Annotated in this window: 93 protein-coding genes and 1 tRNA gene (2 of these 94 only partly in view); 75 read left to right on the top strand and 19 right to left on the bottom strand. The window is 31.4% G+C overall.

Annotation, left to right across the window (positions count from 1 at the left end; genetic code table 11):
- Positions 1-289: the 3' portion of a 30S ribosome-binding factor RbfA gene (gene rbfA / locus V8G69_RS02600; protein WP_394880171.1), read on the top strand. 116 nt of this gene lie to the left of the window's left edge; the window shows 289 of its 405 coding nt (coding positions 117-405); its start codon lies off the left edge, out of view; its stop codon occupies positions 287-289.
- Entirely contained in the window at positions 290-1,495 is a 1,206-nt protein-coding gene (locus tag V8G69_RS02595; RefSeq protein ID WP_394880170.1) for an ABC transporter permease, read from the top strand.
- A 16-nt stretch (positions 1,496-1,511) separates the two neighbouring features.
- Here V8G69_RS02595 and dusB read toward each other — a convergent pair whose 3' ends face one another.
- Both dusB and V8G69_RS02585 read right to left on the bottom strand, forming a co-directional pair.
- Entirely contained in the window at positions 1,512-2,507 is a 996-nt protein-coding gene (dusB, locus tag V8G69_RS02590; protein ID WP_394880169.1) for a tRNA dihydrouridine synthase DusB, read from the bottom strand.
- A 90-nt stretch (positions 2,508-2,597) separates the two neighbouring features.
- Entirely contained in the window at positions 2,598-3,725 is a 1,128-nt protein-coding gene (locus tag V8G69_RS02585; protein WP_394880168.1) for a T9SS type A sorting domain-containing protein, read from the bottom strand.
- A 127-nt stretch (positions 3,726-3,852) separates the two neighbouring features.
- Here V8G69_RS02585 and lepA point away from each other — a divergent pair, with 127 nt between their 5' ends.
- The 7 genes from lepA (at position 3,853) to V8G69_RS02550 (ending at position 16,611) form a co-directional block, all read left to right on the top strand.
- Positions 3,853-5,649, top strand: a complete 1,797-nt coding sequence (lepA, locus tag V8G69_RS02580; RefSeq protein WP_394880167.1) for a translation elongation factor 4 — start codon at positions 3,853-3,855, stop codon at positions 5,647-5,649.
- A gap of 325 nt (positions 5,650-5,974) precedes the next feature.
- Positions 5,975-7,177, top strand: coding sequence for a glycogen synthase (gene glgA / locus V8G69_RS02575; RefSeq protein ID WP_394880166.1), 1,203 nt, complete (start codon positions 5,975-5,977; stop codon positions 7,175-7,177).
- Positions 7,178-7,275: 98 nt separating this feature from the next.
- A complete protein-coding gene (locus V8G69_RS02570; protein ID WP_394880164.1) occupies positions 7,276-8,541 on the top strand; it encodes a glucose-1-phosphate adenylyltransferase in 1,266 nt (421 codons plus the stop codon).
- 41 nt (positions 8,542-8,582) lie between these two features.
- Positions 8,583-10,520: an alpha-1,4-glucan--maltose-1-phosphate maltosyltransferase gene (locus tag V8G69_RS02565; RefSeq protein ID WP_394880163.1), complete on the top strand. Its 1,938-nt coding sequence runs from the start codon at positions 8,583-8,585 to the stop codon at positions 10,518-10,520.
- A 2-nt stretch (positions 10,521-10,522) separates the two neighbouring features.
- On the top strand, positions 10,523-12,157 hold the full coding sequence (locus tag V8G69_RS02560; protein ID WP_394880162.1) for a trehalose synthase: 1,635 nt from the start codon (positions 10,523-10,525) through the stop codon (positions 12,155-12,157).
- 6 nt (positions 12,158-12,163) lie between these two features.
- A complete protein-coding gene (glgB, locus tag V8G69_RS02555; protein WP_394880161.1) occupies positions 12,164-14,074 on the top strand; it encodes a 1,4-alpha-glucan branching protein GlgB in 1,911 nt (636 codons plus the stop codon).
- A gap of 134 nt (positions 14,075-14,208) precedes the next feature.
- Positions 14,209-16,611 (top strand): glycoside hydrolase family 31 protein, encoded by a 2,403-nt coding sequence (locus V8G69_RS02550; protein ID WP_394880160.1) that lies wholly within the window; start codon positions 14,209-14,211, stop codon positions 16,609-16,611.
- 60 nt (positions 16,612-16,671) lie between these two features.
- Here V8G69_RS02550 and V8G69_RS02545 read toward each other — a convergent pair whose 3' ends face one another.
- Positions 16,672-18,492 (bottom strand): cation:proton antiporter, encoded by a 1,821-nt coding sequence (locus tag V8G69_RS02545; protein WP_394880159.1) that lies wholly within the window; start codon positions 18,490-18,492, stop codon positions 16,672-16,674.
- Positions 18,493-18,693: 201 nt separating this feature from the next.
- Here V8G69_RS02545 and V8G69_RS02540 point away from each other — a divergent pair, with 201 nt between their 5' ends.
- The 10 genes from V8G69_RS02540 to V8G69_RS02495 all read left to right on the top strand — a co-directional run bounded on the left by V8G69_RS02540 (position 18,694) and on the right by V8G69_RS02495 (position 31,127).
- Complete coding sequence (locus V8G69_RS02540; RefSeq protein WP_394880158.1) at positions 18,694-20,613, top strand: cation:proton antiporter; 1,920 nt, start codon at positions 18,694-18,696, stop codon at positions 20,611-20,613.
- 54 nt (positions 20,614-20,667) lie between these two features.
- Positions 20,668-21,528 carry an MBL fold metallo-hydrolase gene (locus V8G69_RS02535; RefSeq protein WP_394880156.1) on the top strand — a complete coding sequence of 287 codons (861 nt, stop codon included), beginning with the start codon at positions 20,668-20,670 and terminating at the stop codon, positions 21,526-21,528.
- 12 nt (positions 21,529-21,540) lie between these two features.
- Positions 21,541-23,148, top strand: a complete 1,608-nt coding sequence (locus V8G69_RS02530; RefSeq protein ID WP_394880155.1) for a S8 family peptidase — start codon at positions 21,541-21,543, stop codon at positions 23,146-23,148.
- 116 nt (positions 23,149-23,264) lie between these two features.
- Entirely contained in the window at positions 23,265-25,085 is a 1,821-nt protein-coding gene (locus V8G69_RS02525; RefSeq protein ID WP_394880154.1) for a M1 family metallopeptidase, read from the top strand.
- Positions 25,086-25,147: 62 nt separating this feature from the next.
- Positions 25,148-25,330 (top strand): hypothetical protein, encoded by a 183-nt coding sequence (locus V8G69_RS02520; RefSeq protein ID WP_394880153.1) that lies wholly within the window; start codon positions 25,148-25,150, stop codon positions 25,328-25,330.
- A gap of 181 nt (positions 25,331-25,511) precedes the next feature.
- Positions 25,512-26,561 carry an alpha/beta fold hydrolase gene (locus V8G69_RS02515; RefSeq protein WP_394880152.1) on the top strand — a complete coding sequence of 350 codons (1,050 nt, stop codon included), beginning with the start codon at positions 25,512-25,514 and terminating at the stop codon, positions 26,559-26,561.
- 213 nt (positions 26,562-26,774) lie between these two features.
- The gene (gene rnpA, locus V8G69_RS02510; RefSeq protein ID WP_394880151.1) at positions 26,775-27,152 is read left to right on the top strand and encodes a ribonuclease P protein component; all 378 of its coding nucleotides are present in this window, start codon (positions 26,775-26,777) and stop codon (positions 27,150-27,152) included.
- Between the two features lie 11 nt (positions 27,153-27,163).
- Complete coding sequence (locus V8G69_RS02505) at positions 27,164-28,798, top strand: S41 family peptidase (protein ID WP_394880150.1); 1,635 nt, start codon at positions 27,164-27,166, stop codon at positions 28,796-28,798.
- A 61-nt stretch (positions 28,799-28,859) separates the two neighbouring features.
- Positions 28,860-29,705: an OmpA family protein gene (locus V8G69_RS02500; protein ID WP_394880149.1), complete on the top strand. Its 846-nt coding sequence runs from the start codon at positions 28,860-28,862 to the stop codon at positions 29,703-29,705.
- Positions 29,706-29,747: 42 nt separating this feature from the next.
- The gene (locus V8G69_RS02495; RefSeq protein WP_394880148.1) at positions 29,748-31,127 is read left to right on the top strand and encodes a T9SS type B sorting domain-containing protein; all 1,380 of its coding nucleotides are present in this window, start codon (positions 29,748-29,750) and stop codon (positions 31,125-31,127) included.
- A gap of 5 nt (positions 31,128-31,132) precedes the next feature.
- Here V8G69_RS02495 and V8G69_RS02490 read toward each other — a convergent pair whose 3' ends face one another.
- From V8G69_RS02490 to rpiB, 3 genes are read right to left on the bottom strand one after another with little or no spacing between them, the layout of a single operon-like run.
- Positions 31,133-31,576 carry a GNAT family N-acetyltransferase gene (locus V8G69_RS02490; RefSeq protein WP_394880147.1) on the bottom strand — a complete coding sequence of 148 codons (444 nt, stop codon included), beginning with the start codon at positions 31,574-31,576 and terminating at the stop codon, positions 31,133-31,135.
- Between the two features lie 30 nt (positions 31,577-31,606).
- Positions 31,607-32,524 carry a cation diffusion facilitator family transporter gene (locus V8G69_RS02485; protein WP_394880146.1) on the bottom strand — a complete coding sequence of 306 codons (918 nt, stop codon included), beginning with the start codon at positions 32,522-32,524 and terminating at the stop codon, positions 31,607-31,609.
- Positions 32,525-32,959 (bottom strand): ribose 5-phosphate isomerase B, encoded by a 435-nt coding sequence (gene rpiB, locus V8G69_RS02480; protein ID WP_394880145.1) that lies wholly within the window; start codon positions 32,957-32,959, stop codon positions 32,525-32,527.
- A 626-nt stretch (positions 32,960-33,585) separates the two neighbouring features.
- Here rpiB and rnr point away from each other — a divergent pair.
- The 10 genes from rnr (at position 33,586) to V8G69_RS02430 (ending at position 51,581) form a co-directional block, all read left to right on the top strand.
- Entirely contained in the window at positions 33,586-35,775 is a 2,190-nt protein-coding gene (rnr, locus tag V8G69_RS02475; RefSeq protein ID WP_394880144.1) for a ribonuclease R, read from the top strand.
- A 91-nt stretch (positions 35,776-35,866) separates the two neighbouring features.
- Positions 35,867-36,541 (top strand): head GIN domain-containing protein, encoded by a 675-nt coding sequence (locus V8G69_RS02470; protein ID WP_394880143.1) that lies wholly within the window; start codon positions 35,867-35,869, stop codon positions 36,539-36,541.
- Between the two features lie 134 nt (positions 36,542-36,675).
- Positions 36,676-39,486 carry a triple tyrosine motif-containing protein gene (locus V8G69_RS02465; protein WP_394880142.1) on the top strand — a complete coding sequence of 937 codons (2,811 nt, stop codon included), beginning with the start codon at positions 36,676-36,678 and terminating at the stop codon, positions 39,484-39,486.
- 228 nt (positions 39,487-39,714) lie between these two features.
- Positions 39,715-42,732, top strand: a complete 3,018-nt coding sequence (locus tag V8G69_RS02460; protein ID WP_394880141.1) for a SusC/RagA family TonB-linked outer membrane protein — start codon at positions 39,715-39,717, stop codon at positions 42,730-42,732.
- An 8-nt stretch (positions 42,733-42,740) separates the two neighbouring features.
- Entirely contained in the window at positions 42,741-44,222 is a 1,482-nt protein-coding gene (locus V8G69_RS02455; protein ID WP_394880139.1) for a RagB/SusD family nutrient uptake outer membrane protein, read from the top strand.
- An 11-nt stretch (positions 44,223-44,233) separates the two neighbouring features.
- Complete coding sequence (locus V8G69_RS02450) at positions 44,234-46,285, top strand: hypothetical protein (protein WP_394880138.1); 2,052 nt, start codon at positions 44,234-44,236, stop codon at positions 46,283-46,285.
- A gap of 11 nt (positions 46,286-46,296) precedes the next feature.
- Entirely contained in the window at positions 46,297-47,172 is an 876-nt protein-coding gene (locus V8G69_RS02445) for a glucan endo-1,3-beta-D-glucosidase (RefSeq protein ID WP_394880137.1), read from the top strand.
- 76 nt (positions 47,173-47,248) lie between these two features.
- Positions 47,249-48,355, top strand: a complete 1,107-nt coding sequence (locus tag V8G69_RS02440; RefSeq protein WP_394880136.1) for a glycoside hydrolase family 16 protein — start codon at positions 47,249-47,251, stop codon at positions 48,353-48,355.
- A complete protein-coding gene (gene bglX / locus V8G69_RS02435) occupies positions 48,352-50,646 on the top strand; it encodes a beta-glucosidase BglX (protein WP_394880134.1) in 2,295 nt (764 codons plus the stop codon). The genes V8G69_RS02440 and bglX overlap by 4 nt, the downstream gene beginning before the upstream one ends.
- A 239-nt stretch (positions 50,647-50,885) precedes the next feature.
- A complete protein-coding gene (locus V8G69_RS02430) occupies positions 50,886-51,581 on the top strand; it encodes a LysE family translocator (protein ID WP_394880132.1) in 696 nt (231 codons plus the stop codon).
- An 18-nt stretch (positions 51,582-51,599) separates the two neighbouring features.
- On the opposite strand, the gene V8G69_RS02425 is transcribed toward V8G69_RS02430, so the two are convergent.
- Together V8G69_RS02425 and folB are read right to left on the bottom strand one after the other, a co-directional pair.
- Positions 51,600-51,670: transfer RNA gene (locus V8G69_RS02425), tRNA-Cys, on the bottom strand.
- Positions 51,671-51,713: 43 nt separating this feature from the next.
- Entirely contained in the window at positions 51,714-52,082 is a 369-nt protein-coding gene (folB, locus tag V8G69_RS02420) for a dihydroneopterin aldolase (RefSeq protein ID WP_394880130.1), read from the bottom strand.
- Positions 52,083-52,181: 99 nt separating this feature from the next.
- Between folB and V8G69_RS02415 the strand changes: the two genes are divergently transcribed.
- The 3 genes from V8G69_RS02415 to V8G69_RS02405 all read left to right on the top strand — a co-directional run bounded on the left by V8G69_RS02415 (position 52,182) and on the right by V8G69_RS02405 (position 56,025).
- Positions 52,182-54,230: a glutamine--tRNA ligase/YqeY domain fusion protein gene (locus V8G69_RS02415; RefSeq protein ID WP_394880129.1), complete on the top strand. Its 2,049-nt coding sequence runs from the start codon at positions 52,182-52,184 to the stop codon at positions 54,228-54,230.
- A gap of 86 nt (positions 54,231-54,316) precedes the next feature.
- Positions 54,317-54,799 carry a DUF1761 domain-containing protein gene (locus V8G69_RS02410; RefSeq protein ID WP_394880128.1) on the top strand — a complete coding sequence of 161 codons (483 nt, stop codon included), beginning with the start codon at positions 54,317-54,319 and terminating at the stop codon, positions 54,797-54,799.
- A gap of 65 nt (positions 54,800-54,864) precedes the next feature.
- Positions 54,865-56,025, top strand: a complete 1,161-nt coding sequence (locus V8G69_RS02405) for a GNAT family N-acetyltransferase (RefSeq protein WP_394880127.1) — start codon at positions 54,865-54,867, stop codon at positions 56,023-56,025.
- Positions 56,026-56,082: 57 nt separating this feature from the next.
- Here the strand turns inward: V8G69_RS02405 and V8G69_RS02400 are convergent, their stop codons facing one another.
- Positions 56,083-57,012 carry an SPFH domain-containing protein gene (locus V8G69_RS02400; protein ID WP_394880126.1) on the bottom strand — a complete coding sequence of 310 codons (930 nt, stop codon included), beginning with the start codon at positions 57,010-57,012 and terminating at the stop codon, positions 56,083-56,085.
- A gap of 75 nt (positions 57,013-57,087) precedes the next feature.
- Here V8G69_RS02400 and V8G69_RS02395 point away from each other — a divergent pair, with 75 nt between their 5' ends.
- The gene (locus V8G69_RS02395; protein WP_394880125.1) at positions 57,088-57,774 is read left to right on the top strand and encodes a hypothetical protein; all 687 of its coding nucleotides are present in this window, start codon (positions 57,088-57,090) and stop codon (positions 57,772-57,774) included.
- Positions 57,775-57,780: 6 nt separating this feature from the next.
- Here the strand turns inward: V8G69_RS02395 and gltX are convergent, their stop codons facing one another.
- Both gltX and V8G69_RS02385 read right to left on the bottom strand, forming a co-directional pair.
- Entirely contained in the window at positions 57,781-59,310 is a 1,530-nt protein-coding gene (gltX, locus tag V8G69_RS02390; RefSeq protein WP_394880124.1) for a glutamate--tRNA ligase, read from the bottom strand.
- 50 nt (positions 59,311-59,360) lie between these two features.
- Entirely contained in the window at positions 59,361-60,404 is a 1,044-nt protein-coding gene (locus V8G69_RS02385) for an alkane 1-monooxygenase (protein ID WP_394880123.1), read from the bottom strand.
- Between the two features lie 127 nt (positions 60,405-60,531).
- Here V8G69_RS02385 and V8G69_RS02380 point away from each other — a divergent pair, with 127 nt between their 5' ends.
- The 5 genes from V8G69_RS02380 to V8G69_RS02360 all read left to right on the top strand — a co-directional run bounded on the left by V8G69_RS02380 (position 60,532) and on the right by V8G69_RS02360 (position 67,952).
- Complete coding sequence (locus V8G69_RS02380) at positions 60,532-63,897, top strand: DUF4175 family protein (RefSeq protein ID WP_394880122.1); 3,366 nt, start codon at positions 60,532-60,534, stop codon at positions 63,895-63,897.
- A complete protein-coding gene (gene ybeY, locus V8G69_RS02375; RefSeq protein ID WP_394880121.1) occupies positions 63,890-64,300 on the top strand; it encodes an rRNA maturation RNase YbeY in 411 nt (136 codons plus the stop codon). The genes V8G69_RS02380 and ybeY overlap by 8 nt, the downstream gene beginning before the upstream one ends.
- Positions 64,301-64,412: 112 nt before the next feature.
- Positions 64,413-66,284, top strand: a complete 1,872-nt coding sequence (gene mnmG / locus V8G69_RS02370; protein ID WP_394880120.1) for a tRNA uridine-5-carboxymethylaminomethyl(34) synthesis enzyme MnmG — start codon at positions 64,413-64,415, stop codon at positions 66,282-66,284.
- Between the two features lie 63 nt (positions 66,285-66,347).
- The gene (locus tag V8G69_RS02365; RefSeq protein WP_394880119.1) at positions 66,348-67,214 is read left to right on the top strand and encodes a class I SAM-dependent methyltransferase; all 867 of its coding nucleotides are present in this window, start codon (positions 66,348-66,350) and stop codon (positions 67,212-67,214) included.
- 222 nt (positions 67,215-67,436) lie between these two features.
- The gene (locus V8G69_RS02360; protein WP_394880118.1) at positions 67,437-67,952 is read left to right on the top strand and encodes an OmpH family outer membrane protein; all 516 of its coding nucleotides are present in this window, start codon (positions 67,437-67,439) and stop codon (positions 67,950-67,952) included.
- Positions 67,953-68,024: 72 nt separating this feature from the next.
- Here the strand turns inward: V8G69_RS02360 and V8G69_RS02355 are convergent, their stop codons facing one another.
- Positions 68,025-68,942, bottom strand: coding sequence for a diacylglycerol/lipid kinase family protein (locus tag V8G69_RS02355; protein WP_394880116.1), 918 nt, complete (start codon positions 68,940-68,942; stop codon positions 68,025-68,027).
- Positions 68,943-68,947: 5 nt separating this feature from the next.
- Entirely contained in the window at positions 68,948-70,102 is a 1,155-nt protein-coding gene (locus V8G69_RS02350) for an ATP-binding protein (protein ID WP_394880115.1), read from the bottom strand.
- Between the two features lie 280 nt (positions 70,103-70,382).
- Here V8G69_RS02350 and V8G69_RS02345 point away from each other — a divergent pair, with 280 nt between their 5' ends.
- The 3 genes from V8G69_RS02345 (at position 70,383) to V8G69_RS02335 (ending at position 74,203) form a co-directional block, all read left to right on the top strand.
- On the top strand, positions 70,383-71,570 hold the full coding sequence (locus V8G69_RS02345; protein WP_394880113.1) for a phosphoglycerate kinase: 1,188 nt from the start codon (positions 70,383-70,385) through the stop codon (positions 71,568-71,570).
- 77 nt (positions 71,571-71,647) lie between these two features.
- On the top strand, positions 71,648-73,201 hold the full coding sequence (locus V8G69_RS02340) for a LysM peptidoglycan-binding domain-containing protein (RefSeq protein WP_394880112.1): 1,554 nt from the start codon (positions 71,648-71,650) through the stop codon (positions 73,199-73,201).
- 24 nt (positions 73,202-73,225) lie between these two features.
- Positions 73,226-74,203 (top strand): DUF4837 family protein, encoded by a 978-nt coding sequence (locus V8G69_RS02335; RefSeq protein ID WP_394880110.1) that lies wholly within the window; start codon positions 73,226-73,228, stop codon positions 74,201-74,203.
- Positions 74,204-74,262: 59 nt separating this feature from the next.
- Here V8G69_RS02335 and V8G69_RS02330 read toward each other — a convergent pair whose 3' ends face one another.
- Positions 74,263-74,445 (bottom strand): twin-arginine translocase TatA/TatE family subunit, encoded by a 183-nt coding sequence (locus V8G69_RS02330; protein ID WP_394880108.1) that lies wholly within the window; start codon positions 74,443-74,445, stop codon positions 74,263-74,265.
- Positions 74,446-74,562: 117 nt separating this feature from the next.
- On the opposite strand from V8G69_RS02330, the gene V8G69_RS02325 reads away from it, so the two are divergent.
- The 29 genes from V8G69_RS02325 to V8G69_RS02185 all read left to right on the top strand — a co-directional run bounded on the left by V8G69_RS02325 (position 74,563) and on the right by V8G69_RS02185 (position 106,411).
- Complete coding sequence (locus V8G69_RS02325; protein ID WP_394880107.1) at positions 74,563-75,432, top strand: M23 family metallopeptidase; 870 nt, start codon at positions 74,563-74,565, stop codon at positions 75,430-75,432.
- Positions 75,432-76,934, top strand: coding sequence for a GH3 auxin-responsive promoter family protein (locus V8G69_RS02320; protein ID WP_394880106.1), 1,503 nt, complete (start codon positions 75,432-75,434; stop codon positions 76,932-76,934). Before V8G69_RS02325 ends, V8G69_RS02320 begins: the two co-directional genes overlap by 1 nt.
- A gap of 26 nt (positions 76,935-76,960) precedes the next feature.
- Entirely contained in the window at positions 76,961-78,649 is a 1,689-nt protein-coding gene (locus V8G69_RS02315) for a DUF6909 family protein (protein ID WP_394880105.1), read from the top strand.
- Positions 78,650-78,664: 15 nt separating this feature from the next.
- A complete protein-coding gene (locus tag V8G69_RS02310; protein WP_394880104.1) occupies positions 78,665-79,732 on the top strand; it encodes a hypothetical protein in 1,068 nt (355 codons plus the stop codon).
- Positions 79,733-79,735: 3 nt separating this feature from the next.
- A complete protein-coding gene (rfbB, locus tag V8G69_RS02305) occupies positions 79,736-80,779 on the top strand; it encodes a dTDP-glucose 4,6-dehydratase (RefSeq protein ID WP_394880103.1) in 1,044 nt (347 codons plus the stop codon).
- Complete coding sequence (rfbA, locus tag V8G69_RS02300; RefSeq protein ID WP_394880102.1) at positions 80,780-81,649, top strand: glucose-1-phosphate thymidylyltransferase RfbA; 870 nt, start codon at positions 80,780-80,782, stop codon at positions 81,647-81,649. It abuts the gene before it with no gap.
- Positions 81,650-81,778: 129 nt separating this feature from the next.
- Positions 81,779-82,324, top strand: coding sequence for a dTDP-4-dehydrorhamnose 3,5-epimerase (gene rfbC / locus V8G69_RS02295; RefSeq protein ID WP_394880101.1), 546 nt, complete (start codon positions 81,779-81,781; stop codon positions 82,322-82,324).
- Positions 82,321-83,184 (top strand): dTDP-4-dehydrorhamnose reductase, encoded by an 864-nt coding sequence (gene rfbD, locus V8G69_RS02290; protein ID WP_394880100.1) that lies wholly within the window; start codon positions 82,321-82,323, stop codon positions 83,182-83,184. The genes rfbC and rfbD overlap by 4 nt, the downstream gene beginning before the upstream one ends.
- 277 nt (positions 83,185-83,461) lie before the next feature.
- Positions 83,462-84,580: a GDP-mannose 4,6-dehydratase gene (gene gmd / locus V8G69_RS02285; protein WP_394880098.1), complete on the top strand. Its 1,119-nt coding sequence runs from the start codon at positions 83,462-83,464 to the stop codon at positions 84,578-84,580.
- 65 nt (positions 84,581-84,645) lie between these two features.
- Complete coding sequence (locus V8G69_RS02280) at positions 84,646-84,882, top strand: GIY-YIG nuclease family protein (RefSeq protein ID WP_394880096.1); 237 nt, start codon at positions 84,646-84,648, stop codon at positions 84,880-84,882.
- 135 nt (positions 84,883-85,017) lie between these two features.
- Positions 85,018-86,091 carry a GDP-L-fucose synthase family protein gene (locus V8G69_RS02275; protein WP_394880095.1) on the top strand — a complete coding sequence of 358 codons (1,074 nt, stop codon included), beginning with the start codon at positions 85,018-85,020 and terminating at the stop codon, positions 86,089-86,091.
- A 72-nt stretch (positions 86,092-86,163) separates the two neighbouring features.
- Positions 86,164-87,183 carry a UDP-N-acetylglucosamine 4,6-dehydratase (inverting) gene (gene pseB, locus V8G69_RS02270; RefSeq protein WP_394880094.1) on the top strand — a complete coding sequence of 340 codons (1,020 nt, stop codon included), beginning with the start codon at positions 86,164-86,166 and terminating at the stop codon, positions 87,181-87,183.
- A complete protein-coding gene (gene pseC, locus V8G69_RS02265) occupies positions 87,180-88,334 on the top strand; it encodes a UDP-4-amino-4,6-dideoxy-N-acetyl-beta-L-altrosamine transaminase (RefSeq protein ID WP_394880093.1) in 1,155 nt (384 codons plus the stop codon). The genes pseB and pseC overlap by 4 nt, the downstream gene beginning before the upstream one ends.
- Positions 88,327-89,010 carry a pseudaminic acid cytidylyltransferase gene (gene pseF / locus V8G69_RS02260; RefSeq protein ID WP_394880092.1) on the top strand — a complete coding sequence of 228 codons (684 nt, stop codon included), beginning with the start codon at positions 88,327-88,329 and terminating at the stop codon, positions 89,008-89,010. The genes pseC and pseF overlap by 8 nt, the downstream gene beginning before the upstream one ends.
- Positions 89,011-89,012: 2 nt before the next feature.
- Positions 89,013-90,170: an N-acetyl sugar amidotransferase gene (locus tag V8G69_RS02255; RefSeq protein WP_394880090.1), complete on the top strand. Its 1,158-nt coding sequence runs from the start codon at positions 89,013-89,015 to the stop codon at positions 90,168-90,170.
- Positions 90,170-90,790 carry an imidazole glycerol phosphate synthase subunit HisH gene (gene hisH, locus V8G69_RS02250; RefSeq protein WP_394880089.1) on the top strand — a complete coding sequence of 207 codons (621 nt, stop codon included), beginning with the start codon at positions 90,170-90,172 and terminating at the stop codon, positions 90,788-90,790. Before V8G69_RS02255 ends, hisH begins: the two co-directional genes overlap by 1 nt.
- Entirely contained in the window at positions 90,777-91,556 is a 780-nt protein-coding gene (hisF, locus tag V8G69_RS02245) for an imidazole glycerol phosphate synthase subunit HisF (RefSeq protein WP_394880088.1), read from the top strand. The genes hisH and hisF overlap by 14 nt, the downstream gene beginning before the upstream one ends.
- A gap of 3 nt (positions 91,557-91,559) precedes the next feature.
- Complete coding sequence (pseG, locus tag V8G69_RS02240) at positions 91,560-93,035, top strand: UDP-2,4-diacetamido-2,4,6-trideoxy-beta-L-altropyranose hydrolase (protein ID WP_394880087.1); 1,476 nt, start codon at positions 91,560-91,562, stop codon at positions 93,033-93,035.
- On the top strand, positions 93,029-94,051 hold the full coding sequence (pseI, locus tag V8G69_RS02235) for a pseudaminic acid synthase (protein WP_394880086.1): 1,023 nt from the start codon (positions 93,029-93,031) through the stop codon (positions 94,049-94,051). Before pseG ends, pseI begins: the two co-directional genes overlap by 7 nt.
- A 55-nt stretch (positions 94,052-94,106) precedes the next feature.
- Positions 94,107-95,357 (top strand): hypothetical protein, encoded by a 1,251-nt coding sequence (locus V8G69_RS02230; protein ID WP_394880085.1) that lies wholly within the window; start codon positions 94,107-94,109, stop codon positions 95,355-95,357.
- A complete protein-coding gene (locus V8G69_RS02225; RefSeq protein WP_394880084.1) occupies positions 95,357-96,787 on the top strand; it encodes a lipopolysaccharide biosynthesis protein in 1,431 nt (476 codons plus the stop codon). Before V8G69_RS02230 ends, V8G69_RS02225 begins: the two co-directional genes overlap by 1 nt.
- Position 96,788: 1 nt before the next feature.
- Positions 96,789-97,970 carry a glycosyltransferase family 4 protein gene (locus V8G69_RS02220; protein WP_394880083.1) on the top strand — a complete coding sequence of 394 codons (1,182 nt, stop codon included), beginning with the start codon at positions 96,789-96,791 and terminating at the stop codon, positions 97,968-97,970.
- A gap of 365 nt (positions 97,971-98,335) precedes the next feature.
- On the top strand, positions 98,336-99,130 hold the full coding sequence (locus tag V8G69_RS02215) for a hypothetical protein (protein WP_394880082.1): 795 nt from the start codon (positions 98,336-98,338) through the stop codon (positions 99,128-99,130).
- Between the two features lie 427 nt (positions 99,131-99,557).
- Positions 99,558-100,460 carry an O-antigen ligase family protein gene (locus V8G69_RS02210; RefSeq protein WP_394880081.1) on the top strand — a complete coding sequence of 301 codons (903 nt, stop codon included), beginning with the start codon at positions 99,558-99,560 and terminating at the stop codon, positions 100,458-100,460.
- Positions 100,447-101,487 carry a glycosyltransferase family 4 protein gene (locus tag V8G69_RS02205; protein WP_394880080.1) on the top strand — a complete coding sequence of 347 codons (1,041 nt, stop codon included), beginning with the start codon at positions 100,447-100,449 and terminating at the stop codon, positions 101,485-101,487. The genes V8G69_RS02210 and V8G69_RS02205 overlap by 14 nt, the downstream gene beginning before the upstream one ends.
- Positions 101,488-101,492: 5 nt before the next feature.
- Positions 101,493-102,626 (top strand): glycosyltransferase, encoded by a 1,134-nt coding sequence (locus V8G69_RS02200; RefSeq protein ID WP_394880079.1) that lies wholly within the window; start codon positions 101,493-101,495, stop codon positions 102,624-102,626.
- A 34-nt stretch (positions 102,627-102,660) separates the two neighbouring features.
- Positions 102,661-104,061, top strand: a complete 1,401-nt coding sequence (locus tag V8G69_RS02195) for a UDP-glucose 6-dehydrogenase (RefSeq protein ID WP_394880078.1) — start codon at positions 102,661-102,663, stop codon at positions 104,059-104,061.
- 6 nt (positions 104,062-104,067) lie between these two features.
- A complete protein-coding gene (locus tag V8G69_RS02190; RefSeq protein WP_394880077.1) occupies positions 104,068-105,054 on the top strand; it encodes a UDP-glucuronic acid decarboxylase family protein in 987 nt (328 codons plus the stop codon).
- Between the two features lies 1 nt (position 105,055).
- Positions 105,056-106,411, top strand: a complete 1,356-nt coding sequence (locus V8G69_RS02185) for an undecaprenyl-phosphate glucose phosphotransferase (protein ID WP_394880076.1) — start codon at positions 105,056-105,058, stop codon at positions 106,409-106,411.
- Here the strand turns inward: V8G69_RS02185 and V8G69_RS02180 are convergent.
- A complete protein-coding gene (locus V8G69_RS02180) occupies positions 106,408-107,571 on the bottom strand; it encodes a glycosyltransferase family 4 protein (protein WP_394880075.1) in 1,164 nt (387 codons plus the stop codon). The genes V8G69_RS02185 and V8G69_RS02180 overlap by 4 nt on opposite strands.
- Positions 107,571-108,893, bottom strand: a complete 1,323-nt coding sequence (locus V8G69_RS02175; protein ID WP_394880073.1) for a phenylacetate--CoA ligase family protein — start codon at positions 108,891-108,893, stop codon at positions 107,571-107,573. The genes V8G69_RS02180 and V8G69_RS02175 overlap by 1 nt, the downstream gene beginning before the upstream one ends.
- 144 nt (positions 108,894-109,037) lie before the next feature.
- On the opposite strand from V8G69_RS02175, the gene purD reads away from it, so the two are divergent.
- Complete coding sequence (gene purD / locus V8G69_RS02170; protein WP_394880072.1) at positions 109,038-110,309, top strand: phosphoribosylamine--glycine ligase; 1,272 nt, start codon at positions 109,038-109,040, stop codon at positions 110,307-110,309.
- Here the strand turns inward: purD and V8G69_RS02165 are convergent.
- Entirely contained in the window at positions 110,304-110,531 is a 228-nt protein-coding gene (locus tag V8G69_RS02165) for a uracil phosphoribosyltransferase (RefSeq protein ID WP_394880071.1), read from the bottom strand. The two genes, purD and V8G69_RS02165, sit on opposite strands and share 6 nt — an antisense overlap.
- A gap of 107 nt (positions 110,532-110,638) precedes the next feature.
- On the opposite strand from V8G69_RS02165, the gene V8G69_RS02160 reads away from it, so the two are divergent.
- Positions 110,639-111,562, top strand: coding sequence for a DUF6427 family protein (locus V8G69_RS02160; protein WP_394880070.1), 924 nt, complete (start codon positions 110,639-110,641; stop codon positions 111,560-111,562).
- Here the strand turns inward: V8G69_RS02160 and upp are convergent.
- The gene (upp, locus tag V8G69_RS02155) at positions 111,551-112,210 is read right to left on the bottom strand and encodes a uracil phosphoribosyltransferase (protein ID WP_394880069.1); all 660 of its coding nucleotides are present in this window, start codon (positions 112,208-112,210) and stop codon (positions 111,551-111,553) included. The two genes, V8G69_RS02160 and upp, sit on opposite strands and share 12 nt — an antisense overlap.
- 72 nt (positions 112,211-112,282) lie before the next feature.
- Here upp and V8G69_RS02150 point away from each other — a divergent pair, with 72 nt between their 5' ends.
- Both V8G69_RS02150 and V8G69_RS02145 read left to right on the top strand, forming a co-directional pair.
- Positions 112,283-112,888 carry a DUF4254 domain-containing protein gene (locus V8G69_RS02150; protein WP_394880068.1) on the top strand — a complete coding sequence of 202 codons (606 nt, stop codon included), beginning with the start codon at positions 112,283-112,285 and terminating at the stop codon, positions 112,886-112,888.
- Positions 112,889-112,927: 39 nt separating this feature from the next.
- Positions 112,928-113,947: a glycosyltransferase family 9 protein gene (locus V8G69_RS02145; RefSeq protein ID WP_394880067.1), complete on the top strand. Its 1,020-nt coding sequence runs from the start codon at positions 112,928-112,930 to the stop codon at positions 113,945-113,947.
- A 31-nt stretch (positions 113,948-113,978) separates the two neighbouring features.
- On the opposite strand, the gene V8G69_RS02140 is transcribed toward V8G69_RS02145, so the two are convergent.
- Positions 113,979-115,034: a 2Fe-2S iron-sulfur cluster-binding protein gene (locus V8G69_RS02140; RefSeq protein WP_394880066.1), complete on the bottom strand. Its 1,056-nt coding sequence runs from the start codon at positions 115,032-115,034 to the stop codon at positions 113,979-113,981.
- A gap of 125 nt (positions 115,035-115,159) precedes the next feature.
- On the opposite strand from V8G69_RS02140, the gene V8G69_RS02135 reads away from it, so the two are divergent.
- Positions 115,160-115,343 carry the beginning of a DUF2059 domain-containing protein gene (locus tag V8G69_RS02135; RefSeq protein ID WP_394880065.1) on the top strand. It continues 218 nt past the right edge of the window, so only the first 184 of its 402 coding nucleotides appear in the window; its start codon is at positions 115,160-115,162; its stop codon lies off the right edge, out of view.

The following is a 115,343-nucleotide window of genomic DNA, read 5'->3' as shown; positions in this document are numbered from 1 at the left end:
ATCTGTATCAAAAGTAAAAGTAACTATTGATTTATCTGTGGCGAAAGTATATTTAAGTATTTTTCCAAATAACAAAGGAGCCGAACTTATGGAAGGTATAAAATCAAATGCTCCTTTAATAAAACATGAAATTGCACAACGCACCAAACATCAATTAAGACGCATGCCTAAACTTGAGTTTTTTATTGATGATACTTTGGAATATATGGATCAAATTGATCAATCCTTAAAAGGAAAAGATAACCCTATTAAAGATCCAAGCATTTTAGATAAACGCAAAAAATCTTAATTGAATGTATCTCTTTACATAGCAAAACGATACTTACGCTCAAAAAGCAGTAACAATGCTATTAACTTTATAACCATTATTGCCGCAATAGGTGTAGTTTTAGGTGCAGCTTCTTTGTTTATTGTGTTGTCTGGTTTTGCTGGTTTAAAAGATTTCACGCTTCAGTTTTCAAGTATTGTGGATCCCGATTTAAAAGCCGAAGCTGCGATTGGCAAGTCTTTTATTCTAACTGATGATGACACCAAAAGATTAAAGGATTTAAAGGAAATTGCACTCTATTCAAAAATTATTGAAGAACGTGTAATTGTATCTATAGATGATAAAAATGATATTGTTACCCTAAAAGGTGTTGATGAATCTTTTCAAAGTGTTACCAGTATTGACTCTGTTATTGTTCAGGGAAGTTGGTTTTCTCAAGACAGTCATGAAGTAGTATCTGGTTGGGGTATTTCTAACAATCTTTCAATAGGTGTTTTAGATTTTTCAAAAGCGCTCAATATTTATGTTCCGAAACCCGGAAAAGGACAAATAACATCAACAAATAATGCGTTTAATTCTATAAAAGCAGTAAATACCGGAGTGTTTGATATCAATGAAAAAATTAATGATACTTATATTTTTTCATCCATTGATTTAGCAAAACAACTATTACACTATAAACCCAACCAAATTTCTGGTATTGAATTTAGACTAACTCCGGGTTCAGATGAAACCACAACAAAGGAAAAAATTCAGGCGATTCTTGGTGATAAGGTTATTATAAAAAACAGAGCGCAACTTAACGATGCACTGTATAAAATGTTAAACACCGAAAATCTGGCTGTTTACTTAATTTTTACTTTGGTGTTAATTATTGCGTTGTTTAATGTGATAGGCTCCATTATCATGATGATTCTTGATAAGAAAAAAACTTTAAACACCTTGTTTAATCTTGGAGCTACATTAAAAGAGATACGCCAAATATTCTTTTTTCAAGGAACTTTGATGACCCTTTTTGGAGGTGTAATCGGATTGTTAATTGGATTTATTGTAGTTGTTTTACAGAAAACTTTTTCCTTGGTTATGATCACTTCAACCCTAGCTTATCCGGTAACTTTAAAATTTGAAAATCTGGTTATTGTGTTTTTAACAATCTCCGTTTTAGGAATCATTGCATCAAAAATTGCTTCTGCAAGAATTACAAAAACTTTAGTGGAAGCACACTAAATTCTGGCTTCAATATTTACTCCGTAAACTGATAATCTGAAAATCTTTCGAGTACTTCGTCAAATGCTGCAAACACATCGGCAGACTGATCGCTTGTAACCATTTTAGTTCGGTAATCTTTAAAGTGTGGTATGCCTCTAAAATAATTGGTGTAATGTCTTCTAGTTTCAAAAATGCCTAAGGTTTCACCTTTCCAATCAATAGCCATTTGTAAATGTCTGCGAGCTGCTTCTACGCGTTCTTCAATAGATATTGGAGCCAAATGCTCACCTGTTTTAAAAAAATGTTTTACTTGTTTAAAAAACCATGGGTTGCCAATACTTGCACGACCTATCATAGCGCCATCAAGCCCATAAACATCACGCATTTCCATGGCCTTTTCTGGTGTGTCAACATCTCCATTACCAAAAACAGGAATATGCATTCTCGGATTATTTTTAACTTCAGCAATGGGTTTCCAATCGGCATTGCCTTTATACATTTGAGCCCGGGTTCTTCCGTGAATTGAAATGGCTTTACAACCCACATCTTGCAATCTTTCAGCAACCTCAACAATTCTTATAGAATCATGATCCCAACCTAATCGTGTTTTTACAGTTATTGGAATATTGGTGCGTTTAACCATTTCGGCAGTAAGTTGTTCCATCAAGCAAACATCTTTTAAAATACCTGCGCCAGCACCTTTGCTAACTACTTTTTTAACCGGACAACCAAAATTAATATCGATAATATCTGGCTTTGATTTTTCTACGATATCTATGGTTTGCAACATACTTTCTAAATTGGATCCAAATATTTGAATCCCAACAGGACGCTCTTTTTCATAAATATCTAATTTCATAATGCTTTTTGCAGCATCACGAATTAAACCTTCGCTTGATATAAATTCAGTATATACAACATCAGCTCCTTGTTCTTTGCATAATGCTCTAAAAGGTGGATCACTTACATCTTCCATTGGTGCTAACAATAAAGGAAAATCAGGAAGTTCTATGTTGTCTATTTTTACCACAATTTTATTTTTGGCGCAAAATTAAGTTTTTTTAACTAATTAGAAATAAATGAATTCATGTTGTACTAATTCATTTATATAAAGTGACGATTATTCTTTTACAATTTTTTTAATTATAGAATAATCGTTTCCGAAGTTAATTTTAACAATATAAATTCCTTTACTAAAATTACTCATATTTATATACGAGGCATTTCCGTTGTATAGTTGCGCTAATTTCATGTCGAAAACTTGAACCGAATTAACGTCTGCATTTTTAATATAAAGAAAATCATTCACTGGATTTGGATACAGAACAATGTCGTTTTTGGGTGATATGTCATCAACAGACAAAGCAACATCGTTTGTTGAAAAAGCAATTAATTTGGCATAATCAGAAAAAATACTCTGAGAAAAGGATTCAGACGTTATAAAATATCTGTTTTCATTGACATAAGTTATAGCTTCAGCTTGATCAAAACCAAATGTGGAAGCTATGGATGTTTTTGTATTTGTGCCGGAAAATATATCGATCCCAGTAAAATTTTTACTTTCCCAAAAAAAAGGTTGTAATGTGTCAGTATATCCAACTAAAAAAAGTTTAGCTGTTAAAGGATTATACGTTCCACCAGAAATTAATCCGCCACTATTTAAAGTAGTAACTAAAGGACTCAAAGCATATGTGCCTGATGATTTTGGAACTAAATAAGCTTTTGTAATTCCATTAACCCAATTCTTAGTAAATACAATTAAATTCGTTGCATTAAAAGAAACTAAAGCCTCTGCATCCCATTCGGTAGTATTTGAGCTTGAAGCAGTAAAGTCTATTTGATCAGAATAACTAAAAGCTATTGTTTGTGCATTTACTATTTCTGAACTTAAATAATCGTTTTTACTGATTTTGTAAATTTTTAAATCGGTTCTGTTTCCGCTAATGTTGTTGCCAATATCTCCAATATAAATGCTTGTCTCATCTTGAGTAATGTCTTCCCAATCAATATTTGTGGCGTTTAAAATGGTAACTTCTCGTGTTATTGAACCAGATATTGTATCCAACTCATAAAGTTTATTTTCTCCTCCAGAGTCATTATGAGTAATTAGTTTGTTGTTAAAAAAAATGGCTCCAGAAGATTCATTTAAAGTAGTAGGCAAAGCAAATTTTTCAATCGGTGTACTTATTTGACTAATAGAATTAAATGTTCCTAAAACAAAAACAGATATTGAAATTATAATTCTCATTGCTTAACTTTTTATAAATGATACAATTAACATAAAATTAATGATATATCCCAATCCTTTAAAACATTAAAAAATTACAGATAAATTCATCTATATTTGCAAATTAAATCTAGGTATAGATTGTTTTATGAAGAATATAAGAAACTTTTGCATTATTGCACATATAGATCACGGAAAGAGTACGCTTGCTGACCGTTTACTAGATTTTACTGGTTCAGTAACAGATAGGGAAAAACAAAACCAGCTACTCGACAACATGGATTTAGAACGCGAGCGAGGTATTACTATCAAATCGCATGCTATTCAAATGGAATACACCTACAAAGGTGAAAAATATGTTTTAAACTTAATTGATACTCCAGGCCATGTAGATTTTTCGTATGAAGTGTCACGGTCTATTGCTGCTTGTGAAGGAGCATTGCTTATTGTTGATGCTGCCCAAAGTATTCAGGCTCAAACCATATCAAACTTATACCTTGCTTTAGAACATGATTTAGAAATCATTCCAGTACTTAACAAAGTGGATTTACCAAGTGCAAACCCCGAAGAAGTTACTGATGATATTGTAGATTTATTAGGTTGTAACCCAGAGGATATAATTCATGCCAGCGGGAAAACAGGTTTTGGAGTTGATAAAATTTTAGCGGCTGTTATAGAACGTATTCCTGCACCAAAGGGCAATGTTGACGAACCTTTACAAGCGTTGATTTTCGACTCAGTATATAATCCGTTTAGGGGTGTTGAAACTTATTTTAGGGTCATTAATGGTTCTATAAAAAAGAATCAGCAAATTATGTTTATTGCCACTGGTAAAACCTATGGAGCTGATGAAGTTGGAACGTTAAAACTTACCCAGTTTCCTAGAAATGAAATTAAAGCTGGTGATGTTGGATATGTAATTACTGGTATTAAAGAGGCTAAAGAAGTTAAAGTTGGAGATACTATTACCGATGCAAAAAATCCAACCAAAAATCCTATTTCTGGTTTCGAAGATGTAAAACCAATGGTATTTGCTGGAATTTATCCGGTTGACACAGAAGATTATGAAGAGTTAAGAAGTTCAATGGAGAAACTACAGCTAAACGATGCTTCACTGGTATTTATTCCAGAAAGTTCTGCTGCTTTAGGATTTGGTTTTCGTTGTGGTTTCTTAGGCATGCTTCATATGGAAATCATTCAAGAGCGTTTAGAACGCGAGTTTGACATGACTGTCATTACAACCGTTCCCAACGTAAGCTATCATGCCTTTACCAAAAAACATCCTGAAACACCAATTATTGTAAATAACCCAACAGATTTACCAGATCCTTCTGGCTTAGATCGTGTTGAAGAACCATATATTAAAGCAACCATCATCACAAAATCAGACTTTGTGGGTAATGTCATGTCGCTTTGTATTGATAAACGAGGCATCATAACACATCAAACTTACTTGACAACAGAACGTGTTGAACTTAGTTTTGACATGCCTTTGGCAGAAATTGTGTTCGATTTTTACGACCGATTAAAAACCATTTCAAAAGGCTATGCTTCTTTTGATTATCATCCAATTGGGATGCGTTCTTCAAAATTAGTGCGTGTTGATATTTTATTAAACGCCCAACCTGTTGATGCGCTTTCTGCATTAATTCATGCTGATAATGCTCAAAATATAGGTAAAAAAATGTGTGAAAAGTTAAGAGAACTTATACCAAGACAACAATTTGATATCCCTATTCAAGCCGCTATTGGTGCTAAAATTATTTCTCGAGAAACCATAAAAGCTTTACGAAAAGATGTAACGGCAAAGTGTTATGGTGGAGATATTTCTCGTAAAAGAAAGCTTCTTGAAAAACAAAAGAAAGGAAAAAAACGAATGCGTCAAGTAGGTAATGTTGAAATACCTCAGGAAGCGTTTATGGCTGTTTTAAAATTGAATGATTAAATTTTAATTTTTAAATAATACAATAAAAAGAGCATCAAGTTATAATTTGATGCTCTTTTTTATTAAAATAAGTTATAATAAACTCTTTATTAACTAATCCTTCATTAAAATCCATTATAAACTTCAAAATAGAATACTGAAAAATTCATTTTAGTTGAAATATTCTTAGTGAATTTTAACTTTTTAAAAATTATCAATAATAGTACTATACGCATACCTATCCTTTGAAATAATATTTTTAAGTTTATAGGCAACACGTCTTTATTGTGTGATTGTTAAAATTACTAGGTATACGTTTGTTTTTAAATAATTTTATTGGTTTCTTATGAAGGTCCTTTTTTATACTAGAGAATTTCCTCCTTATGTTTATGGTGGTGCAGGTGTTCATGTTGAATATTTGGCAGAAGAGCTTTCAAAGCTTATGGAAGTAGATGTTAGATGCTTTGGAGATCAGGAAAAACTAAATGGAAATTTAACAGTTAAAGGATATCCTTATGATAATCCTGTTTTTAATGATAGTAATTCAAAACTTAAAGCTGTTTTTCAAACATTAAGCACGTGTATTCAAATGAATGCTGAAGACAGCAATGCAGATGTTGTACATTGCCATACTTGGTACGCTCAATTTGCGGGTATTGTAGCTAAACTTTGTTATGGAATTCCTTTGGTAATTACAACACACTCATTAGAACCTTTAAGACCTTGGAAAAGAGAACAATTAGGCAGAGGCTATGATGCATCGTCTTGGGTAGAAAAAACGGCTATTGAAATGGCCGATGCGGTTATTGCCGTTTCCAAGGAAACCAAAGAAGATGTTTTAAAATATTTTAATGTAGATGAACACAAAATTAAGGTTATTTACAACGGTATCAATCTTCAACAATATGTGGTTACTAATGCAACTTCAACTTTAGAAACTTATGGTATTGACAAATCAAAACCCTATGTGCTTTTTGTTGGTAGAATAACAAGGCAAAAGGGAATTATTCATTTAGTAAATGCCATAAAATATATTGACCCACACACTCAAATTGTATTATGTGCTGGCGCTCCTGATACACCAGATATCGCCAAAGAAATGGAAGATAGTGTGGCAGAAGTGAAAAAAACCAGAAAAAATGTGATTTGGATTGAGAAAATGCTTGAGAAAAAAGAAGTTATTCAGCTTTATTCTCATGCAGATGTGTTTTGTTGTCCGTCAATTTATGAACCATTCGGAATTATAAATATTGAAGCTATGGCTTGTGAAACAGCTGTTGTTGCAAGTGCTGTAGGAGGCATAAAAGAAGTCGTGGTAAATGGGGAAACTGGTATATTGGTACCATTAGAACAACAAACAGAAGCTCCTTTTGAACCGGTAAATCCTGATAAATTTTCTAGAGATTTAGCTAACGGCATCAACACATTAATAAAAAACAAAGAGATGAGAGAATCAATGGCTAAAAAAGGAAGAAAACGCGTGGAGGATTATTTCGATTGGACGGCCATAGCTAAACAAGTGGAAGGATTATATAAATCTTTGCTCTAAACAATAAAATTAATTATTAAAAAAATTGTACTTTAACAGAGCGTGTTACTTTTAAATAAAAAACACTCAAATTTACATAACTCCTTAAACTAATAAACATGATTAACGATAAGGTTTTAGCTATCATTTTAGGCGGTGGTCAAGGTTCAAGACTACACCCGTTAACCCAAGAAAGATCAAAGCCGGCTGTACCTATTGCAGGCAAATACCGACTTGTAGATATTCCTATATCTAACTGCATCAATTCCAACATTAAGCGCATGTTTGTGTTAACACAATTTAATTCCGCTTCGTTAAACAGGCACATAAAAGACACCTATCACTTTAGCTTCTTTAGCTCTGCTTTTGTAGATGTTCTTGCCGCAGAACAAACACCTCACAATAAAACTTGGTTTCAAGGTACCGCTGATGCTGTTAGACAAAGTATGCATCACTTTTTAAGACATGATTTTAACTATGTGCTCATTCTTTCTGGCGACCAATTGTATCAAATGGATTATAGGCTAATGATTGACGAACACATAAAAAATAATGCCGAAATATCCATTGCAACTATCCCTGTTAATGGTAAAGAAGCAACCTCTTTTGGTATTTTAAAAGCAGACGACCAAAATGTAGTTACCTCATTTATTGAAAAACCGGACGCTAGCTTGTTACCCGAATGGACTTCTGAAGTTAGCGCTGAAATGAAATCTCAAGGACGACATTATTTGGCCTCCATGGGTATCTATATTTTTAACAGAAACCTCCTTGTTGAGTTAATGAACGACCCAACAACCAACGATTTTGGAAAAGAAATCATTCCACAATCCATTAACGACCATAAAACGTTGAGCTATCAATATGAAGGCTATTGGACAGATATTGGAAATATAGACTCTTTTTTTGAAGCCAATTTAGGACTTACTGATGACATCCCTCAATTTGATTTATATGACAAATCAAGGCGCATATATACAAGGGCTAGAATGTTGCCTACCACCAAAATATCTGGAACTGTATTGAATAAAACTGTTATCGCCGAAGGGTGTATTATTGGCGCAGCAAAAATTGAGCAATCTGTTATTGGCATTCGTTCAAGAATTGGTAAAGAATCTACCGTTATTAACACCTATATGATGGGTAGCGATTATTATGAAACTCTTGAAGAAATTGAAAATCATAAAATAAAAATACTTTTAGGTATTGGTGAACGCTGTTTTATTAAAAATGCTATTGTTGACAAAAACTGCCGTATTGGTGATGATGTTAGAATTAATGGAGGTAAACATTTAGAAGACAAAGAAACAGATATGTATGTTATTAAAGAAGGTATTGTTGTTATTAAAAAAGGTGCTATAATTCCAGTTGGCTATGTTATTTAATGACTGATTAAAAAATTTATTGATTCTAATCTACTACTATAATGCAAAATCAAAAACGGGTCGTCATTGACTATGTTTCCCCTAAAATAAACGATGGTGATTTTTTTATAAAACGAGTTGTAAATGAAATTATAACCGTAAATGCTCATGTACTTGTCGATGGTCATGATGTTATAGCGGCATCTGTTTTATATAAACATGAAAAGGATAAAAATTGGAAAGAAGTTCGTCTTCAACATCTTGTAAATGATGAATGGCAAACCTCTTTCACGGTTGAAAAACAAGGTTATTACACGTATAAAGTTGAAGGTTGGGTTGATTACGCCCTTAACTGGCAACATGGTATTGAAAGAAAAATTGATGACAATCAATATGTAAAGTCTGAATTGCTTGAAGGTATTGAGTTTCTTAAAAAAATAAAAGATAAAACAGAGAAAAACGATTCACTTTTCTTAGACCACCTTATAAATATTTTTGCAGACGAACACCAATATGAGGAAGCAATTAAAGAAGCAACTTGTGATAGATTGCATCAAATTTTCATCAATCATCCTCAAAAATTTTTAGCAAATACTTCAAAGGATTTTCCTGTTTATGTTGACAGATTAAAAGCTAGATTCAGCACATGGTATGAATTTTTTCCTCGTTCTACCTCAGAACACGAAGGTGTTCACGGAACCTTTAAAGATTGTGAGCGTTTATTACCAAGAGTGGCTAAAATGGGATTTGATACCTTGTATTTTCCTCCTGTTCATCCTATAGGCGAGGTCAACAGAAAAGGAAAAAATAATACGACAACTGCTCATGATGGCGATGTAGGATCTGCTTGGGGAATTGGTTCGAAATACGGTGGACATAAAGACTTGCACCCACAATTAGGCTCTGTTGAAGATTTTAAATCGTTAATTCAAAAAGCTAAAGAGTTTAATATTGAAATCGCCATGGATTATGCGCTTCAAGCTGCACCAGACCATCCTTGGGTAAAAGAACATCCGCAGTGGTTTAAATGGCGTCCAGATGGCACAGTTCAATATGCTGAAAATCCTCCGAAAAAATATCAAGATATCTTGCCAATTTATTGGGAAAACGACGATTATAAAAACCTATGGCAAGAATGCTTAGATATTTTACTGTATTGGATAGATTGTGGTATTCATGTTTTTAGAGTAGATAATCCACACACAAAACCTTATTATTTTTGGAATTGGGTAATTGCACAAGTCAAAGCAAAACATCCGGATGTATTGTTTTTAGCTGAAGCATTTACTAGGCCAAAAGTAATGCAACAATTAGGTAAGCAAGGTTATACGCAATCTTATACTTACTTTACTTGGCGAAATACCAAACACGAATTGATTGAATACGTTGAAGAACTAACCAAAACAGATCAACGTGAATATATGCGTCCTAATTTTTGGCCAAATACTCCAGACATTAACCCAATGCATTTACAAGGCGCTAATGAGTCTAAATATATTCAGCGATATGTATTGGCAGCAACCTTAAGCTCTAACATTGGTATTTATGGCCCTGTGTTTGAATTTATGATTGATGACGCGGTTCCGGGAAAAGAAGAATATCTTAATTCCGAAAAGTTCCAGTTGTGTCATTATGATTGGAACAAAGAGAATAAATTAATAACCATTATCACTAAAATAAATCAAATTCGTCATAATAACGAAGCGCTTCAACAAACCAATAACATTAAATTTTGCTACATAGAGAACAATAATTTATTGGCTTTTTACAAGTGGAATGATTCTAAAACCAACGAACTATTAATTATCATTAGTTTAGATCCTTACTATTCTCAGCAAGGCTCCGTGCAAGTGCCTTTACATGAATTAAATGTTCCTCACGGACATCTTATACAAATGCATGATCTTCTAACTGAAAACATATATAATTGGCAAAGCGAATGGAATTATATTGAATTACACCCAACTTTACCATTTCATGTTTTTAAAATAATTAAATAGAAATGTCTAAAAAAGAAGAAACAAAAACAACGATTATGCAGTCTTTCAATTTCGATGATAATTGGGATGATTTGTTAGAAAATAAATCGTTTGTAAAAGTTTTTCTTTCTGATGTATTAGGTGATTATATTTTAAACCAACGTTGGTATGGTGGCAAAGCCAGCAAAATGAAATACATTGAACTGTCTGAATATTTTAGAATTCAGCAATTTGGTGAAGTTTATTATGGTTTGATTCTGGAAGTGAATTTTGTAGAGGCTTTTTATCAACATTATTTTTTACCTATAGCCTTTGTTACTGATGAGAATTTTTCTCATAAAGACCGCATACTCCCTATAAGTATTAAAGGGAAGGAAGGGTTTATTATTGATGCCACAAACCTTGAATCATTCAGAAAGTTAGTTTTTGAACGTATTGTTACAGCGCTACCTAAAGATACCACAAAAGTACAGTATCATAAAAGTATTCTATTAAATAATATTACCTATGAATCTTCAAGATTCATGGGATTAGAACAAAGTAATACCTCATTAATTTATAATGATAAATATGTTTTGAAATTCTTCAGACGTATTTATGCCGATAAAAACCCAGATTTTGAAATGAGTCAGTTTTTATCCGAGAAAAAAGGCTTTAAAAATACACCCGCTTATTTAGGAAGCATAAACATAGTAGATTCTGACAATGATTATATTACCATAGCTTTACTTCAAGAAATGGTTCCAAATGAAGGCGATGCTTGGGAATATATGCTTAAAGAATTACATAAAGTATTTTCAAATTTAGAACATAAAAAAATTAAAATCCATTCATTACCAAAAACAACATTATTTCAGCGTTTAAACATTAAAGACATTCCTCCACAAATTATTGATTGGGCTGGATTAAACTTGTTTTTAAAAGTTAAAACTTTAGCAAAACGTACTGCTGAAATGCACATTGCTTTAGGTTCAGAATTTGAAGAAACCGCCTTTACGCCTACTCATTTTAATGATGATTATACGGTTTGGTTAAAAAACAGAATGCTTTACCAGTTTCAAAACAGACTGAATACTATTGAAAACAATCTGCATAAATTAGATGGATTGGCTTTAGAATTAGCAAATGAATTTCTTGATAAAAAAAACCTCATCAGAAAACGTTTTGTAACCTTTGATTGGACCAAACTTAAAGGTGAACGTATTCGAGTTCATGGTGATTACCATTTAGGTCAAATTTTGGTTGATGATGATGATTTCTTTATTTTAGATTTTGAAGGAGAACCAGAAAGTACCATTAGAGATCGAAAGGTAAAACAACCTCCGCTTAAAGATGTTGCTGGATTATTTAGATCGTTTCATTATGCTATTTATGCGACAATTTTTAATAACATAAAGGACCACTATAAAGCACCTCAAGAAGACTTATTTAAAGCCGGAGAGATATTATATGGTTTTATTACAGGTCTGTTTTTAGGAACTTATGTTACTGAAACACAAAATGCTAATTTAAATTTAGGATATAATCAAGAGCGTGTTTTCATTTTAAAATACTGCTTACTTGAAAAAGCAGTCTATGAATTGGGTTACGAACTCAATTCTCGTCCACAATGGGCCGTTATTCCTTTAAAAGGAATTTCTAACATTATTAATCATTAACAAAACATGGCAAAAGTAAAAGTTTACAGTCTTTTTTCAGACTTTGATATTAACCTTTTTAAAGCAGGAAAACATTACAGATTATATGAAAAATTTGGGTCTCACATCACAACTGTTGACGGAATAGACGGCACCTATTTTTCGGTTTGGGCTCCAAGTGCCAAATCTGTTTCGGTTATTGGAGATTTTAACTTTTGGATAGAAGGCGAGCATCAATTAAATGTTCGTTGGGATGGAAGCGGAATATGGGAAGGTTTTATTCCTTTTGTAGGCAAAGGAAATATTTATAAATACAAAATTCATAGTCATCATAATGATATAAAAACCGAAAAAGCAGATCCATACGCAACACGTTGTGAACATCCTCCAAAAACAGCTTCTATTGTTTGGGATGATACTTACAAATGGAAAGATAGCTCGTGGCTGAAAAAACGCAAAAAACATAATGCACTTGATGCACCATATTCGGTTTATGAAGTCCATTTAGGGTCATGGAAAAAACAAGTTGAAGAAGATCGTTTTTTGTCCTATTTTGAGTTGGCAGATGAGTTAGTGGCTTATGTTAAGGACATGAATTTTACACACGTAGAGCTCATGCCAATTATGGAATTTCCTTATGATCCTTCATGGGGTTATCAAGTTACAGGGTACTTTGCTCCTACTTCTAGATTCGGATATCCCGAAGAGTTTAAATATTTGGTAGATAAATTACATCAAAATGATATAGGCATTATTTTAGATTGGGTACCATCACATTTTCCTGAAGACGCACATGGATTAGGCTTTTTTGATGGTTCTTGTTTATATGAACATCCTGATAGAAGAAAAGGATATCATCAAGATTGGAAAAGTTTAATATTTAATTATGGCCGAAACGAAGTTAAATCTTTCCTTATCAGTAATGCTATATTTTGGCTTGAACAATATCATGCCGATGGTTTACGTGTTGACGCTGTAGCATCCATGTTATTTTTAGATTATTCCAGGGAAGATGGCGAATGGGAACCAAATATTTATGGAGGAAGAGAAAATCTTGAAGTGATTGATTTTCTTAAAGAATTAAACACAGAAGTTTATAAATCATTCCCAGACGTTCAAACCATTGCGGAGGAATCAACAGCGTTTCCTATGGTTTCAAAACCTACTTTTATAGGTGGACTTGGTTTTGGTATGAAGTGGATGATGGGTTGGATGCATGATACTTTGGAATATTTTGCTAAAGACCCAGTATATAGAAAATATCATCAAAATGAAATTACATTCAGTTTAGCGTACGCTTTTAGTGAAAATTTCATGTTGCCGTTATCGCACGATGAAGTTGTTTATGGTAAAAACTCTTTGTTAGGAAGAATGCCCGGTGACGAGTGGCAACGATTTGCCAATTTACGCTTATTATATGGCTACATGTTTACACATCCAGGCACCAAATTACTGTTTATGGGTGGTGAATTTGGACAATATAATGAATGGGATTTTCAAGGTAGTTTAAACTGGAATTTATTAGAATTTGATCCTCATAAAAATCTTCAAAATTATTTTAAAGCATTAAATACATTTTACAAGAATACACCCGCTTTATTTGAAGTGGCCTTTAGCGGACAGGGTTTTGAGTGGATAAGTTACGATGATCATGAAAATTCGGTAATTTCATATATTAGAAAAGGATACAGGGAAGAAGATAATGTTATCGTTGTTTGCAATCTGACTCCAACCGTTCATGATAAATACTGTATAGGTGTTCCTTTAAAAGGAAAACTTGAAGAAGTTTTTAATAGTGACGCTATAGAATTTGGAGGAAGCGGAGTTTCAAATAAAAACGATATTACCATAAAAAAACAAGCTTGGAATGGAAAGGATTTTTCCGCCGAACTTGTCTTGCCTCCATTAAGCATCATAGTGTTTAAAATAAAATCTTAAAACGTTAAGATTTATTTAATTATTAACCATTTACTTTATGTACTCTATAATTTAATCCCGCTTTTTTTACTAAAAAAGCGGGATTAAAATTTATTAATTTCAGTATTTTCGCCTTTTACAAAATTGCGCTATTTATGATATTAAATACTGAATTAGAATACAAAGGAAACTTATTTCCGTCCAAAATAATTTCATACAAAAAAAACCTAGACACACTTTCTTTTACTACAGAAAATAATGTAACCTTACATGTTACAGTTGTAAGAGATAGTGTTATAAGATTTAGATATACAACAACTGGTATTTTTGAAAAAGATTTCTCGTATGCCATTACCAAATATGCAAGCAGGGGCTACAATTTTCTTGAAGTCACAGAAGATGATGAAAAATATATTATAACGACTTCTAAACTTGTTTGTTATATTTCAAAACTAGACACACGCACATCTATTCTAGACGCTAAAGACCTTGATGTGATTTGCGAAGATGAACTAGGATTTCATTGGGAAGAAAGCTATGAATTTGGAGGAGACGTGGTTAAAATGTCAAAAATATCACATAGTAGTGAAGCTTATTATGGTTTAGGAGACAAACCTGTTGATAACAATTTAAAAGGAAAACGTTTTGAAAACTGGGTAACAGATTCATACGCCTTTGGAAAAGATTCAGATCCAATTTACAAAGCAATTCCTTTTTACACTGGTTTATTACAAAACAAAAAAGCTTACGGAATCTTTTTCGATAATTCATTTCGCTCGCATTTTGATTTTTGCCACGAACGCAGAAACATTACTAGTTTTTGGGCTGAAGGTGGTGAAATAAACTACTATTTTTTCTATGGTCCAGACATGTCTGAGGTTGTTGCCAACTACACTGATTTAACCGGAAAGCCTCATGAAATGCCTGCTTTATGGGCTTTAGGATATCATCAGTGTAAATGGAGCTATTACCCTGAAGCCAAAGTAAAAGAAATTACCTCAAAATTTAGAGAATTACAAATTCCTTGTGACGCTATATATTTAGATATTGACTACATGGAAGGGTTCAGGTGTTTTACCTGGAGCAAAGAACATTTTCCAGACCCAAAAAGAATGGTTAAAGAGTTGGCTGATGATGGGTTTAAAACCATTGTAATTATTGACCCTGGAATTAAGATAGATAATGATTATAGCGTTTTTAAAGAAGGTCTGGAAAAGGATTATTTCTGTAAACGAGCAGATGGCCCATATATGAAAGGTAAAGTATGGCCAGGTGAATGTTATTTCCCTGATTTTACAAACCCAGAAGTTCGCGATTGGTGGTCTGATCTATTTAAAGAATTAGTAGAAGACATTGGTGTTAAAGGTGTTTGGAATGATATGAATGAACCAGCCGTTATGGATGTTCCAGGAAAATCATTCCCTAACGATGTAAGACATTATTATGAAGGCAATCTTTGTAGTCACAGAAAAGCACACAATGTATATGGAATGCAAATGGCAAGAGCCACCTACCAAGGTTTAAAAAAGTTCTCATACCCTAAAAGACCTTTTGTTATAACTCGTGCGGCTTTTTCCGGTACACAGCGTTACACCTCAAGTTGGACCGGTGATAATGTAGCAACTTGGGAACATTTAAGCATAGCCAATATTCAAGCGCAACGCATGTGTATGTCTGGTTTTTCATTTATTGGGTCAGACATAGGTGGATTTGCTGAACAACCTAATGGAGAGTTATATGCGCGTTGGATACAATTAGGGGTTTTCCATCCTTTCTGTAGAACGCACTCTTCTGGAGACCATGGAGACCAAGAACCTTGGGCTTTTGGAACTAACGTGACTAACGTGGTTAGAAAATTTATTGAGTTGCGTTACCAATTATTGCCTTACTTGTATACGTCCTTTTGGAGATATGCTACTGAAGGTATTCCAATTTTAAAATCGCTAGTACTTTACGATCAATTAGACCCACATACTCATTATAGAAATGATGAGTTTATTTTTGGAGATAAAATCTTAGTTTGCCCAATTATTGAGGCTAATGCTAAAGGCAGACGAATGTATGTTCCTTTAGGTAATTGGTATAATTTCTGGACAGACCAACTTATTGAAGGAGGTCAGGAACTTTGGGTAGATGCAGATTTAGATAGTATGCCAATATTTGTAAAAGAAGGTGCTATCATTCCAAAATACCCTGTACAACAATATGTTGGAGAAAAAACCATTGAACAAATAACTCTTGATATTTATTATAAAAAAGGTAAAGAATCCTCTCAAATTTATGAGGATGCTCATGATGGTTATGATTATATAAAAGGCCGTTATAGCTTAAGAAATCTAAATTTGATTGGAACCAAAACAGAATTAAGCATTCATCAACACAAATCTGGCAAATATGTTGCGCCTTTTGAAACCTTTAAAATAAACTTACACGGGTTTCCTTTTAATGTTTCTAAAATTATAATTGATAAAGAAGAGTTTCTGTTTGAAAAAACAAAGGTAAAAAGTGAAAATTCGTTCATCATTCCTAAAGGTTTTACAGAAATTCAAATTTTATAATTTTAATTAAAACAAAAACATCCAAAAAATTTTTGGATGTTTTTGTTTTATAAAGTGTTTTTAAAAACGCTTGCCTAAATATACCAGTTTATACCCTTTTTCTACTTTACTAATAGCAGTATTATAAGACGAGATGATTTCAAGAACACCTCGTTTATCCATTACTAATAAAGGGATTCTATCCTCATCCTTATTGGTAATTTCAATTAACTTTTCATAATGAGCACGATCTTTAATTTCGATTTCATGAATTATAGGGTATTTACGTGCCACTTCTGTAAGCTTTATAAAATCATCTGTGTGTGAAAATAATCCTTCTCTTGGGCTATTTTCGGGATTGCTCATTTCTTCAACAGAAATTAATCTAAACGAACCATTTTCTCCAAATTGTTGGCTAAATTTATTAATGGCATATTCGTTAATGTCAGAGCTTCCTGTGAGTGCCATTAAAAACCCAACATCGTTAAGTTCTATATTATCTTCCAAAGTTTCCGAATAAATGTCGACATTAAAAGCCTCTAATCCTAAGTCTTGGGCTAATAGTATATTATTTTGGTTGCTATCTATTAAAACAACGTGTCTGCCGTTGTCTTCTAAATACCTGCCAATTAACCTAGAAAATTGTGATGCTCCAATTATTAAAATACCTTCAGATTTTTTTAGAAATACTCCAACAAGTTTTGCAAAAACTCTTGCTGTTGTAGCATTAAGTAACACTGTTCCAAGAACAATCATAAACACTAAAGGTGTAATATATTCAGCGCCAGCAACCCCTTCTTTTAGTAATTTGCTTCCAAAAAGCGAAGCGATACCTGCTGCAACAATTCCTCTTGGTCCAACCCAGCTAATAAAAAGCTTTTCATTAAATTGAAGTTTTGAGCCAATGGTTGACAAAAAAACGCCAATAGGTCTTAAAATAAATACTACAGAAGCAAAAAGCGCAACTGTTTCCCATCTATAAAGCAGCATTAAATCGTCAATATTAATGTTGGCAGCTAACAAAATAAACAGAATCGATATAAGTAAAACACTTAATGATTCTTTAAAGTAAAGCAATTCCTTAATATTTTCCAGTTTACCGTTACCCAAAACCATCCCCATAACCACAACAGCAAGCAGACCAGATTCATGAGCAAAAATTTCAGATTCAACAAAAACCAACAATACAGCAGAAAGAGATGCAACATTTAATAAATAGTGTGGAATAAGTTTTTTGTTAACCGCAAATGCTAAGGCGTGGGCAAATGTGAAACCAAAAGTGGTTCCAAAAAGGATGATCTTTCCAAATTCTATCAAAGCCGTTTTAGTAAAACCTCTATCGCCTTCTACACTAATAAATTCAAATACCAATACCGCCACTAAAGCACCAATAGGATCAATTAAAATGCCTTCCCATTTTAATACTGTAGAAACATCTTTTTTAAGAGGTATGTTTCTTAAAATAGGTGTTATAACTGTTGGTCCGGTAACAATTATTAATGCTGAAAACAAAAAGGAAATTTCCCAACTGAGTCCAAATATATATCGCGCCAATAACCCTGCCCCAAAAAATGTAATAGCTGAACCAACTGTAATCAGTTTCGTTATTACTGGACCTACATGTTTTATTTCAGCACGTTTTAAGGTTAATCCTCCTTCGAAAAGAATAATGCTTATAGCCAGAGAAACAAAATAAAACAATCCTTCTCCAGGAAATAATCCTTTGGTACCATTCCAAACAGGTTCTATCCATTTTGAGCCATCTTCACTTAAAAATGCAGCAGCAATAGGGCCTACTAATAAACCAATTAATATTAAAGGGAGAATAGCTGGAATTTTAAACTTCCAAGCCACCCATTGTGCTAATATTCCTAAAATAATAATGCCGGCAAGTTCTAACATGCAATAAATTTTTGTGTTAAAATACTAATAAAAACATGAAAAAATCAATCCTTTAGCTAAGTTTCTTTTTATTGGAATAGCTATTAGCATAATAAACAATTGTTTTAATTTCAATTCAATATGGTTTTCTTATAATTTAATATATCTTGTACTTTCAACAGGGTTTGATATATTTAATAAGCCTAACAGGAATTATTCTTTATGGATTTGAATTTTTTTGTTCTTTTAATAGGTTTTACAATTGTATCTATTGCTGGGTATCAAATTGCGAAAGCTTTTCAAAAAATTAAGTTTCCTTTAATTACTGGGCTAATTGTTACCGGTATTATTGCTGGTTCTTCTGTGTTAAAGTTTATTCCACATGAATCTTTGCCTAAACTTCGCTTTTTAAATGATATTGCTTTATCTATTATTGCTTTTTCAGCTGGTTCAGAATTATACTTAAAGGAATTGCGTAGTAGATTAAAAAGTATAAAGTGGATGACTATTGGACAATTAGTGATTACATTTTTTTTAAGCACCGGCGTTATTTACTTTACAGCATCTCATATTTCTTTTATGTCCAACTTAACTCCAGATGTTAAGATAGCTATTGCTATGTTGTTTGGTACTATTTTCGTGGCTCGATCACCTTCATCTGCAATTGCTGTTATTAATGAAATGCGTGCCAATGGGCCATTCACAAAAACAGCTATGGGCGTGACTGTGGTTAAAGATGTTTTGGTTATTATCTTGTTTGCTGTCTGTTTCGCAGTCACCAAAGCTATAATACACAAAGAACCTTTAGGTTTATTGTTTTTGTTTTTCTTGTTTATTGAACTCACTTTTTCATTTGCTTTAGGTGTTTTGCTGGGAAGAATCATCCAAATTCCGCTTACCTTAAAACTTAATAAGCATATCAAATCTGTAATTATCTTGCTTTTAGGATATAGTATCTATCTGTTTGCTTTAGTAGTTAAAGTTTACTCACACCAATATTTATTGCACGAAATCACTTTAGAACCTTTGCTAATTTGCATTATTGGAAGTTTTGTTGTCACAAATTACAGTAAAAACAGGGTTGAGTTTACAGGCTTGTTAGAAGGTATTAGCCCTACAATTTATATCATATTTTTTACCTTAACTGGTGCGGCATTATCATTTCATACCTTAATTGGTGTGTTTTGGGTTGCTATTGCTTTATTCGGACTTAGAATTATAACTCTTATTATTGGTGGTGTTTTTGGAGTTGTAGCTTCAAAAGACAATAAAAAATTCACGTTTATAGCGTGGATGCCTTATGTTACGCAAGCCGGTGTTGCGTTGGGTTTAACTACATTGATAGCCAATGAATTTCCTTCTTGGGGTTATGAATTTGAAACCATTATCATTGCAATCATTGTTCTTAATCAATTAATTGGACCTCCTTTATTTAAATTGGCAATTAATATTGTTGGAGAAAGTCGTTTAAAAAATAAAACGCCAGATTTTGATGGCGTAAAAGATGCTATCATTTTTGGTTTAGAAAATCAGTCCATTGCTCTTGCAGTGGCTTTAAAACAACACGGTTGGATTCCAAGAATATTTTGTAAAACAGAAGATTTTATTGAAAGTAATGAGAATTTTGATATCATTCCTTTAACGGAGTTTTCTTTGCCAAATTTTAAAAATTTGAATATTGAAAAAGCCGATGTTGTTGTTTGTTTACTTTCAGACTCTGAGAATTATAAAATCTCTGAAATCATGTATAAAGATTTTGGAATCAAGGATATTATAGCTCGATTTAACGGGTCAAGAGTTTTTTTAAACAAATTCAATAGTCTGGGCGTTCGAATTATAGATCCATCATTAGCCATGGTAAATTTACTTGATCATTTTGTGCGCTCGCCCAACGCAACCTCTATTTTATTAGGTATTGACAATTCACAAGACACAATAGATGTTGAAATAAGAAATAAAGATATTCATGGTCTTACCTTAAGAGATTTAAGGTTTCCAACAGATATAATAGTGCTTTCTGTGATGCGAAAAGGTAGAATTATCATCTCACATGGTTTCACCAGACTTCGTTTAGGAGATGTTGTAACATTGGTAGGTTCTAAAGAAAGTGTAAACAACGTACGTTTTAAATTGGAATCTTAATAATTTCATAACATTTAACCATTATTATATAGGTTTTACTAATTTTGTATACTTATGAATTTATACCCCATTAATTCAGGAAATTTTAAACTCGACGGTGGCGCCATGTTTGGTGTTGTTCCAAAATCAATGTGGCAAACTACAAACCCTGCCGACGCCAATAATATGATTGATCTTGCAACCAGATGTTTATTGGTTGAAGATGGCAACAAACTTATTCTGATTGATACCGGAATGGGCAATAAGCAATCTGATAAATTTTTTGGATACTACTATTTATGGGGAAATGATACACTTGAAAAATCATTAAAACATCATGGCTTTCATCCTGATGATATAACCGATGTGTTTATGACGCATTTACATTTCGATCATTGTGGTGGCAGCATACAATGGAATCATGACAAAACAGGTTATGAACCAGCTTTTAAAAATGCACATTTTTGGAGCAATAAAGACCATTGGTTGTGGGCAACCCAACCTAATAAAAGGGAAAAAGCATCATTTTTAAAAGAGAATCTTTTACCAATGCAGGATAGTGGCCAACTAAAGTTTATAACTATTCCTAATGGAAATACACTTAAAAACTCTGAGATTGGTTTTGACATTTTTTTTGCTGATGGTCATACCGACAAGCAAATGATTCCAATGATTCACTATAAAAATAAAACCATCTGTTTTGTAGCAGATTTACTTCCAACCGTTGGGCATCTGCCCTTAGCTTTCGTTATGGGTTATGACACAAGACCTTTATTAACTCTTGACGAAAAAGAAACCTTTTTAAAAATGGCTGCTGATAACGAATATTATTTGTTTTTAGAGCATGACGCCCATAATGAAATTATTACCGTTCAGCATACCGAAAAAGGTGTGAGACTGAAAAATATTTACACAACTTCTGAAATTTTTAATTAATATTTAACTCTAATGAAATCTTATAAATCTTTATTCTTTGCGATGCTTCTTGCGTCCATGCTTTTTAGTTGCGGAAGCTCAGCTATCATATCAACACCTATTGAAAATATAGATTCTTCCCCATTAAAAACCGCTGACTTAACTGAGGCAGAAAAACACAATTGGGGACATTTAGACCTTGTAAAAGACACCATTCCGGGAATGAGTGTTGATAAAGCTTATGCGGAAATTATAAAAAATAAAACTGGCAAAAAAGTCATTGTAGCGGTTGTAGATTCTGGTATAGATATCGACCACGAAGACTTAAATGATGTTATTTGGACCAATAAAAGAGAAATTCCAAACAACGGAAAAGATGATGATAAAAATGGTTATGTTGATGATGTTCATGGATGGAATTTTTTAGGAGATGGCTATAATGAGCAATTAGAATATGTAAGAATTCTTGCTAGTGGTGACACATCTAATCCAGAATACAACAGGGCTAAAGCAGAATATGATAAAGAATATCAATTGTGGATGGGAAGAAAAACCCAGTATGATCAGATATATCAACGCATTAAAGGCGCTGATGATGCCTTATCAAAATATCTTAACAAAAAAGATTATACAAAAGAAGATGTTGAAAGTATAAAAACCGACAATCAAGAGGTTAACCAAGCAGTACAAATGGCAAATTATATGTACAGTAATGGTTTAGAGTCTGTAGGTGATGCTATTAAAGAAATTGAAAGTGGTTTAGAAAGTATCAATGAACGCTTAAATTACAACTTAAACAAAGATTTAAAAGGTCGTGTTAATGGAGATAATCCAGATGATATGAGTACTAAATTCTATGGAAATGGAAACGTAAAACCTGTTAAGAAAAGCGAAAGCCATGGCACACATGTCGCTGGAATTATTGCTGCTGAACGTAATAATGGCTTAGGCGTTAATGGTGTTGCAAACAATGTAGAAATTATGCCTGTTCGTACGGTTCCAAACGGAGATGAGTATGATAAAGATGTTGCATTGGCAATTCGTTATGCCGTAGATAATGGCGCAAAAATTATTAACGGAAGTTTTGGAAAATACTACTCTCCTCATAGCGACTGGGTAAGAGAAGCAATTGTTTATGCTGGCAAACATGATGTATTATTTGTAAATGCAGCAGGAAATGAAGGTGAAGATTTAGATTCTATAGCAATTTATCCGAATGATCAAGTTGATAATGGTCCAGAAGTATCTGATAATTTCATTACAGTAGGTGCTTTAGAACCAAAATATGGCCCTAATATGGTAGCAGGTTTTTCAAACTACGGAAAAATAAATGTAGACGTATTTGCTCCAGGAGCAAAAATATATTCAACGACTCCAGAAAATGAGTATGATACCAAAGGAGGTACTTCAATGGCAGCTCCAGCTGTTGCCGGTGTTGCCGCTTTAATTCGTTCTTATTACCCAAGTTTAACGGCTTCTCAAGTAAAACATATTTTAATGGATTCTGGCTTAGCACTTCAAACAAAAGTTGTTACTGGTGGTGATGCCGCAAACATAAAACCGTTTGGTGATTTAACAAAATCTGGGAAAATGGTTAATGCTTACAACGCTTTAATCATAGCGTCTCAAATAGCAAAATAAAACTAAAAAGGGGTTTTAAAAACCCCTTTTTCTATTTAAAATAGACTATACTATTTTCAAGTCTTCTAAACTAGAAAAAGCTAGTTTCAACATAAATAACCTAAAAAATTGACTTTATGAAATATTCTTTTTTTTACTTTTTTTCTGTTATAGCAATACTTTCGTGTAGTGCTTCAAATGTCAGTGTCAAGTCAGCCACTAAAACTCAAAACCCCGGATATTGGCAACAAAAAATTGACTATACCATGAATGTTGATATGGATGTAAAAACATATCAATACCAAGGCACTCAGCATTTAGTATATACCAATAATTCACCAGATGTGTTAAACCGTGTATATTATCATTTGTTTTATAATGCGTTTCAACCGGGCAGTGAAATGGATGTACGTTCACTTACCATAGCCGACCCAGATCCTCGTGTTAAAGATAGAATTAGCAAATTAGCTCCAGAAGATCAGGGGTTTTTAAAAGTAAGTTCACTTACACAAAATGGAGTAGCATTAAAATATGAAACCGTAGGGACTATTTTAGAAGTAACCTTAGCATCTCCTATTCAACCTGGTGAACAAGTTACTTTTGATATGGTTTTTAACGGTCAAGTACCGCTTCAAATACGTCGTGCTGGAAAAAATAATAAAGAAGGTGTGGCATTGTCAATGGCACAGTGGTATCCTAAATTAGCAGAATACGATTTTGAAGGTTGGCACGCAGACCCTTATATTGCTAGAGAATTTTTTGGTGTTTGGGGAAACTTTGATGTAAGCATTACTATTGATAAAACCTATACTATTGGAGGTTCTGGATATTTACAAAACCCCAATGAAATTGGCCATGGTTACACAACAGAAAAAGTTAAAACTAAAGGAGACAAATTAACTTGGCATTTTGTAGCGCCTAATGTTCACGACTTTACATGGGCGGCAGACCCAAACTATAATCACGATACCATGCAAGTACCAAATGGTCCGCTTTTACATTTTTTCTATAAAAGTACCATGCCTAAAGAGAATTTAGAAAACTGGAAAAATGTACAGCCAAAAGTTGTGGAGTTGATGCAGTATTATAGTACCAATGTAGGCAACTATCCTTACGAGCAATATTCTGTCATTCAAGGTGGTGATGGCGGTATGGAATATGCCATGTGTACCCTTATTATGGGCGAAGGAAGTTTCAATGGTTTGTTTGGTGTTATTGCACACGAAATGGCACATACCTGGTTTCAGTTTTTACTTGCTTCAAATGAGTCAAAACACGAGTGGATGGACGAAGGTTTTACTAGCTATATAAGCGATTTGGCCGAAAATGATATCTTACACAAAAATTCAGAAAACCCAACAAAAGGTGCCTATAGAGGCTATATTTATTTAGCAAAATCTGGTAAGGAACAACCTTTAACTACTCACGCAGACCGTTATGCATATAATCAAACGTATAGTATTTCTGCCTATTCAAAAGGTGAAGTGTTTTTAGCGCAATTAGCTTATGTTATTGGTGATGAAAACCTAAAAACAACTATTAAAAAGTATTTTGAGGAGTTTAAATTCACACATCCAAAACCATTGGATATTGTTCGTACTGCTGAAAAAGTATCTGGTTTAGAACTTGATTGGTATTTAACCGATTTTGGCCAGACTACAAACACTATTGATTATGGTGTAAAAACTGTTGAAGGCAATACAGTAACCTTAGAACGCATAGGTTTAATGCCAATGCCTATCGATTTAACTGTAACCTATACAGACGGAAGTACAGAAGATTTTTACATTCCTTTACGTATGATGTATGGTGAAAAACCAACAACGGCCACTATTATAGCAGACTGGGCTTGGGCATATCCAACTTATACTTTTACAACCACGAAACCTGTTGCAAAAGTAGAAATAGACCCAAAAGAAGGAATGGCAGATATAAACAGAGAAAATAACAAAATGTAAATTATAAAAATCTATCGCCCCAATTAAACCGTAAATAATGAGTAACCTACAAATAAAAAAATATGAAATCAAATGGATTTAAGTTTTTAATAGCATTGCTTGCCTTATTTATTTTCACAAACTGTAGCAGAGTTTTTTATGTGTCAAATAAAGGCAAATCCAGTACCGCTCCTGGGCAAATAAAAAAATCTACAGGCAGTCAATCGGCAAAACCTTACGCTCCGGGTCAAAACAAGAATAAATAAAACCATTTTTAAAATCAATAATTTAAAGCCTCTTTTTTCCAAAGAGGCTTTATTGCTTTTATACATTTTAAAAATTGACTTTGTAAGAATTTTTAACTAACTTCGTTTAACGTCTGATATAAAACATTAAAACGGTTTCATATCATGATAGTTGTGCGATACTTAAACAAAATACAGAAAAATGAGAAATATAATTATAATTTTCGTTGTTTTAATTTTTTCTTCGTGTACCTCGACAAAGAAAATAAAGACCCCAAATGGACTTGCTGAAATTAAATATTTAGAAATCAACAATACAAAACAGTATGTGTTGATAAGGGGAAAGGATGTAAGCAAGCCCGTTTTACTTTTTTTACACGGTGGTCCCGGGGCATCTGCAACTGCTTTATTGCGGAAATTTAATAGCGAATTAGAAGACCATTTCACTGTTGTTTACTGGGACCAAAGAAATGCTGGCAAATCTTACAGTAAGAAGACACCAAAGGAAGAAATTAGGGTAGCAAAATATATTCAAGACGTTGATACGCTTACCGCTTATCTTAAAAACAGGTTCAATGTTGAAAAAATATTTTTAGTGGGACATTCTTGGGGGTCGAGACTTGGCTTGTATGCTGTTCAAAAAAATCCTGAAAATTTCATCGCTTATGTTGGAATAGGTCAAGAGTTAGTGTCATACGAAGGAGAGCTTATCTCTTATCAATATTCATTAAAAAAGGCTAAGGAAACAAACAACCTAAAAGCCATCAAAGAATTAGAAGAAATTGGACAACCTCAATCGGGAGATTATACAAAAATGTATAAAAATGGTTTTTGGGGATTAGTAAAACAAAAAGAATGGTTACTGAAATTAGGTGGAGAAAGATATGAGAGAACAAACTATACTGATTGGATAACATCAATTTGGTTTTCAAGAGAATATTCATTTTTTGATTTAATAAAATATGGTAAAGCATCGGGCTTTTCAGCAGGTAATATCATTTATGACCCTGATTTCAACAACATAGACTTCTTTAAAGAAATCCCAGCAGTAAAAATCCCAGTATTTTTTATCTCTGGTGCTTATGACTATAATACACCTTGGGAACTTGTAGAAAGGTATAATAATATGCTGCAAGCACCTAAAAAAGAATTCATTAAGTTTGAAAAATCTGGACATAGTCCTGTATTTGAAGAACCTGAAAAATTTAATAATGAGATTATCAGAATTTTCAATTCAGTGAAAGACAAATAAGCATCGCACAACATCGGTTTGGCAATATGGCGGATGAAGTGCTTCTATGACACATTAGTGCAAGGTTCAACATTAGGAATTCTATTGAACTTCTGTGCTAAAAATCCGCCACATCGCTAAGCCGAGAACCGTTAAACGAATACTTCTAAAAATTACCTATTTCTTAAAGTAGCTTTTATATTTTACTACCTTTGGTTTTTAAAAGCAGTTCGATTGAAATTCACTTTTAACAAAAAAGAAAAACTAAAAAGCAAAAAGCTTATAGACACCTTGTTTTCACAAGGCAAATCTGTCAGTGCGTTTCCTCTGCGCTTAGTATATATTTCAACTGAATTTGATGATAATGTGATGTTTAAAACTGGTGTTTCGGTAAGTAAAAAACATTTTAAACGGGCTGTAGATCGCAATCGCATTAAACGGCTTATGCGTGAAGCCTTTAGGTTACACAAAACAGAATATTTCAACAACATTTCTACACCTCATGCGTTTATGATTTTGTATATTGGTGCTGAAGAACCAAGTCTTACATTGGTTGAAACTAAAATGAAACGATTGTTTGAAAAATTTGAAAACAATATTGCAGCTCATTAAACCCCATTAAAATGAAGCAGATTTTTAAAAAAAAGATGGTTATTCCAGTATTAGCGCTGATTATTTTTATAGCTGGAACTGCCTTTCAAAATGACTTTTTTGAAATTGCGAAACAAATAGAAATTTTCACCACCTTGTTTAAGGAGGTGAACATGAATTATGTAGATGATACGAATCCCGGAGACTTAATGGATACCGCCATTAAGAGCATGCTTAAAGATTTAGATCCTTACACCAACTTTATGAATGAGCAGGATGTAGAAGCTGCTAGAATAAATAACACGGGAGACTATATAGGTATTGGAGCCAAAGTAAGAACCCTTAAAGATAAATTGGTAATTGTTGAGCCTTATAAAGACTATCCGGCAGATAAAGCTGGGTTAAAAGCTGGTGACGAAATTATTAAAGTAGGAAATACAATTGTTGCTAATTATAAAGATGATGCTGGTGAATTGTTAAAAGGAGCTCCAGGAACCCCTGTTGAAGTTACTTATAAAAGACAAGGAAGCACTAAAACAGCTACTATAAATCGTGCTGAAGTGGAAATTAATGCGGTTCCTCATTTTTCAATGATTAATGACAAAACGGGTTACATTGTTTTAAGTCAGTTTAGCGAGAAAGCTGCTTCCCAAACAAGTTATGCCATCAGAGATTTGAAAGCACAAGGTGCTAAACGTTTGGTTTTAGATTTAAGAGGAAACCCAGGCGGATTAGTAAATGAAGCTATAGATATTGTAAATATGTTTGTGCCTAAAGGCCAATTGGTAGTTACAACCAAATCAAAAGTAAAAAAATACAATCGCACTTATTACACACAAAAAGACCCGATTGATACCGAAATTCCTTTGGTGATTCTTATCGACGGAAATAGCGCTTCTGCAAGTGAAATAGTCTCTGGTTCATTACAAGATTTAGATCGTGCAGTTATAGTTGGTTCTAGAAGTTTTGGAAAAGGATTAGTGCAACGCCCTAAACTATTAACTTATGGCACACAATTAAAAATAACTATTTCAAGATATTACACACCATCTGGAAGATGTATTCAGGCATTAGATTATTGGCACAGAAACGAAAAAGGGGAAGCTATTCGTGTAAAACAGGAAAATTACAATGAATACAAAACCAAAAACGGAAGAAAAGTATTTGATGGTGGAGGTATTTTTCCAGATGAAGTTATGAGTGGTTCAAAAAACACTGCTTTAACAAATGCAATTGAAAATGACAACTTAATATTTGACTTCTCAACCAATTATTACTACAAAAACAAAGTTGAAAATGTAAATGATTTTAAGTTAACCGATTCTGATTTTGAAAGTTTTAAAACATTTTTAAAAACAAATTCATTTTCTTTTGAAACCAACACCGAAAAAGCACTTAAAAAAGCTATTGATGAAGCTAAAAAAGAAGATTTGGATTCTGCTATTAAAACAGATTACAACACGCTGATTTCCAGTTTAAATAAAGCAAAAATCTCTGCTTTAGATGCCAATAAAGATTATATAACAAAACTCTTAACGGAAGACATTGTTAAGCGTTATGTTTACAGAGAAGGATTGTATGACTATTTAAAACTCCATGATCCTGAAATAAAGAAAGCTTCAGAAATTCTTGCAAGCCCAACAGCTTATCTAGAGTATTTAAGGTAGTTTGAGCGTTAAACAAATAATTAAAAATAGTATATTTATAAATTATTATGCGCCTCGAGTAATGAATAAACTATTTTTATGTGTCATATTGGCCATTCAATGTGTCTATGCTCAAAATGAACTAACTCATGAGGTTTATTTTGAAACAGATAAATATGACGTTGTTATTACTGAAGAAAACCGTTTATTATTATTCATTTCAAAACTATCGGATATGGATATTGAATCTATCTCCATTTATGGTTTTTGCGATGATATAGGTGCTTCAGAATACAATCTAAAACTTTCTCAAGATCGAGCCAATGCGATTAAAGCTATTTTTGCTAATAACGAAATAAGCGAATCCTTAATTACCAATGTTGATGGTAAGGGTGAAATTTTACTAAAAATTGTTGACGAAACTGATGTTTTAAAAATTAGAGGTTTAAATCGAAAAGTTGAAATAATTGTTAAACCTAAACCTGAAAAAAAGGTTGAAGAACAACAAGTTGTAACAACTGAACCTAAAAAAAATGTTACTGAACAAATTAAAGGAAAGCTAAAGATTGGTGATAAAATTGTTTTTGAAAACATTTTATTTAAAACAGGTTACAGTGTTATTATGCCCGAGTCTAAAAAAACATTAGAAGATATTGCTAAATCTTTGGTTGAAAGAACAGATATTTATTTCACTATTCAAGGCCATGTTTGTTGTACTCAGTTTAGCAGGGATGCTGTTGATAGAAAAACAAAAAAAAGAAACCTGTCTGTAGCAAGAGCTAAGTTTGTTTACGATTATTTTGTTAAAAAAGGTGTAAACCCAAAACGCATGAAATATGTAGGTTTAAGACGTTTATTTCCTTTAGGTGGTGATCCTAAAGACGACAGACGTGTTGAAATTTTAATTACCTATGTAAAGGAACCCTAATAACATAATCCTTTTAGTTTGAGAATAAAAAACGTAGTATGTGTGTATTCTTTCCTAATACTAAGCGTTTGTGGCTTATCTCAAAACACATTTGTGCCTGACGATAATTTTGAACAAACTTTAATTGATTTGGGTTTCGATTTTGGTCCTTTAGACGATTTGGTTCCAACAACAAATATCAGCAACATTTCAAGTTTAAATTTGAATGCAAAAAACATTGCAGACCTAACAGGAATTGAAGACTTTTTAGGTTTAACAATATTGGGTTGCGAAAACAACCTTTTAAATACTTTAGATGTTTCTAAAAACATAAACTTAATTCAGTTGTTTTGCAGTAATAATTTCGTTTCTACTTTAGACATATCGTCCTTAATTAATTTACAGATTTTTTGGTGTGCAAATAATCAACTAAATGTTTTAGATATTAGTAAAAATTCAAAGTTGATTTCACTGGTTTGCGGTAACAACCAATTAGCCAATCTTGATGTTTCAAATAACATATCTTTAAATGTATTAAGCCTTGAAAATAACCAAGTTAATAATATTAACTTATTAAAAAATAGTAACCTAGACTATATAAATCTTAGTTCTAACAACTTAACAGATTTAGATATTAGTAATAATATTGGTCTTATTCATTTTGATTGTAGCCTGAATCAAATCAATACTATAAATACCTATAATAACAAACTTTTAGATTTTATAGATGTTAGTTATAACAACTTAACAGATTTAGATTTAACTCAAAATAATCAGTTAACAGATATTGATTGTTCTAATAATAATTTATGTAGCTTGAATATCAAAAACGGAAATAATAATAGTATAAATGCTTTTGATTTTTCAAACAATATCAATTTAAGTTGCGTCGTTGTTGATAATGCCTCTTCAAATCATTCAAACTGGCAACCTTATTCATTTACTAATTATGTAAACTCACCTAATGATTGTAATGTGTTTGTAAACGTTGATTCTTTAAATGATTTTATTGGGGTTAGTTATACACTTCCAACACTCACTTACGGCTCATATTATACAGGTTCTGGCGGAACTGGAAATACTTTGTTTGCAGGAGATGTTATAAATACATCACAAACTATATATATTTACAATTCTACGGTTTGCAGTAGTAACGAAAGTAGTTTCAATGTGTTAATAACAACGGATGAATATTACATTCCTAAATACTTTACCCCTAATAATGACGGTAACCATGATTTGTGGTTAGTTAGAGATTTTACAAATAATATTAAGAAGGTAAATATTTTTGATCATTATGGTAAATTACTAAAATCTCTACCTTCAAACGTTGGCTGGAACGGAACATTTAATGGAAAACTTTTGGAAACCAATGATTATTGGTATATTATCACTTTTAACAGTGGAGACGTTTTAAAAGGTCACTTTACCTTAAAAAGATAAAAGTATTATTTTTTAATCATTGCAATATGCGGAATATCATCTTCAAGATACTCATCTCCTACTTCTTTAAACCCTAAATTATTATAGAAACCTTTTAAATAGGCTTGAGCTGAAATTTTAATTATAGTTTGATTAAAATAATTTTTTATAGCTTCAATTGAAGCGTTCATAATATCATAACCATATTTATATTGGCGTTGGTTTTTTACAACCACTACTCTACCTATACACGCATATTCTAAATAATCACCTGGTTTAAAAAGTCGTGTATAAGCTACAAGTTGGTTATTTTTAATACCTAAAACATGTAGTGCTTTTTGGTCTTTCCCATCAATATCCTGATATACACAATTCTGTTCTACTACAAAAACCTCACTTCTAAGTTGTAAAACATCATATAATTCTTGAGTAGTTAATTCAGGAAATGATTTGATTTGAATTTCTAACATGCCTTTTTGTATAAAAAATATACTTATGTATTAATCCTGTACAATAATATCTTTTGGACCACACTTTCCAAATTCAGGCTGAATATTCACATGATTAATATGAAATTTATGATACAGTAACTCTTCAATTTTAACTAAAATTGCATCAAATTGAGACAGGCTAATATCATTATGAAAATCAATATGTGCTTCAAAATGGGTTTCTTCTTCATTTAATTGCCAAACATGCACATGATGTACGTTTTTAACTTCATCTAATAACTGTACTTCTTTTACAATATCTTTTACAGGAACATTTTCTGGAGCAAAAAGCATTAACACATGAAATGAGTCTTTTAATAAATCAAAACCTACCCAAACTAAATATAATGCAATAACTAGTGTTAATGCACTATCTACCCAATATATTTCATAAAATTTCATTAGTAGCCCACCTATTAACACGGCAACACTTGCTAACATATCTGTTAATAAATGTAAATATGCAGATCGCATATTCATGTTTTTTTCTGAATCACTTTTTAATAACAATACACTAAGCCCATTTACAATAATACCAAGTAATGATAACCAAATAACAATACCAGATTCTATAATATGAGGATGCTGAAATCTTATTATAGCTTCTTTTATTAATAAAACAGCTACTATAATTAAAGTAGCTGCGTTTACAAAAGCCGCTAAAATTTCTGCTCGTTTATAACCAAAAGTTTTATGTAATGACGCTGATTTTCCAGCTAAAACAGTAGCTATATAACTTACTATAAGTGAGATAACATCTGTAAAATTATGAAGAGCATCACTTAATAAAGATAAACTTCCAGAAACCAAACCTCCTATTACTTGTGCGGTTGTAATAAGAATATTTAAAAAAATAGATATAAAAAGGTTCCTTCCTTTTAATTTTCCATGTGAATGATTATGTGTGTGCGAATGTGTATTACTCATTTAACAAGAAGTAGGTATTTTATCAATACGCGCTTGGTGACGACCACCTTCAAAAGCTGTTTCTAAAAAAGTATCAACCATTTCTATAACTTGCTGTAATGCTGTAAATCTTGCAGGAATGCTTAAAATATTGGCATTATTATGTTGTCTGGCAAGAGTAACAATTTCTTTGGTCCAACATAAAGCAGAACGAATACCTTGATGTTTATTAGCAGTCATATTAGCACCATTACCACTACCACAAACTATAATACCGAAATCTGCTTTTTTATTTTCAACATCATTAGCTACTGGATGTACAAAATCTGGGTAATCTACACTACCTAAAGTATCTGTTCCATAATTAATAACCTTATAACCTTTTGACTCTAAATGATTTAAAATAGCAAACTTATATTCTACACCAGCGTGGTCATTACCAATTGAAATAGTCATTATATATATTTTTTAAAGGTGTAAAGGTAATAAAAAGACTTATTATTTTAGTTTATAATAGTATTGATTACTTGTTGATAACTGGTTGTTAATTTTTATAACTAAAATATTGTAAATCCAATCATTTTTATAAACAAAAATCAAATTTAACTCACCTAATTTTTAAGTAATTTTTTTTATATTTTTTATGAGTTAAATTTTAACACATACAAACATTAAAAGTAAAAATAGTTGTTACCAAAACATAATGAATTTTAGTTGTTAACAACTGTTTATATAAAATATAAAATCATTAAAAATGAAGCTTTTAAAATAATTTACATTGTTAATTAATTATTAATAGAAGGTAAATAAATTGTAATCAAAATATATTATCAAAAAGTTATAAGACTTATTAACACACTATAATAAACATCATAATTTTTTTAAATTTTAAAAAGAAATATTTGATATAATATATATGGTTAATAACATCATTTTAACTTAATATAACATTTCCTAAATATGCTTTAATAATTAAAACGTAACTTTGTAAAAAATAAATAGCAAATCTTCTCCTAAAATAACGCTATTAAATAACACAATTTCCTGTATCTTAGGAAAGGAATATGATTACAAAAAAATAAATGACAAGAAAGAAAAAAGGGAAATCCAGTAAAGGTATTTCCAATCTTACAAGTACTATTCTTAGTATTTTAAAAAAAGAAAGAAATCAAAGTTTTAATTATAAACAAATTGCTGCTAAATTAGGTGTAAATGATGCTAGTAGCAGAAATCAAATTATAAAAAAGTTACATGCTTTAACTGCTCAAAAAGAAATAGAAGAAGTTGAAAGAGGAAAATTTAAAGCCATTATAACAACAGAATATCATACAGGTATTTTAGATATCTCTGTGAAAGGATCTGGTTATGTAATTAGTGATGATTTTGATGAAGATGTATTTATTGCTTCAAACAATATTAATAAAGCTTTAAATGGTGATGAAGTAGAATTTTACGTTTACAAACGTCGTAAACGTGGAAACATGGAAGGTGAAATTACACAAATAATAAAGCGTGCTAAAAATGAGTATGTTGGTGTTATTCAGTTACATGAAAAATATGCATTTGTTATTGTTGATAATACAAAAATGTATAAAGATATTTTCATCCCTATAAATAAAATAAATAAAGCAGAAGATGGAGATAAGGTTTTGGTTGAATTAGAGGATTGGCCAGAAAATGCAGATTCTCCTTATGGAAAAGTTTTAAAAGTATTGGGAAAACCAGGAGAACATAACACAGAAATTCATTCTATTTTAGCAGAATATGGTTTACCTTATGAATTTCCACACGAAGTAGAAGAATTTGCAAATAAATTAGATACATCTATAACTAAAGAGGAAATTGAAAAGCGCAGGGACATGCGTGATGTTTTAACTTTTACAATTGACCCAAAAGATGCTAAAGATTTTGATGATGCTTTATCTTTTCAAATTTTAAAAAATGGTCTTTTTGAAATAGGGATTCATATAGCAGATGTATCCCATTATGTAAAAGAAGGAACTGTTTTAGATGATGAAGCCTATGAGCGAGCAACCTCAGTTTATTTAGTAGACAGAGTTGTACCAATGCTTCCGGAAGTATTATCAAACAATGCTTGTTCTTTAAGACCTAACGAGGAAAAATATACTTTTTCTGCAATTTTTCAAATAAACGACAAAGCAGAAGTAAAAAATGAATGGTTTGGAAGAACTGTAACATATAGCGATGCACGTTTTGCTTATGAAGAAGCTCAAGCTATTATTGAATCTAATTCCAATAACATTCCACAAGAAGTATCTTTAACAGGTAATGCTTACCAAACTAAACCAGAAATTGCAGAAGCTGTTTTAAAATTGGATGAATTAGCAAAAATAATGCGAAAAAAACGTATGATAGATGGTGCTATTTCTTTTGATAAGGTAGAAGTAAAATTCGATTTAGATGCCGAAGCAAACCCAATTGGTGTTTTCTTTAAAAGCAGTAAAGATGCTAATAAATTAATTGAAGAATTTATGCTGCTTGCAAATAAAAAAGTAGCTGAATTTATTGGTAAAAAATCACCTAAAAAAACATTTATATATCGTGTACATGATGAGCCCGATGTAAGTAAACTAGCTGCTTTACAAGGCATTGTTTCAAAATTTGGATATAAATTAAATTTTAAAGACAGAAAAACCACTACCGCTTCATTGAATAATTTATTACAAAGTGTGGTAGGTAAAAAAGAGCAAAATCTAGTTGATACCTTAACGATTCGAAGTATGAGTAAAGCTGAATATACTACCCATAATATTGGTCATTACGGTTTAGCTTTCGATTATTACAGTCATTTTACATCTCCTATTCGACGTTACCCAGATGTGATGGCTCATCGTTTATTGCAATTATATCTTGATAGAGGAAAATCGGTAAATGAAGATATTTATGAAGATAAATGCAACCATTCCAGTAATATGGAAAATCTGGCAACAAAAGCAGAAAGGGACTCTATAAAATACATGCAGATTCGTTTTATGGAAGATCATAAAGATGAAACTTTTTTAGGGGTTATTTCGGGTGTGACAGATTGGGGTATTTATGTAGAAATAATATCAAATAAATGTGAGGGTATGGTTAGTGTACGAGATATGAAGGATGACCATTATGCATTTGATGAAACACAATATGCTTTAGTAGGAAGAAACACAAAAAATATGTACCAACTTGGTGATGAGGTTATTGTTAAAGTAAAAAACACAGATTTGGTTAAAAAGCATTTAGATTTTAATTTAATTGGGAAAAAAGAGGAATAATTTTTGATAACTTTACGTTATAAAACAATAAAACATCCTTTAAAATTAATTAAGGATGTTATATCTGACCTATTAAAACAAAATAAAACAGATGAAAAACTTAATTACACTCATTGCCCTAATTTGTACTTTAACTTTAACTGCTCAAAATTCCTTAGAAAAAACAATTGGAGAATTTACAGAGCTTAAAGTGTATGATTTAATAGAAGTTGAATTAATTAAATCAAACGAGAATAAAGTGATTATTTCTGGGAAAAACACCTCAGATGTTCTTGTTAATAATAAAAATGGAAAGCTTAAAATAAAAATGAACCTTGAACAAATTTTTGATGGAAGCGAAACCAAAGTAACTTTATACTACACAAACGTAGATGTTCTCGATGTTAATGAGGGCTCTAAAATTTATTCAAAAGATGTTATCAAACAGTTTGAAATAGATTTAAGAACTCAAGAAGGAGGAAAGGTTGATGTTATATGTGACGTATCATATTTAAATGCTAAAGCTGTTTCTGGAGGAATTATAGAGGTTTCAGGTACATCTAAAAATCAAAACATTTCTTTACTTACCGGTGGTATTTTTAAAGGTGAAAAAAATGAAACAGAAAAAACCGACGTTTCAATTAACGCAGCCGGAGAAGCTTATATAAATGCTACAAAAATTGTAGATGTAAAAATTAGGGCAGGTGGTGATGTGTTTATTTATGGAAATCCAGAAACCGTTAACGAAAGCAGGGTTCTTGGTGGTAGAGTTAAACGTATGAATTAAAAAATTTTAGTTTAAATATTTAAAAAGGCATGATTTTTCATGGCTTTTATTTTTTTTAGCTTAATGCTACTATCAAAAACTTAAATATTTTAATGTCTTATTTTTATTAAATTAGTATCATAACAATTTTTGTTTTGAAACCAGCTAAAAAACTTACTTATTTATTAATATTTCACATATTTTTTTGTGTTAATTCTCAAGAACGTCCTCCAATTCAGGTTTATACACCTACAGATTATGGATCAGAGAATCAGAACTGGAGTGTTTCTCAGGCTAAAAACAAATATATTTATGTAGCTAATAATAAAGGTCTTTTAGAATTTAATGGTGCTAAATGGACACTTTATACGTCAACAAACCAATCAACTATTAGATCTGTTAGCGTTATTGACGATCTTGTTTATACAGGGAGTTATAGAGAATTTGGTTATTGGGAACAAAGTATCTATGGAACTTTAAAATATACTTCACTTTCACAGAAAATAGGAATCACTTTTTTAGACGATGAAGAGATTTGGAATATCATACCCATCGATGATTTTATTTTATTTCAATCTTTAAGCAGAATATATATTTATAATAGTATTACTCAAGAGTATTCAATTATTGAATCGGATACTACCATTTATAAAATGTTTAAGGTTAACGAAAATATTTATTTTCAACAAGTTAAAAAAGGAATTTATGAAATAGAAAATGGGAAGCCTAAATTAGTTTCAGACGATACTATTTTAAAAGAAAATTTACTAACCAATATTTTCTATCATAATGATACTCTTTTATTTGAAACAGAAGATTTAGGTTTTTATAAATTAATTGATAATAATTTTGAAAAGTGGAATATACCTGCTAATCAAACACTTTCAAAAATTAGAATTTATAACAGTAAACAATTAAAAGATAAAAGTTTCCTCTTAGGAAGTGTTTCAAACGGGATTATTCATCTAACACCAGATGGTTATATTAACTATCAAATAGATCAAACCAACGGGTTAAGTAACAATACAGTTTTATCGGTTTTTGAAGATATAGAAAACAATATTTGGTTGGGTTTAGAAAACGGAATTAACTGTATTAACATAAAGTCGCCATTTTCTATTTATAAAGATCAAAAAGGAAATATAGGATCGGTAAATACATCAATAAATTTTAATGGATACCTGTATATTGGAACTAATCAAGGATTGTTTTATAAAAAAGAAAACACTAATGAGTTTAGACTTATTGAAGGTACACAAGGAGCTGTATGGTGTTTAACAAATATTGATAATACCCTTTTTTGTGGGCATAATTCAGGAACTTTTGTTGTTAATGGTACACAAGCTAAATTAATTTCGGATGTTTTAGGAACATGGCAAATTAAAAAAATTAAATATGTTAAAAATCTACTGCTTCAAGGAAATTATAATGGCTTGAATATTCTTGAAAATATTAATGGAAATTGGAAGTTTAAAAATAAAATTGAAGGGTTCAATATTTCCAGCAGATATTTTGAAATACTTAATGATAATGAAATATTAATTAGTCATGAGTATAAAGGTGTTTATAAAGTTATACTAGACGATAATTTAACCAAAGCCACTTCTGTTTTTCAATATTCTTCTGTATCTAAAGGATTAAAATCAAGCCTTATTAAATACCAAAACAATATTCTATATAGCTATAACGAAGGTGTTTTTAAATACAATGAAAAAGAAGACAAGTTTATTAAAGATACAGTTTTTAGTAAGCTATTCGATAAAGAAAATTACACATCTGGAAAATTGGTGGTCGATACTGAATCTAATAAATTATGGAGTTTTTCAAAATACAATTTAACTTATATATCACCCAGAAAGTTAAGTTATATTCCTAAAATCAATAAAATTTCATTTCCAAATAATCTAAGGAATGATGTTTCTGGTTACGAAAACATCACTTTTATTAAAGATAATGTTTATCTATATGGAACATCTCAAGGTTATATTTTGATAAACTTAGATAAAATGATTAATACAACTTTTAAAGTTAATATTAATTCAATTTCTATAAGTTCTTATAAGCATGATTATAAATCTGATTTAATTAACAAGAATGAAATAGGAACTTTAAAAAATAAAGAAAATAATATTGAATTTGAATTTAGTATTCCTGAATATAAAAAATATGTAGTTGCAGAATATCAATTTAAATTAAAAGGAATTTATAATGAATGGAGTAAGTGGTCAACAAATTCAATCGCTTTATTTGAAAATTTACCTTATGGTAATTATACTTTTTATGTTAGAGGTAGATTAGGAAATCAATTTTCAACAAATACAGAATCATACTCTTTTAATATTGAAAGACCTTGGTATTTTTCAAATACAGCTATAATTGTATATATTGTTTTGTTATTTCTTTTATCATTTTTAATACACACTATTTATAAACGTTATTATAAAAAACAAAGAGAAAAATTACTTAAAAAAACACAGCAAGAATTAGCGTTAAAGGAACTTGAAAACAAACAGCAACTAATGCGTTTTAACAATGATAAGCTGAGACAGGATATTGAAAGCAAGAATAGAGAGTTGGGTATTTCAACCATGAGTTTAATTAAGAAAAATGAGTTTTTAAACAGTATAAAAAAAGAACTCAATAAAGCTCAAGACGGAAATAAATTAAATCACGTTATTAAAATTATTGATAGAAATTTAAACAACACTGATGATTGGAATACATTTCAAGAAGCTTTTAATAGTGCAGATAAAGATTTCCTTAAAAAAATCAAATCACACCATCCTTCTTTAACCTCAAACGATTTAAGATTGTGTGCGTATTTAAGACTAAATTTATCTTCTAAAGAAATAGCGCCTCTACTAAACATATCTACAAGAAGCGTAGAGGTAAAGCGATATAGATTACGTAAAAAGTTGAATTTAAAGCACGATTCTAACTTAATGGATTATATTTTAGAAATATAAGCACACAACAATTTCCTTTTTTACCTATACATAACCACAACATTGCTATAATCTTATACACAAAGATGCAATATCTTAAAATGCATTATTATTAATATTTCGCTTTAATAATAGGTTTTTATCAAAAAAAACATAAAATTTTTGTTATGTATGTTTTTTGTCGAGGTTATAAATTTTAGCGCCTCTATTTTAAAAATTACATTTATTTAAAACTAAAAACTAATTCATATGAGACACACTCTCTTTAAAATTCTAGCTTTATTTTTCATAGCATACTCAAGTGCACAAAATGTTAATGTGAGCGGGACAATTCAGGACGGCAGTGGAATGCCTATCCCTGGAGTTAATATTTTAGTAAAAAATACCATTAAAGGAACTGTTTCTGATTTTGATGGCAATTTTACTATTAATGATGTTGAAATTGGTTCAACATTATCTTTTAGTTATATAGGTTATGTAACTAAGGAAATTGTTGTAAATAACGATTCAAACCTAACTATTACATTAGATGAAGACATAGCCAAACTTGATGAGGTTATAGTTATTGGTTACGGAACTCAAACTAAAAAGGAAATTACTGGAGCAGTTAGCGTAGTTTCTAGCGAAACTATTGAGGCTTTAAAACCAACAAGGGTTGAGCAAGCTTTACAGGGTCAGGTAGCGGGTGTTAATATTACATCGCAATCTGGAACTCCAGGTGGAGGTTCAACCATAAGCATTAGAGGTGTTTCTACAAATGGAGACAGCAGACCTTTAATTTTAGTAGATGGAAATGTTATTGAAGATTTAAGTGTTTTAAATCCCAATGATATTGAAAGTATGAATATACTTAAAGATGCCACTGCTGGTATTTATGGTGTTAGAGCAGCTAATGGGGTTATACTTATAACAACTAAAACAGGGAGAAAAGACATGCCTATAACCGTAGAGTATAACGCCTATGGAGGTTTTCAACAAACTACCAGAAAAATTCCTGTTTTAAATGCTACAGAATATGCTGCTATTGTTAATGAAGCGTTTGCAGCTGGTGGCAATACACCTCCTTATACAGATTTATCAAATTTAGGAAAGGGAACCGATTGGCAAGATTTAGTGTTTGAAAACGCACCAATACAAAGCCATAGTATTCTTTTTAAAGGAGGAGGGAAAAAATCATATTACTCATATAGTGGTTCATTTTTAACACAAGACGGGATTGTTGGTGGAAACCAATCCAATTTTTCGCGTTTTACCAATAGTATGACTTATAATGTGGATTTGTTAGAAAATTTAAAACTAACCTCTGGTCTTACTTTAATGAGAACCAATAAAAAAAATCTTCCTGAAAACTCAAATTCCTCAGTTCTTTTTAATGCCATTAATATGGCACCAACATTTACGGTATATGATGAAAATGGCGACTATACTTTGGCAGAAGGCTTAGGTGGAGAGGTTATTAACCCATTGGCACAAATAGACGATACTTATGATAGGGGAAAAGTAATGAAGTTAAGCGGAAACGCAGGACTATCTTACAACTTTCTTAATCATTTTACTGCGCAAACAAATATTCAATTTAATTACGCTGAAGTAAGTTCAAAGGTTTTTAACCCTATTGCTTATTTTGGAAGCGGAAAAAACAGCAACGTACTTAGAAGCAGTGTTTTTGAAGGATTAAATTATTATAGAGATTATACATTTGATTCCTTTGTGAAATATGAAAATAAATTTAATGATATTCATAATATAAATGTTCTTTTAGCAACATCAGTATTTAAAACAACTGGAGAGTATACTGGAGCAACAGGATTTGACATAAGAGGTAATACCATTGAAAACGCCAATTTAGAAGATTCTAAAGATATTGAAAACATAAACAGATTTACAGGCAGAAACCCAACTTTTGATTCAAGATTGTTGTCTTATTTTGCAAGATTACAGTATGATTATAAAGGAAAATATTTATTCTCAGCTGTAGTAAGAAGAGATGGTTCAACAAGTTTTGGGCCTAAAAACAAATTTGGTTATTTTCCTTCAGGTTCCATTGGATGGGTAGCTTCTGATGAAGACTTTCTTAAAAACAGTAATTTCCTCAATTTCTTAAAAATTAGAGCTTCATATGGTATTTTAGGTAATGATAGAATTGGCTCTTATAGATTTGTATCATTATTAAATGGAGAGGGAACTTATATTTTTGACAATCAAGAATTTATTGGCAAAGCGAGTGGTGCTATTGCAAACCCTGAAATTAAGTGGGAAAAGCAAAAAACATTTGACGTGGGTGTAGATATGAGAATTTTAAATAATAAAGTTGATATTACAGCTGATTATTTTAAAAAGAGAACAGAAGATTTATTAGTTGCACCTGAAGTTTCAGGCTTACTTGGCACAGGTGGATCACCTTTTGTTAATGGAGGTACCGTAGATAATGAAGGAATTGAATTAGCAATTGGCTATTCAGATAACTTTAATGATAACTTTAAATTTAGTATCAAATACAATGTTACATATTTAAAAAATGAAGTTGTATATGTAAACACAAACACAGGTGTTTTAACAGGAGGAGGGTTTGGTATAAGTCAACCTGCTCCATCTAGAATGGAAGCTGGCTTCCCAATGGGATACTTTTATGGATATCAAACCGATGGAATTTTTCAAAATCAAGAAGAAATCGATGCTTCTGCAATTGGAGACATCATTCCTCAACCTGGTGATATAAAATATGTGGATCAAAACGGAGACGGAGCAATTACTTTAGATGATAGAGTTAACATAGGAAATCCTATTCCAGATGCTACAATGGGTCTGAACTTTTCTTTAGATTATAAAAATTTTGATTTCTCTGCCTATGCGTTTGCTTCTGTGGGAAATGAAATTGTTCGTAATTATGAAAGAGGACAACAACTTACTAATAGGACCATTTCTTATTTAAACCGTTGGACAGGAGAAGGAACTAGTAATTCGTTTCCAAGAGTATCTAATGGCGCAACTCCAAATGGACTGTTTTCTGATTTTTATGTAGAAGACGGCTCGTTTGTTCGTTTACAAAATGTACAATTAGGTTATACATTTTCTGATAAAGTATTTGAAGATTCTAAAATCAGCAAATTACGCCTTTATATTTCAGCAAATAACTTATTTACTCTAACTGAATATAAAGGATACGATCCTACTGCTTCTAGTGGAGCGCCATTAGGAGGTGGTATAGACCAAGGATTCTATCCTAGTGCTAAAACATTTTTATTTGGAATTAACTTAAAATTTTAATAAGCATTATGAAAAATTTAAAAACTTATTATATCCTCATTGTATTTGCTTTTTTAGCAATGTTTTCTTGTGCTGATGATTTTGTTGATGTTGCTTCACCAGATGAAAACTCAGAGGATTTTTTCAATACAGAACAAGATTATCAAGATGCATTAATTGCAGCATACGATTATTTGCAAGCAACAGCTCAACAATTTCAAGTTGCTGAAATAGCTTCAGACAATACACTTGCTGGCGGAGAAAGTGCTACAGATACTCCTGGTATACAGGAAATTGATGACATGATTCACACACCAACAAACAATATTTTAAGAAATATTTGGACTTGGAATTACACAGGTGTTAATCGTACCAACTACATTATGGAATTTAAAGATAAAATAGACTTTCCAAATAAAACTAGTGTTATAGCACAAACCAGATTTTTAAGAGCATTTTATTATTTCGAATTAGTAAAATGGTTTGGAGATGTGCCTTTATCAATAGATAAACGCATTCAATTTGGTGATCAATTTACAATAGACAGAACACCTAAAGCAGAAGTTTATGCATTGATTGAAGAAGATTTAATTTTTGCAGCAGCAAATCTCCCTTATACTCAAAGCCAAACAGGAAGAATTACAAAAGGAGCTGCTCAAGCTTTATTAGGCAAAGCTTATTTATTTCAAGATAAATTTACTGAAGCAGCCAATGTATTCGAAGATTTAATAGCTAATGGACCTTATGAATTACTTCCTTCAGATATTGCTCCTTTAATGTGGGAGAACGAATATGAAAACAATATAGAATCTGTTTTTGAAATACAATATTCAGATGTAGATGGTGGATCTTACGATTGTTTTCAGTGTCTAGAAGGAAACTATGCTGTTGGATTTAATGGCGTTAGAGGTTATGTAGGTCCTGTGTTTGATTTTGGATATAGTTTTAACGTTCCTACTCAAGAAGCGGTTGATGCCTTTGAAGATGGAGATATCCGATTGGATTATTCCATATTAGATATTGAACAATGGATAGCAGATCATCCTGGTGCAAGTTATGATGAAACTGCTGGTTATGAGCAAACAGGATATTTTAACAGAAAGTACATTGCAAGATTAGGAGATGCAAACAGGCCAGATGCTGCTCTTACAAATCCAAATAATACAAGAGTAATTCGTTTTGCAGATGTATTATTAATGGCTGCAGAAGCTCTAAATAGAGGTGGAATTAGTGATTCTAGAGCACTAGGTTATTTAAATCAAGTACGAAATAGAGCCATGTTAGGAAATGTAAGTACAACAGGAACTAATTTAACAAATGATATTTATAAAGAACGTCGTGTAGAATTAGTAGGTGAAGGTCATCGTTTCTTTGATTTGGTTAGAACAGGAAAAGCAGTTGGAACAATTCCGGGTTTTCAAGCTGGTAAAAACGAACTTTTCCCTATTCCAATTCAAGAAATAGAATTGTCTGGAAACAGATGGCAACAAAATCCTGGATACCAAAATTAAAAAAAAGAACTATGAGAACATTAAAATATATATTAAGCTATAGTCTAGCGTTATTGATGGTTTTTAGTTGTACCGATGATAATAATTTAGATTATTTAGATAATGTAGTAGCTCCTTCAAATATATCGGCGCTATTTCAAGTAACACAAGATAATACAGGTCTTGTTACCATAATACCAAATTCAACTGGCGCTGTGAAGTACAATATTACTTTAGGTGACGATACTGCAGAGCCAGAAGTAGTAAATCAAGGGCAAAGTGTGGAACACATTTATAGTGAAGGCACTTACTCTGTAACTATAGAAGCTATTGGTATTACAGGATTAAAAAGTCAAGTAACCAAAGATCTGGTAGTTTCATTTAAGGCTCCAGAAAATTTAGTTGTTGAGATTTCTAATGATCTAGCAGTATCAAAACAGGTAAATGTTACAGCAACAGCAGATTTTGCTGTCTCTTTCGATGTGTATTTTGGCGAAGATGGTAATGATACACCAGTAAGCGCTAATAATGGAGATGTTGTTTCCTATATCTATCAAACTCCAGGGAATTATACTATTAGAGTAGTTTCAAAAAGTGCTGCCATTGCCACTACAGAATATGTTACAGATTTTGAGGTGACTGAAATTTTGCAGCCCATTGCTTCTGCACCTGCTCAACCAGGAAGGTTGGATGGCGATGTGATTTCTATTTTTTCAAGCAAATATACTAATGTCGCTGGCACCAATTACTTCCCAGATTGGGGACAAGGAGGACAAGGCAGTGGCTGGGCTCTGTTTGATTTAAATGGAGATGAAATGTTGCAATACATTAATTTGAGTTATCAGGGAATAGCTCTTGCTGACGGAACATCAGTTGATGTTTCAGGAATGGAATTCTTGCATATGGATGTTTGGACGTCTGGAGATGTTGCCAGACTTGAAACATCACTAATTAATAATGCTGGTGGTAATGTTACAGAGAAACCAGTTTGGAGTGATTTAACTGCTGGAGAATGGACAACTATAGACATTCCTATTTCTGATTATACTGATCAAGGACTTACAGTTTCCGAAATTTTTCAAATGAAATTTGTAGGTGATCCATGGGCTGCCGGAACTGTCTTTATTGATAATATTTATTTTTATAAGGCTGCTTCAGGTATTGTAACCTCCATGATTGAAGATTTTGAAGGAACAGCACCAACGTTTACAAATTTTGGAAACGCAGCAGTACAAGTAATAAGTAACCCCGACGCGTCAGGCATTAATACATCGTCAAATGTAGCTGAGTTTACAAAGCCTTCTGGAGCTGAAGTTTGGGCAGGTAGCTTTTTTGAAGTACCGAGTGCATTAGATTTTATCACTTATTCAAAGATAAAGGTTAAAACATGGTCACCAAAAACTGGAGCTGTTGTCAAGGTAAAATTAGAAAACTCTGACGCTAGTATTACTTATGAAGTTGATGTAAATACAACAAAATCAAATAGCTGGGAAACATTAGTTTATGATTTTAGTGCTGCTCCGGTAGCCGATTATGTTAGAGTTGTAATTTTCTTTGATTTTGGAAATGCAGGGGATGGATCTGTATACTATTATGATGAATTTCAATTAGAAAGTGAAGGAGGTATTGCTCCACTTGTTTTAGAGTCATTAGAAGGAACTGCACCAACGTTTACAAATTTTGGAAATGCAGCGGTACAGGTAATTGACAATCCAGATGCAACAGGTGAGAACACTTCTCTAAAAGTAGCAGAATTTACTAAACCTTCTGGGGCAGAAGTATGGGCTGGAAGCTTCTTTGAAATTGCTACTCCATTAGATTTCTTAACGTATTCAAAAATAAGCGTTAAAACATGGTCACCAAAAACTGGCGCTGTGGTAAAGGTAAAATTAGAAAACGTTGATGCGACCATTACATATGAAGTTGATGTAAATACAACAACCGCAAATGCTTGGGAAACTTTAGTTTATGATTTTAGTGCTGCACCAACTGCAGATTATGTTAGAATTGTAATATTCTTCGATTTCGGTAATGCAGGAGATGGTTCGGTATATTATTATGATGATTTCACGTTAACTAATTAAAAAATACAAAGATGAAAAACTTAAAATATATACTCGGTGTTTTTATAGCGCTATTAGTTTTTGCTTGTCAAGATGATGACGTTGAACTAGGGGAGCTTATAGCTCCATCCAACATACAAATTTCAGTTGATATTGTTGGTGCGGATGCTGCTAACCCAAATGGAGATGGTTCTGGTTCGGTTAACTTTACTGCAACGGCAGATAATGTTACAGCAATTCATTTCGTGATTCAAAATGTAACGAAACTGGCTAAAGGAGGTTCTGTTTCTCATGACTTTACTGTATTAGGGCTTAATACATATCCTGTTACTGTAATTGCTTATGGTACGGGAGGTGTTTCAACTACTAAAACTATTGAAGTTGAGGTATTATCCCTTTATTCTCCTCCAGCAGATTTATTAACTATGCTTACCTCTAATTCTTCAAGAGTTTGGAGAATAAAAGCGGAAGCTAAACCTCACTTTGGTTTAGGACCAGTAAATGGAACAACACCGTTTGAATGGTATTCTGCAGGGGCTGGTGAAAAAGAAGGAGTAGGAATGTATGATGATCGCTATACATTTAATATTGATGGTACGTTCACTCATGTTACTAATGGAACTGTTTTTGGAAGGGATCCTTTAATTAACGAATTGGGAGGTTCTGGAGGAACTGTAGAAGGCGCAGACGTGCAAAACTATATCTTCAATGATTACTCAGCTCAATGGATCTTAACTGCCCCAGGAGGCGTTGAAACTCTTAGCTTAACTGGTTTGGCTTTCGTTGGATATTATGCAGGAGGTAATCATCAATATATTATATTTAGCCGTTCAGAAAATGAGATGACATTAACAACTACTGATGGTAATAATGAATTTAATTGGTGGTTTACATTAGTGCCCGAATAATGCTTGTATTTATGTTAAAATAGGAAGACATTTTGTCTTCCTATTTTAACATAATAATTTAAAAAATGTTTAAAAAATGTTTAAAAATATATATTATTTATTACAAATAAGCTTTGTAGTTTTTTTATCATGTTCTGCTGGAGGAGATTCTATACAAGAACCACAACAAATAATACCTAAAAATTTAACTCTTAACATTGTAGTCTCAGGAGCTGATGCTAATAATCTTAATGGAGATGGAACTGGTAAAATAAGTTGTACTGCTAGTGCAACAGATGCTACCTCTTATGGCTTTAAAGTTGGTAACGAAGCTGAAGTAAAAAATACAAGTGGAGAATTTCAGTACACTTGCACATACGAAGGAGTCAATGAATATTTGGTTTCTGTCTTTGCCTATTCAAGTACAGGTAATATGATTAGTGGTTTTCAAAAGATATCAGTGTATGTTGTACCAAAAACCCCTCAATTAGTTTGGTCTGATGAATTTAATACAGATGGAGCCCCAGATAGTTCAAAATGGGGTTACGATATAGGAAATGGATGTCCTAGTAATTGTGGATGGGGAAATGGTGAAAAAGAATATTACACCAATAGAACAGATAATGTTAAGGTTGAAAATGGTGTTTTGAAAATAATTGCAAAAAAGGAAAATTATGAGGGATTTGAATATACATCTGCAAGACTATTAACAAAAGGCAAATACGATTTTACTTATGGTCGTGTAGAAGTAAGAGCAAAATTACCTTCTGGTTCGGGTACATGGCCAGCAATTTGGACGTTAGGTGCTAATATTAGTGAAGTGGGTTGGCCTTCATGTGGAGAAATTGATATTATGGAACATTGGGGTTATAATCCTGGAATTATTTCTAGTGCCACACATAAGCCTTCTTGTTCTGGAGGTTGTGCCAACGTTAAAGTAGGGGAAACCACAATTAATGATTATTCAACAGAATTTCATGTATATACTTTAGAATGGACAGAAACTGAACTTAAATTTTTAATAGATGATACCTACTTGTATAGCTATAATCCAGCAGTTAAAAACAGTAGTACATGGCCTTTTAATAAACCTCAGTTCTTTATTTTAAATGTTGCTATGGGAGGAAGTTGGTTTACTATCGACCCAAATTTCACAGAGTCTGTAATGGAAATTGATTATATAAGAGTATTTCAAAAATTATGAAAACAAGCAAACTATTTATTTTACTTATAACTTTACTGTTTTTAAATGTTTCTTGTAAAGAACAAGCAGAAAATAACGTAAATGTTGGCACAATCGATTCACAAGATTCGATTGAAAAAAAGATTACTGATTTACTTTTAAAAATGACTTTAGAAGAAAAAATTGGTCAAATGAATCAATACAATGGATTTTGGGATGTAACTGGTCCAAAACCTGCTGATGGAGATGCGGCTATGAAATATGACCATTTAAGAAAGGGATATGTAGGTTCTATGCTTAATGTAAGAGGCGTTAAAGAAGTTAAAGCAGTTCAAAAAATAGCTGTTGAAGAAACTAGACTTGGCATTCCATTAATAATAGGTTTTGATGTGATTCATGGTTACAAAACACTTAGTCCAATACCATTGGCAGAAGCAGCAAGTTGGGATTTAGAAGCCATTAAAAAATCAGCTCAAGTAGCAGCAAAGGAATCTTCTGCCGCAGGTATTAACTGGACATTTGCGCCTATGGTTGATATTTCAAGAGATGCTAGGTGGGGACGTGTTATGGAAGGTTCAGGAGAAGATCCCTATTTAGGTTCGAAAATAGCTGAAGCTAGAGTTCAAGGATTTCAAGGAGACGATTTATCATCTTCAGAAACAATTGCTGCTTGCGCTAAACATTGGGGAGGTTATGGTTTTGCCGAAGCAGGTAGAGATTATAATACAGTTGATGTTGGTACTTCAACGCTTTATAATATTATTTTTCCGCCTTTTGAAGCTGCAGCTAATGCAGATGTAAAAACATTTATGAATTCATTTAATGAATTAAATGGGATTCCAGCAACCGGAAATGTTTTTTTACAAAGAGATATTTTAAAAGGTAATTGGGGTTTTAAAGGCTTTGTGGTTTCAGATTGGGGTTCAATAAATGAAATGATCAATCATAAATTTGCAGAAAACAAAAAACAAGCTGCTAAATTAGCGGTTATTGCAGGTTCAGATATGGACATGGAGTCATATGTATATGTAGATGAACTAGCTAATTTAGTAAGAGAAGGAGTTGTTGACGAATCTTTAATTGATGATGCTGTAAAACGAATATTAAGAGTAAAGTTTGAGCTTGGATTATTTGACGATCCTTATAAATATTGTAATGAAGCAAGAGAAGCAGAGGTTACAGAAAGCAAAGAAATTAAAGAAGCTGTTTTAGATGTTGCAAAAAAATCTATTGTACTTCTTAAAAATGAAAATCAATTACTTCCTCTAAAAAAAGAAGGGCAAAAAATTGCTTTAATAGGAGCTTTGGCTTCAGACAAAACCAGCCCTTTAGGCAGTTGGAGAATCGCAGCAGAAGACAATTCTGCTATTTCAGTTCTTGAAGGGATGCAAAGCTATACTGGCAATATATTGAATTATGTAAAAGGAGCTGATTTAACCATTGGAAAAGCTGAGTTTTCTAAAGAACTAAACATTAATACAAAAGATAAAAGTGAGTTCGCAAAAGCTATTGAAACCGCTAAAAAAGCTGATGTTGTAGTTATGGTTTTGGGTGAACATGGATTTCAAACTGGAGAAGCAAGAAGTAGGACAGATTTAAATTTACCTGGTGTTCAACAAGAACTTTTAGAGGCTGTTTATAAGGTTAATAAAAACATTGTTTTGGTATTAAATAATGGTCGCCCACTTACTATTCCGTGGGCAGACGAGCATATTCCAGCTATTGTAGAGGCGTGGCAGTTAGGAACTCAAAGTGGAAATGCAATTGCACAGGTTTTGTATGGTGATTATAATCCTAGCGGAAAGTTACCAATGTCGTTTCCTAGAAGTGTAGGGCAAGTGCCTATTTACTACAACCATAAAAATACTGGAAGACCTACTCTTCCTGCTCCAAACGAAGTATTTTGGTCACATTATATAGACGAAAGCAATGATCCTTTATATCCATTTGGACATGGTTTAAGTTATACCTCATTTTCTTATTCCAATTTGACTGTTAATAAGATTTCTAACGACGTTTTTAAAGTTTCAGTGGATTTAAAAAATACTGGTAAATTATCTGGTAAAGAAGTGATCCAACTTTATATTCAAGACCTATTTGCAAGTATTACAAGGCCGGTTAAAGAGTTGAAAGGATTTCAATTGGTTGAATTAGAACCAAATCAAGGGAAAACAATCACTTTTAATTTAACTAAGAAGGAGTTAGGATTCTACGATAATGACGGTGTTTTCAAACTTGAACCAGGTGAATTTAAAATATATGTTGGCGGCAGTTCTAAAACAGATTTAGATTCAAGTTTTAATGTAGAATGATAAAAAACTTTCGTTTAATTTACTATTAATAATCTTGTTTTGCTTAAGGAACAACAATTTAACAGGGTAAATTAAATGAAAGTTTTTTTTGAAATTTTGAGTTAATAAATGGTTGTCCTAACTTATGTGAATGGGGCAATAATGAAAACAGAGATATACAATAGCAAATCATTCATTACAAATGTCTTTTGGTATAACACGCCTTTTTTCTTTACTTTGTGTAAACTCTCATAATAGTTATGTTCGACGACATTTTAGCGGCAATTCCTTTTGGTGTAATTTTAGCATTTACCATAGGACCTGTGTTTTTTGTGCTTCTTGAAACCAGTGCCACTAAAGGATTTAAAAGCGCTTTAATATTTGATTGCGGTGTTATGTTGGCCGACATTTTTTTTATTCTTGTAGCTTTTTTTAGTACCAGTAAACTTTTAGAAAAAATTAAAGACGATCCAAATTTTTTAGTTTTTGGAGGTGTTTTATTGGTAGTATATGGTATAATTTCATTTATAAAAACGTCTAAGTCTTTTAGAGAAATTGTAAAAGAGTACCATAAAGTTGAAATAAGAAAAGGCTATGGAAAACTTTTTTTAAAAGGGTTTTTATTAAACTTTATTAATATTGGGGTTTTATTGGGTTGGGTTGCTTTTATTGTGCTTGGCAACAGTTTAACAAAAACAAAAGACGGAGTAGTTGTGTTTTTAAGCACTATTTTAATCGTCTATTTTTTAGTTGATTTGGTTAAAATAGTAATCGCCAAAAAATTGAGAAGTAGATTAACACCTAAACGTATTTTTAAAACAAAAAAAATTATTGCATTAGTTATACTTGGATTTGGTGTTTTACTGCTTGTTCAAGGATTTTTTCCTAAGGAAAAGAAAATGATAAAAGAAAAATTTGAACAAATAAACATTATAAAAGAAAAACCTTCAGCTTAAAACTGAAGGTTTTTTTTGAGGCGTCGAGCGGATTCGAACCGCTGTAGAAGGTTTTGCAGACCTCTGCCTAGCCACTCGGCCACAACGCCATTACGAGAGTGCAAATGTAAAAAAAAATTAGAGTTTTTCTTACTATAAAATATTTTTTCGCTTATCTGTCATTTTAATCGTTACTTTTTCTACATCACCGCCTATAGGAGGATTTAACTTACTAACCCAAACAGTTGCCTTTTTTACAAGCTTGTCTTCTTTAAAAATCCTGTTTAAAATACGTTTCCCAACAGTCTCTAATAAATAAGAAGGAATATTCATTTCTTCCCTTACTATTCTGTTTAAAAATACATAATCAACAGTGTCAGAGAGTTTATCAGATTTTGCCGAAGTTTGTAAATCTGCTTCAACTTCTAAATCTACACGATAATCACTGCCAATTTTTGTTTCTTCTTTTAAACAACCATGATGCGCAAAAACGCGAATATTTTCAACTTTTATAATTCCCATATTATGGTATTTTAAGTCATCAAAATTACCTAATTTTGCACAATATTTTTGATTAATATTATTGCTTTTAAATCTCAACTAGCGAATAGCTGTTTTTTTATGTCTGAAGAAAAAAAATCGCTCAATTTTATAGAGCAAATTATTGAAGAGGATTTGGCTAATGGAATCGATAAAAACAACCTACGTTTTCGTTTTCCACCAGAACCAAATGGGTATTTACATATAGGTCATACCAAAGCCATTGGTATTAGTTTTGGATTGGGAGAAAAATATAATGCTCCGGTTAACCTGCGTTTTGATGATACCAATCCCGCTAAAGAAGAACAAGAATATGTTGATGCCATAAAGGAAGACATAGCTTGGTTGGGTTATAAATGGGACAAAGAACTGTATTCTTCAGATTATTTTCAGCAACTTTACGATTGGAGCATTCAATTTATTAAAGAAGGAAAAGCCTATGTGGATTCTCAGTCTTCAGAAGCAATGGCGGAACAAAAAGGAACGCCAACGCAACCAGGTGTTGACAGTCCATTTAGAAACAGAAGCGTTGAAGAAAACCTTGACTTGTTCAACCGTATGAAAAATGGCGAATTTGAAGAAGGTGCACACATTCTTAGGGCTAAAATAGACATGAAGCATCCTAATATGTTAATGCGCGACCCAATCATGTACCGTATTTTAAAAAAGCATCACCACAGAACGGGGGATGCATGGTGTATTTACCCTATGTACGATTGGACACATGGAGAAAGCGATTACATAGAACAAATATCACACTCACTATGTTCATTAGAATTTAAACCTCATAGAGAGCTTTATAATTGGTTTAAAAACCAAGTTTACAACTACAGTAAAAACGATTACCCTATGTTACCTAAGCAACGTGAATTTGCACGTCTAAATCTTAGTTATACCATTATGAGTAAACGTAAACTTCTGCAATTAGTTGAAGAAGGTATCGTAAAAGGGTGGGATGATCCAAGAATGCCCACAATTTCTGGTTTACGAAGAAGAGGTTATACACCTGCAGCCATAAGAAAATTTGTAGAAACTGTTGGAGTAGCAAAAAGGGATAACGTTATTGATGTATCGCTTTTAGAATTCTGTATTCGTGAGGATTTAAATAAAACTGCTCCACGAGTTATGGCTGTTTTAGATCCGGTAAAACTTGTAATCACAAATTATCCTGAAGGAAAAGAGGAGTGGTTGGAAGCAGAAAATAATCAGGAAGATGAGAATGCAGGGTTTAGAAAAGTACCTTTTTCAAAAGAACTTTTTATAGAAAGAGATGATTTTAAAGAAGAAGCGAATAGCAAGTATTTTAGATTGTCTTTAGGAAAAGAAGTACGTCTTAAAAATGCTTACATCATAAAAGGGGAAAGAGTTGTAAAAGACACTAACGGTAATATTTCAGAAATACATTGTACTTATGATGCAGACAGTTTGAGTGGAACAGGAACTGAAGCAAGTTTGCGCAAACTTAAAGGAACGCTACATTGGGTGTCTATAAAACATGCTGTAAAAGCTGAAGTTAGAGAGTATGATCGTTTATTTATGGATGAAGCTCCAGACAGCCATCAGGATATAGACTTTTTAGAATTTATCAATCCTAATTCTTTAAAAATTGTTGATGCTTTTGTGGAGCCTAGCTTACTGGATGCTAAAATAGGAGATAGGTTTCAGTTTCAACGTTTAGGCTATTTTAGCGTTGATAAAGACACAACTTCAAACCATTTAGTTTTCAATAAAATTGTTGGGTTAAGAGATACATGGGCTAAACAAGAAGCTGTTCAGGAGATAAGTAAACCTTCTGAGAAAATAAATCAAGGCCAACAAAATCAGCCACAAAGAAAAGCCATTGATATTATTCAGCAGTTAGGAAAAAAATACACTAATTTACCAGAAGCCAAACAGATAAAGGCAAAAGCCGAAATTCAAGAATTGGCGAAAAATGTAAGTTATGATGAACTAAGTCCATTATTTGCTACAGCCGCTAAAAAAGTTGGAACTCGAATTGCAACTATGATAACTTTAGGGGTTTTGTTGAATAATGGCTTACAAAGAAATCCTGAAATCAATGAGTTTATTCAAAAGGCTTTAGAAGATTCAGAACTACTTTTAAAGGCTGAGGCAGAGACTATTAAATAATTTGTTAACACTTCTTTTTCAAACTAAAAAATATCTTGATATTATAATTTTAGTTATATTTAATATCAAACTAAAACAATAATATTATGGAAATGAATTTTTTAGCAATACTGGTTGCGGCAATTTCTGCACTGGTAGTTGGATTTATCTGGTATAATCCAAAAGTATTTGGAAATGCTTGGATGCAAGCTGCAGGCATGACAGAAGAACAAATAAAAGGCGGTAATATGGCTAAAATTTTTGGATTAGCTTTATTGTTTGCTTTTATGTTAGCTTTTATTTTACAACCTATTGTAATCCATCAATATGGAGCATTGAGCTTAGTTGGTGGAGACCCAACAAAAGGACTTCCATCGTATACTGCTTTTATGGCCGATTATGGAGATGTTTTTAGATCTTTTAAACACGGTGCTTTACATGGTTTTATATCAGGATTGTTTATCGCACTACCAATTATAGGAACCAATGCTTTATTTGAACGTAAAAGCGCTAAATATATTTTTATAAATAGTGGTTATTGGATTGTAACCTTAACCGTTATGGGGGCCATTATTTGTGGGTGGAAATAATTTTTGTAAACTTTTAATATTATTAAAGACTGATTGCATATGTTTTCAGTCTTTATTTTTTTGCCTTGATAGAATATAAACTATATAACTCAGTAAGCAAGCTTCCAAAAACTCAATGGAATGACTTAACCAAGCACGATTTATTCTTACAGACACAATATTTAGAAGCTTTTGAAAAAGCATGTCCAGATACTATTTGTATCTATTATGTTGGCGTTTTTAAATTGGACAAATTAATTGGAATAGCTATAATTCAACGCGTTCAATTATATCTAAAAGATATGTTTAGGCATGAAAGAGTTTCGTGTTTTAAAGAGTTTGCTCAAAACGCAATGTCAAAGGTTTTAAAGGGGAATATCTTGGTTGTTGGTAACTTAACACATACAGGTCAACACGGAATTTTTTTTAATCAATCTGAGATTCAACAAGCAGATTTTCTTGAAAAAATTTTTGATGCTTGCAAGGAATTGATCAAGCAGATAAAAACTAAAAAGAGAAAGACCATTCGATTAATTCTTTTCAAGGATTATTTTGAAAATGACGCTATACATTTAGAACAACCAGTTTTTCAATCAAAGAAGTTTTATAAAATGAAAGTCCAGCCAAACATGATTATGAGGACTAGAAAAGAATGGTTAAATGAGAGCGATTATGTATCAGACATGACAACTAAATATAGAACACGTTTTAAACGAGCCAGACAAAAAAGAAACCATATTTTGGTTAAAGAATTGGATTTAGAAACCTTAAAGTCAGAATCAGAAGCTATTTATGAATTGTACATGAATGTTTCCAATAATGCAGCGTTTAACACGTTTATTTTACCAAAAAATCATTTTTTAACTTTAAAGCAACACTTAAAAGAGAACTTTAGAATTTTTGGTTATTATTTAGACAATCAGTTGATTGGTTTTTACTCTTTAATACTTAACAACAAGTCTTTAGAAACCTATTTTTTAGGCTACGATTCTGAACATCAACACACCAATCAATTATATTTAAATATGCTCTATGACATGGCTTATTTTGCTATAAAGAATAAGTTTAACTCTGTTGTTTACGCTAGAACAGCAATGGAAATTAAAAGTTCTGTAGGCGCTAAACCAGAAAGCATGTACATGTATTTAAAATTGACCAATGGTTTTGCGAATGCAATATTAAAACAAGTTTTTATGTTTATGAATCCATCTCAAGAATGGGAAGAAAGACATCCATTTAAAAATTAAAAAAACCTTTAAGATTGTTTCTCAAAGGGTTTTAGTTTTATAAAATTCAATACTTATTTATCTTTTTTTTGGGTTTCTTTTTGCTTCTTTCATGGATTCTCCAATTTGATTACTGGCAGTAAAACTCGCAACCATATCATTCAACATATTACTTGCCGCTTGAGGTGAATTAGGCAATAAAATTAAGTTACTGTTTGTTTCTTGACCAAGCGATTGTAAAGTGTCGTAATGTTGGGTTACTACAATTAATGCAGAGGCTTCTTGAGAATTAATACCAACCCTGTTTAACACATCAACAGATTCTTCTAAACCACGAGCAATCTCTCTACGTTGGTCGGCAATACCTTGACCTTGTAAACGTTTGCTCTCAGCTTCAGCTTTTGCTTTTTCAACAATTAAAATTCTGGCTGCATCACCTTCGTATTGAGCAGCGGTTTTTTCTCTGTCTGCAGCATTAATTCTGTTCATTGCTATTTTTACTTGTGCATCTGGATCAATATCGGTAACCAAGGTTCTAATAATATCATATCCATATTCCATCATGGCGTCGTTTAGCTCGGTTTTTACAGCAATGGCGATATCATCTTTTTTCACAAACACATCGTCTAATTTCATTTTAGGAACTTCAGCCCTAACAACATCGAATACATAACTAGTAATTTGTTCATGTGGATAATCCAGTTTATAAAAAGCGTCATAAACTTTTTCGGGAAGTACTTTATATTGTACAGAGACCTTAAGTTTTACAAATACATCGTCCAACGTTTTGGTTTCAACAATGACGTCTAATTGTTGAATTTTTAAACTTAATCGTCCAGCAATTCTATCAACCAAAGGAATTTTTAGCTGAAGACCAGATTTACGAATACTTTGGAATTTTCCAAAACGCTCAATAATAGCTGCCGTTTGTTGTTTTACAATAAAGAAAGAAGAGATTAAAATAATAACCCCAAAGAAGACTACAACTGGAAAAAATATTTGACTCATGACTTTTACATTAAAATTTTAAGAATGTTTAAGATACAAAATTTATGTTATATTTGATTGATATTACTAATACTTATGAAACAAAAACTTAATTACCTATTAGTAGTCTTAAGCATTGCTTTTGTTACAAAAAGTTACAGCCAAAAAGGGAATTATCACATAACAAATGGCATTAGTGTTAATGGGGCTATCACTAAATTTGATATTATAACAGATAATTTTGAAACAGAGCAAGTCACAGGGTTTTTAGGGGGCTTTTTGGCAACGGTTGATATACCTAATAGGTGGTATAATATGAGTTTTGGTATGCAACTTTCAGAAAATCACATCAACATTTTAGGAAGACCAACTTTAATAAGTACAGAAGACGCATTTATAGAATATAAATTATTTACAGCTCAAGTGGCTTTATTGGGTCACATTAAGATTATTCAAAGATACTTTACTATTGATGTTGGACCTATGCTTCAATATAACGGAAAGCTGGAATTAAAAAATAAATCACAAGAAGCTTATTATATAAACAATTACAATAATTTATCAGCTGCTGATATTACAGATATTTCTAAGTTTAATATTAATGGCGCCATTGGCGCTTCTGCAGGATTGGATTTTATTAGTCTGAAAGTTCAATATATATATGGGTTTACCAATATACTAAAGAAACTTAACAGTGAAAATTTAGACACATCTGGAAACAGTGAAAAAAGCTTTAAAGGCAACCAATCTATGCTCGTTTTAGGAGCCGTAATTTCTTTTTAAAAACCATTACAAAATTGCCAAAGCATTTTCAAGACGTTTTTTGGTTTCGCCTTTTCCAATCATAAACATAATATCAAATACATCAGGCCCTTGTAATTCGCCAACCAAAGATAAGCGCAAAGGCATCATTACTTGTCCAAAACCTATGTTGTTTGTGGTTATCCATCCTTTTATTTCTGTTTGAAGATTTTCTACAGAAAAATCTTTAATAGAATCTATAATTGAAACCAATTGTAACAATGTCTCTTTTGTACCTTCTTTAAAAGCTTTTTTAGATGCTTTTTCGTCATAAGCTTTAGGTGACTCAAAAAAGTAATGAGATAAATTCCAGAAATCGCTTATATAAGTTGCACGCTCTTTAATTAAATTAACAACCAAGGCAATATAATCAACATCAATATCGCTTAACTTTTCATTTTGTAATTTAAATGCTTCTGCTAATTCAACATTATTTTGTTCTTGCATGTAATGATGATTAAACCATTTGATTTTTTCAGGATCAAAACGAGCGCCAGCTTTATGAACACGTTCTAATTCAAAAGAATTGACTAATTCCGCCAAAGAAAACAGTTCCTGTTCAGTTCCTGGGTTCCAACCTAAAAAGGCTAAGAAATTTATCATGGCTTCAGGAAAATAACCATCTTCTTTATAACCTCTAGATAATTCACCCGATTTTGGATCGTTCCATTGTAAAGGAAATACAGGAAACCCTAATTTATCACCATCTCTTTTGCTTAGTTTTCCTGTTCCGGTAGGTTTTAAAATTAAAGGAAGGTGTGCAAATTCAGGAGCTTTCCAACCAAAAGAATCGTATAATGCTATATGAAGTGGGAGTGAAGGTAACCATTCTTCACCGCGAATTACATGAGTAATTTCCATTAAATGGTCATCAACAATATTTGCTAAGTGATAAGTTGGCATGCCATCGCTTTTAAACAAAACTTTATCGTCAAGAATTTCCTTTTGAAATGATACATAACCTCTAACAATATCTGTTGCTGAAATACTTGCTTGAGCTTCTTCGTTTTTAGTATCCAACATTTTAAATCTAATTACATACTCGTCGCCATTAGCAAGTCGGTTTTCAACTTCTTCTTTAGAAAGTGAAATAGAATTGGTTAACTTTTCTCTGTTGTGCCAATTGTAAATAAATGTTTTCCCTTTTTCTTCATGATCTTTTCTATGAAAATCTAAAGATTCAGCTGTATCAAAGGCATAATAAGCATTTCCAGAAGCAATTAATTGTTCAGCATATTGCTTATATATTTCTTTGCGTTCACTTTGTCTGTAAGGACCAAATCCACCTTCTTTTCCAGGGCCTTCATCATAAGGAATGTTACACCAGTTTAAAGCATCAATAATATACTGTTCAGCACCTTCAACATATCTGTTTTGATCGGTATCTTCAATTCTTAAGATAAATGTACCGTTATGTTTTTTTGCAAATAAATAGTTGAATAAGGCTGTACGAACACCGCCAATATGTAGTGGACCTGTTGGACTTGGTGCAAAACGCACACGAACATTGTTACTCATGCTTTGTAATTTTTGTGCAAAGATAAAAGGATATTTATGAATAGGAATAATTATGCGCCTATCATTTCACGTGGAACGCGTTTATTCATAATACGAAACCAAATAGGAGGAATCATTGCCAGAACCATAGAGGTTGGATATCCAAATGGCATCTGTGGACTTTCTTTGTGACAATCAAGTATTTGATATTTCTTAGATGTTTTATAATGATGATCACTATGCCTTGTTAATTCATACAAAACAATTCTTCCAATAACGTGATTAGAATTCCATGAATGAATTTCTTTTACACGCTCATAACGTCCAGAAGCAGTTTTCAAACGAAGTAATCCATAGTGTTCAATATAGTTTACCGTTTCCAGTAAAATAAAACCTGTTATAGCCGAAAACAACGCAAAAAGAAATCCAGTATAGTTATATAATAAATAAACTGTAAGAAGATAAACCGCTTGAAACAGAGTAAACCATAACATATCGTTTTTCACAGACAAAAAATGAAACCCATTATTTTTTAGGAGATTTTTTTGAATATTCCAAGCATTAAAATATTGTCTAAATACTGATGTAATCCAAAAAGAATAAACGTTTTGATTATATCTCGCTGTAGCTGGATCTTCTTTGGTCGCTGCATGCAAATGATGCCCAAAATTATGCTCAATATAAAAATGCATATATAAAGCAGGCAATAACAATGCTTTTCCTAGAAAACGTTCATTAGTTTTTTGTCTGTGTCCTAGTTCATGAGCCACATTAATACCGTTAACTCCTAAAACAATTCCAATAGAAATAATTAAACCTACAAACTCATATGCATCTAAAAATTTTGAATTAACCGTTATCAAGGCATAAAAAAGCAATCCATAAACAACAGGAAAGTTTAGATATAACAACCAATCAAAAAGCTTATTTTTTAATTTGTTTTTTGATTCTTCTTCTGAAATATTATAAGAGTCAACTGGAAAAATTAATTCTAAAACAGGAATTAAAACAAAAGCATAAACAGGTGTTAAATATGAATAAACACCTCTAATATAAATTCCAATAAAAGCCACTAAAGGAATAGAGAATGCAGCTAAATATTTTAAATCTTTCATTTAGTTTAGTCAGTTTACTTTGTTGTTTGTTGAATTTAGCCCAATTATATCAAATTTAGTCAATTATAGCTTAAAATAAAATTGTAATTTCGTGTGTTATAGTTGATATTAGAAAGACACAATATAGTTGGAGGGATTTAAAAACATACAAGATAAGTTAGAAGGATTCATTAGAAAGTATTACACCAATGAACTGATAAAAGGAATTATTTTATTTTTTGCATTGGGCTTGTTATATTTTTTAGCTACTCTTTTAATTGAATATTTTTTGTGGTTAAATTCTTTGGCCAGAACTATTTTGTTTTGGTTGTTTGTTGGTGTTGAAATTGCTTTGGTTATTAAGTTTATAGTTTTTCCTATTGCTAAACTTTTAAAACTTAAAAAAGGTATAAATTACGAATACGCTTCAAAACTTATTGGGAAACATTTTCCACAAGTAAATGATAAGCTGCTTAACGTACTGCAACTTCAATCTGATACTTCAAAAACAGAACTGCTTTTAGCTAGCATTAATCAAAAATCTACCGAACTAAGCCCGATACCATTTAAGTTGGCTATTAATTTTAAAACCAATTTCAAATATTTCAAATATGCTGCTATTCCATTGATAATCATATTAATAACTTTTGTTACAGGTAATTTTAATTTGTTTAGTGACAGTTTTGAAAGAGTAGTACATTATAAAACGGCTTACGAACAACCGGCGCCATTTCAATTTTACGTTGTAAACAACGATTTGAATGTTATTGAGAACACTGATTTTATTCTTCATGTCACAGTTTCAGGAAGCGTAATGCCAAATAACGTTGAGATACATTATAACAATGAATCGTATTTTTTGCAACAAAAAAATGTAGGAGAGTTTGAATATGTATTTTCTAAACCTAAAGAGAATATCCAGTTTGAGTTAACAGCCAATAATGTGACTTCAAAACCATATGATTTGAATATCATTGAAGCTCCATCATTATTAAGTTTTGAACTGCTTTTAAAGTATCCTTCTTATGTTAATAAACCGTCAGAAGTTTTAAAAAGTACAGGTAATGCGGTTATTCCAGAGGGAACTAATGTTACTTGGAAACTTAACACCAAATCCACTGAAAATGTCAGTCTTTTTTCTAAAGATACGCTTTCATTTTCAAAAACAGATAATGATAAGTTTGAGTTATCAAAAAGGATTTATAACGATTTTGAATATAGTTTAAGCACCAGTAACGAACATCTTAAAGATTATGAAAAATTAGCTTTTAGCATTAATGTGATTAAAGACGAATATCCTGAGCTTAATTTAAAAGTTGAAAAAGATAGTGTTGATATGCAAACCCTATATTTTTATGGTCAATTAAGCGATGATTATGGGTTTAACAAATTGCAATTGGTGTATTATCCTTTTGAGGAAGAAAGCAATAAGCAATATCTTAATATTCCGGTGTCATCATCAAATATTTCTGAGTTTATCACAGCGTTCCCAAATAATTTAAATATTGAAGAAGGCATTAGTTATAACTTGTATTTTCAGGTTTTTGATAACGATGTTGTTCATAATTTCAAAAGCACTAAAAGCAATGTGTTTACTTACAGAAAGAGAACCAAAGAAGAAGAGGAACAACGAAGTCTTAATATGCAAAATGAAACGATTAAGGATTTAAATAAATCTTTAAAAAAGTTTGAAGAACAAGACAAGCAACTTGAAGAATTATCTAAAACCCAAAAGGAAAAATCGGAGTTGAATTTTAGTGATAAGAAAAAATTGGAATCATTTCTTAAACGGCAAAAGCAGCAGGACGAAATGATGAAAAACTTCAACAAGCAATTAAAAGAAAACTTGGAAGAATTTCAAAAGGACAATTCTAAAAAAGATATTTTCAAAGAAGATTTAAAAGATAGACTCAATGAAAACGAACAACAGTTAAAACAAGATGAAAAATTGTTAGAAGAGTTTGAAAAGCTTCAAGAGAAAATAAACAAGGAAGAGTTTTCACAAAAATTGGATGAGTTAGCCAAACAGAACAAAAATAAAAAGAGAAGTTTAGAACAATTACTTGAATTAACTAAACGCTTTTATGTAGAAAAAAAATTAGATAAGCTTCAACAAGAACTATTAAAGCAAGCTATAGATCAGGAAAAATTATCAAACACCCCAAAAGAAGAAAACACTACCGAAAAACAAGATGAATTAAACAAAAATTTTGATGACTTTAAAAAGGAATTAGATCAATTAGAGAAGGATAATAAAGAACTAAAAAAGCCTATTGAAATACCACGAGATAAGCTAGATGAAAATGAAGTTGTGTCTGAACAAAAAAAGGCTTCGGAAGAGTTAAAAAATAGTGAAAATAAAGAAGCATCAAAAGAAGATAAGACTAATCCTAAAGAGGATGAAAATTTAAAAAACGCTCAGAAAAGTCAAAAGAAAGCAGCTCAAAAAATGATGAAGATGAGTGAAAAAATGAATCAATCCATGCAAATGAGCGGAGGAGAACAGATGCAGGAAGATGTTGACATGTTGCGTCAAATTTTAGATAATTTATTATTGTTTTCTTTTGAGCAAGAGTCTTTAATGAATCAATTTAAAGTCATTGAAGTTAACCATAATAAATATGCTTCTTATTTAAGAAAGCAAAGTAGTTTAAGAGAACATTTTAAGCATATTGATGACAGTCTTTTTGCGCTTTCCTTAAGAGAACCAAAATTATCTGAAACAGTAAACAAAGAAATCACCGAGGTTTATTATAATATTGATAAGTCATTGTCTCAGTTGGCCGAAAACGAAATTTTACAAGGTATATCAAATCAACAGTTTACTGTAACCGCCGCCAATAATTTAGCAAATTTTTTAAGCGATGTTCTTGACAATATGGAGGAGCAATTAAATCCTTCACCAGGACAAGGAAAAGGAGACATGCAATTACCAGACATTATAATGAGTCAAGAAGAGCTAAATAAAATGATGGAAGACGGCATGAAAAAAGATGAAAGCGGTAAACCAAAGGATGGTAAAGGTGATAAAAAGGACGAAAAGGGTGAACAGCAAAAAGGAAATAATGGCAAAGAAAATGGTGAAGATGGCGATAATGATTCAATGAATGGATTATTATATGAAATTTATCAGCAACAACAAGAATTAAGACAAGCACTAGAGGAAAAACTTGCTAAAGAAGGAAAAACTGGTTCTGGCTCTAATCTTCTGAAAAACATGGAAGATATTGAATTGGATTTGTTGAATAAAGGGTTTACTAATGAAACACTTCAAAAAATGAAACAGTTGGAGCATCAGTTATTGAAATTGGAAAATGCTACTTTTCAGCAAGGTGAAGACAATAAAAGAGAGTCTAAATCTAATACCGATAATTTTAATAACGACTCAAACAATCAAATACCTACTGCAAAACAATATTTTAAAACCACAGAAATATTAAACAGACAAGCGTTACCTTTGCAGCATATTTATAAAGTAAAGGTTCAAGAATATTTTAAAATAACTAATGATTAGCTTTAATTACGAAACAACATTTTTATTAGAAAATGAAAATTTAATTTCAACATGGATTTCAGATGTTATAACTTCTGAAGGTTTTAAAGAAGAAGAAATAAATTATATTTTTTGTGATGACGAATATTTACATAAATTAAATGTTGAGTTTCTCAATCACGATACGTTAACAGACATTATTAGCTTTGATTATTCCGTCGGAAAAATTATACAGGGAGATATTTTCATTTCTATTGAACGTGTAAAGGAAAATGCTGATGACTTTAAGGTTTCTTTTTCCGATGAGCTACATAGGGTTATTGTTCATGGGGTTTTGCATTATTGTGGATATAAGGATAAATCAGATGCCGATTCTGCTATCATGCGACAAAAGGAAAACCACTATCTCAAGCAGTTGAGTTAATATTCCGGTTTTAGCATTATATTTGCAAACTCAATTTTAATTTATAGGTTATAATTTGTTCCACGTGGAACAAATTGTTTTTAGAAAATAATTAGCTTTTAGGGAACACGATATGTTTAATGATGTTTATGATGTAATTGTTGTAGGTGCCGGTCATGCAGGAAGCGAGGCTGCGGCTGCGGCTGCAAATATGGGAAGCAAAACATTGCTTGTTACTATGAATCTTCAAACTATAGCTCAAATGTCTTGCAATCCTGCCATGGGAGGAATTGCAAAAGGACAAATAGTTCGAGAGATAGATGCTTTAGGTGGATATAGTGGTATTGTTAGCGATACATCTGCTATTCAATTCAAGATGCTAAATAAATCTAAAGGACCAGCTATGTGGAGCCCAAGAGTTCAAAGTGATAGAATGAGGTTTGCTGAAGATTGGAGATTAATGCTAGAGCAAACCCCTAATTTAGATTTTTATCAGGACATGGCTTGTGGCCTTTTAATAGAAGGTAATAAAGTTGTTGGTATAAAGACATCTTTAGGAGTGGAGATTAAATCTAAAACCGTTGTCTTGACTAACGGAACTTTTTTGAATGGACTTATCCATATAGGAGATAAAAATTTTGGTGGAGGAAGAGCTGGCGAAAAAGCAGCAACTGGAATTACTGAGCAACTTGTTGAGTTAGGTTTTGATTCTGGTAGAATGAAAACTGGGACACCGCCAAGAGTGGATGGAAGGTCCTTGGATTATTCTAAAATGATTGAACAACCTGGTGATGAAAACCCTGAAAAATTTTCATTTCTAGATGTAACAAAACCTTTAAAAGAACAACGATCTTGTTATATGACTTATACAAGTCTTAAGGTGCATGATTTACTTCGTGAAGGATTTGATAGATCACCTATGTTTAATGGAAGAATCAAAAGTTTAGGACCTCGTTATTGTCCATCAATTGAAGATAAAATAAACCGCTTTGCTGATAAAGACAGACACCAATTATTTATTGAACCTGAAGGATGGAATACTGTAGAAGTTTATGTAAACGGGTTTTCAACATCACTTCCTGAAGACGTTCAATTTAAAGCATTACGTTCAGTTGTTGGGTTTGAAAACGTCAAATTTTTTAGACCAGGTTATGCCATTGAATATGATTATTTTCCACCAACCCAATTAAAACACACCTTAGAAACTAAATTAATTGAAGGGTTATATTTTGCAGGACAAATTAATGGAACCACTGGTTATGAAGAAGCAGCGTCACAAGGTTTAATGGCTGGAATAAATGCCAGTTTAAAAGTTCAAGAAAAAGATCCATTTACTTTAAAAAGAGATGAAGCTTATATTGGTGTTTTAATTGATGATTTAATAACTAAAGGAACAGAAGAACCTTATAGAATGTTTACATCCAGAGCTGAGTATAGAACATTGTTACGTCAGGATAATGCCGATTTAAGATTAACGCCAAAAGGATATGAGCTTGGTTTAGCGAGCGAAAAGAGGCTTAAAAGAATGGAGGAAAAACATAGTAAGGCTGAAAAGTTTGTTCAGTTTTTTGCAGATACTAGTGTAAAGCCAGAAGAAGCAAATCCTGTTTTAGAATCAAAAGATTCTGCATTGGTTAAGCAATCAGATAAGATGTTTAAAATATTTTCTAGACCAAACATTACCATTGACGATGTTAGAAAATTTGAGGCTGTAGAAGCATATATTCAAGAGAACGATTTGGATAACGAAATAATTGAACAAGCCGAAATTCAGGTAAAATATTCTGGATATATTTCAAAAGAAAAAAATAATGCAGATAAGTTAAGTCGATTAGAATATGTTAAGATTCCAGAAAATTTTGATTATTCTCAGATTAAGTCTATGAGTTATGAGGCGCGTGAAAAACTAAAAAAGATTCAACCAAAAACGGTCTCTCAGGCTTCAAGAATAAGTGGGGTATCGCCTAATGATATTTCGGTTCTATTGGTTTATATGGGCAGATAATTTTAAGGTTCCACGTGGAACAATTTCCATTTTCGAAAAAATAATTAAAATATTACTGGACTTTTGGATAATAAAAAAGAGCAAATAATCTATTTATCAGTTAAAGATTTTTCCGTTTCAGGAGAAAGCTTTGATTTAATTTCTAATATAGAATTTGATTTTTTAGAAACTTCGCCACAACCTTCATTGGATAAATTACCAGCTTACTATAAAAGCGAAGACTATATTTCTCATACCGATTCTAAAAGAAACCTATTTGAAAAAACTTACCATAGTATTAAAAGAATTGCTCTTAAAAGAAAACTAAAACTTATTGAAGCTTATTCAAAGGAAGGAAAATCTCTTTTGGATTTTGGTTGCGGAACAGGAGATTTTCTTCAAATAGCAAAAGATGGTGGGTGGGAAGTTTATGGTATTGAACCTAATGACGAAGCCAGAAAAATTGCTAATAAAAAAACAGAAAATTCAGTTTTTAATTCAGAAAATCTTTTGAAACTTGAAAACTCAAGGTTTGATGTTATTACGCTCTGGCATGTGCTAGAACATTTGCCAAATTTAAATGAACACATTTCAATTTTTAAAAAGCTTTTAAAACCAAAAGGAACTCTAATTATTGCCGTTCCAAATTTTAAAAGTTATGACGCCAAATTTTATAAAAACTTTTGGGCGGCTTTTGACGTTCCAAGACACCTATGGCATTTTTCAAAAACTTCAATAAGTAAATTAGTTTCAAAAGAAAACATGCATGTGGTAAAAACGTACCCCATGTTGTTTGATGCCTTTTATGTAAGTCTTCTTTCTGAAAAATATAAAACTGGGAAAATGAATCCCATTCGAGCTTTTTTAATAGGATGTCTTTCAAATTTAAAAGCAATAACTACAAAAGAGTATTCTTCCATTATTTACTGTGTTAAAAACGATAAAAACTGATTTACACACTCATATTTAAGCCAAAATAAGCTAAAACAACCAAACACCTTCCTTTTTTTTAAAAGTCGCTTAAACGGCCTCTATTTGTTTCTTTTTTGATAGTTAAAAACAATATTTGGTTTTGACTATAATAATTTTTTGTTATACTACAAAAACACCAAAGAATCCTCATTAAATTCTATTTTACTTTCCTACTTTTGTTCAAAATTAAAAAAACAAAAAATGAAAAATATTTTATATGTAGTAATGGTTCTAATTGCATTTACATCTTGTCAAAAGGAACAAAAAATTGGATATGTTGATAATGGAAAAGTAATTAATGATTATCAAGGGAAAAAAGATCTTGAGGCAAAATATCAAGCTAAAGATGCTGCTTTTCAAAAAAGAGCAGATAGCATAGGACAAGCGTTTCAATTAGAAGCCCAAACATTTCAAGCAACCGCTAAAAGCATGTCTCCAAAGGCACAACAAGAAAAATACCAAGAGCTTGGTCAAAAACAGCAAATGCTTAAACAACAAATGCAAGCTGAACAACAAGAAATTCAGCAGTCATTTCAAACAGAAATAGACACTTTAATTGTTAAAGTAAAAGGATTTGTAAAAGATTATGGTAAAACTAATGGTTATACATATATTTTAGGAACAAGTGATGCAGCTGCATCAGTATTATATGGTACTGAAGAAAATGATTTAACTCAAACAATTTTAGACGCTTTGAATAAAGAGTATAAAAAATAATTAAGATTAAAATACTGAAAATTAGAGTTTTATAAAAAAAAGTACCAAACTTTTGTTTGGTGTTTTTTTATTTTATGAATAAAAAGAGAAAGACTGAGGAATTATTTGCAAAGTAATATTTCCCTTCCCAATTAACTCGCCATCTGCTTGAATATAAGGCTTTTCATCCTGATTAATTATAATTTCTATATGGTTAGATTTAATGGATTCAACTTTTTTATGGTTGGATAGTTTACCATTAAACAAATTCCCCATGTTTTTCAGAATATCAAGTTTACTTATGTTTTTTACAATACTCACATCAAATAAACCATCAAAAGGATTTGGTGTTTTGGTAAGCTGCATACCTCCACCGGAATATTTGCATAGACCAACTAAAACCATCAGAGTATTTCCAGAATATTTTTTTGAATTGATATAAGTTGTAGAGTTGAAGTTTTTAAATGAAAGCAAACCAATAACTGCACCAAACAAATAAGCTAAAGCTCCTAACGATTTATATTTATGAACTTTATTGACTACAAAACCATCAAAGCCTACACCGGCTAAATTATTAAAGTATATTGGAGAGTTTTTTTGATTTTCAATCTCAATTTTTCCAACATCTTGACAAGATATTTTTCCTTTTTTAATGGTTTCTACAGCAAGATTTATATCCATTGGAATTTGATGGGTCTTTATCCAATCGTTTCCTGTGCCAATTGGAATTATTCCAACATGTATGTCTTTAGAAGGCATTGCTTTCTGTAACATAATACCGTTTAAAATATTATGAATTGTTCCGTCTCCACCAACACAAATAATGTTTCTAAATCCTTTTTCAATTGCTTTTTGGACTAAAGAAACACTATGTTTTGAATGTTCGGTAAATGCAAATTCATAATTAAAACCTGATAAATCTAAATAATGTTTTATTTCAGGCCACTTCCTTAGGCTTTTACCATTTCCAGAAGTTGGATTTATAATAACAAACCATTTTTTGATAGCCATTAACATTAGGCTGTTTTTTTATGAAGTAACCGTGTAAGTTTGATAGACAAGTCTGTTAAAATAATTTTAGAATTACCGTTTCTTTCAATGTGATAGATAGCATCTTGAAGCTCTTCACTAATTTCTAAAATATTACCATCATGAACAAAAGGAGCAAATTTTTCTAATTTAAAAGTGTCTGTTTTCGGTTGAAGATAAACCAGTTGTGAAGCATTATAATTTAACAATAACGCTTGCCTGAAAAAATTCAGACAAAATTGCAAGAATTGTTTTTGGGTTTCTCTACCTGTTTTAGCAATATCCTCACTCCAGTTAATCAAATCATGAATAGCAGTCTTATTTCCTTTAGCTTTAAAAGCACTTCTAATCCAAAAGATGAACCATTCTTCAAACTGTAAGTCTTCAGAATCTTGATAGATTAAATCACAGGCTTTGTTGAAATTTCCATTAGATTGATGTGCTATTTTTGTTGCTACAGCTTCTTCTAAATCGTAATTTTTAATTAGTCCATGTTTTATTACATTCTCTGACAAAGGAGGAAAATGAAGGACTTGACATCGTGATTTTATAGTATTTATAATCTGCTCTTCATCTTCAGCAATTAATATAAAAATGGTTTTGCTTGGCGGTTCTTCAATGAGTTTTAATAACTTATTAGCACAAGCAGTATTCATTTTCTCGGCCATCCAAATCAACATGACTTTATAGCCACCTTCATAGGATTTTAACGAAAGTGATTTTACAATTTCAACAGCTTCATCAACTCCAATTTGTCCTTGTTTATTATCAACCCCAAGTTGTTTATACCAATCAAATAAATTGCCATAAGGCTGCTTTTCTAAAAGTTGTCTCCATTCAGTCATAAAATGATTTGAGACTGGATGGCTGTTTATTTTATCAGTTGTAGTTACCGGAAAAGCAAAATGTAAATCAGGATGAGAAAAACTATTAAATTTTAAGTTACAAGCATGTATTCCATTATTGTTTTCTCCATTCGTGTTATTGCATAAAATGTATTGGGCATAGGCTATTGCCATTGGTAATGATCCACAACCTTCAGGGCCAACAAACAATTGTGCATGTGGAATTCTACCATTATCTACACTTTGTGTAAGATGTTTTTTTATGTATTCTTGTCCTAATATATCTTCAAATAACATAAAACAAACCTACATAATTTTTTTCATTTTGTTTTTTAAAATTTAATTTGAATAAATCAATAACTTGATTTCATGAACGGGCTATTTACTCAATATTTCTAAGGTTAAAATATTGATTTTGAAAAAATATTTACGCTTCAATCGTTTTCGTAAAAAAACACGTTTTGCAGCTCTTTTTAATTAGTTACATTTGTCAAAGAATTAGCTCTCTAAAACATTGTTTTTCAGTAAAAACGAAAACAGTAATTTAAAAAAGATAAAAAATAATAAACATAAACAAATGAAAACGCTTAACGATTTTAATTTCGCAAACAAAAAAGCATTAATACGTGTTGATTTTAATGTGCCTTTAAATGAAAAATTTGAAGTTACAGATGACACAAGAATAGTATCTGCTAAACCAACTATTATAAAAATTTTAGAAGACGGTGGAAGTTGTATATTAATGTCTCACTTAGGACGACCAAAAGGAGTTCAAGACGAATTTTCATTAAGACATATAGCACAGAAAGTTGAAGATATTTTAGGGGTTGAAGTGAAATTTGTTGATGAATGTGTTGGTCCGAAAGCCGAAGCTGCAGCAGCAAGTTTAGAGCCAGGACAAATATTGTTACTTGAAAATTTGCGTTTTCATAAAGAAGAAGAAGCTGGTGATAAAGCATTTTCTGAACAACTTTCCAAATTAGGAGATATTTATGTAAATGATGCTTTTGGAACAGCTCACAGAGCACATGCTTCCACAACTATTGTAGCTCAATTTTTCCCAAATAATAAATGTTTTGGTTATTTATTAGCACAAGAAATTGAAAGCATTGAAAAAGTAATGAAAACTGGAGAAAAACCTGTATTAGCAGTACTTGGAGGAGCTAAAGTGTCTTCAAAAATTACTATTATAGAGAATATTCTTGACAAAGTTGACCACTTAATAATTGGTGGAGGTATGTCGTTTACTTTTGTTAAAGCTCAAGGTGGAAAAATTGGAAATTCAATTTGCGAGGATGATAAAATGGAACTTGCTTTGGATATTTTAAAACAAGCAAAAGCTAAAAATGTTCAGGTGCATATTCCTGTTGATGTGATTGCAGCAGACAAGTTTAGTAATGATGCCAATACTCAAATAGTTGATATTGATAAAATCCCAGACGGATGGGAAGGTGTTGATGCCGGACCAAAATCGCTTGCTATTTTTCATGATATAGTTATGGAAAGCAAAACAATTTTATGGAATGGACCATTAGGTGTTTTTGAAATGGAAAGTTTTGCAAAAGGAACCATAGCCTTAGGAAATTCAATTGCTGAATCAACCAAAAACGGAGCTTTTTCTTTAGTTGGAGGAGGTGATTCTGTCGCAGCTGTAAAACAATTTGGATTTGAAGATAAAGTAAGTTATGTGAGTACTGGAGGCGGTGCCATGTTAGAAAGTTTAGAAGGAATTGTATTACCAGGAATTGCAGCTATTTTAGAATAAATCAATTAAAATTTTCTATTTAAACTAAAAAATACGATTTTAGCAATACCATCGTTTATAAATAAACAAAAAAACACATGGCATTGCGAATTTTCATAATAGTTTTAATAGCAAATATAGGACTCGGTTTCGGGCAAACGAAAGATTCTTTATCTTCTCAAAAAATCAAATTAAATGATTCTTTGATCGATGGGAGCATAGACCTGAGTAAGGTTATTAAAGCTGAAATAGACAGTATTTCAGCTTTAAGTTTTTTAGATAATGACCATGCTGCAAACTTAGACGAAAAGTGGTTGGAAGAGTTGTATAGCAATGATTTGTATGATACCATTTATAATTCAATTACAGGCCTTACTTATGAAGAAGTTGATTATCCAGAACTTTCTACAGACACACTTAAAGCAAGATTAAAAGAGTTAAGCTCTAAAACGCCTTTTAACGTTGAGTATAATTCTGGATTAGAAAGTGTTATTAAATCATATTTAAAAAACAGAAGGGAAACACTTCAAAAGCTTATTACTTTAAGTGCATATTATTTTCCTATGTTTGAGCGTGAGTTGGATAGCCATGATCTCCCTCTTGAAATCAAATATTTATCAATCGTAGAATCGGCTCTTAAACCAAGGGTAAAATCTCGTGTTGGCGCAACAGGGTTATGGCAGTTTATGTATAGCACGGGTAAAATGTATGGATTAGACGTAAGTAGTTATGTTGATGAAAGATGTGATCCTATTAAATCAACTGAAGCTGCCACCAAATATTTATCAAAGCTATATGAAATTTTTGGTGATTGGGATTTAGCATTAGCGGCTTATAATTCTGGCCCAGGAAATGTAACAAAAGCCATTAGACGTTCAGGAGGTTATCAAAATTATTGGAATATCAGACATAATTTACCTCGTGAAACAGCTGGGTATTTACCTGCATTTTTAGCTACCATGTATATTTTTGAATATGCAGAAGAACATGGATTTAAGAAGGCTAAACCAGAATTTGCTTATAAAGAAACCGATACTGTCATTGTAAAACAGATGATAACGTTTGATCAGGTTTCAGAAGTAACAGGAGTTCCAGTTGAAGAATTGCAGTTTTTAAATCCATCATATAAATTAGATATCATACCGTTTATTAAAGATGAAAACTATACTTTGCGTTTACCTAGAAACGTAATTGGCCCTTTTGTAAATAATGAAAAACAAATTTATGCTTATGCTAAGGCAGAATTTGATAAACGCGAAAAACCATTACCGCAGTTTTTTGAAGCAGATAGCAAAACAACTTATCGGGTTAAATCAGGAGATTTTTTAGGAAAAATTGCACGACATTATGGTGTTAGAGTAAGTCAAATTAAACAATGGAATGGTTTAAGAACCAACAATATAAGTGTAGGGCAACGACTAACTATTTATCCAACAAAACCTCATTTTGTGACAAGTTCTACCGTAGCTAAAACTACTGTTCATAAGCAAAATTCTGGAAATGGAGAGTACTATACGGTTAAAGAAGGAGACTCCTTATGGAGCATCTCCCAAAAATTTTCTGGAGTTTCTGTTCAAAATATTAAAGATTGGAACGATATTAGTGGTAATCATTTAAAACCAGGAATGAAACTTAAAATATCAAAAGGATAAGTTCCTTTTAACTTTAATTAAATCATGAAAAAATCTTTTTTAATTACATTACTATTAGTCCTTATTTTCTCATGTGGAGACGACAAATCAAAAAACAATAAAATACTTTCTGATTCTTCGGGAAACATCAATAACATATCGGTTGTTGTTGATAATGATATGTGGAGTGGAAGTGTGGGAGAATCTATTAGATCCATACTAGCAACAACAGTTGATGGATTGCCACAAGACGAACCTATGTTTAGCATGAACCAAATTCCCCCTTCGGTTTTTAGTGGCTTTGTTACCAAAAATAGAACGATTTTAAAAATAGAAGTACATGATAAAGCAGCATTTGCAGTTTTTGATGATGTCTATGCTAAACCACAAAAAGTTGTAGTTGTTTCAGGACCAAGCAAAGAAGCCATAACAAATGAAATCACTTCAAATGCTTCAAAAATAATTAATGCTTTTAAAAGTGAAGAACTTAAGGAAAAGCAAAGACGTATTAATTTGTCACTACACAACGACAAGTCAATTGAAGATAAATTAGGTGTTAGCATTAAGTTTCCAACAGCTTATAGAGTTGCAAAAGAAGACAACAAATTTTTTTGGATTCGTAAGGATATCAAAACAGGCTCCATGAATTTAATGTTATATGAGTTGCCATATGAAGTTGTAAAACGAAGCGATAGTGTTGTTAATACAATTATTAAAATAAGAGATTCTATTGGTGAAAAATACATTCCAGGACCAGTTGAAGGCTCTTATATGATTACAGAAAACGCTTATACACCATTTCATTTTGAAACAACCTTAGACAAAAAACCTGCTTTAGAAACAAAAGGCCTATGGGATGTTAAAAATGCATTTATGTCTGGCCCGTTTATAAATTATACTATTGAAGATAAAGAAAATAAAAGATGGCTAGTTATAGAGGGCTTTGTTTTTGCGCCTTCGGTTGAAAAAAGAGATTACATGTTTGAATTAGAGGCAATAATTAGCTCTGTAAAAATCAAATAGATAGATAAAAAAATAAAAAAAAGCCAACACATCGTGTTGGCTTTTTTTAAAAGAAGTCATTATTCTTTTTTATTGTCTTTTTTATCGTCTTCCTTGCTAGCGTCTTTAAACTCTTTAATGCCGCTACCAAGTCCTCTCATTAATTCAGGTATTTTCTTCCCTCCAAACAATAATAAAACAACTACAACAATCAGAATAATTTGAGGTGCTCCAATTACCAACGGTAACATATATAAACTCATAACGTATGTTTTTAAAGAACAAAGTTAATAATTAAAGTTTAATAAAAACGTTTTAAACATAACTTTAGCATAAAGCAATAACGTCTTGCGATATTTTTATTTAATTTTGTTTTTAACATGAGTAAAAAAAAGAAAAACCCTAGCAGATTAGGCAGAAAACTCCTTGATAAGTATAGGCTAGTTATACTTAATGAGGAAACATTTGAAGAGCGCGTCTCATTCAAACTAAACAGATTAAACGTTTTTGTTTTAGCATCGTTATCAACTATTATCTTAATTGTTTTAACTACAGTTTTAATAGCTTTCACATCTTTAAGGGAATACATTCCAGGATATTCTTCTACCGCTTTAAAAAAGAAGGCAACAGAATTGAGTTATAAAACAGATTCCTTACAACAAATTCTTATTATGAATGAGAAATATTATGCTTCTATAAAAAAGGTTTTGCAAGGAGATGTAAGTTCGGTAGATTTTAATAGAGACTCTATAATTCAAGCAGTAAAATTAGAAGCAAGTCAAGTTGATTTAAATCCTATTTCAGAAGATTCATTATTACGCCAAAAAGTGGATAAAGAAGACAAATACAATCTATTTGAATCGGCCACATCAGCTACAAACTTTGTGTTATTTCCACCTGCCAATGGCCCTATAAGTGAGTCATATAATGTAAAGGAAAAGCATTTTGCCGTTGATATTGTAGTTGCAAAAAACACGCCAATAAAATCTACCGCAGATGGTGTTGTTATCTTTGCAGAATGGACGGCAACAACAGGTTATGTTATAATTATAGAACACAGTTATGGTTTAATTTCTGTATATAAACATAATGCATCTTTAACTAAGTCTCAAGGCGATTTGGTTAAAGCAGGAGAAGTTATTGCCACGGCTGGAAATTTAGGAGAACTTTCCACTGGTCCACATTTACATTTTGAACTGTGGAATGATGGATACCCTATCAATCCAACAAACTTTATAGATTTTAAATAATGCTATCAATAAAATCTGCTTTAGCAAAACCATTTGCAAAAATTGTCTTTAACCGCATTCAAAAATGGGCTAAAAATCCTATTGAAACCCAAGAAAAGGTATTTCAAGATTTAATTAGTAAGGCGGCTGAAACTGAATTTGGTAAAAATCATGACTTTATTAGTATCAACTCTTATCATGATTTTATTAAAAGAGTTCCTGTAAGGGATTATGAAGATATTAAGCATTATATTGAAAAAGTAGTTGCAGGAAAAGAAAATGTACTTTGGCCAGATAAACCTATTTATTTTGCAAAAACATCAGGAACCACTTCAGGTTCTAAATATATTCCTATAACAAAGGAAAGTATGCCTTATCATATAGAGGCCGCCAGAAATGCAATTCTGCTTTACATTCACGAAACAGGAAACAGCAAGTTTGTTGATGGGAAAATGATTTTCTTACAAGGAAGTCCAATTTTAGACAAAAAAAACGGAATTCAATTAGGCAGGCTTTCAGGAATTGTTGCGCATTATGTTCCTAAATATCTTCAAAAAAACAGATTGCCTTCTTATGAAACGAATTGTATTGATGACTGGGAAACAAAAGTAGATGCTATTGTTGAAGAAACACTTCCAGAGAACATGACAGTTATTTCAGGAATACCTTCATGGGTACAAATGTATTTTGAAAAACTTCAACAAAAAACAGGAAAAAAAGTAGGCGATATTTTTAAGAATTTTAATCTATTTATTTTTGGAGGCGTTAATTACGAACCGTACAGAGCGAAGTTTGAGAATTTAATTGGAAGAAAAGTTGATAGTATAGAATTATATCCAGCTAGTGAAGGATTTTTTGCATTTCAAGATAAGCGAAATGAAAAAGGGATGTTACTATTATTAAATTCTGGAATTTTTTATGAGTTTATTAAGGCAGATGAATTTTTTAGTGAAAACCCTAAACGAATTACCATTAAAGATGTTGAACTAGGAGTAAACTATGTCATGATTATTTCAACCAGCGCCGGTCTTTGGGCATACAATATTGGTGATACTGTTGAATTTACATCATTAAAACCATATAGGGTTATTGTTTCAGGAAGAATTAAACATTTCATTTCGGCTTTTGGAGAACATGTAATAGGTAAAGAAGTAGAACACGCTATGTTAGATGCAACCACGGGAACTTCCATTAGAATTACAGAATACACAGTTGCTCCTCAAATAACACCTAACGAAGGATTACCATATCATGAATGGTTTGTTGAGTTTGAAAACGAACCTGATGACTTGTTGGGATTAGCAAAAAAAATTGATGAATCACTTCAAAAACAAAACTCCTATTATTTTGATTTAATCAATGGAAAAGTTTTACAACCATTAAAAATAACAAAAATTAAAAAGGATGGGTTTCAAGAATACATGAAATCCATTGGAAAACTAGGAGGCCAAAACAAAATACCTCGACTGTCAAATGATAGAAAGATTGTTGAGGTTTTCCCTCAACTAAATTTAGTTAAATAGTAGTATCTTTGCTCAGTAAAAAATGTATGAAAGATAAAAAAAGACACGAGCGAACTAGAGCTCAAGAAAGTACAAATGCCATTGAACGAATGTATATCACTATGCGTCATTTGTTTAACAGGGGTTTTTATAAACCCATGGGAATTTCTGGCGAAACCTTAAGGCAATCATTATTATTATTACGTCCTGAAATTTATGGGTCAATAGGAGATGAAAAGGCAGAACTAAACGGGTTACTTTATGTAATTGAAAGACTTCCTCAAGGCATAGAAGAATGCACTTTTATTAATTTAACAAGCGATGAAGGATATTCAAACTCACATTTTGTACCAATAATTCCAGAAAAAAGAAGGCGTAATTGTTATAGGATAGATTCTGAACAAATGAATATTGAAATTACTCGTGGGCGTTCAGAAATCTACGATATTTTAACGCATTTAACCTTTCTTTTTATTGAATCACATAAAATCAGCAATCGTGTTTTAATAGATGAAATTGGTTCTACTACCAGAGATTGGGTGAAACTTGAAAGTGCTGCTTTATCAAGAAAAAAACTAACCCAACAAGAGCGAGAAATAGCCATAACCCATATGGCAAATATTTTAGGAAGAACCTTTAATGAATTACAAGAAATTTATGACGATTTTGCTACGGATTCTCAGCCAGAGAGATTGCTTCACATTATTTATTGGTTAGGAAAATTAGCCATTGAAGAACAGATAAACAACAATAAGAGAACCATTACTTTTAGCCCTGTTTTAAGAGAACGGTTAGGGCATCATATTCATGGAGAAGTTTGGGCAGATGACATAAAAGAAGTACTTTTTAAAAATGATTTATTAGACAGGCCAATTCATATCATTAGCGCAAACATGCATAGTGTAATGAATTCGTTGTTTGCTCCAAAAGCCTTAAAACCTCTTCTTGCCAAAAAGGCTATTTTTGAAATATATGAAGCTTTAAGTATTGGTAGCAATAGTGATTTACGTAATAAAGTAACCAAAGAAGCGTTACAAAACGGAATGATATTTATTGCAGATAAATCTGGAACCAATATTGACGTTCAAATTTTTGACACAGCTAAAATTGATTTTTCAAATGTAGATATTCAAGCTAATGAAGCTGTTATAAAATCTGAAAAACCGGTAATTCTTGTTATGGATTATGCGTTTGGTGAGCAAGCTTATGAAACCATAGATGAATTGCTAAAGCCTTATAAAGCAAAAGGGAAAAAAGTACATCTTAATGTAGAATCTGTTTCTATTATGGGAAAAGCAGGTATTTTAGAAGGAGGCAAAGGAGACATTATGATTCCAACAGCCCACATTTTTGAAGGAACTGCAGACAATTATCCTTTTAAAAATGAGTTATCAAAAACAGACCTTGAAGGACAAGGGGTTGATGTGTATGAAGGCGCTATGATCACCGTTTTAGGAACCTCATTACAAAACAAAGATATTTTAAAATTCTTTTTTAACTCAACCTGGAGTGTCATTGGTTTGGAAATGGAAGGAGCCCATTACCAAAAAGCCATTCAATCGGCTTCAAAAGTGAGGGGAAGTATAAGTCCTAATGTTAAAGTAAGATATGCTTATTATGCTAGTGATAATCCGTTAGAAACAGGTAGCACTTTAGCATCAGGTGGCTTAGGGACTTCAGGAGTAAAACCAACATATTTAATAACCAGAAAAATATTAGAACAACTATTTAACTAACACAAATATATAATTATGAGTAAAGAATTGCCAGAACCACAGCAATCAGAAGAAGTCGATTTAGGACAATTATTCAAATTAATTGGAAATGCTTTTGACCGTTTTTTTAAGTTTATTGGAAGCATTTTAAAGAATATATTTTTAGCATTTGTATGGTTTGTGTTTTTTATTAAAAAACATACTTTAAAATTTATAATTGCAGCAGCTGTTGGTATAGGTTTAGGGTTTTTATTAGAAAAAACCACAGAACCAGTCTATAAATCGTCTGCCACAATTAAGCAAAACTATCGAACAGGTGAAAACTTATATAGTTCTATTGGTTACTACCAAGATTTAGTAAATCAAAATGATGTAGGCACGCTAAAAAAATCACTGAATATAGAAGAATCAGAAGCTGCTTCTATTTTAGGTTTCGATATAAAGCCTGTTGTTACAGAAAATGAAAAACTTCAAAATTTTGATGCTTATATCAAAACATTAGATTCTACCGTTGCTTCAAAAGTAACTTATGAAGATTTTATAAGCAATTCAGAAGCTTATACTTACAAGTATCAGCAAATTGAAATAAAAGCAAAGGCAAGAAATAATTTTAAAAAAGTATTTGATAAGATCATTGATAATATAGATACTAATGAATTCTTTAAAAGAGAACAGGAAAAGGATTTAACACAATTAGAAGGAGAAGAAGAAACTCTTTTAGAGGCTTTAAAACAATCGGATTCTCTACAAAACACCTATAAGCGTGTATTAGAGAAGGTAATAGATAAAGAAAAAACAGCACAAACGAGTATAACAATTGAAGGATCTACCCAAACTGATAAAACAAAAGAATTTGATTTGTATAAAAGTGATTTAGAAATAAGAGAGAAGTTGGTTGAAAATAGAAGAAAACAAGCTGACAAAAAATATGTTATTGAAGTAATATCTAGTAAGCAAGAAAGTGGTATAATAGATAAAACAAAGGTAATATTTGGAAAATCAATCAGCGCTAAAAGGTTTTATGTTATAGCACTTGTTTTTCTAACTTTTATAGCCTTGTTAGGTTTAGAGTTTATTAAATTTTTAGAGAAATTTAAAAACTAATAAATGAATATATTAGTTACTGGTGGTGCGGGATTTATTGGGTCACATGTAGTGAGACTATTTGTGGAAAAATATCCAAATTACCTTATTTTTAATTTGGACGCCCTTACTTATGCTGGTAATTTAGAGAACTTAAAAGACATTGAAGATAAATCGAATTATACTTTTTTAAAAGGTGATATAACAGACGAAGTATTTATAAGCAGCATATTTGAAGCATATAAGTTTGATAGGGTGATTCATTTAGCAGCAGAGTCTCATGTAGACAGATCCATAAAAGACCCCTTAGCCTTTGTTAAAACGAATGTGATAGGCAGCATGATTCTTTTAAACGCATTTAAAAATACTTGGAAAGATGACTTTAATAATAAATTGTTTTATCACATAAGTACTGATGAAGTTTATGGAACTTTAGGGGAAGCAGGATTGTTTACAGAAAAAACCTCATATAATCCGAATTCTCCCTATTCAGCATCAAAGGCCAGTTCTGATCATTTTGTAAGAGCTTATGGCGAAACGTATAACTTGCCATATCTTATTACCAATTGTTCAAATAATTATGGACAAAATCAATTCCCTGAAAAGTTAATTCCTTTATTTATCAATAATATCATCAATAATAAATCATTGCCTGTTTATGGAGACGGTAATTATACCAGAGATTGGCTATATGTGATTGATCATGCCAGAGCTATTGATTTGATTTTTCATAAGGGAACTATTGGAGAAACTTATAATATTGGTGGTTTCAACGAATGGAAAAATATAGATTTGGTTAAGTTGTTATGTAAACAGATGGACTATAAATTAAATAGACCAGAAGGGACATCACAAAAGCTAATTGCTTATGTTAAAGACCGTCCTGGGCATGATTTAAGATATGCTATAGATGCCTCAAAAATAAACAAAGAATTGGGTTGGAAACCTTCTGTGACTTTTGAAGAAGGACTTTCTTTAACAATAGATTGGTATTTAAACAATGAAGATTGGCTAAAAAATGTAACTTCAGGGGAATATCAAAAGTATTATCAAAAGCAATATAACTAGATGAAAGGAATTATATTAGCAGGCGGCTCAGGAACAAGGCTTCACCCCTTAACATTATCAGTAAGTAAGCAGCTCATGCCTATTTATGATAAACCTATGATTTACTATCCGCTTTCTACTTTAATGTATGCTGGGATTAATGAAGTATTAATAATTTCAACCCCGAAAGATTTACCGTTATTCAAAGAGTTGTTGGGTGATGGCAAAAAGTATGGCTGTAGATTTGAATATGCCGTTCAAGAACATCCAAACGGATTAGCTGAGGCATTTATTATAGGTGAAGATTTTATTGGAAAAGATAAAGTTGCTTTAATTTTAGGAGATAATATTTTTTATGGAACAGGTTTAGCAAAACTTTTACAAGAAAATAATGATCCCGAAGGAGGTATTATTTACGCTTATCGAGTGCATGATCCAGAGCGTTATGGTGTAGTAGAATTTAGTAATGATGGTCATGTCATATCAATTGAAGAAAAGCCTAAAGAGCCAAAATCAAATTATGCAGTTCCGGGTGTTTATTTTTATGATAATTCGGTAGTTGAAATAGCCAAAAACATCAAGCCAAGCCATAGAGGGGAGCTGGAAATAACCGATGTAAATAAAGAATATTTAAAGCAAGGAAAGCTTAACGTAAGTATTTTGGATAGAGGAACCGCTTGGTTAGATACTGGAACCTTTCAATCCTTAATGCAGGCGTCTCAATTTGTGGAGGTTATTGAAGAACGACAAGGTTTAAAAATTGGCGCTATTGAAGGCGCAGCTTACGAGATGGGATTTATCAATGAAGATCAATTTATAGCTTTAGCAGAGCCCTTATTAAAAAGCGGTTATGGGAAGAATTTATTAGGTTTATTACATCGCAAAGGGTGATGGCTTTATTATAAAGGGATGAGATTCCTCACTGTGTTCGGAATGACAGAGATTTGTAAGATGCTGTTTTGTCATTTCGACGTTAGGAGAAATCCCATTAATGAATAATTTTAGAGAATAGAAAAATACATGGTTATAAAAGAAACTAAATTAAAAGGTTGTTTTATATTGGAGCCTAAAGTTTTTGGAGATAGCAGAGGTTATTTTTTTGAAAGTTTCAACCAAAAAAAATTTAATGATTTAGTAGGGCTGGAGATTAATTTTAATCAGGATAATGAATCTTTCTCTACTAAAGGTGCTTTAAGAGGCTTACATTATCAAGTAGGAGAGTATGCCCAAGCAAAATTGGTAAGAGTTATAAAAGGAAATGTCTTAGATATTGCTGTAGATATTAGAAAAGATTCTCCCACTTTTGGAGAGTATGTATCGTTGGAGCTATCGGAAGAAAATAAAGCACAATTATTTATTCCACGAGGCTTTGCTCATGGCTTTATTGTGTTAAGTGACTCTGCAATCTTTTCGTATAAATGTGATAATTTTTATAATAAGGAATTTGAAAGGGGTATTATTTATAATGATAAAGATTTAAATATAGATTGGAAATTTGATGAAAAAGAATTCATCATTTCTGAAAAAGATTTAAAATTGCCAACCTTAAAAGAAGCTGTTTTATGACAACTATTTTGGTCACTGGAAGCCATGGACAATTAGCAAGCTGTATAAAAGATGTTGAAAAAAAGTATGCCAATTTAGATGTTATTTATACAGATTTTTTGGAACTGAATATTTGTGATTTAAATCAAGTTCAAGCTTTTTTTAAAGCTAATAAACAAATAAATTATTGCATCAATTGTGCAGCTTATACAGCTGTTGATAAGGCGGAAAATGAAATTGATAAAGCTTTTGATATCAATGCAAGAGGAGCAAAAAATGTAGCTTTAGCATGTAACGAGTACGGAGTTGTTTTAATTCATATTTCCACAGACTTTGTATTTGATGGTGAAAAAAGTGAGCCTTACATAGAAACAGATGTTGCTAATCCAATTAGCGTGTATGGAGCGTCTAAATTGCAGGGAGAAGTTGAAATACAGCAATTATTAAAAGAACATTTTATTATAAGAACCTCATGGTTGTATTCTGAGTATGGTCAGAATTTCATGAAAACTATGTTACGATTAGCCGAAACAAGAGATGAAATTAGCGTAGTTGGGGACCAAATTGGGACACCTACTTATGCAGGAGATTTAGCAGAAGTTATATTAACCATTATCGATTCTAAAAGTGAATCTTATGGTATTTATCATTATAGCAATGAAGGAGTGGTGAGCTGGTATGAGTTTGCTAAGGCGATTTTTGAATTATATCATAAAAAGATAAAAGTTGTTTCCATTGTAACAACTGATTATCCAACACCTGCAAAGCGACCTAGATACAGCGTTTTAAGCAAAGTGAAAATTAGAAGCCAGTTTGCTGTTTCTATATTAGATTGGAGTTTGAGTCTAGAAAGAACTCTTAAAAAGTGTGTTGTAAATTAATTTTAGACTTCTTTTGGTTCAAAAAAAAATGTTAATTTCATAGAGCTAAAGTTATAAGGAAAAAAGGGAATTGTGTAAGGCATTATAGGCTTAGAAAGGAAAGATTAAGTTATGTTGAAGGCTTCTATTATTCTTGTTTGAAGATAGTCTACATACAATAGATAAATACCGATAAGCAACCAATGACAGTATTAATTAGTATGAATTATCTTGCTTAGATAAAGTATTATGGTATTTTTGCAAAGGAGTTGTTAAGCTCAATATAAATAGAAAATAGATGAAAAAGAAAGTAGCCTTAATAACAGGGGTAACAGGTCAAGATGGCGCTTATTTAAGTGAATTTTTATTAAAAAAAGGATATGAAGTTCATGGCGTGAAAAGACGGTCCTCATTGTTTAACACTGATAGAATAGATCATTTGTATCAAGATCCTCATATTGAAAACAGAAACTTTTTTCTTCATTATGGCGATTTAACAGATAGTACCAACTTAACGCGGTTGATTCAAGAAGTTCAGCCTGATGAAATTTATAATTTGGCAGCTATGAGCCATGTTCACGTGTCTTTTGAGATGCCAGAATATACTGCAAATGCTGATGGTATAGGTACTTTAAGACTTTTAGAGGCCATTAGGCTTTTAGGAATGGAAAAGAAAACAAGAATTTATCAAGCCTCTACATCAGAATTGTATGGTAAAGTTCAAGAAGTTCCTCAAACCGAAATAACTCCATTTTATCCGAGAAGCCCTTATGCTGTAGCAAAAATGTATGCCTATTGGATAACTGTAAACTATAGAGAAGCATACGGTATGTTTGCGTGTAACGGTATTTTATTTAATCATGAGTCGCCTATTCGAGGAGAGACTTTTGTGACACGAAAAATTACAAGAGCGTCTTCAAGGATAGCTTTAGGTCTTCAGGATAAATTTTATCTAGGAAACTTGGATGCACAACGTGACTGGGGTCATGCCAAAGATTATGTTCGTATGATGTGGATGATTCTTCAAGCAGATGAAGCTGAAGATTGGGTGATTGCGACCAATAAAACAACAACAGTACGTGATTTTGTTAAAATGAGTTTTGCTGAAGTTGGCATAGAATTAGAATTTAAAGGAAAAGGAGTAGATGAAAAGGCCTTTGTAAAATCTTGTAACAATACGGAGTATCAATTACCAGTAGGAAAAGAAGTGCTTTCTGTAGATCCTAAATATTTCAGACCAACAGAAGTGGACTTGTTAATAGGTGATGCCACGAAAGCGAAAGAAAAGTTAGGATGGGTTCCAGAGTATGATTTACAGGCCTTGGTAAAAGATATGATGCAAAGTGACGTTAAGCTCATGAAGAAGCAGCAGTATTTGAAAGATGGTGGATATAAAATCATGAATTATTTCGAATAATGTCATCCCGAGCGCAGTCGAGGGAATAATATTTTTATACGTCTAAAAGAAAAGTAACATAGTGGATGAAACTTTATTATGTTTATATAGTACGTTGTAGTGATAATTCCTTGTATACTGGGATAACAAATAATATAGAAAGAAGAGTTTATGAGCATAATGTAGGAGTATTAAAAAGTACCTACACCTATAAAAGGAGACCTGTAATATTGGTTTTAGTCAAGAATTTTTGGAACCTAAGCAGGCTATTACCTTTGAAAAGACTCTTAAAAAATGGAGTAAGAAAAAGAAAGAAGCATTAATTAAAGGAGATTTTGAAATGTTACAAATACTAGCAGAGTGCAGAAATGCTACACATTTTAAATATAAATCTTAAATTTTGCGCCCTCGACTACGCTCGGGGTGACAATTAAATTAGTAAAGGAATAGAAAACTGAATGAATAAGAATTCCAAAATTTATGTTGCAGGGCACCGAGGTTTGGTGGGAAGTGCTATTTTAAAAAATCTCCAGGATAAAGGCTATAATAATATTGTTACACGGACGCACAAGGAATTAGATTTGACAAATCAAATAGCTGTTGCTTCATTTTTTGAAAAAGAACATCCCGAGTACGTGTTTTTAGCAGCGGCTAAGGTTGGAGGCATTGTGGCTAACAATATATACAGGGCAGATTTTATTTATGAAAATATGATGATTCAAAACAATGTGATTCATCAAAGTTATTTACATAAAGTTAAAAAGCTATTGTTTTTAGGAAGCACTTGTATTTATCCTAAAAACGCACCACAACCCATGAAAGAAGAGTATCTGTTAACTGATACTTTAGAATACACCAATGAACCATATGCAATTGCAAAAATAGCAGGAATAAAAATGTGTGAAAGTTACAATTTACAATACGGAACCAATTTTATATCGGTTATGCCAACCAATTTATATGGTCCTAATGATAATTTTGACTTAGAGAAATCACATGTATTGCCAGCACTTATTCGTAAAATCCACTTAGCAAAGTTATTATCTGAATCAAAATATGATGAAGTGATTAAAGATTTAGGAGCCAATTCTATTGAAGACGCTAAAAAATATTTAAACAAATTTGGTGTTTCTGAAAATAGTGTTGAAATATGGGGTTCCGGAAAACCAAGACGTGAATTTTTATGGAGTGAAGATATGGCCGATGCCTGCGTGTTTTTAATGGAGAACAGAGATTTTAGTGATTGTCATTCTGAACTTGTTTCAGAATCTCATGAAAATGTAGAAATCAAAAATACCCATATCAATATTGGAACCGGTAAGGATATTTCTATTAAAGAACTTGCTGAAACAATTAAGAATATAGTTGGCTTCAAAGGTGATTTAGTTTTTAATACCGAAAAACCAGATGGGACTTTGCAAAAACTGACAGATGTTTCTAAGTTAAATGATTTAGGCTGGAGACATACAATTGAACTTGAAGAAGGAATAAATGATTTGTATAATTGGTATATATTCAATTGTCATAAATAGAAAAACTAAAATTTAAAATAGAAAATTATTAAAAGAGGTTATAAAAAATAATTTAATTTAGAATAAAAAAACATGCTAGATTTAAACGGAAAATCAATATTGATTACTGGAGGAACAGGTTCTCTTGGCAAAGCATTAACAAGTCATATTCTGACTAAATACCCTAAAACAAGAAGACTTATAATCTATTCAAGAGATGAGCAGAAGCAGTTTCAAATGGCTCAAGAATATCCAGAGGATAAATTTCCACAAATAAGATATTTCATTGGAGATGTTAGAGATAGAGAACGTTTAACAAGAGCTTTTCAGGGTGTAAATTATGTAATTCATGCCGCTGCAATGAAACATGTTCATATAGCAGAGTATAACCCTGATGAATGTATTAAAACGAATATTGGGGGTGCGGAAAATGTAGTTGAGGCTTGTTTGAAAACGAAAGTTGAACGAGTAGTAGCCTTATCTACCGATAAAGCATGTGCACCTATAAACTTATATGGTGCTACAAAATTAACCTCAGATAAACTTTTTATAGCAGCAAATAATATTAAAGGTCAAAACCCAATTAAATTTTCTGTTGTAAGATATGGGAATGTTATGGGGTCCAACGGATCAGTAATTCCATTCTTTATTAATAAAAAAACTCTAGAGAATAAATTACCAATAACAGACCCTAACATGACCCGTTTTAATATTTCATTACAGGGAGGTGTAGATATGGTGATGCATGCGTTAGAACATGCTTGGGGTGGAGAATTATTTGTTCCTAAAATCCCTTCTTATAAAATTATGGATGTTGCTGAAGCTATTGGGCCAAATTGTGAAAAACCAGTTGTTGGAATTCGTCCTGGAGAAAAAGTTCATGAAGAAATGATAACACCATCCGATTCATTTTATACTTATGATTTAGGAAAATATTATGCCATTTTACCAACAATGCATGAATGGGATTTAAATGATTTTATTAAGAAATTTAATGCTAAAAAAGTGAAATTAGGATTTAGTTATAATTCTGGAGAAAATGAAGAATGGGAAACGGTTGAGAGCTTAAGAGAGTTAATTAAAGAACATGTGGATGCTACTTTTGAAGTATGATGGAAAATAAAATAATACCTTACGGAAGACAGTACATTGAACAAGACGACATTGATGCAGTTGTAAAAGCACTTAATGCAGATTTTTTAACACAAGGCCCTAAAGTCAAAGAGTTTGAAGAAAAATTTGCTGAATATATAGGTGTAAAATATGCTGTAGCTGTAAATAATGCCACATCTGGTTTACATTTAGCCGTTTTAGCATTGGGTTTAAAAAAGGGCGAACGAGTTATTACAACACCAATTACCTTTGCTGCATCGGCTAATTGTGTTAGATATACAGGAGGTGAAGTTTGGTTTGCTGATATAGACCCAGATACTTATCTTTTATCTTTAGAAAGCACTAAAAAACTAATTGAAAGCAAACCAAAAGGTTTTTTCAAAGGAATCATCCCTGTTGATTTTGCAGGTTTGCCAGTAGATTTGGAAAGATTTAAAGAACTAGCTAAGCTACATAATTTATGGATTATTGAAGATGCTTGTCATGCACCGGGAGGCTTTTTTAAAGATTCTAAAGGAAACAAACAAATGTGTGGAAATGGAAATTATGCCGATATTGGTGTTTTTTCGTTTCATCCTGTAAAACATATTGCTTGTGGAGAAGGAGGTATGATAACCACAAATTCTGAAAAATTTTATAAGAAACTTTCTTTGCTCAGAACTCATGGTATTACCAAAGATAATATGGAAGAAAATCATGGTGGCTGGTATTACGAGATGCAAGAACTTGGTTTTAATTACAGATTAACAGATATACAATCTGCTTTAGGCATTACGCAGCTCGCCAAGAACGATATAGGTGTAAAAAGGAGAAATGAAATTGCGGATAAATATAAAAAAGCATTTAAAAATAAAATAAAACACCAAAGCCTCCCGCAAGACACTTATAATGCACATCATCTATTTGTTATAGAAGTATCAGACAGAAAGGGCTTATATGATTTTTTAAGATCCCATAATATTTTTGCTCAAATACATTATATACCAGTACATATGCTGCCATATTATAAAACTATTGGGTATGAAAATACCAATTTAAATCATTCGGAAAATTATTATTCTAAATGTGTTAGTTTACCCATGTACCCCAGTTTGTCAAATGAAGAGCAATCATTCGTAATAGAAAAAGTATTATCATACATTAATGGCTAATTTAGCAATTATACCAGCCAGAGGTGGCAGTAAGCGCATTCCCAAAAAAAACATTAAGAGTTTTAATGGAAAACCTATTATTGCGTATGTTATAGATGCAGCACTAAGAAGCAATCTTTTTGATGAAATAATGGTATCTACTGATGATGAAGAAATCGCGAATACAGCCAAGGCATTTGGAGCAACCGTGCCTTTTTTTAGAAGCACCGACAATGCGAATGATTATGCAACATTGTCAGATGTACTAATAGAAGTTATTGACCATTATACTAAAGCAGGTAAAGTATTCAAAAACATTTGCTGTTTTTTACCGACAGCAGCACTAATAACTCCCAATAAAATTATTGAAGCGTTTCATGTTTTAGCTAAACAAAAGTTTAAAACAGTTGTTCCGGTAATTAGATTTACATATCCTATTCAAAGAGCGTTAAAAGATGTTGATGGCTTATTACAAATGAGAGAGGTTGAACACATCAATACAAGATCCCAAGATTTAGAACCATGTTTTCACGATTCCGGACAATTTTATTGGTTAAACACGGAAGCGTTTCTTTCAGAAAAAAAGGTATTTACCTCAAATACAGGATATATTGAATTAAAAGAATATGAAGCTCAAGACGTTGACACACTAGATGATTGGGACATGTTAGAATTAAAATACAAATTAAAAAAGTAATTATGGATATAGAAGTAAGATATTGTAAAGTATGTTTGTTTCCTGAAACAAAACCAGATTTACACTTTAATAATCAAGGAGTATGTTCTGCATGTATTGCCGCGGAATCTAAACATGATGGTATTGATTGGAAACAAAGAGAAAAGGATTTTTACACTATTATAAACAAGTTTAAGCTTAAAGATGACGAAATAGGGTATGATTGCTTAATACCGGTAAGTGGAGGCAAAGATTCAACATATCAAGCATATTTTATGAAAGAAGTTTGTGGGATGAATCCGCTTTGTGTTTGTTTTGAAACTACTAATGTTACCGAATTAGGACAACGTAATTTGGATAACATTTCTAAAATGGGTATTGATGTTATTCATTTTAAAAAGAATTACAAAGCATACCGCTCAATGGTTAAAGAAGGCTTTATTCGAGTAGGAGATGAAATGTGGCCAAATCATATAGGAATTTTTACGATTCCAATAAACATTGCTGTAAAATTTAATATTCCTTTAATAATTTGGGGAGAAAACCCGCAACAAGAATATGGAGGACCTCTTGAAAGTATTGAAAAAAACAGATTAACACGTAGATGGTTAGAAGAATTTGGTGGGTTATTAGGAAACCGAATTCAAGATATGATTGGTGTTGATGGACTAACAGCTAAGGAATTAACTCCTTATTTTTACCCTTCAGATGAAGAATTGGAATCAAATGGTATTACCAGCTTATTTTTAGGCCATTATTTTTTCTGGGATGCACGCAAACAACTCGAAGTTATAATGAATCATGGTTTTCAGATAAAAGAAGATGGGCCAGTAGAAGGAACCTATACAAATTATGAAAACCTAGATGAAGCTATGCATGGACTTCATGATTATTTAAAATTTGTAAAATATGGTTTTGGGAGAGCTACAGACCATGCTTGTATTGATATTAGAAATAAACGATTAACCAGAGAAGAAGGAAAAAAATTAGTCATGGAATATGATGGTAAATACCCATATCTTTCTGTGAATGCTTTTATTGAATATTCTGGAATGTCTAAAGAAGAAATAGATGAGATTATAGATTCGTATACAAATCCAGTCCTTTTTAAAATGAATGATGATGGCGTTTTTGAAAAAGACAGCAAAGGAAATTTAATAAGAAATTTCGAAATTAAATAATGGTAATAGCTATTGTAAAATATGGAATGGGTAATGTAGCGTCAGTACAAAAAGTATTGAAAAAGCTTGGTTACCCAAGTATTATTACAAATGACCATGACGAAATAAAAAAAGCAGATTTCATTTTACTTCCGGGAGTCGGGTCTTTTAAAAAGGGAATGGAAAACCTTAATGAGTTAGGTTTGATAGATTTGCTAACTAACGAAGTAGTCGTAAATAAAAAACCTTTTTTAGGCATTTGTTTAGGAATGCAGTTAATAGCAACCTATGGGACCGAACCAGAGCACATAGAAGGATTGGGATGGATAGAAGGGGGCGTTATTAAAATCATTCCTAAAAAAGGGCATAGAGTACCTCACTTGGGGTGGAATACCATACAAACGGATGTATTGGATGAGTTTTATAGTGAATTTAATAATCTTGATTATTATTTTATTCATAGTTATCATTTTAATGCTACAAATTCTAAAGATGTTACCATGTGGGTAAATTATGATGGTGAATTGGTTGCTGGACTTCAAAAGGATAATATTTATGCTATGCAGTTTCATCCAGAAAAAAGTCAAGATGGAGGCATGATATTATTAAAAAAAATTTTAGAAAGATATGCTAAAGTGTAGAGTTATACCTATTTTAACTTTTAATGGTTTTGGGTTAGTAAAAACTAAAGGTTTTGCGCCTAACCCAAGAATGGTAGGAAATGCAGTGCAAGCTGCTAAAGTTTATAACTCTCGTAATGTTGACGAATTAGTGTTTTTAGACATTTATGCGTCTGATAAAAAGCGTAAAATGAATTTGCAGTTAGCAAAACTAATTATTAATGAATGTTTTATGCCTGTTGCGTTAGGAGGTGGTATAAAAAACATTGAAGACATTCATGATTTATTAGCCATTGGAGCAGACAAGGTTGTTCTTAAAAGTAAAATCATAGAAGAACCTGAGTTTATTAATAAAGCGTCACAAGTATTCGGAAATCAGTGCCTAACATTAGCAGTTGATGCTATTAAAGAGGGTGATGGCAAGTATTATTTATTTAATAGATTAGGCAAAACCATCGATTTATTTGAATTCCTCGAACACATAAAATCATATAACTTTGGTGAAATTATTTTAACTTCAGTCAACAGTGATGGAATGATGAACGGTTTTGATATTGAGTTGGTTAATATAGTTGAAAAAATCATACATGTACCCATCGTTGTTTCAGGCGGAGCTGGAAATTTAGATCATTTTAAAGAATTATTTTCAAAAAGCCATATTGAAGCTGTTGCCGCAGCAAGTATTTTTCATTTTACGCAATATACCCCACGCGATATTAAATTAGCTATAGCCAGTGTTGGGAAACCTGTGCGTATTGTAGAAAAAATGTATATCCCTAAAAACTAGTAGATGCTCAGCCAAAAAAAAATATTGTTTAGAGCAGACGGGGATAGTAATACTGGTTTAGGACATTTATATAGGCTCTTTGCGCTTGTTGAGATTTACAAAAAGCGCTTTCAATTCATTTTTGTTACCAAGGCTTCTTCAACTAATACTATTTTCCCAAATGATTACCCCATTTTCTTTATCCCTGAAGACATAACTATTGCCGATGAATCATTATGGCTTTATCAAAATTTCAACCCTTCAGAGCACATAATTATTGCCGATGGGTATCAATTTAAAAGCAACTATCAAAAGCAGTTAAAAGCATATGGTTATCTTTTAATTTATATTGATGATTTAGTTGATGGCAAAATGTATGCAGATGTGATAGTTAATCATGCAGCCAATATAGATCAATCAAAATATCAAATACAACCATATACTCGATTCGCGTTAGGTACGGAATATGCTATTTTAAGACCATCGTTTGTTAAAGCGGCACAAACAGAAAGACAAATTATTGACACAACCAGTGCCTTTGTATGTTTTGGTGGCGCTGATGCATTAGATTTAAGCTATAAGGCCGCAAAAGCACTTTTTGAAATAGAGAAAATAAAAAGCATTCATGTGGTTTTGGGGGCGGCCTATAAACATCCAAATATTGAAGCATTAGCAAGTCAAAATACACAGATTAGATTATATAGAAATTTAGATGAAATGGCTCTTTGTAATTTAATGAAGTCTTGTGATTTGGCAATTGCACCTTCGAGTACCATAGTTTATGAACTTTGTGCTATTAAAATGCCCATATTATCTGGGTATTTTGTAGATAACCAAATAAGTATATATAAAGCATTATTAGATAAAGGAGCTATTGAAGGAGCGGGGAATTTATCAAACTTTACGGTTGAGGATTTTAAAAATAAGCTCAACATGATTATTAATCAGAAGCAGTTTGACCATTATTTAAAAGCTCAACAAAAATTGTTTGACGGACAGAGTTCAAACCGATTTATAAAACTGCTAAATGATTTTTTGATTTCTTTCAGAAAAGCTACGAAAGAAGATATGTTGTTGGTTTACAATTGGTCTAACGACCCTTTGGTAAGACAAAACTCATTCAACACCCAAGAAATTGAGTTGGTTAATCACGAAAAGTGGTTTAACCAAAAAATAGAGGATGATAAAGTACTATTTTTAATAGCTTTATTTGATAATCAACCAGTAGGTGTTGTTCGTTATGAAATTAAAGAAGATCAGACCATAATTGGAGTTTTGGTTGCTGAGAATTTTAGAGGAAATAAATTGTCGTCTTCATTTTTAAGTGAATCGGCTAAATATTACTTTAAACAAAATCATCTTCCTATTTTTGCGTACATTAAAGAAGAAAACAAAGCATCAATAAAAGCATTTGAAAGTGCAGGTTACAGTTTTTATAAAAAAGAAAGCGTAAAGGAAATAGAAAGTTTTGTTTATAAATTAGAAAAGAAAGGATGTTAAAAGATACATGTTTTATTATAGCAGAATTATCAGCTAATCATGGGGGTAGTTTAGAAATAGCAAAAGAAACAGTAAGAGCTGCTAAACGAGCAGGAGCCAATGCCATAAAATTGCAAACATATACTGCCGATACTATAACCTTAAACGTCAAAACAAACGATTTTAAGATTAAACAAGGTACGGTTTGGGATGGGCAATATTTATATGATTTATATAAAGGAGCCTCCTTACCTTGGGAATGGCATAAAGACTTGTTTGATTTAGCTAAGGAAGAGGGGCTCGTTTGTTTTTCTTCTCCTTTTGATAAAACTGCTGTTGATTTTTTAGAAGAATTGAATACTCCAATTTACAAAGTGGCATCTTTTGAAATTACAGATATTCCTTTAATAACTTATATGGCTTCAAAACAAAAGCCAATGATTATTTCAACAGGAATAGCTGCGATTGAAGATATTGAATTGGCAATTGAGGCTTGTAAATCAGTTGGTAATAATGATATCACAATTTTAAAATGTACATCGGCATATCCAGCTGCACCAGAAGATGCTAATTTAATGACGATTGAAGATATTGCCCAAAGATTTGGATTAAACTCTGGCCTATCAGATCACACTATGGGTATTGAAGCGCCTATAGTTGCTGTGGTTTTAGGAGCAAGAATAATAGAGAAACATTTTATTTTAGATAAAAGCATTGGTGGAGCAGATGCTCATTTTTCATTAGATGAGAAGGAATTTAAACAAATGGTCGATTCGGTTCGTTTAGCGGAAAAGTTAATAGGAAAAGTAGATTATGAAATGACCAATAAAAAGAAAAAAAGCAGAGAGTTTTCTAGGTCATTGTATGTTGCACAAGATGTTAAAAGAGGAGACTTAATAACAGAGTTCAATATAAAATCGGTAAGACCAGGATTTGGAATGCACCCTAAATATTATAATGATTTATTAGGAAAAAAATTTAAAGATGACTTTAAAAAAGGAACTCCTCTAAGTCTAGAGCTAATAATGGATAAATAAATCTTACAAATTGTAATATTGAAAGCTTTGCTAAATGTTAATATAAAAGTTGAAAATGAAAGAAACATTTATTGAAAAGTGGAATGATATTTTACAAATTTGGATAAATGGTTTGTTAGATCTTGACTCAGAGGAGAGTAGAAATCAAATATCCCCTCTTTCTAAGCGCAAAAAAAACAAAAAAATTTTTAAAGAATTTATTGGAGATTTTTTTAGAGTTTTCAAAAAATCAGAAATTCCGAAAAATAAGATTTGGTTTTTAAGTCTTTCAAAGAATAATTTTGATTCCTTGAAGGAAGTTCAGATAAAAATACCAAATTCTATTTTTGTCTCATTTTTAAGATTAAGAAATAAAAAGCAGGAATTTTTTTATTATTTTACATACTCTAATAAATTTTTTTATGATTTAATTTTCCCTTTCGCATGGATTGTATATTATTTTAAAAATAGAACAAAAGGATTAAAATATTATGATTTATTATTTAGTGTGAATGGCACCTATAATGAAAGCCTAAGATTAATTGAAAGAAACAAACCAAAAATAATAATTTTCGCGAATGATCATGTTATTGTATCAAGATCATTACTTTTGGCAGCTAATAAATTGGGAGTTAAGACATATTATATTCAGCACGCATCAGTTTCTAATTATTTTCCTCCACTAGCTTTTAATTTTTCTCTTTTAGAAGGTAAAGATGCACATGATAAATATTTAAATTGTGGCGGAACAACATCAAAGATTTATTTAGTAGGGATGTCTAAATTTGATTCATTTAAAGATCAAATTAACACAAATAAAAAAGTGAAAAGTTTAGGGATTGCATATAATCATATGGATAATGTTGTTAGAATATCAAAATTTATAAAAAAAATTAAAAAAAAACATCCTGAATTATTGATAATTACTCGTCCACACCCTTCTGATATTAGAAAAATTGAATTACCTGAAAACGTTCTATTATCAGACTCTAAGTATGAAGATGCCTTCTCTTTTTTATGTAATATTGATGCATTAATAACAGGAGATTCCTCTTTACATTTGGAGGCAACATTATTAAATGTTTATTCAATGTATTTTGAATTTACAAAAACAAATCTTTTTGATTATTATGGATTTATAAAAAATGGTTTGGTTGATTATTACAAGACATTAAATTCAATAGATATAGAACTTAATAAGTTAAAATTTTTCAAACCAGACGTTAGAAATAAAGCCGTTTACTATAATGCCTCTATTGGAAGTTCTTTTGAGGGGAAATCAACCGAAAAAATTGTTGATATAATTTTAAATACAATGAATTTGTAATGAAGAGAAATAAATTATTGCATAATTCAGGTATTTATAGTGTGATTTCGTTATTACAAAAAGGAATAAACTTTTTTTTAATTCCAATTTTAACAGCATACTTAACAACTTTTGATTATGGTGTTGTTGCAGTCGTGTTTTCTATAAACGCATTTTTAAATGTATTTTATTTACTCTCTTTGAACGGAAGTTTAGACAGGTTTTATTATGAGTATAAAAATGATGAAGAATTAGTTAAAAAACTGTTTGGAACAATTGTAACATTTGTCTTTTTAACAAGTGTTTTTTTATCCGTCATTATTTTAATTGGACATAAATGGATTATTGACCCATTTTTAGGTAATGTTGATTTCTCTCCTTATATGTTATTAGGAATGATTTCTATATTGTTTAACCCTATATTTACTATTTTTCAAAGCACTTTACAAGCCAGACAAGAAGGGAAAATATTTGCAAAAAATAATATAATATTTTTTTTTGCAAATATTACTTTTCTGTTAATAAGTGTTTTAGTATTTAATTTAGGAGCAAAAGGCGTATTAGGTTCCTTGGCTTTAACAAACTTTATTTTCTTTATATATACTCTTTTTAATTTTGGAAAAGAGATTCAATTTGGTATAAACCTTCCAATTCTTAAGGCTTCTTTAAAATATTCGCTCCCATTAGTACCTCATTCTTTATCTGGGGTAATAACAAATGTCATAGACAAGCTTTTTATTAATAATTTAATGTCGACATCTTTTGCAGGAATTTATAATATAGGAAACACTTTTGGTAGTATAGTATTATTAATTGCTTCTGGAGTTAATCAAGCATTTGTTCCTTGGTTTAATGAGCAAATTAAAAAAGAGAAATATAATGAAATTCCTCAAAAGGCTAAATTATTAATCATGCTATATAGTATAATTGCTTTAGGTTTGTCTTTCTTCGGAAAAGAGATTATATATTTTGCAACACCAGAAACTTATCATCAAGCATGGGAGGTGATTCCATTTATTGCCTATGCTTTTGTTTTTCATGGAGTTTATTATTTTTTTTCAGCGCCTATGTTTTACGACATTTCCGGAAGAGGAAATCGTTTATTACCGTTTTTTACTATTTCAGCCGCAACACTAAACATTGCTTTAAATTTATTTTTAATCCCAAAGTACGGTATTATTGGCGCGGCTTTAGCAACATTGATTTCTAAATTTATTTTAGTAATTTCTTTAAGTTTTGTTTACAATAAATTCTTAAAAATAAAATATGAAAAATTGAGTATGATTTTTATTCCATTAATCTGTCTTGTTATCTCTTTAATTAGTTATTATCCTTTTAAATTTTATAATGGATTGATTATTAAAACTATTGTTTTTATAATTATTTTATCTGTTTCGTCATGGTTCTTGAAAAGAGATTTGAAACGTTTAATAAGGCAGGAAACCACATAACATGAAAATTCTAATTGTAAACACACTCTATAGCCCCTATAAAATTGGAGGAGCAGAAATATCTGTTCAGGCTCTTGCCGAAGAATTTTCTATAAATGGCGAGGAAGTAGGTGTTTTAACATTAGGAAAAGAAGATAGCCAATACATTTTAAATGATATATTAATATGGAGATTAAAGATAGAAAATAATTTTTGGCCATTTGATGACAGTAACAGATCAACAATAAATAAGTTGTTTTGGCATATTAGTGATGTCAATAATAAAATGTATGACAATAAAATAAAAAAAATATTTAATGTTTTTAAACCAGATATTTTATTTACTAATAACTTAAGTGGATTTTCTACTCATGTATGGAGTTTAGCTAAAAGCAATAATATAAAAATTGTTCATACCTTACGAGATTATTATTTACAATGTCCAAAAACAGTTAAATTCAAAAAGGGGAAGAATTGTAATAAATTGTGTTTTGATTGTAAAATGTTGTCTTTTTTAAAAAAAGAAGCTTCAAAAAATATTGATTTTGTTATTGGGATAAGTAATTTTGTTTTACAAGACCATTTAAAAGAAGGTTACTTTAAAGATGTACCAAATCAAGTAATATACAACGGTTTTAAATTTAATGATGAGATATTTGCTAAAAAAGAATTACCTCAAGGAGAAACAATTGTTTTTGGATATATTGGTCAATTAAATAAATCAAAAGGTGTTGAGTTATTATTAAATATTTTTGCTCATTTTGATAAAAGCGATAAATGGAAATTAAAAATTGCAGGGAAGGCAGATGAAAATTATTTGAAAAAGCTAAAACAAATTAATGAATCAAAGAGTGTTGAGTTTTTAGGATTTGTGAATAGTTCAGACTTTTTTAATAAAATAGATGTTTTGATAGTACCTTCATTATGGAATGAACCTTTTGGTAGGGTTGTTTTAGAGGGAATTATTAAAAATAAGGTTGTAATAGGAAGTAATGTTGGAGGAATTAAAGAACTTCTATCTGAAAATCCGAATTTTCTATTTGACCCAAATGATAAAGACGATTTATTAAGAGTTTTAAAAAGTGTTTTTAGTAACAGAAATATTTTACAAGAATTTAGTTTTAATCCTGATAAACTTTCTAAATTTTCTTTAAAGAATACTAGTTTACAATATCTTGAGGTTTTCAAAAAAACATTAGCATGAAATTAAAACTGGATAGAATTTTTTATTTCTTGATCTTTTTTCAAATTATCTCTACTCAAGGAATAATAACGTTCAATATATTTAAATATTTAGGCAATTGGGAGTTGAAATCGATTGTGCATCCCATTAGTTTTTTTTTATTGTTTTTTATAGTTGCTTTTTATAGGCTTAAAAAGAGAACAATAAAAATACAACCAATTGATTTTCTTTTGTTTTCTTATTTTTTTATTTGTTTTTTTATTTTGGCATACAACTTAAATAACTTTTCAAAAATCTATATTACGTTTAGAGAGATTTTTTTAGTAAGCTTATCGATTTTTGCCTACCAACAATTCACTATTAACCAATATTATTGGCGCAAAATATTGAAATTATTGTATATATTGGTTATTGTTAATCTTGTTTTTATTTTGTTAACCCATATTTTAGGTCCTGAAGAATACATGAAGCTTTTAACAGGTAGATTCGTTTGGGCCACAGATCCTGATTATAAATTCAAGATAAGCAGTTTTTTGTATTTTTGGCGCTCTCCAGGTGTAATTGGTAGTCCAGGAAATGTCGGGTATTTTGGATTACTAACTTACCTACTTTTTGACCAAGATGAAAAATACAAAAAGAAATCCTATTTAGCAATAGTATTAGCTATTGTTGGTTTTGTAAGGAGTGTATATGTAGTTTTGGTAGTATATTGGATGTTGAAATTTTTATTAACTAAAAAGAACTTGAAGACAATAAAACTAGGATTGCCTTATATTTTTTCTGTTGTAATGCTACTATGTAGTTTTTTATACTTCAAAGGAGCTTTAGACTTGACATCTCTTTTTATGAGAATAGACCATTGGGTAAATGATATCCCTGTAGATTTTAATGTGCTTTTTGGCGGTGGTATTGGAGAAGTTGGTGGTGCTGTTAGAGGGGAAGGCTTTATAGCAACACTTGATAGTTATTGGCTATTAATGTTAATATCAGTAGGATTAGTTGGTATAATATTGCAATCAGCTTTCATATACGAAAAGGTTTTAAACAATCAAAAAATTGTTTATACTCTAATTGGTTTTTTATTTGCAGGTCTTTTTGTTACTCTAACACAAGGAATTTCGTTTTTGGTTTTATTCCCAATGTTGTTTATTAAAAAAACAGAATCAATTTTAAATGAATAAAATTCAATTAAATAAGTCCACGTTAAATCAAATATTTATAGGGTTAACTTTCATATTAGCTTTATTCCCTATTTTAACTTTTGGACTAAGAAGCGTTATAACAATAGTTTGGGTACTTTGTGGAATTTTTAATGCATTCCAGTCAAACATTAAAAGAAAGAAAAAAAAGTATTTAATTTTTCTAATTGTTTCAATTCTACCCTTTCTTTATTTATGCATAACATTGTTTTATTCTAAAAATTTTAATCTTGGTCAGCATAGGATAATCCAGATGTTACCTCTTTTTTTGTTTCCTGTTATTTTTTATTTAAACAAGGACCAATTTGAAGTTAAACAGGTGCAACACATTTGTTGGTTTTTCTCTGTTTCAGTCATAATATTAGTTGTTTATGAAATTTTGTATTCCCTTTTTAGGTTAGATTACCTTATGGCTGAATTATCTAAAGAAGAAATTGTTAGAAACCTGTTGTCTGATAAAAATTTGCTAAATGAGGATGTTGTGTCTGGTGTGAAAATAAGACGCTTTAGAAGTTTCTTACTGGATATTACGGACACCCATTTCACTTATCAAGGTTTATGGATTATTTTCAGTATATTTTTTTTAAGTAAGCAGGGGTTACAAAAATTTAAACTAAAGAAATACAAAGGCTTATTACTTTTTGGTATAGCCATTATTTTGGTGGGTTGGCTGTTTTTAATATCTAGCAGAATGCCAATTATTGCTATGGTTATTGCAGCGTTCTATGTCATGTTTGTATTAGGACGAATAACTATAAAATCTCAACTTTTACTACTACTCGTTACCCTATTATGTTTAAATATTAGTTATTTTGTTTTTACCACTTTTAGGGTACGAGTAAATGAAATTTTTAAAAATAAGTTTGAATTTCCAACAGAAACTAAGAACTCTTACAGTTATACGTCGGTAAATGTTAGAAATGGTATATATTCTTGTGTTTTGAGTTTAGCTAAAGAAAACTTGATTTTTGGGGTTGGGGTTGGCGATTCACAAGACGAATTAAATAAATGTTACACCAATAAAATTGGTGCTAAAATCTACACATGGAAAGATTATAATACCCATAACCAATACTTTTTCTTTTTAGTGGCTTCTGGTCTAATTGGAGTTGTATTATTTTTAGCATTATTATATTTGCATTGGAAAACGGCCACAAATAGGAGCAACCAAATATATTTGTATTTCATTACAATAATTTGTTTAATTTCTTTAACAGAAAATATACTTTCGCGATCAGATGGAGTGATGTTTTTTGCATTTTTTAGTGGGCTGTTTTTATTTAACATAAAAGAATTGAATGATAATAATTAACGCAAGGTTTTTAACTCAGCCTATAAGTGGAGTTCAAAGATTCGGTATAGAAATTTCTAAAATTGTAAAAAAGCAATTAAAGGATCAGGTGTGCTTTGTAACCTGTCCAGGGGTAATCCATATTGAATTATTTAAAGAGCTTGAGGCCAAAATTATTGGTGTTAATAAAAGCCATTTATGGGAACAGTTAGATTTATTTGCCTATCTGTTACGTAATAAAAATCCACTTTTAGTGTCTTTCGGTTATACAGGTCCTCTTTTTTATAAAAATCAAATTGTATCTATACACGATGTGGCATTTAAATACCATAAAGAATCATTTTCTAAAAGTTTTGCTTTAGTATATAATTATTTGGTTCCTAGAATTGCAAAAAAATGTCTCCATGTTTTTACGGTAAGTGAAGCAGCTAAAAAAGAAGTTGTTAAAGAGCTTAAATTACCTAGCCAAAAGGTTTCTGTGGTTTACAATGGTATTTCATCTCTATTTAAAAAAGCAGAGAAGATTCCATTGAAAGAAATGAGCGTTAAACCGTATATCCTAACCGTATCTTCTCATCATCCAAGAAAAAATTACGAACGTTTAATAGAGGCATTTAATATGCTTAATGACACTGAAATTGAATTATACGTAATAGGAAATTATGTAGGACATTTTTCTAAAACTGTTGAGACAAAACCAAATAAGAATATTAAGTTTTTAACAAATATTACAGATAAACAATTAGTGGCATATTATCAAAATGCAGAATTATTTGTATTTCCAAGTCTTTATGAGGGGTTTGGCATACCTGTTATAGAGGCCATGAGTCAACATTTACCATGTGTAATTTCAGACATTCCTGTGTTTAAAGAGATTGGTGATGAATCGGTTATTTATGTAAACCCAAAAGATGTAGATTCAATTACCCAAGGAATTATTAAAGGGCTAAATATAGGAAATAAAATACAATATTATCCCAAATTAGAACAATTTACTTGGGAGAATAGTGCAAATAAAGTGGTTAAAATATTGAAAAACTTTTTATGATTGTTATGAACAAAAAAACAAAGGTTTTACATGTCTTACACGCTGTTGGTGGAGTAGATGTCTATTTAAGACTGTTGATTGAGACCATTAATCATGACATGTTTGAGCATATCATTGTTAAAGGTATAGATGATAATACTAAATCTTATTTTACGCCAGATGGTCTACCTATTAAAGTTTATGAATTACATATTAAAAGAGAAATAAACCTGATCAACGATTTTAAAGTAATAAGTCAAGTCGTAGGTATATTTAAAAAAGAAAAACCAAATGTTATCCACGCGCATAGTGCAAAGGGAGGTATTATAGCGCGTACTGCAAGTATGTTCTTTAAGGTTAATGTTTTGCATACACCTCATGCATATTCATATTTAAGCACTGAGAACAAATTAAAAAGAAAAATATTTTTATTAATTGAATCTTTTTATGCCAAGCGGAATTCCTATTTGTTAGCCACTTCAAAATCAGAAATGGAGAGAGGAATTAAAGATGTAGGTTATAAAAGAAATAAAACATTATTGTTTAATAATTCGGTGTTACCCATTAAAATTAAGGGTAAGGGCCTTACCGAAATGAATTTACCTAAAGAATATATTTGCACAGTAGGAAGGCCATCATATCAAAAAAACATCGAAATGATGGTTGAAGTAATAAAAAAAGTAAAAATAACTAAACCACAGATACATTTGATTTTGATGGGTGTAGGTGAATATAGTCCAAGTAAAGAAAAAATTAATAAATTAATTCAAAATTATAATTTAGAGTCTAATATTACCTTAGTTAAATGGATTGAAAGAGATAAAATTTTGCAAATAATAAGCAAAGCAAAGATATATATATCTACTTCTAGATATGAAGGATTACCATATTCAATTATTGAAAGTTTAGCTCTTTCAAAAGCTTGCGTAGTCACTAATTGTGATGGAAATAGAGATTTAATTAAAGAAGGTTTTAATGGTTTTCTTATTGATAATTTTGACGTTAATGAAATGGCAAAAAAAATAAGTGAATTATTAGATAACAATTCGATTCGTGAAGAATTTGAAAAACATTCATTCGATTTATTTAATAGAAAATTTAATTTAGAGAATAACATTTCTAAACTAGAAAGAATTTATAATCGATTAAAGTTAAATTAATTATATTTTTGCTTAAGAGATATCAGATAATCAAATGAAAATTAAAAACATTTGCTGCATTGGAGCAGGCTACGTAGGAGGCCCAACTATGGCTGTTGTAGCGCAAAAATGCCCACATATTAAAGTAACCATTGTCGATATTAACGAATCTAGAATTGCTGCTTGGAATGATGAAGATTTAAGCAAGCTTCCTGTTTTTGAACCTGGTTTAGATGAGGTTGTTAAAGAGGCTAGAGGAAGGAATCTGTTTTTCTCAACGGATGTGGATAAAGCCATAGACGAAGCAGACATGATTTTTATATCCGTAAATACGCCTACTAAAACCTATGGTAAAGGAAAAGGTATGGCAGCCGATTTAAAATACATCGAGTTGTGCGCACGTCAAATAGCAAAAATTTCTAAAAGCAATAAAATTGTTGTTGAGAAATCAACTCTTCCAGTTAGAACAGCATCCGCTATAAAAAATATTTTAGAACATACAGGTAATGGGGTTCAATTTCAAATCTTATCAAATCCTGAATTTTTAGCAGAAGGAACAGCGATAGAAGATCTATTATCTCCAGATCGTGTTTTAATAGGTGGAGACAACACCATTGAAGGTCAAAAAGCAATCCAAGCTTTGGTAGATATTTATGCAAACTGGGTACCTAAAGAGCGCATACTAACAACTAATTTGTGGTCTTCTGAACTTTCTAAATTAACAGCCAACGCATTTTTAGCACAACGCGTATCCTCTATTAACGCCATGTCAGAACTTTGTGAAAAATCGGGTGCAGATATCAACGAAGTAGCTAAAGCTATTGGAATGGATGGCAGAATAGGCAGCAAATTTTTGAAAGCATCAGTTGGATTTGGTGGATCCTGTTTTCAAAAGGACATTTTAAATTTAGTTTATATTGCAAAAACATATGGATTAAAAGAGGTTGCTGATTATTGGGAACAGGTAATTTTGATGAATGAACATCAAAAGAAACGGTTTTCTGATAATATTGTAAATACATTATATAATACAGTTTCGGGAAAAAAAATCACTTTTTTTGGCTGGGCATTTAAAAAAGATACAAATGACACACGAGAATCTGCTGCAATTCAGGTAGCAGATAATTTGTTAAGTGAACAAGCAAATATTTTAGTTTACGATCCAAAAGTTATAGAGGAAAGAATCTATGCTGATTTAGACTATTTGAATTCTCGTACTTCTGAAGAAAATAGAGACTTATTAAAAATTAAAACAAACCCCTATGAAGCTTCTAAAAACTCCCATGCTATAGCTATTTTAACGGAATGGGATGAGTTTAAAACCTATGACTGGGTGAAGATTTATAATCATATGAACAAACCAGCTTTTATTTTTGATGGGAGAGGGATCTTAGACATGGAAGAATTAAAAAAAATAGGTTTTGTATGTTATAAAATTGGAAGTGGCTCTAAATAAAAAATAATGAAGAAAGTTTTAATAACAGGTGCTGCAGGGTTTTTAGGGTCACATTTATGTGATCGCTTTATTAAAGAGGGCTACTTTGTTATTGGAATGGATAATTTTATAACTGGAGATAGAAAAAATCTTTCACATTTAGAGAACCATCCTAATTTTGAATTTATAGAACACGACGTAACCGAATTTGTAGAAATTAAAGGTGATTTAGATTATATCCTTCATTTTGCTTCCCCTGCAAGTCCTATAGATTATTTGAAAATCCCAATTCAAACATTAAAAGTTGGGTCTTTAGGAACTCATAATTTATTAGGATTGGCTAAAGCTAAAAATGCAAGAATTTTAATCGCTTCAACTTCTGAAGTATATGGAGATCCATTAGTGCATCCACAAACAGAAGATTATTATGGCAATGTAAACACCATTGGCCCAAGAGGTGTTTATGATGAAGCCAAGCGATTTCAGGAATCCATCACTATGGCATACCATAGGTTTCATGGTTTAGATACTCGTATAGTGCGTATATTTAATACCTATGGACCAAGAATGCGTTTGAATGACGGACGTGTTATTCCTGCTTTTATGGGACAAGCGCTAAGAGGCGAAGATTTGACTATCTTTGGAGATGGTTTGCAAACAAGATCTTTTTGTTATGTTGATGACCAAGTAGAAGGGATTTTCAGATTATTGCTTAGCGACTATATATATCCTGTAAATATTGGAAATCCTCATGAAATTACTATAAAAGAATTTGCTGAAGAGATTATTAAATTAACCAATACAAAACAAAAAATTGTTTATAAAGAGTTGCCAGAAAATGATCCTCTACAAAGGCAGCCAGATATAACTTTAGCAAAGAAACTGTTACATTGGGAACCAAAGATTGATAGAGAAAAGGGGATGAAGCTTACTTATGAATATTTTAAAATACTCTCTCGAGAGGAATTGTTTAAAAGTGAGCATAAAGATTTCAAAAAACACATAAAAAAATAAAGTGGGCAAATTTAAACAAGGCAGGTATTCTGGATATTTAAAACCATTTTCTTACTTAGTAGATTTAAGTATAATTAATGGCGCTATTTTTTTATTTGACATAAACTTAACAAATCTTTATTTTTTTAGTCTGTATATTTCTGTTTTATGGGTTATTATTTCGTTTAGAAATAATTTTTATGAAGTACAGCGCTACACAAAAATAGTTCAGGTTATTACGCTTATTTTGGTGCAGATGTTGTTTTTTGCATTAATTCTATATGCTTTTATAGGCGTTTTTAAGCAACCTAATATAAGTCGTTTAGCCTTAGGGCAGTATTTATTATGCGTTACAGCAGGAATCACGTTTTTTAAATTTCTTGTTTTTTATTTGTTAAAAAGATACAGGGCTGCTCTAGGAGGAAATTTAAGAAACGTCATTGTTATTGGGGATACCGATAAAACAAGACAGCTTATAAATATTTTTAATAAAAGGATTGAATTTGGATATAAATTTAAAAAACAATTCATTATAAAAGAGGATAGTTTTTCGCTTCAAAATTGCATCAAATACATTATAGAAAACAACATAGATGAAATTTATGGGTCTATTGCAGAATTATCCAACAAACAAATCAACAAATTGATAGATTTTGCAGATAACAATTTAAAGGAATTAAAGTTTATACCAGACAATAAAGACATTTATGCTAAAAAACTTAAGTATGAGTATTATGATTATATTCCAATTATTTCATTAAGAGATATTCCTTTAAAAGTTCCTTTCAATAAATTTATAAAGCGCTTATTTGATATTTTGTTCGCTTCTGCAGTAATTATTTTTTTACTTTCATGGTTAACACCTTTTTTGGCCATATTAATTAAACTTGAAAGCAAAGGGCCTGTTTTTTTTAAACAATCAAGAAATGGGTTTAATTATAAAGAATTTGACTGTTATAAATTCAGATCGATGACACCAAATAAAGATGCGCATCTTTTTCAAGCAACTAAAGGAGATCACCGTATTACAAAGGTTGGCAAATTTTTAAGAAAAACCAGCATTGATGAACTTCCTCAATTCTTTAATGTATTATTTGGTGATATGTCTGTAGTAGGACCAAGACCACACATGGTAAGCCATACAAATATGTATGCAGAAAGTGTAGATAAGTTCATGGTAAGACACTTTGTAAAACCTGGTATTACAGGATTGGCTCAGGTAAGTGGTTTTAGGGGAGAGGTTGAAACAGATAAAGATATTATCAATAGAGTTAAATATGATATTTTTTATATTGAAAACTGGTCTCTTTTGCTAGATATAAAAATTGCTATCCAAACATTTGCTAATGCCGTAAAAGGTGAAGAAAAAGCCTATTAAAAATGCTCTATTAACTCATCTAATTGCATATTTAAACTAAATTCTTCATCGGCTATTTGTCTAATTTTCTTATTATACTCTATAGATAAACAGGATTTTTCTATAGTTGAAATAACACAATTTAAATTTTTATAATCACCAGCATTAGCAATCCAACCTAATTTGTGATTTTTTATTATTATTTCACCTTCACCACCGCCAAAATAAATCATTGGCAATCCAAGTTTAGCATATTCAAAAATCTTTGAGGGCACGGAACCATAAATTCTATTTAAAAGAGGAATTATAGTTATTTCATATTTAATAAGTTCTTTATGAAGCGTTTTTCTCGATACATCACCATAATAGAAAACGGGGAGTTCAGGGTGCTTTTTAATAAATACTTCAATTTTGCTTTGCTCTGTACCAGCACCATAAATATGAAACTCTATATTGGAATAGTCTAATTGCTCACACAAGTTATAAATACCTTGAGCAACACCAAGTAATCCAGCATAGACAAGCTTTATTTTTCCTTTATAATTATTTTTTTCGATAAATTTAGGTGGGTTAAAGTCAGGATAATTTCTGTATAAAAAGCTTTTTTTATTTGGAAATAAAGAGTTTACATGGGTTAATATTTCTTCACTTTGCCCTAAAACCAAATCAGCATTTCTGTAATTAAAACGCTCAATTTTTTCTAGAAAGCTATAAATAACTCCTTTTTTTAGAGCACCTAATTCTAAACCTGCAATTGGCCATAAATCGCTTACATTTAAAATAAGTTTTCTTTTTTTTGAACGCAAAAAAAGAATTGATGTAAAGGCTACAAGTAATGGAGGCGACTGTATAATGACTGTTTTAGGAATTTTATGCCACATAAAAAACCAGACTAAACTAAAACTGTAGGATAGCATTGCAATTAACCGTAAAAGCTTGTTTTTAGAATTACTTGCGTATATCCATAACCGATGTATTTTTATATCATTTTCTGTAGATGTTTGTTTGAATTTACCTTTATAAGCTTCAAAAATTTTCCCAGTAGGATAATTAGGCAAAGGTGTTAAAACCAAAACATTATAATGACGTTTTTGTAATCCTTCAGATAAATGAAGTATTCTATTTGATGCAGCTCCAAACTCTGGAGGGAAATAACTTGTTATGATCAGAACATCTTTCATTAATTATTTGATCTGTTTAATAAAGACGTAAACTGTTTTAATTTTCCACTTTTTGAGCGCGTTATGTTTTTTCGCCTTTCAAAAATAATATTTAATCCTTTTTCAAGATAATTTTCCATTTCGGTTTTTATAGTTTCTGTTTTAGTGTCAGAAATTGCTTTTTCACTTGCATAAATAATTTTAAAGGTATCTTTTTTAAGTTGTTCAATTACAAATTCCTTTACGTTTCCATCATCTTCAATAATACTTTTTGTAATGTAGTAAAAAGTTAGTCCAGCGGCCTTTTTTCCACTGGGTAGTTCTGCCATATCATTGGTTCTTCCAATAAGTTTTTCTAAAACTGGTTTTTTAAGATTACTTTCTTTTGAAAGGATTCCAATATCTCCAATATCATACCTAATAAAAGGATGTGCTTTATTGTAAAGTGATGTTATAACAACACGACCTTCTTCTCCATGTGGTAAAACTTGATTGTTTTCATCTAAAATCTCAACCAATAAAGTTTCACTGGTAACTTGCCATTTATCTTTAGGATTTTGAAAAGCAATAATATCTAATTCTGATGCTCCATATTCATTAATTATAGGGACTCCAAATTGAGTTTCCATAAGTTCTTTATCGTCTTTGAATAACATTTCTGAAGTTACAAAACAGGCTTTTAATGTGGGACAAATGGTATTTAAAACAAGATTTTTTCTATGTAAAAACTTAGCAAATTGCACAATGGAACTTGTATAACCGTTAACATAATCAAATGGGGTTTTTGCAAATTTTTTAAGACATTTTTCTAGAGCATCATCACTTAAATCAAATACCGAAAACCTATATCGATTGCTAAATAAATCTTTAATACGTTCTTTATAATATCCTTTTTTTTCTAAAGGGATTCCATAAAATCGAGCTTGTTTGGATGTGTTAAAATCAATGTTAAACCAACTGAATCTATCTTGAATTATAGACCAAGTTAGGGCGTGGCAAAATTTATCCTTAGCAAAAATAAATGGATCGCCAGAAGATCCAGACGTTTTGTTTATATAGATTTCTTTTTCAGAAAAGCCTTCCGAAAGCCTATTGAGTAAAGGTTGTTGTAAATCTCTTTTTGTCATAACTGGAACACTATTCCAATCATTTAGATTTACATCTTTTGCGAATGATTTATAAAAAGGATTGTGTTTTAAATGATAGGCGACTATCTCTTTCTTTTTTATGGAGACATAATTATCAAATTCTAATTCACTTATCTTTTGAATCCCATCAATAGTTTGCCTAGCCTTTTTTATAGGAAATCCATTAAGACGCAAAGACAAATCAAATAAATTCAAAATAAGTGTTTGAAATATGGTTTTGTAAAGTAAAGAAATATTTTATTAAAGTGGATTTGACATGATTTAATAATTCTTTTTAGAATAATTCTTTTTTAAAGTTAAAAGCCATTATTTTTGCGCATCAAAAGAAAACAAAACACAATGAATATCTTAATTCTTGGTTCTGGTGGAAGAGAACATACATTTGCTTGGAAAATTGCACAAAGCCCTTTATGCGAAAGTTTATTTGTTGCCCCTGGAAACTCTGGAACTTCAGAAATTGCAACAAATGTAAATATTGCTGTAACCGATTTTCAATCAATTAAAGAATTGGTGCTTCAAAAAAGTATCGATATGGTCGTTGTTGGCCCAGAAGATCCATTGGTTTTAGGCATTCATGATTTCTTTTTGAATGATGATGAATTAAAACAAGTCGCTGTTATAGGTCCACAAGAAAAAGCTGCACAATTGGAAGGCAGTAAAGAATTCGCGAAAGAATTTTTATTCAGACACAATATACCAACAGCAGCTTATGAAAGTTTCACAGCGAAAACCGTAGAAAAAGGGTATTTGTTTTTAGAAACTTTAAAACCGCCTTATGTTTTAAAAGCAGATGGATTGGCAGCGGGAAAAGGTGTTGTAATTCTTAATAATTTAGAAGAAGCTAAAGCCGAATTAAAATGCATGTTGGTTGATGCTAAGTTTGGTCAAGCAAGTACTAAAGTAGTCATTGAAGAATTTCTTGATGGTATTGAATTAAGTTGTTTTGTGTTAACAGATGGCAAAAACTATAAAATATTACCAACGGCAAAAGATTACAAACGTATTGGAGAAGGAGATACAGGACTGAACACAGGTGGTATGGGAGCAGTTTCTCCAGTGCCATTTGCAACAGATGAATTTCTAAATAAAATAGAAGAGCGTATTGTAAAACCAACTATTGAAGGGTTTCAAAAAGACAACTTACCATACAAAGGATTTGTATTTATTGGACTTATTAAAGTAGGCGATGACCCAAAAGTGATTGAATACAATGTGAGAATGGGTGACCCTGAAACCGAAGCGGTGCTTCCTAGACTTAAAAATGATTTTGTAGAAATACTTCAAGCTATGGTTGATGGAACATTAGATAAAATTAACATTGAAATTGATGAGCGCGCAGCTACAACCATTATGTTAGTGTCTGGCGGTTATCCTGAAGCATATGAAAAAGGAAAAGAAATTACAGGTATTAATGCTATTAAAGATTCCATTCCTTTTCATGCAGGTGCTATTAATAAAGAAGGAAAAGTGGTAACTTCCGGCGGGCGTGTTATGGCAATTACATCTTACGGAAATACCTATACAGAAGCCATAAAAAAATCTTACCAAAGTATAGAAAAACTATATTTTGATAAGATGTATTATCGTAAAGATATTGGATTTGATTTATAGATAAGAGTGTGCAGAAATACTTTTGTTTTCTTCATTATTATCATTAAAACCCTTTAATTGTAACATCCAATAAACAAAGGCTATTAAACCAATAGCAAAGAATATCCAGGAAATAGTATTTGCTGCAAACCAATTTTTTAATTCCAATGCTCTTAATGCATCAAAGGGAGCAAAAAGAAAATTTACAAATAAATCCTGTATTGCGTAAAAGAAATCTTTCATGTTATTATTTTGTTTTTTATTTGATTAAGTCTTTATGTAAATAAAAATTTTAATCAAATCAGAGACATAGTTAGTATATTTACGGAGCAAAAATACAAAAAGAGTTAATGATTACAAGTGTTTTTAATAAATCAAAGCCAATAAATTTTGTCATTGTTTTTTTTATAATGCTCTTGGCTTTTTCTGTGGCCAATTTTAAGCCATTTATAGATTCGCTGTCTATTGCATCTTTTTTTAAAAAAACCACTTTGTTTTTTGTATGCTACTTCACAATTTTAATATTCAATTTTGTAGTGGTTAAAAATAGTTTAACTAAAAACAATCACTATCAAATTCTGCTATTTAGTTTGTTCTTTTTAATGTTTCCAGAAACAACAATTAATGGAGATATATTGTTTGCCAATGTTTTTATTTTATTGGGTTTAAGAAGACTTTTAAGCTTAAGAACTCAAATAAAAATTAAAAAGAAATTGTTTGACACGGCTGTTTGGTTTGCTATAGCTACCTTTTTTTACTTTTGGGCCATTTTGTTTTTTGTTTTAATTTTTGTCACCTTGTTTTTATACACAGACAATAGAATAAAAAACTGGATTGTTCCGTTTGTGGGCTTTGCTACAATTGTAGTAATTTCAATTAGTGCATCAATAATTTTTTATGATGGTTTTTTTGAAATAATAAACGTTTCTAAAGCAGTAAGTTATAATTACAACAGTTATAATACAACTAAATTTTTAATAGCAATTACCTTGTTATTGTCTTTTGGCGTTTGGTCATCTATCTTTTTTGTGAAATTAGTTCAGAAAAAAAAGAAAGCCTTAAAGCCATCTTTTAAAATTATATTTGCTTCGGTAATAATAGCTTTTGTAACCGTTATTTTAGCACCACAAAAAAACGGAAGTGAGTTTTTGTTTTTGTTTGTTCCTTTATCAATAGTAATGACCAATTATATTGAAAGCATAAGGGAAAAGTGGTTTAAAGAAGTATTCCTTTCAATATTAATTGTGGTTCCTTTAGCGTTATTAATGCTGTAATTTTTCTCCAAAAGACAAATCGCCGGCATCACCAAGACCCGGAACGATGTATCCTTTATCATTTAATGTTTCATCTACTGTTGCAATCCACAAATGTGTATCAACATCAAAATATTTTTCAACATAATCAACACCTTCTTGTGCACCAATAGTACTTACTAGGTGTATTTCCTTAGGTTTTCCGTACGGTTTTAAGGCTTCAAACGTAGTAACCATTGATCTTCCGGTTGCTAACATTGGATCAGCTAAAATCAAGATTTTATTTTCAAGATTTGGGCAAGCTAAGTATTCAACAATGATCTCAAAGTCATCTGAGTTTTCTTCATGATGTCTATAAGCCGATATAAAAGCATTTTCAGCATCATCAAAGTAATTTAATAAACCATTATGAAGGGGGACTCCGGCCCTTAAAATAGAACACAAAACCATATCACCATTTATTAAATTTATTTCAGAAATTCCTAAAGGCGTTTTAATTTTCGCCATTTGATATTGTAAAACTTTACTCATTTCATAACCTAAAATTTCGCCAATACGCTCAATATTTCTTCTAAAGCGCATGCGGTCTTTTTGAATAGTAACATCTCTAATTTCTGAAATAAACGTGTTTAAAACGGAGTTTTGTTTTGATAAATTATGAATATGCATGAGTGACAATGTAAGTTTTGAGTAGTAAAGTTAATTAAATAGAAGTATATTTACATTTTAAATATACACATCATGTTTACAACTAAAGCTAATGCTATTTTTCAAGACGTTATTAACCAATATCACATTATAAACACGGTAAGTCAACCGTTTAAAAACAAGTATAAGGAAAGTGATTTAATAGAACACTTATTGTACAGAAAATGTTGGATTGATACTGTTCAATGGCATTATGAAGATATTATTAGAGACCCACAGATTGACCCAGTTGCAGCCTTAACTTTAAAAAGACAGATTGACGCTTCAAATCAGGACAGAACGGATATGGTTGAATATATTGACAGCTATTTTCTTGCTAAATATAAAGATGTAACTGTAAAACCAAATGCAACCATAAATACTGAAAGTCCAGCTTGGGGAATAGATAGATTATCAATTTTAGCATTGAAAATTTACCATATGAATGAAGAAGCTACACGTGTTGATGCAACTGAAGCTCACAGAATGGCTTGTCAAAAAAAATTGGATATATTACTTGACCAAAGAGTTGATTTGTCAACAGCTATTGATACTTTGTTGAGCGATATTGAAAAAGGAGATAAGTACATGAAAGTTTACAAACAAATGAAAATGTACAATGACGACGAGTTAAATCCAGTACTGCGTTCTCAAAAATAACCTTCAAAAGAAAGATTAATTTTATTTTCCTTTATTTGAATGCCTGATGAAAATAAACATATCCTTGTAATTAGGCTTTCAGCTATGGGAGATGTTGCTATGACTGTTCCCGTATTGAGTGCATTAATTGAGCAACATCCAAACTTAAAAGTAACGGTTCTTACTAGAGAATTTTTTAGACCATTTTTCAGAGATTTGCCTAATGTTTCGGTTTTTGTTGCTGAGATTAAAGGAAAACATAAAGGAGTTTTAGGTCTCTTCAAACTATCAAAAGAATTAAAAAGCTTAGGTGTTGATGCCATTGCAGATTTGCACAATGTGTTAAGAAGCAATATTTTAAAGTCCTTTTTCTTCGGAATAAAAACGATTAAAATCGATAAAGGCAGAAACGAAAAGAAAGCGTTGGTTACAGGAGACAAGTTTTATCAACTTAAAACAACACACCAACGTTATGCCGAAGTGTTTGAACAGGTAGGGTTTTCTATTGATTTATCAAATCCAAAATTTCCCCCAAAAGCGATATTAAGTGAGAAACTTAAAAGTTTAATTGCTGATAATAACATGAAAATTGTGGGCATTGCCCCTTTTGCTGCCCACGAAGGTAAAATGTATCCATTAGACTTAATGAAACGTGTTATTGAATCTCTTTCAAAAGAATATAAAATTCTATTATTTGGAGGTGGTTCAAAGGAAATGGATATTTTAAATAGCATAGAAACTTCCTATGAAAATGTTATAAACATAGCAGGAAAAGTTAGTTTTGAAGAACAATTGGATATAGTTTCTAACCTAGATGTTATGCTTTCTATGGATTCTGGAAATGCCCATATTGCTGCTATGCTAGGAGTAAAAGTCATAACCATTTGGGGAGTTACACATCCATATGCTGGTTTTGCGCCGTTTAATCAGCCTCAAGATTATACGTTGTTGTCTGATAGAAATCAATTTCCAAAAATTCCAACGTCTGTTTATGGAAATAGGTATCCAGAAAATTATAAAGAAGCCACAAGAAGCATTTCCCCAGAAACGGTAATTAAAAAAGTCAAGTCTGTTATCTAGAAAAAGTAATTTTTATAAGATGGGCGTCTTTCTAAATATCATCATAATCCACCACAATTGTAGGTGTAGTTGGATGGGCTTGGCAGGTTAAAATTAAGCCTTGTGCTATTTCTTTTTCGGTTAAAATATTGTTTTGTCTCATAGTTGCTTCTCCTTCTTTTATTCGAGCCAAACAACTACTGCAAATTCCACCTTGACATGAATAAGGGGCGTCAAGATCTTCATCTAGAGCAGCTTCCAAAATGGTTTGTTTTTTAGACATTTCAAAAGTGGTTTCCTCATCATCAACTATAATGGTAATTTTGGTATTACCACTTTCAACATCTTCTTCAACAATGTCAACTGGTTTTGCGGCTTTAAAAAGTTCAAAATGGATTCTGTTTTCGTCAACACCATTATCAGACAGAACATGTTTAACCGTTTGAATCATGGCTTCGGGGCCACAAAGATAAAAAGCATCAATATCAATATGTTTGTATTTGTTTTTCACAATTAGATTTACAGTGCTTTTTTCAATTCTACCAAAAATAGCATCTTCTTCCTGCGTCTGACTAAATACAAATTGAATAGAAAGTCGATCTTTATACTTATGCTGTAATTCTAAAAGCTCATTTAAAAACATAGTATCTCCTGTTGTTTTGTTTCCATAAACAAGAATTACTTTGCTGTGAATTTCTTCTTCCAAAGCACATTTTATAATGCTTAAAACCGGCGTGATACCACTTCCAGCAGCAAATGCAGCAATGTTTTTAGTTTTAGAATCATTAGGCTCAAAAATGAAACGTCCTTTTGGTGGAGCAACCTGCAAAACATCGCCAACTTTTATTTTGGTATTTGCATAAGCCGAAAATGTACCATCTTTCACTTCTTTAATGGCAATTTTTAGTTCTCCACTTTTTGGTGATGAACATAAAGAATAATCACGTCTCACTTCATGACCATCAACATTCGTTTTTAATGTAATATATTGTCCAGCTTTAAAGGAATATGATTCTTTTAAATCGCTAGGCACATTAAAGCTAATACTAATTGATTTATTGGTTTCTCTAGTAATTTCTTGTACAGAAAGGTTGTGAAATGTAGACATTCGATATTTTTTTACAAAAATAGTAAAACTAGATTAGTATATTTTAACTTTGACTGTAACATTTAGCACAAAAATCTTACTTATAGAACTGTATATAAAATTATATTAACCATAAGAAACAAATCATGAAAAAAATCTTACTAGTATGTATGTTTATGGTAGCCATTGCTACAAAAGCTCAAGACAATTCTGACTTTAAAAATGAAACTGTAGAATTTTTAAAACTTACAGGAGCAGGAGCCGCATTTGAAAATGCAATTGCTCAAATTGGCGCAGGAGTTTCTCAAGAAAACAAGGAGGCTTATACTA

Source organism: Gaetbulibacter sp. M235, from assembly GCF_043876835.1.
In the GTDB taxonomy this organism is placed as follows: Bacteria; Bacteroidota; Bacteroidia; order Flavobacteriales; family Flavobacteriaceae; genus Yeosuana.
The sequence above is the reverse complement of the archived record's forward strand: the minus strand, read 5'-3'. Positions and strand labels throughout refer to the sequence as shown.

Excerpts from the sequence above, each read along its gene's own strand:
- pseF (WP_394880092.1), top strand. The coding sequence starts at position 88,327 with ATGGCTAATTTAGCAATTATACCAGCCAGAGGTGGCAGTAAGCGCATT.
- V8G69_RS02200 (WP_394880079.1), top strand. The coding sequence starts at position 101,493 with ATGAACAAAAAAACAAAGGTTTTACATGTCTTACACGCTGTTGGTGGA.
- V8G69_RS02275 (WP_394880095.1), top strand. The coding sequence starts at position 85,018 with ATGAATAAGAATTCCAAAATTTATGTTGCAGGGCACCGAGGTTTGGTG.
- V8G69_RS02360 (WP_394880118.1), top strand. The coding sequence starts at position 67,437 with ATGAAAAATATTTTATATGTAGTAATGGTTCTAATTGCATTTACATCT.
- V8G69_RS02520 (WP_394880153.1), top strand. The coding sequence starts at position 25,148 with ATGAAATCAAATGGATTTAAGTTTTTAATAGCATTGCTTGCCTTATTT.
- V8G69_RS02335 (WP_394880110.1), top strand. The coding sequence starts at position 73,226 with ATGAAAAAATCTTTTTTAATTACATTACTATTAGTCCTTATTTTCTCA.
- V8G69_RS02450 (WP_394880138.1), top strand. The coding sequence starts at position 44,234 with ATGAGAACATTAAAATATATATTAAGCTATAGTCTAGCGTTATTGATG.
- glgB (WP_394880161.1), top strand. The coding sequence starts at position 12,164 with ATGGCAAAAGTAAAAGTTTACAGTCTTTTTTCAGACTTTGATATTAAC.
- V8G69_RS02525 (WP_394880154.1), top strand. The coding sequence starts at position 23,265 with ATGAAATATTCTTTTTTTTACTTTTTTTCTGTTATAGCAATACTTTCG.
- V8G69_RS02385 (WP_394880123.1), bottom strand. The coding sequence starts at position 60,404 with ATGAAAGATTTAAAATATTTAGCTGCATTCTCTATTCCTTTAGTGGCT.
- V8G69_RS02410 (WP_394880128.1), top strand. The coding sequence starts at position 54,317 with ATGGAAATGAATTTTTTAGCAATACTGGTTGCGGCAATTTCTGCACTG.
- V8G69_RS02180 (WP_394880075.1), bottom strand. The coding sequence starts at position 107,571 with ATGAAAGATGTTCTGATCATAACAAGTTATTTCCCTCCAGAGTTTGGA.
- rfbA (WP_394880102.1), top strand. The coding sequence starts at position 80,780 with ATGAAAGGAATTATATTAGCAGGCGGCTCAGGAACAAGGCTTCACCCC.
- mnmG (WP_394880120.1), top strand. The coding sequence starts at position 64,413 with ATGTTTAATGATGTTTATGATGTAATTGTTGTAGGTGCCGGTCATGCA.
- V8G69_RS02145 (WP_394880067.1), top strand. The coding sequence starts at position 112,928 with ATGCCTGATGAAAATAAACATATCCTTGTAATTAGGCTTTCAGCTATG.
- V8G69_RS02440 (WP_394880136.1), top strand. The coding sequence starts at position 47,249 with ATGTTTAAAAATATATATTATTTATTACAAATAAGCTTTGTAGTTTTT.
- V8G69_RS02445 (WP_394880137.1), top strand. The coding sequence starts at position 46,297 with ATGAAAAACTTAAAATATATACTCGGTGTTTTTATAGCGCTATTAGTT.
- hisF (WP_394880088.1), top strand. The coding sequence starts at position 90,777 with ATGCTAAAGTGTAGAGTTATACCTATTTTAACTTTTAATGGTTTTGGG.
- V8G69_RS02160 (WP_394880070.1), top strand. The coding sequence starts at position 110,639 with ATGATTACAAGTGTTTTTAATAAATCAAAGCCAATAAATTTTGTCATT.
- bglX (WP_394880134.1), top strand. The coding sequence starts at position 48,352 with ATGAAAACAAGCAAACTATTTATTTTACTTATAACTTTACTGTTTTTA.
- V8G69_RS02255 (WP_394880090.1), top strand. The coding sequence starts at position 89,013 with ATGGATATAGAAGTAAGATATTGTAAAGTATGTTTGTTTCCTGAAACA.
- V8G69_RS02165 (WP_394880071.1), bottom strand. The coding sequence starts at position 110,531 with ATGAAAGATTTCTTTTACGCAATACAGGATTTATTTGTAAATTTTCTT.
- folB (WP_394880130.1), bottom strand. The coding sequence starts at position 52,082 with ATGGGAATTATAAAAGTTGAAAATATTCGCGTTTTTGCGCATCATGGT.
- V8G69_RS02560 (WP_394880162.1), top strand. The coding sequence starts at position 10,523 with ATGTCTAAAAAAGAAGAAACAAAAACAACGATTATGCAGTCTTTCAAT.
- V8G69_RS02230 (WP_394880085.1), top strand. The coding sequence starts at position 94,107 with ATGAAAGAAACATTTATTGAAAAGTGGAATGATATTTTACAAATTTGG.
- V8G69_RS02150 (WP_394880068.1), top strand. The coding sequence starts at position 112,283 with ATGTTTACAACTAAAGCTAATGCTATTTTTCAAGACGTTATTAACCAA.
- pseC (WP_394880093.1), top strand. The coding sequence starts at position 87,180 with ATGATGGAAAATAAAATAATACCTTACGGAAGACAGTACATTGAACAA.
- V8G69_RS02345 (WP_394880113.1), top strand. The coding sequence starts at position 70,383 with ATGAAAACGCTTAACGATTTTAATTTCGCAAACAAAAAAGCATTAATA.
- V8G69_RS02140 (WP_394880066.1), bottom strand. The coding sequence starts at position 115,034 with ATGTCTACATTTCACAACCTTTCTGTACAAGAAATTACTAGAGAAACC.
- V8G69_RS02460 (WP_394880141.1), top strand. The coding sequence starts at position 39,715 with ATGAGACACACTCTCTTTAAAATTCTAGCTTTATTTTTCATAGCATAC.
- V8G69_RS02430 (WP_394880132.1), top strand. The coding sequence starts at position 50,886 with ATGTTCGACGACATTTTAGCGGCAATTCCTTTTGGTGTAATTTTAGCA.
- pseG (WP_394880087.1), top strand. The coding sequence starts at position 91,560 with ATGCTCAGCCAAAAAAAAATATTGTTTAGAGCAGACGGGGATAGTAAT.
- pseI (WP_394880086.1), top strand. The coding sequence starts at position 93,029 with ATGTTAAAAGATACATGTTTTATTATAGCAGAATTATCAGCTAATCAT.
- pseB (WP_394880094.1), top strand. The coding sequence starts at position 86,164 with ATGCTAGATTTAAACGGAAAATCAATATTGATTACTGGAGGAACAGGT.
- V8G69_RS02505 (WP_394880150.1), top strand. The coding sequence starts at position 27,164 with ATGAAGCAGATTTTTAAAAAAAAGATGGTTATTCCAGTATTAGCGCTG.
- V8G69_RS02210 (WP_394880081.1), top strand. The coding sequence starts at position 99,558 with ATGGCTGAATTATCTAAAGAAGAAATTGTTAGAAACCTGTTGTCTGAT.
- gmd (WP_394880098.1), top strand. The coding sequence starts at position 83,462 with ATGAAAAAGAAAGTAGCCTTAATAACAGGGGTAACAGGTCAAGATGGC.
- ybeY (WP_394880121.1), top strand. The coding sequence starts at position 63,890 with ATGATTAGCTTTAATTACGAAACAACATTTTTATTAGAAAATGAAAAT.
- rfbD (WP_394880100.1), top strand. The coding sequence starts at position 82,321 with ATGACAACTATTTTGGTCACTGGAAGCCATGGACAATTAGCAAGCTGT.
- rnr (WP_394880144.1), top strand. The coding sequence starts at position 33,586 with ATGACAAGAAAGAAAAAAGGGAAATCCAGTAAAGGTATTTCCAATCTT.
- V8G69_RS02325 (WP_394880107.1), top strand. The coding sequence starts at position 74,563 with ATGAGTAAAAAAAAGAAAAACCCTAGCAGATTAGGCAGAAAACTCCTT.
- V8G69_RS02550 (WP_394880160.1), top strand. The coding sequence starts at position 14,209 with ATGATATTAAATACTGAATTAGAATACAAAGGAAACTTATTTCCGTCC.
- V8G69_RS02535 (WP_394880156.1), top strand. The coding sequence starts at position 20,668 with ATGAATTTATACCCCATTAATTCAGGAAATTTTAAACTCGACGGTGGC.
- gltX (WP_394880124.1), bottom strand. The coding sequence starts at position 59,310 with ATGAGTAACAATGTTCGTGTGCGTTTTGCACCAAGTCCAACAGGTCCA.
- V8G69_RS02355 (WP_394880116.1), bottom strand. The coding sequence starts at position 68,942 with ATGGCTATCAAAAAATGGTTTGTTATTATAAATCCAACTTCTGGAAAT.
- V8G69_RS02485 (WP_394880146.1), bottom strand. The coding sequence starts at position 32,524 with ATGAGTAATACACATTCGCACACACATAATCATTCACATGGAAAATTA.
- V8G69_RS02220 (WP_394880083.1), top strand. The coding sequence starts at position 96,789 with ATGAAAATTCTAATTGTAAACACACTCTATAGCCCCTATAAAATTGGA.
- glgA (WP_394880166.1), top strand. The coding sequence starts at position 5,975 with ATGAAGGTCCTTTTTTATACTAGAGAATTTCCTCCTTATGTTTATGGT.
- V8G69_RS02350 (WP_394880115.1), bottom strand. The coding sequence starts at position 70,102 with ATGTTATTTGAAGATATATTAGGACAAGAATACATAAAAAAACATCTT.
- V8G69_RS02515 (WP_394880152.1), top strand. The coding sequence starts at position 25,512 with ATGAGAAATATAATTATAATTTTCGTTGTTTTAATTTTTTCTTCGTGT.
- V8G69_RS02340 (WP_394880112.1), top strand. The coding sequence starts at position 71,648 with ATGGCATTGCGAATTTTCATAATAGTTTTAATAGCAAATATAGGACTC.
- purD (WP_394880072.1), top strand. The coding sequence starts at position 109,038 with ATGAATATCTTAATTCTTGGTTCTGGTGGAAGAGAACATACATTTGCT.
- V8G69_RS02395 (WP_394880125.1), top strand. The coding sequence starts at position 57,088 with ATGAAACAAAAACTTAATTACCTATTAGTAGTCTTAAGCATTGCTTTT.
- upp (WP_394880069.1), bottom strand. The coding sequence starts at position 112,210 with ATGCATATTCATAATTTATCAAAACAAAACTCCGTTTTAAACACGTTT.
- V8G69_RS02585 (WP_394880168.1), bottom strand. The coding sequence starts at position 3,725 with ATGAGAATTATAATTTCAATATCTGTTTTTGTTTTAGGAACATTTAAT.
- V8G69_RS02545 (WP_394880159.1), bottom strand. The coding sequence starts at position 18,492 with ATGTTAGAACTTGCCGGCATTATTATTTTAGGAATATTAGCACAATGG.
- V8G69_RS02565 (WP_394880163.1), top strand. The coding sequence starts at position 8,583 with ATGCAAAATCAAAAACGGGTCGTCATTGACTATGTTTCCCCTAAAATA.
- lepA (WP_394880167.1), top strand. The coding sequence starts at position 3,853 with ATGAAGAATATAAGAAACTTTTGCATTATTGCACATATAGATCACGGA.
- hisH (WP_394880089.1), top strand. The coding sequence starts at position 90,170 with ATGGTAATAGCTATTGTAAAATATGGAATGGGTAATGTAGCGTCAGTA.
- V8G69_RS02530 (WP_394880155.1), top strand. The coding sequence starts at position 21,541 with ATGAAATCTTATAAATCTTTATTCTTTGCGATGCTTCTTGCGTCCATG.
- V8G69_RS02190 (WP_394880077.1), top strand. The coding sequence starts at position 104,068 with ATGAAGAAAGTTTTAATAACAGGTGCTGCAGGGTTTTTAGGGTCACAT.
- V8G69_RS02540 (WP_394880158.1), top strand. The coding sequence starts at position 18,694 with ATGGATTTGAATTTTTTTGTTCTTTTAATAGGTTTTACAATTGTATCT.
- V8G69_RS02225 (WP_394880084.1), top strand. The coding sequence starts at position 95,357 with ATGAAGAGAAATAAATTATTGCATAATTCAGGTATTTATAGTGTGATT.
- V8G69_RS02455 (WP_394880139.1), top strand. The coding sequence starts at position 42,741 with ATGAAAAATTTAAAAACTTATTATATCCTCATTGTATTTGCTTTTTTA.
- V8G69_RS02400 (WP_394880126.1), bottom strand. The coding sequence starts at position 57,012 with ATGAGTCAAATATTTTTTCCAGTTGTAGTCTTCTTTGGGGTTATTATT.
- rpiB (WP_394880145.1), bottom strand. The coding sequence starts at position 32,959 with ATGACTATTTCAATTGGTAATGACCACGCTGGTGTAGAATATAAGTTT.
- V8G69_RS02280 (WP_394880096.1), top strand. The coding sequence starts at position 84,646 with ATGAAACTTTATTATGTTTATATAGTACGTTGTAGTGATAATTCCTTG.
- rfbB (WP_394880103.1), top strand. The coding sequence starts at position 79,736 with ATGAATATATTAGTTACTGGTGGTGCGGGATTTATTGGGTCACATGTA.
- V8G69_RS02310 (WP_394880104.1), top strand. The coding sequence starts at position 78,665 with ATGAGTAAAGAATTGCCAGAACCACAGCAATCAGAAGAAGTCGATTTA.
- rfbC (WP_394880101.1), top strand. The coding sequence starts at position 81,779 with ATGGTTATAAAAGAAACTAAATTAAAAGGTTGTTTTATATTGGAGCCT.
- V8G69_RS02315 (WP_394880105.1), top strand. The coding sequence starts at position 76,961 with ATGAAAGATAAAAAAAGACACGAGCGAACTAGAGCTCAAGAAAGTACA.
- V8G69_RS02330 (WP_394880108.1), bottom strand. The coding sequence starts at position 74,445 with ATGAGTTTATATATGTTACCGTTGGTAATTGGAGCACCTCAAATTATT.
- V8G69_RS02415 (WP_394880129.1), top strand. The coding sequence starts at position 52,182 with ATGTCTGAAGAAAAAAAATCGCTCAATTTTATAGAGCAAATTATTGAA.
- V8G69_RS02320 (WP_394880106.1), top strand. The coding sequence starts at position 75,432 with ATGCTATCAATAAAATCTGCTTTAGCAAAACCATTTGCAAAAATTGTC.
- V8G69_RS02205 (WP_394880080.1), top strand. The coding sequence starts at position 100,447 with ATGATAATAATTAACGCAAGGTTTTTAACTCAGCCTATAAGTGGAGTT.
- V8G69_RS02570 (WP_394880164.1), top strand. The coding sequence starts at position 7,276 with ATGATTAACGATAAGGTTTTAGCTATCATTTTAGGCGGTGGTCAAGGT.
- V8G69_RS02470 (WP_394880143.1), top strand. The coding sequence starts at position 35,867 with ATGAAAAACTTAATTACACTCATTGCCCTAATTTGTACTTTAACTTTA.
- V8G69_RS02195 (WP_394880078.1), top strand. The coding sequence starts at position 102,661 with ATGAAAATTAAAAACATTTGCTGCATTGGAGCAGGCTACGTAGGAGGC.
- V8G69_RS02490 (WP_394880147.1), bottom strand. The coding sequence starts at position 31,576 with ATGTTAGAAATTCAAATCAAATCATTTCCTGAATTAACTACTCAAGAA.
- V8G69_RS02500 (WP_394880149.1), top strand. The coding sequence starts at position 28,860 with ATGAATAAACTATTTTTATGTGTCATATTGGCCATTCAATGTGTCTAT.